We start from the raw sequence: 112,071 nt of genomic DNA, 5'->3' as shown, positions 1-112,071 counted from the left end.
CTTGGCCTCCCTTGGACGGCCCCGCGACGATCCCGGCGCTGCGCGCTCACATCATCACCACGGGGGAAAAATGCTGATCGACGGCCGCCAGAATGGCCTGTGCGACGATCCACGACGATTTCGGATTGGTCGGCGAGGGCCGGTTGGCGATCTCGAGCGACATCGTCCCGAATTCGCTGCTCGCCCTGACGACATGCGTATTCCCGGTCGCGGCAGGATCGCAGACGACATCGACGCCCGTCGCCTCGAACCCCGGACCGGCAAGGGCGAGCGCCGCCGCGACGTTGAGGTTCTGGGGGTAGAGCGCCGCCGCCTCGCGGGCCGTGCCCGAGAACAATGTCACCGGCGCGGCAAGCGCAGCCGGATCATGGCCCAGCGCGCGGAGCTCAGCGGCCCAGGCAGCCGGCGGCTTGCGCGATTCATAGCGCAGGTCGAGCTGCTTGGCGTGGCGCACGGCCCGGACATAGTCGAGCCCGCCGAGCGCGCCCGAGGCGAGCAGCAGCCGCCCGGCACCCCGGCGTGCGGTCGCGACGAGATCGGCGTAGAGGGCTTCGTCATGCAGCGCGCCGATCGACGAGATCAGCACCGGCAGGCCCAGCGCCAGACAGCCCGGAACGCTCTCGCGCACCGCGCCATGGCCGGCAGCCTCGATCACCAGATCCGGCGCGAAGGCCGCGACCGCGTCGGACCCGTCCAGGATCGGCATGCCCTCCGGAACGCGACCGGCCGACGACGAACCCGGCCGCAGCAGAACCGCGAGCGCATAGCCCGGTTCCGGCGCCGCCCTCAGCACCGCAGCGACGTCGCCGGCGATCGCGCCATAGCCGATCAGGAGGACGCGGCGCGCGCTCATCAAAGCTCTCCGATCCACTCCACGACCTTGGCGGTGAAGGCGTCGGGCCGCGAGACGGGGAAGAAGTGCCCGCCGGAATCGAGCAGGATCTTGCGCGCGCCGGGCAGCGCCGCAGCCAGATCCTCCTGCAGGAAGGCGGGCACGATCATGTCGTCCCGCGCGCCCAGCACCAGCACCGGCATGGTCAGCGCGGCGATGTCGGCCGAACCGTCGAAGGAGAGCAGCGCGTCGATGCGCTCGCGTACGATCTGGCGGGCTTCCGCCGAGACGGGCGCCGCCGCGATGGCCGCCTCGTAGATGCTCCAGTTCGCCTCCAGCCAGGCCGGCGGATAGGAAATCAGCACGGCGGTCGCCGCATAGGCCTGCGGATTCTCGGCGAGAATGGCCCGCCGTGCCCCGAACAGCGCGCCCATGTAATGGCTCGGCTTCAGCCAGGTGGCGCTAAGGATCAACCCGTCGAGCCGCTCCGGCGCGATCCGCGCGAGCGCCTGGCCGATGCAGCCGCCCGTCGAATGGCCGAGCAGCACGGCCCGTTCGACGCCAGCGGCGTCGAGCACGCTCAGGCAGTCGAGCGCGAGCTGGTCGATCGTGCAAGGCGCATGGCCGCGGCTGCTGGCGCCGATGCCGCGCTGGTCGAAGCGGATGACCCGGCAGGAGCGGGCGAGCGTCGCCGTGCTGCTCTTCCAGAAGCCGGCCGTGCCGCCGAGTCCGCTGACGAGCAGCAGCGCCGGCCCCTCGCCCTCGGCGAAGGCCTGCAGGATGGCGCCGTCGGGCGTCGTGACGGTGAAGGAGCCGGACGGGCCGGTTGCAGGAGTGGCGCTCATTGCAGCGGCGAATAGGCGACGGGCGTCAGAATGCGCGAATTCTGGATGTCGATCAGCCCGTCGACGCGCTTGAGATAGTCCTGCCAGCGCGGGTCGGCCAGCATCGTCTTGCGCTTGGCGGCGCGCTCGTCGAGGCTGTTGTAGCTCCACAGCGCCACGACATGGTTGAGCTCGCCGATCTCCGTGGTGAAATAGGCGATGAAGGTGCCCAGATGCTCCTTCTGCAGCGGCAGCCCGTATTCGCCATAGAGCTTCACGAACTCGGCCAGCTTGCCGGCCTTGATGCGGTAGTCGCGCTCTTCATAGATCATCGTTCGTCTCGCTCTGACTTCATTCCGGGGACCTCGGCGCCCCCTCCTCCAACAGCTCGCAACCGCGGTCGGCGGCGCTCACCGCGCCGCCGCTAGCCATACATGACCTTCGGCAGCCAGGTCGCCAGCGCCGGGAAGAACAGCAGCAGGGCGAGCACGACGAGCTGGCAGAGGATGAAGGGGATCACGCCCCAATACATGTCCTGCAGCCGGATGCTCGGCGGCGAGATCGCCCTCAGATAGAAGATCGAGGGCGACATCGGCGGCGTCAGATAGCTGGTCTGCAGCACCACCAGCATCACCACGGCAAACCACAGCGGGTCGATACCGAAACCCTTGATCAGCGGAATCGCGATCGGAACGATGATCAGGATCAGCGAGATCGAATCGACGATGAAGCCGAGGATGAAGGTGATGACCAGGATCACCGCCATGATCGACCAGGGCGAAAGCCCGAAGGCGTCGAGCACGCCCTTGGTCGCGGTCATGCCGCCAGAGGCGAAGAAGACGCCGGCGAACATGCCGCCCGCGAGCACGATCGCGAGGATCATCGCGGTCAGGGACACTGTCTGCTTCGCCGCCTGGAACAGCAGCGACCAGGTCAGCCGGCGATAGATCATCGCCAGAAGCAGAACGCCGAAGGAGCCGCAGGCGGCCGCTTCCGTCGGCGTCGCCAGCCCCGTGAACAACGTGCCGAGCACGGTGAAGATCAGGAAGGCCGGCGGCACCAGCGCGCTCAGCGTGAACCGGATTTTCTCAGCCAGACTGCGCGGATCGGGCTCCGGGTCCGGCGGCGCGAGCGAGGGCTTCACCGCGCAGGCGATGAGGATGTAGAGGATGAACAGTCCCGACATCATGAGGCCGGGGAAGAGGATGCCGGCGAGAAGATCGCCGATCGGCAGGGTCGCGATCGGGGCCAGCACGATCACCGGCACCGAGGGCGGGATGATCGTGCCGAGCGAGCCACCGGCGCAGATCGTGCCCGAGATCAGCTTGTTGTCGTAGTGGCGCTTCATCATCGCGGGAATCGCGAGCATGCCGACCAGCGTCTCGGTCGCGCCGACGACGCCGCTGGCGGCGGCGAAGATCGTGCACATCAGCAGTGCCGCGATGGCCAGCCCGCCGGGCAGCCGCCGCGTCCACATATAGAGCGCGTCGAAGAGGCGCTCGGCGATGCCCGCCCGCTCCAGGATCGAGCCCATGAAGATGAAGAGCGGGATCGCACCCAGCACATAGTTCGTCGCGATGTCGTCGATGCGCTGGGCGAACTGATGCACGAGCGTGCCGCCGAAGCGCATCAGGCCGAAGCCGAGCGCCGCGATCATCATCGAGAAGGCGACGGGGAAGCCGAGGAAGATCAGGCCCAGCAGGGCCGGGAACATCCACAGGACGGTCTGGGACGTCATCGGGCCGGGCTCTCCGTGGCGCGGCCGAAGACGACCAGCAGGTTTTCGATGGCCTTGGCGAAGCACTGCAGGCCGAAGAGCGCGAAGCCGATCACATAGATCACCCGATAGGGCCAGATCGGCGGGTTCCAGGCCGAAAGCCCCGTGCCCTCGCCGGTGCGGTAGACGCTGGCGACATTGCCGATCAGCGCGTTGGTCAGCCAGGCCAGCATGCCGGCCATGATCAGGTAGCCGACGGCGTCGATCCCCGCCACGGCGCGGCGCGGCAGCACCTGGTGCAGGAAGTCGACGTTCACATGCTGGTCCATCAGCACGGCATAGGACAGGCCGAGCAGGAAGATCGTGCCCATCATCATGTAGCTGAGCTCGAAGGCCCATTGCGTCGGCGCGTTGAAGGCGTAGCGGCTGACCACCTCGAACACCATCGCCAGCACGAGCGGGAGAACGACGAGCGCCCCCACGCGCCCCGACCAGAGCGAGAGGATGTTGATGAAACGAACGATGGGCATGGACGACCTCGCGCCGGGAGGCCCGCGGCGGCGACCATCAAGGCCGCCGCCGCGGGCGAAGGATCAGCGCGAGCCGACGGCGAAGCGGAATTCGCTGAGCGGCTTGACGCTGGCCATGAAGGCCTTCTGGCTGTCATAGGCCTTCTTGAACCAGGCGTTCGAGGCCGCCTGCTTGTCGGCCCACTCGCTCGAGGCCTTGACCACGGCGGCGGTCAGCTTCGGATCGACCTGGATCACCTCGATGTTGCTCGCCTTGATCTGCTTGTAGGCGTCGAGATCGCTCTTGGCGTAGCCGAGATAGGTGTCGAGCACGGTCAGGCGGCCGGCGAGTTCGAGCAGCTGCTTGTCCTTGTCGCCGATCTTGGCCCAGGTCGCATTGTTGAAGATGCAGTCATGCGCGCCCGACGGCGCATGCAGGCCGGGCATGATGATGTACTTGGCGACCTTGTGGAAACCCTCCGACAGGTTGCTGCCCGGGCCACCCCACTCGATGGCGTCCACCACCTTGCGCTCGAGCGCGCTGAAGACCTCGGAGCCCGGCAGCACGACCGTCGAGGCGCCCAGCATCGGCGCGATCTCGGCCCAGGAGGAGGAGGTCCGCAGCTTCAGGCCCTTCATGTCCTCGACGGTGCGGATCGGCTTGTGGGAGTGCATGAAGAACTCGGTCTCCAGCACGCCGCAGGGGAAGGCGACGACGTCGAACTTCTCCTTGCGCCACTGCTTCCAGAGATCGGCGCCCCCGCCATTGTAGAGCCACATCATCATCTCTTCCGGGTTCGGCCCCGCCGACCAGCCGGAAAAGATGGCGCCCGTGCGATCGACCGCCCAGTCGTAGCCCGGCCAGCTATGGCCCATATCGGCGACGCCCTTCTGGACGGTCTCCGTGACCTTCAGCGCCGGCCCGAGCGCGCCGGCGGGGAAGACGTTGATCTTGATCCGGCCCTCGGTCATGCGCTCGACGTTCTCGGCGTATTTCTTGGCGCCGATCTCGAGCCAGTGGCCGCCCGCCCAGGGCGTCGCCATGTTGAGCTCGAGCTTGTTTTGCGCCAGTGCGCCCTGCGCACCGAGCACGATGCCCGCCACGGTGGCGAGCGCGGCGGCGACGGTCTTGAATCCGGTCATGGTTTTCGGCCTTTCCCTCTGTTGCGATGTTTTTCGATCCACAGGCTGCTCGGCCTGCCGCGCCGACCGGCCTTGATGACCTTTGCCGGCACGAGGACGCTGTCTTCGTTACAGGCAGGCGCACTCATGCGCCCGACCTCATCTTCGGCCGCCTCCTCAGCCGGCCCGACGTCACGCCCTGGCCGAACCGGCCAGATGGCGAAGCAACTCATATATTGCCGTGCACAAACATGCTCCGGCTCCGAGGCCAGCCGACGCAAGGATCGCGCCAACCAACCTGCGACACCCCGTCAACACAGGGATCGTCGCCAGCTTCATCGAAGTGGCGGTCGTCTACCAGCGGCCCGCCACCTCGATCCGTCATATATCAGCATGCCATCGGAACCCTCGCAAGATTGATCCAGATCAAAGTTGGGAGCGTGCCGCACCGCCGCTGGCGAGACGAGGGGGAGACATCGCGTCGGCTCCGCGCGTCGGCGGGTTGCCAATCGGGCCCGCCGCCGCCAAACAGGGCCCGGTCAGGGGCGGCGGGTGCGGGATGGATATCGAGCAGAAACGTCTGGCCGCGCTGCGGCATCTTCTTGCGCAGGCCCATGAGAAACTGGGGCTGAAATTCGGCTTCCGGCTCTGGGACGGCAGCGCGGTTCCGGCGGGCTGGCCCGAGGACGGCCTCGCCATCGCCATCCGCGATTCCGGCGCCGTCGCCGCGCTGCTGCGCAAGCCCAAGCTCGACACACTGCTGAACCTGCACATCAGCGACCGCATCGCCCTGCTCAACGGCTCGATCTTCGATCTCGCGACGGCACGGCCCGAGGGCAAGATCGGCCGCCTCGCGCGCACCATTCCCAAGGCGGCGATCTTCGACGTTTTCCGCCGCTTCATCCTGGCGCCCGGCGCGGCGCCCAGCGCCGTCGACCATCGCAGGGGCGACGAGATCGCCCGCGACGGCGCGCCCGCGACCAACAAGGCGAACGTCGCCTATCACTATGACGTCTCGAATGCCTTCTACCGCCTCTTCCTCGACGAGGAGATGGTCTACACCTGCGCCTACTTCACCGAGGACCATGGCGACATCGCCCGCGCCCAGCGCGACAAACTCGACATGATCTGCCGCAAGCTGCGCCTGAAGCCGGGCGACCGCCTGCTCGACATCGGCTGCGGCTGGGGCGCGCTGGTCTGCCACGCGGGGCAGCATTACGGCGTCGAGGCCCATGGCGTGACGCTGGCGGAAGAACAGTTCAAGCTCGCCCAGGAGAAGGTCGAGCGGCTCGGGCTGACCGGTCGCGTCACCCTGCATCTGCGCGACTACACCCAGATGGAGGGGCAGTTCGACAAGATCTCGTCGATCGGGATGTTCGAGCAGGTCGGCATCCGTAACCACCCCGACTATTTCCGTGCCGTGAATCGGCTGCTGCGCCCGCGCGGCCTCTATCTGCACCACACCATCTCGCGCCGCGCCAAGAAGACCGACAAGGCCTTCAACAAGATGCCGGCCGAGTACCGCGCGCTGGTGCGCTACATCTTCCCCGGCGGCGAGCTCGACCATCTCGGCATGTCGATCACCAATCTCGAGCGCCATGGCTTCGAGGTCCACGACGTCGAGGGCTGGCGCGAGCATTACCAGCGCACGACGCGCCTCTGGTGGGAACGGCTCGAGGCCAACCGGGCGCAGGCCGAGGCGGAGATCGGCCCGGAGCGGACGCGGATGTGGCTGCTGTATCTGGCCGGCTGCTCGCTCGCCTTCGAGCGCGGCGGCGCGCTGGTCAACCAGACGCTGGCCTCGAAGCGCCGCAAGGGCGCCTCGGGCCTGCCGCTGACGCGGGCGGATCTGTATCGCTAGAAGCGTCGCGGGCGTCATGCTCGGGCTCAACCCGAGCATCTCCGGATCGAGTTTCTCGGGTCTGCGCTTCGCTTCGCCCGAGATGGACATCCCGCCTATTTCTTCACGAAGGCGTCGAGCTTCCCGTAATGCTCGGCGAGCAGATAGTAGAAGGTCAGCCGCGACTTCGTCTTGTCGGCCTTCATGTGCTCGCAGATCGCCTTGATCGAGGCGTCGAGGTCGGCGGTCTTGAGGCCGAGCTTCTTCTTCAGGAAATTCTCGCGGACGCGCTCGAGCTCTGACGGGTCGGAACAGGCGACGTAGCGGGTGTCAGGCTTGCTCATCACGAGTGCGTATGACTTCGCCATGCCGGCGAAGGCCGCTTCATTGAGCGGCTTCTTGGCGAATTTCTTGACGTCGGCCAGATGGTCCATCGTTAGCCCCTCTTGCTCCGAGCGGCGCCGCGCCCGGTTGTTGCTGTCGCGCGCCCAAACGTTAACGCGGTTTTTCGCAGTGTGCGATAGGCGCCGGCCCGCCGCGGAGAATTTTTGACGCAACGGCACGTCTCGCCCGCGATGCGGAAAACGGATGCCGCCTGCGCGATCGCGGCGGTTGAGCCCACGCCCGGAGAATGCTGCGATGCAGCATCGACCGGAGACGACGCGACGATGAAGCCGACCATCCTGATGGCTCCGAAGATGCCGGCCGCCCTGATCGCGAGGCTGGAGCAGGACTACCATGTGCTCGGGCCGATGGAGCGGCCGGTGCCGGAGGCCCTGCCGCCCGGCGCGGAGACCGCTCGCGTGCTGCTGACCGTCGGTGGCTGGCGCACGGACGCGGCCCTGATCGACGCCCTGCCGGGTCTCGGCCTGATTGCCTGCTACGGCACCGGCATCGAAGGGGTCGACCTGGCTCATGTCAGGGCGCGCGGCGTCCTGCTCAGCAACGCAGCCGATGCCAATGCCGATGCGGTGGCGGAATTCGCGATCGGGCTGATGCTGGCCAGCGTCCGCCAGATCGGCAAGGGCGACCGCTTCATCCGTGCCGGACGCTGGCAGGGCAACGCCATCGAGCGCATGCCGGTCGTTCCCGGCCTGCACGGCCGTCGTCTCGGCATCTACGGGCTCGGCGCCATCGGCGGCCGCATCGCGACCATCGCCGCGGCGCTCGGCATGGAGATCGCCTATCACAACCGCTCGCGGCGGGCGGAGCTGCCCTATCGTTACGAGGACAGCCTCGTCGGGCTGGCGGAATGGTCAGACGTGCTGATGGTCGCGGTGCGCGCCAGCGCGGAGAACTGCCATGCGGTCAATGCGGCGGTTCTGCAGGCGCTCGGGCCGCAGGGCCATCTCGTCAACATCTCGCGCGGCATCGCCGTCGACGAGGCAGCGCTCTGCGACGCGCTGGAACAGGGCGTGATCGCGGGCGCCGGGCTCGACGTCTTCGAGGCGGAGCCCAACGTACCCGACCGGCTCAGGGCCCTCGACAACGCGGTGCTCACGCCGCATATCGCCGCCATGGCCGACAGCGCCCAGGCGGCGCAGCAGGCGCTTCTGCTGCGCAATCTCGAGGCCTTCTTCTCAGACCGGCCTCTGCCGTCCGGCGTGCCGCTCTAGCCTTCGCGTCTCAGGGCAGCACGACCACCGGCGTGCCCATGCGGACGCGGTCGTAGAGATCGGCAACGTCGTGGTTGTGCATGCGGAAGCAACCATAGGACGCCGCCGTTCCGATCGTGCCCGGCATGTTGGTGCCGTGGATCGCATATTCCCCGCCCGGCCCCAGGCCGATCACGCGGGCGCCCATCGGATTGCGCGGCGAGCCGCCGGGAATGACGTCGGGCAGGCGCGGATTGTCGCGCCGCACCGAAGCCGGCGGTGACCAGGCCGGATCGACCTGCATTTCCTCGACATATTTCACGCCCCGCCACTGCTTGCCGGCCTTGCCGACGGCGACGGTGTAGCGGATCGCCTCGCCCGGGGCGGTCACCAGATAGAGCCGGCGTTCGCTGGTGCGAATCACGATGGTGCCCGGGCGATAGCGCGGGTCGGGCGCCTGCACCACCTCGCGCGCCGCGCCCTCGCTGGCAGCGGCCGCCCAGAGCGGCAGGGCGAGCCCCGCAGCCAGAACCATCTCCATCGCAGCGCGCCTTGGGGCCATGGCCTCTCTCCCTCCGGAACAGTCCGGGCGGAAGCTGGGGCGGCACCCCTGAATCGGCGGTTGAACGATATGGTGAAGGCTGGATTCAGGATGAATCGCCGCTGAATCGGCCCCGCCTCAGGCGGCCGGCGTCAACCGGTGCTGCTGCGGCAGCAGGAAGGGCAGGCCCGGAGCCGGCGCCCGGCTGAGCGAGAGGTCGACCTTGAAGACCTGGCGCAGCAGGGCATCGTCGAGCGTCTTCGCCGGGGCGCCCTGCGCGATGATCTGCCCCTGGTCCATCACCACGAGGTGATCGGCATAGGTCACCGCGAGGTTGAGATCATGCAGCACGATCAGCACCGCCACGCCGCGTCCGGCAATGGCGCGCGCCATGTCGAGCAGGGCGAGCTGGTGACAGAGGTCGAGGCTGGCGATCGGCTCGTCGAGGAACAGCGCCTGCCGGCTGGCGACACTGCGCCCGGCCTCGATCTGGCAGAGCACGCGGGCGAACTGGACGCGCTGCTGCTCGCCGCCGGAGAGCGTCTGGTAGGCCCGCCCGGCGAGCTCCAGCACGCCTGCGGCCGCGAGGCTCTCGCCGACCAGCGCATCGCGCCGCACGCGCGTCATCGCCCGGCCGATGCCGTCGACGCCGAGGCTTGCGACCTCATAGACGGAGAAGGGGAACACCAGCCGCGCATGCTGGGCCATCACGGCGCGCTGGCAGGCCAGCCGCCAGGCCGGAATGGCCGCGAGCGCTTCGCCGTCGAGACGGATCTCGCCGCCCGACGGCTTCGCCTCGCCGGTCATCAGCTTGAGCAGGGTCGACTTTCCGGCCCCGTTGGGCCCGATCAGGATCGTCGTCGTTCCCGGCGCCAGCTCCAGCGAGGCCTCGCGCACGAGGTCGCGCCCGCCGGCCCGGAAGCTCAGGCTGCGGGCATCGATGAAGGTCTCTCGGGCAGGGGCCTCAGACATCGAGCGGCCCCGATCGGCGCAGCAGCAGCCACAGGAAGAACGGCGCGCCGATCGCCGCCGTGACGATGCCGATCGGCAATTCGGCGGGAGCGACGACGAGGCGCGCGACGATGTCGGCGCCGACGAGCAGGATCGCGCCGCCCAGCGCCGAGAGCGGCAGCAGCAGGCGATGGTCCGGCCCGATGGCGAGGCGGATCAGATGCGGCACCACGATCCCGACGAAGCCGATCAGCCCCGCGGCGGCGACGCTCGCCCCGACCGCCAGCGCCACGAGCAGGATCGCCAGCGCCTTGATGCGCTGGACCGGAATGCCGAGATGATAGGCCTCCGCCTCGCCCAGCATGAGCCCGTTCAGCCCGCGCGCCAGCAGCGGCATGGCGAGCAGCAGCGGAATGATGATCGGCGCGATGGCGGATAGCTTGGTCCAGCTCGCCCCGCCGAGGCTGCCCATCGACCAGAAGGTCAGGTCGCGCAGCTGGCGATCATCCGAGATGAAGGCGAGCAGGCCGGTCATCGCTCCCGCGAGCGCGCCGAGCGCGACGCCCGCGAGCAGCATGGTCGCCACCGAGGTGCGCCCCTGCCGCGTCGCAATCAGATAAAGCGCCAGCGTCGAGATCAGGCCGCCGCAGAAGGCTCCGAAGGGCAGCACCGCGAAAGGCAGCTTCATCAGCGTCCCCGTCAGGAAACGGTCGCCGAGCACGATCGTCGCCGCCGCGGCCAGCCCCGCCCCGGCGGAGACGCCAACGAGGCCGGGATCGGCCAGCGGATTGCGGAACAGCCCCTGCATCAGCGCCCCCGACACCGCCAGACCGGCCCCCACCAGCAGGCCGAGAAGCACGCGCGGGACACGGATGTTCATGACCACGAGCACGTCGCGGCCCTCCAGCAGCGCGGCGTCGCCGGTGAACCTGGCCCAGAGGATCTCGGCCACCCGCCCGGGCGGGATGGCGATGGCGCCCTGGCCGATCGCGACGAGCGCCAGCAGGAGGCAGCCCAGAGTCAGCGCCCCCCCGGCGAGCAGAGCCAGCCGCCGACGGCCCGCGATCAGCGTCGCGAGCCCGGCGGGCAGGCTCGCCGTCGTGCGCGCGGCGAGCGTCATGGTGCGCTGGCGGTCTTCAGCGGCGGAACCGCGGCGTCCGGATAGATCGCCGCCATCAGGTCGCGCGCGGCCATCGGCGTGCGCGGGCCGAAGCCCAGGAGATAGAGCCCGTCCATGGTGACGAGGCGCTTCTGTCGTGCGGCCGGCGTCTCGGCAAAGGCCGGCATCGCGAAGAGCTCAGCGGCCGTCGTCGCGTGGTTGACGTTGTGGCTCATCATCAGGATGACGTCCGGCGCACCCGCCATGATCGCCTCGTCGGTCATGGTCTTGTAGCCCTCGATGCCATCCGCGACATTGACCGCGCCGGCATGGCGGATGATCGCGTCGGCCGAGCTGTTTCGCCCGCCGACCATGACGCGCCCGTTCTGCAGCGACAGCACGAAGAGCACGCGCCGCGGCCTGGCGATGCTGCCGCGCAGGCTGGCGAGCTCCGCAAAGCGCGCCTTCGTCTGGGCCGCCAGCCGTGCGGCCGGCTCGGCAGCGCCCAGCGCCCGGCCGATCGCCTCGATCTTGGCGCTGACGCCGGCCTCGCTCGTCTCGTCGGCGATGCGCACGAGGCCGATACCCGATTCCTGCAGCAGGGAAACGGCGCCGGGCGGGCCGGCTCCGTCGACGAGCATCACCATCGACGGCTTCAGCGACAGCACGCCCTCCGCCGAGAGGGCGCGCACATAGCCGACATTGGCCTTGTCGCGCAGCGCCTCGGCCGGGAACAGGCTGGTCGAGTCGACGCCGACGATGCGGTCCTGCAGGCCGAGCGCGTAGATCACCTCGGTGACAACGCCGCCGACCGAGACGATGCGCGGCTGAGCCTGCCCGTAGGCCGTCCCGACGAAGCCGCCCGGCAGCAACGGGCTGAAGGCAGCCAGGGCGGTGAGGCCGAGGGCGGCGGCGAGTTCGCGCCGGCCGGGCATCCGGCGTCGCTCTCGCGAAAGGAAATCGCGCAGTCGCATGAGGAGGTCTCCCACCGGCAGCACGCCCGAAATTTCGACAAAGGCCGAAGACAGGCGCTGTTGCCAACAGCCATCGAATTGACCAAGTAGTCGACAGTTTTTAATTATTCAAAACTGCACCTAAGCTCGGCGTTGTTGACGTTGATATTCAGGTTTACTACAAGCGGTCAAGGGCGCGACGAGAGGCGCGACATCGTGCAGGATGTCGGCGCCGCAGAGGCCTTTCGCTGCGCCGACGCAACGGCCCGGCGGTACCGGAACCCGAGAACAGGACCATCCCGATGTTCATCGCCATGAACCGCTTCAAGGTCGTCAAGGGCCAGGAGGCCGCGTTCGAAACCGTCTGGGCGACCCGCAAGACGCGCCTCGACGAAATGCAGGGCTTCATGGCCTTCCACCTGCTCAAGGGCCCGGAGCGCGACGACCACACGCTCTACTCCTCGCACACGACCTGGGCCTCGAAGGCGGACTTCACCGCCTGGACCAAGTCCGAGCAGTTCCGGGACTCCCATCGCAACGCCGGCGAGAAGCGCGAGCAGCCGCACTTCCTGGGCCATCCGGAGTTCGAGGGGTTCGAGACCGTGCTCAGCGAGACCAACCCGCACCGCCCGCTCCAGGCGGCCGAGTGAAGGCGCTCTCATGTCGGACAGCCTGACGATCGAATCCGGCACCGCGGCCGAGGACGCTCTCGCCCGGGCGCGGCGGATGCTCGCGGAGAAGCCCGATTCCATGGTCGAGTCGGTGGCCAGGGAAACCGGCCTGTCGACGCGGACCGTACTGGAGCTGACGCCGGCCGAGGGCCGGGTGCTGGTCGCGCCCGAGCGCTTCGAGGCGCTGTGGCAGGAGCTCGCGAGCTGGGGAACGGTGATGTTCCTCGTCCACACGCCGGACATCGTGCTGGAATGCGAAGGCGCTCTTCCGGTCGGTTCCTTCGGCCATGGCTATTACAACATCCATGGCGACAGCCCGATCGGCGGCCACATCAAGGCGTCCAACTGCGCCGCGATCTATGTCGTCGACCGCCAACTCACCAGCCGCCGCGTCTGCTCCGTGCAGTTCTTCAATGGGGACGGCGAGGTCATGTTCAAGGTGTTCGTGCGGCGGGACGCGCAGCGCGCCCTCCTGCCGGACCAGCTCGAGCGCTTCGAGGCGCTGAAGACGAAATTCGTCTGACCGCCATCCCATCGCCCGATTTGTGAGGACTGTGCCCGCCTTCCGGGCGCAGGCCCTCTTTGGTTTGACATGCCCAATCTTCACCGAGCGTTAACCATATCGGCGCAGGCTCCCTCTTCCAGGGCCGATCTCTCGTGACTGTCGACACCGGCGCCGCTTCGCCGGACCGCGACGGGGACAAGCAGGATGACGGCCTGCCCGAAGGTCCAGCCTGGGGGATGGACATGGCCGCTCACGTCGTCCTCGAACGGGCCAGCTTCCCGCCCCGCCGTCCTGCGCTGTCGCTCTCGCAGGGCCGCCGCTTCGTCGCCCGACGCGTCCCCGCCCTTCGCCAGAGCCTCGCTGCGGCGATGCTGCTCGGGCTGCGCTTCGTCCAGGCCCGTCTGATCTCCGTCTGGGGACTGCTCGTCGCCGCCTATTTCTGTCCGCCGTCGATCTTTGCCGCCTTCGCGGTCTTCGGCGCTGCAGCCACCTTCGTCTCGCTACCGGCGCTGATGCGGCTGGAGGCGGTCTTCTTCCGCAGCAATGCGCGCTACGAACTCGCTCTCGCCTTCAGGCTCGCTTCGGCGAGCGGCGCCGCCTTCATGGGCCTGGCGGCGGTTGCCTTGCTCGTGATCGTCCAGATCGGCTGGCTGCCGCCCGCCATCGGGCTGATTTTCTTCCTGTCGCTGGCGGCGCGCATCGTGCTGCGCCTGCTCTGGGCGGAGGCGACGGCGGAGGGTGACTTCCGGGCGATCGGCAACAGCAATCTGGTCCAGGCCATCGTCCAGCCGCTTCTGATGCTGGTGCTGATCGGCGTCTTCGGTCCCAAGGCGCTGGCGCTGTTCCTCGCCGACGCGCTCGGGCATAGCGCGGCGGCGCTCTACATCGTGGCCCGCCGCAGCGCCGGCATCCTGACCCTGGCGCATCCCCGCCTCTGGTCGCTGCGCGGATTGGCCTGGGGGCTCACGCGCTGGAGCGACGCGCCGCGCATTCTCCTTCCCTCCGCCCTGCTCTCCTTTGGTTTCACGACGGCTCCGCTCCTCGCCCTGCCCTATGCCGAGAATCCGCTGCTCGCCGCCCATGTGGCGCTGGCGATGCGACTGCTCGACATGCCGACACAGATGTTCGGGACCGTTTCCGGCCCGCTGGTGATGAACGGGCTGCGCGCCCAGAGGGGGCCGGGGCGCCGGTCCTGGATCCGCTGGGCCATGCTCGGCCTCACGGCCGCGGCCGTCGGCGTCTTTCTGCCGATCGCCATCGGCGCCCACCTGTTCGACGGCATCTTCGACGGCAGCAAATGGGCCGGCGTGGGCGATGTGATCGCCGTGATGACGCTTTTCTATGCCGGCATCGCGCTCTTCAATCCGCTGCACGACATCGCTGCGAGTTCGCGGACAACGGCCTGGCAGTTCGCTTCGCATGCGATCGCGCTGGTCGCGATCGTCGCGACGATCCTCTGGTTCGGAAAGCTGTCGCACGAACTGCTCTTCGCCGTAGGCAGCATCTCGGTCGCCCGCGCCCTTGCGCACGTCCTGCTCGTCTGGCTCGGCGCAGAGGAGCGCGAACCGGTTCCGGGCGGCGCGTCCGGCGCGCGTCCCGCCGCGGGCTGAGGCCTATTCGCGTCGGATCAGCCGGTCCGCCAGCAGCGACGACAGCAGCCCGGGCTTGAAGCTGCTCTCCAGCCGGGCCGGATCGTAGACGTCGCGGACCCAGTCCAGGAAGGCGATGCCCTTCGCCTCGCCCTCGACGCGATAGGCGTCGAAGAACGCGTCGAGGATGCCCGTCTTGGCGAAGCGGAAATGGCCGTAGCGCAGCGACAATTGCCGCGTCGCCTCGTCGAGCGGACGCCCTTCATGGATCAGCAGATAGAGCGCCGAGAAGAAGCCGGCCCGGTCTGCGCCCGACTTGCAGTGGACCAGCGCCGGCTCCTGCAGCGAGGCGAAGAATTCGCCCGCACCGAGGATGGTCTCGCGATCCGGCGCGCCGCGCGAGCGCAGCACGAAATCGACCAGCGCGATGCCGCGGCGCTCGCAGGCCTCCCGCTGCAGCGGCCAGGAGCCGTGCTCGCGCCCGCCCCGCAGATTGACGATCGTCTTCACGCCCTGGCTCGCGAACCAGGCGATCTGCCCCGGCGCCGGCTGCGCCGCCCGCCACAGCTTCGGCGTGACCCGATGCGCGTTCAGGTAGGCGAGGCGGAAAATGCCGTGGTCGACCAGCAGCATGTTGGCCCAGGCGCGCAGGCGCTGGCCCCGGCTCTCGATCGGGCGGTCCCAGCGGGCGATCCGCGCCATGCGCCTGGCATAGCGCTCCTCGTCCGGGCGCAGGCGGCTCAGCATGGGCGCGCGCTCCGCGGCGAGCGGCGGCTCGAATGGCGTGTCATGTCGCGCCCGATAGCAGCGGAGGGCCCCCTGCGCAAATCGCCGCGGCGGTCGCTAGGGCCAAGGTCGGGCTTGGCGTTTGCCGCGCGAACCCTCATAAGACGCGCGTTTCCCATCCTGACAGGTTTCCAATCCATGCGCCTCGACGCCATCTCCATCGGCAAGAACCCTCCCGACGAAGTCAATGTGGTCATCGAGGTGGCCATCGGCGGCGAGCCGATCAAGTACGAGATGGACAAGGAGGCCGGCACGCTCTTCGTCGACCGCTTCCTCTACACCCCGATGCGCTATCCCGGGAATTACGGCTTCATTCCGCACACACTGTCTGAGGATGGCGACCCCTGCGACGTGCTCGTCGCCAACACCCGTCCGCTGATTCCGGGTTCCTACATCGCGGTTCGCCCCATCGGCGTGATGCTGATGGAGGACGAGGGCGGCGGCGACGAGAAGATCATCGCCGTGCCGGTCCCCAAGCTGACCAAGCGCTACGAGAATGTCCACAACTACACCGACCTGCCGAAGATCACGCTCGACCAGATCCAGCACTTCTTCGAGCACTACAAGGATCTCGAGCCCGGCAAATGGGTCAAGCTGACCGGCTGGGGCGACGCCACCAAGGCCAAGCAGCTCATCGTCGAGGCGATGGACCGGGCCAAGGCGGCGAAGGCCTGAGCGCCGTCTCCCAGCGCGACGGAGGGACTAACCTCCGATCGCCTCGCTGAGCGCGACCACGCGCTTGGCCATCTCGGCATGCAGCAGCTCGACCATCCGCCCGCCGAGCTGGATCGCGCCCTTGCCCTGGTTTTCCGGCAGCGCGAAGGCGGCGATGATCGCCTTCGCCTGGGTGAGCTCGGTTTCATCAGGCGCGAAGACGGCATTGGCGGTGCCGACCTGCGCCGGGTGGATCAGCGTCTTGCCGTCGAAGCCGAGATCGCGCCCCTGCTCGCATTCGGCCTTGAACCCGTCCTCGTTCTTGAGGTCGTTGTAGACGCCGTCGAGAATGTCGAGGCCATGCGCCCGTGCCGCCAGGATCGCGCTGGTGAGCCAGGGCAGCATCGGTGCCCGGCCGGGCACGAAGCGGGCGCGGGTCTCCTTGGCGAGATCGTTCGTTCCCAGCACGAAGCAGCTCAAGCGGCTGCGCGGATCACGCGCGGCCCGCGCGATCGCCTCGGCGTGGAGAATGGCGAGCGGCGTCTCGATCATCGCCCAGACCTGCAGCGTCGGCTGCGCCCAAAGGCCGTCGAGCTGCGCGCCGATCTGTTCGAGCGTCTCCGGCGTCGACACCTTGGGGATCAGGATCGCATCCGGATTGGCTTCGACCGCCGCGCCGAGATCGTCCTTGAACCACTCCGTATCGACGCCATTGGTCCGGATCACGAGTTCGCGCCGGCCATAGCCCCCGGCCTTGACGGCCGCGCAGACCTGCTCGCGGGCCGCCGCCTTGGCCTCCGGGGCGACGGCGTCCTCGAGATCCAGGATCAGGGCGTCCGCGGCGATCTCGCGGGCCTTTTCGAGGGCGCGGGCATTCGAGCCCGGCATGTAGAGCACGCTGCGGCGGGGACTGATGGTCGACATGGGTCTCTCCTGGCGCCGGAGGGCCTGCCCCCGGCCAATCCTCGCTGCACTGCACACTAGACGCGAAGCGCCGGCAAGGTCAGTTCTGCGAAGGTCGCATGAGGAAGGCGGGACGATGGGTTGGATCGCGGGCGTCGACGGGTGCAAGGGCGGCTGGATCGCGGCCTTCAGCGACCCCGAGTTTCGGGCGACCCCGGCGATCCGCTGCTTTCGCAACTTCGAGGAAATGCTGAGCAGCGAGTTTGAACCGTCGATCGTAGCGGTCGACATGCCAATTGGCTTCCCGGATGAGATCGGCAAAAGCCGAGGCCCCGAACAACTCATAAAGCCCTTGCTCGGACGTCTGGGGAACGCCGTCTTCGACATGCCATCCCGACAAGCTCTTGAGGCGGTGACGCGTCCGTGGAAGGGCTTGACTGAGCTGCTAGCGGCTCACGCTGCAACCAATGTTGTCGCTCGAGCAACATCCACTGTCGGAGCTGCATGTTCGATCCAGGCATTCTGCTTATTCGGCAAAATTCGCGAGATCGACACGCTTTTACGGACCGAGACTAACCTTCGACAGCGTGTGTTAGAAATCCATCCCGAACTCGCCTTCGCCACCATGCGCGGTGGCCCCCTCGCCCATCCCAAGAAGATCAAGGGGCGGATCAACGAGTCCGGCATGGCCGAGCGCCGCGCCCTCCTGATCGCCCAGGGGCTGCCGCATGAGACCGTCCAGGCCCGTCCGCCGCGAGGCGCCGGCGCCGACGATGCCCTCGATGCGCTCGCCGCCCTGGTCGTCGCCCGGCACATCGCCGCCGGGCGCGGACGCCCCTTCCCCGAGCCGCCGGGACACGATAGCCACGGGATACCGATCGCGATCTGGAGCTATCGGCCCGATCGCCTGCCGCCACAGGACACCGCCATGACCGAGAACCCCGTCCCGCGCCCGATGATCGAGGCGGCCGCGCAGCGCATCGCCGGCCATGCCCGCGTCACCCCGGTCATGGGCCTTGGCATCGGCGCCTTCGGTTCGGACGCGGACAGCTCGCTGAAGCTGGAATGCCTGCAACATGCCGGCTCGTTCAAGACGCGGGGCGCCTTCAACAACCTGCTCTCGCTGGATGTGCCTGCAGCCGGCGTCGCCGCGGCCTCGGGCGGCAACCATGGCGCCGCGGTCGCCTATGCGGCCCGCGCCCGCGGCGTGAAGGCGACGATCTTCGTCCCCGAGATTTCGCCGCCGCCGAAGATCGAGGCGATCCGCCGCTTCGGCGCCGAGGTCGTGATCGGCGGCGCGCAATATGATGACGCGCAAGCCGCCTGCGACCGCTTCGTCGCCGAGACCGGCGCCCTCAAGATCCACCCCTTCGCAGCCAAGGAGACCATCGCCGGCCAGGGCACGCTCGGCCGCGAATGGCAGGAGCAGGAGCCCGATCTCGACACCGTGCTGGTTGCGGTCGGCGGTGGCGGGCTGATCTCCGGCATCGCCGCCTGGTTTGCGGGCACGAAGGTCAAGGTCGTCGGCGTCGAGCCGGCGGGTTCGCGCGCGCTCCAGGCCGCACTCGAGGCCGGCGGGCCAGTGCAGGTCGAGGTCGCCTCGGTGGCCGCCGATTCGCTCGGCGCCCGCAACGTCGGCCCGCTCGTCCACGCCGTCTGCAAGGATACGGTCGACCACGTCGTACTGGTCCCCGACGAGGCCATCACCGGGGCGCAGGTGACCCTGTGGCGCGATTTCCGGCTGGCGGTCGAGCCCGGCGGCGCGGCGGCTCTTGGTGCGCTGCTCTGCGGCGCCTACCGGCCGAAGCCGGGCGAGCGTCTGGGCGTACTGGTCTGCGGCGCGAATGTCGATCTCGGCAAGCTCGCGGCCCTGGCCGGCTGAGTCCTGCCCACGACTTCGATCCAGAAACCAGCCGAGGCAAGGCGGCCCTCCGTGCCGCCGACCCACCTTCGCACGGGCGCCAGGCACCGCTGCGTTTTTTGCAGCGCTGCGGCAAGAACTCAGCACAAGACGTCACCGCTGCGCCCGGCCTAGCGTGATCTCCTGAGCGGACGGCTCCCGTTCCACCCCGAGACGAGCCGGCGGCGTCCCCGCCGGCCGCTTCGCAACCGGAGCCGCACGCGACCGATCCGCCCGCCCCCTCTGCGAAGGAGCCGCCATGCGCCGCCAGTTCCTGAAATCCGTGCTCGCCGCCGCTTTCGGCGCGTCGATCGGCCTCGCCACGCCGGCCCTCGCCCAGGCGCCGACCAAGATCCGCTTCACGCTCGACTGGAAATATCAGGGCGTCCACTCCTGGTATTTCTACGCCAAGGAGAAGGGTTATTTCGCCGCCGAGGGGCTCGACGTCACCATCGACCAGGGCGACGGCTCGGCCGCGACCGTGACCCGCATCATGGGCGGTGCCTATGACGCCGGCTTCGGCGACATGAACGCGATCATCCAGCAGGCCGTGAACAAGCCCGGCGAGCAGCCGGTGATGGTCTACATGATCTACAACAAGGCGCCCTTCGCGATCATCCACAAGGCGGACGGGCCGATCAAGACGCTGAAGGACCTCGAAGGCCGCAAGCTGACCTCGCCGGCGGGCTCGGCGACGCACCGGCTGTTCCCGATCTTCGCCAAGCTCAACGGCATCGACGCCAGCAAGATCGAGGTCGTCAACATCACCCCCTCCGTCCAGGAGATGATGATGGTCCAGGGCCAGGTCGACGGTGGCTTCGTCTTCACCGTGACCTCCTACATGAACCTGATCGGGATGAAGCTGAACCCCGACAAGGACTACAAGTTCATCATGTATTCCGACCACGGCATCGCGTCCTATTCGAACGGCGTGATGGTCTCGCAGAAGCTGGTCAAGGAGAACCCCAAGGCCGTCGCCGGCCTGGTCCGGGCGATCAACAAGGCGATGCTCGAACTCGCTGCCAACCCCGCCGAGGGCGGCAAGGTGATGAACCGCGTCGAGCCCACGGTGAACGCCGATATCGAGGCCAAGCGCATCGAGTTCACCTACAAGGCGCATATGCTGACGCCGGAAACCGAAAAGCTCGGCGCCGGCGACGTCTCCGACGAACGCATGACCAAGGCGATCGCCCAGATTCGCGAGGCCTTCGATCTGAAGAGCACGCCGAAGGTCGAGGAGGTCTTCAACCGCTCCTTCCTGCCGCCGCAGGCCGAGCGCAAGATGCCGGCGCCCAAGAGCTGAGTTGTCGCACCACCGAGCGACGATCCTGGCCGGGCGTGACGAGAGCGCCCGGCCTCTCTGCCCCCTGCCGGCCTGCGAACGGACAAGCCCGACATGATCGTGCTGAGCGAGGCCGATATCCGCGCCCTCCTCGACCCTGCGGAAGCGGTTGCGCTGGCGGCGGAGGCCTTCCGGCTCGCGGCAGCGGGCCATGGCGAGGCGCTGCGCGGCGACCTGCGGGCGGATGATCCCCGGCGCGGCTGCCTGCTGCTCACCGGCAGCGCCGGGCCGCGGACGCTGACGATCAAGAGCAACGTCCATGCCTATCCCGACGGACCCGACGCGCCACGCCGCTGGGCGAGCCTGCTGACGCTGTGGGACTGGAGCCTTGCCGAGCCGCGGGCGCTGATCTCCGCCGGTCTCTTCAACGAACACCGCACCGCGGCGGGTTTCGCCGCCGGCATCGATCGCCTCGCCGCACCCGGCGCCGCCACCGCGGCCCTCTTCGGCGCGGGTCGCAGCGCCCCGCTCGCGGCGCTCTATCTCAAGATCGTGCGGCCCTCGCTGACACGGCTCTATCTGGTCGGCCGTTCGCCGCAGCGCCTGACGGCCCTCGCCGCGACCCTGGCCGGCGAGCCCGCCTTGGCCGATGTCGAGCTGATCACCGCCGCGACGCCGGCCGAGGTGGTCGCCGAAAGCGAGATCGTCGTCACCGTCACGACCTCCGAGGAGCCCGTCTTCCCCGGCAAGGCTGTTCGGCCGGGCGCCTGCATCGTGCTCGGCGGCGCCAACCGCCCGGGCGCCCGCGAGGCCGATGACGATCTGATCCGCCGGGCCGACATCTATCTCGACGCTCGCAAGGACGCCTTCGCCAAGGCGGGCGACCTTGTCCGGGCGCAGGCCTCGGGCGCGCTCGACCCCGCCCGCATCCGCGGCGAGATCGGCGCGTTGCCGGAGCGCGCGCTGCCGTTCAGCCCCGGCGCCGACGTCACGGTCTTCAAGTCGATGGGCCTGCCGCTCCAGGACGTGCTGCTGGCAGACGCCCTGGTGACGCAGGCGCTGGTCCGCGGCCTGGGCACGCCGGTCGACCTGCAGGGGGCGCCATGACGGACACAACGCTCCTGATCCGCGGCGCGCGCATCCTGGCCGGCGCCGCCTCGCACGACACGCCGCTGGGCGACATCCTGATCCGCGGCAATACCATCGTCGCCGTCGGCGAAGTGCCGCCGCAGCCGCACGGCGGCATCACGCGCGAGATCGATGGAAGCGGCCTGCTCGCGGCGCCGGGCCTGATCAACGCGCATATGCACTCCCAGTCGGGCACCATGTCGGGCTTCGCCGACGGGCTGAGCCACCCCGCCTTCATGTGGCTGACTCAGGCCCACACCTCGCGCCGCACGGCCGACGAGATCCGCCTCGCCGTGCTGCTCTGTGCCGTCCAGATGCTGACGACCGGCACGACCGCGCTGATCGACCATTTCCCCGGACAGCGCTTCAGCACGGCGGAGATGGACGCCGTGCTCGCGGCCTGGGAGGAGACCGGCCTGCGCACGACGCTGGGCATGCGCTTCTTCGACGGGGTCTTTTCCGACATCATCCCCGCCGGCATCGAGGTGCCGGCCTCGGTCGCAGCGCTGGTCAGCGGCTCCGGGCTGCTGGCGCCGCATCCGCTCGCCGAGCTGCGCGAGCAGATGCCCGATCTCGTCATGCGCTGGCACGGCCGCGCCGGGCGTATCGGCCTCTGCCCGGCCCCTTCCAACCCGGATCGCTGCAGCGACGAGGCGCTGCTCTTCTGCGCCGAGCTGGCGCAGCGCCACGACCTGCCCATCCACACCCATCTGCTGGAGACGAAGGCCCAGGCGCGGATCGCGCGGGAGCGCTATGGCGAGAGCACGGTCGCCCATCTCGAACGCCTCGGCATCCTCTCCGACCGCTGGTCCTGCGCCCATGCGATCTGGCTCGACGAGGCCGACATCGCCCTGATGGCGCGGCGCCAGGCCATCGCCGTCCACAATCCCGAGAGCAATGCCCGCATCGGCACGGGGCGGATGCGGACGCCGGAAATGCTGGCGGCGGGCGTGCCGATCGCGCTCGGCACCGACGGCTCGGGCGCCAACGACAACCTCGTGATGCAGGAGGCGATGCGCGCCGCCGCACTGCTGCACCGCTCCGACCTGCCCGTGCGGCGGCAATGGGTCACCGCCCGCGACACCATGCGCATGGCGACGGTGGAGGGGGCCCGCGCGCTGCGCCTCTCTGGCCGGCTCGGCGAAATTGCGCCCGGGCAACTCGCCGACATCGTGCTCTACCGTCTCGACGCGCCCTGGTGGCGCCCGCTCAACGACGCCGCCTCGCAACTCGTCTTCGCCGAGACGGGCGCAGCCGTGACGACCGCGATCGTCGACGGACGCGTCGTGCTCGACCAGGGCCGCATCACGACCTTCGACGCGCCGGCCGTCCTCGGCGAGATCGAGGCGATGGAGGCGAGCCTGCGCCGGCGCAACGCCGATCTCTTCGCGGCGGCCGACGCCATCGCCAAAGCCGTCCCATGAGCAAGGCCGACCCATGAGCGCGACCGTCGACCTCGTCATCCGCGATGCGCTGCTCGTCTCCCCCGAGGCCAGCCGCCATGGCGCCGTCGCCGTGGACGATGGCCGCATCGTCGCGATCGGTCATGGCGACGCCATGCCCTCCGCCCGCCGGGTAATCGAGGCCGGCGGGCGCCCGCTCATCCCCGGCGCGCTCGACGTCCATACCCATGTCCGCGAGCCCGGCTTCTCGCACAAGGAGACCTGGGCGACGGCCACCGCCGCCGCAGCCGTCGGCGGTGTCACCACGATCTTCGACATGCCCAACACCAACCCGCCGACGGCAAATGCCGCCGCGGTGCGCGAAAAGATCGCCATCGCCGCCCGCCAAGCCCATGTCGATTTCGGCGTCTACGGCTATGTCGGCGAAGCCAATCTCGCCGATCTGCAGCCGATGGCGCAGGCCGGCGCCAGCGCCTTCAAGCTTTTCCTCGGCAGTGACAACCCGCTCGTCCCCTGCCCGAATGACGGCGCGGTGCTCGATGCGCTGGCCCTGATCCGCGAGACCGGGCTGCGCTGCACCGTCCATGCCGAGAACACGCCGATCCTGACCTGGCGCGGCGCGCAGATGAAGGCCGCCGGTCGCGACGACCTCGCTGCCCATCTCGCCCAGCATGCCGACATCGCTACCGTCGAGGCCGTGCAGCGCATCGCCCTGTTTGCGGAATGGACGGGCTGCAAGGTCCACATCGCCCATGAGAACTGCCGGCACGCCTTGCCCGTGATCGCGGCGGCCAAGCGGCGCGGCGTCGCCATCACCGCCGAGACCTGCCCGCATTACCTGTTGCTGAGCATGGACGACGCCGAGCGGGCCGGCGGCAATGCGCTCCGCGTCAAGCCGCCGGTGCGCGAGGCCGGCCATGCCGAAGCCCTCTGGGCCGCCGTGCTCGACGGCACCATCGACATGATCTCAACCGACCACGCCCCGCATCCTTCCGAGGAAAAGCAGCGCGCCTCGATCTGGGAGACCTCGCCGGGCTTCCCGGGCGTCGAGACCTCAATGCGCCTGATGCTGACGGAGGTCGCCGCCGGCCGGCTGACGCTGCAGCACTATGTCCGCCTCGCCTGCGAAGCCCCCGCACGCGCCTTCGGGCTCTGGCCGCGCAAGGGCGCCCTGCTGGTAGGCGCCGATGCCGATCTCGTCCTGCTCGATCTCGACCATCGCGCGCCGATCCGTGGCGCGACCTTCCAGTCCAAGGGCAAGGTCACGCCCTTCGAGGGCCGCGAAACCATCGGCCGCGCCGCGATGACCTTCCTGCGCGGAACCTGCCTGGCGCAGGACGGGCAGCTCCTCGCCCGGCCCGGCACGGGACGCTCCCTGCGCCAGGCCTGATCCCGGGAACCGCGCGCTCACGCCCCCGGGGCGACCCACGTGGGAGGATTCCGTTGCGGGCTCAGCTCCGGTCGCCGCCGGAGGCAGGACCCATGTCCGGCGGCATCAGCCCGAGCCGTTCCCTCGCCCACCAGCGCCCCAGCATCAGTGCCGCGACCAGCGCCAGCGCGACCGCCAGACCGATCCAGATGCCGCTGCCGGCGAGCGGCGTACCGAAGCCGAGCGCGATCGACAGCGGCAGGCCGAACACCCAGTAGCCCAGACCGGCATAGAGCATCGGGATCCGCGTATCGCCGAGCCCGCGCAGCAGGCAGGAGCCGACGACCTGCGCCCCGTCGACGATCTGGAAGATCGCGGCAAAGACCAGGAAATGCATCGCCAGCGCTGCGACCTCAATCGCGCCCGGCCGCTCCAGATCCAGAAACGGCCGGACCAGCCAGTGCGGCGAAAGCCACATCACCAGCGCCGTCAGCGCCATGAAGCCGACGCCGAGGATGATCGCCACCACGCCGGCCCTGCGGATGCCCTCGCGATCCCCCGCGCCGAAGGCCCGCCCGACGCGCACCGTGGCCGCCTGGCCGATCCCCATCGGCACCATGAAGGTCAGCGAGGCGATCTGGATCGCGATGGCATGGGCGGCCAGCGCGGTCGAACTGATCAGCCCCATCAGGAAGGCGGCGCCGTTGAAGATCAGAACCTCGAAGGCCAGGGCCGCGCCGATCGGCAGGCCCAGCCGCCAGAAGGCCCGGTAGCGCGGCCAGTCCGCCACCCAGAACCGCCCGAACAGCCGGAAGCGCCGGAACTGACGGTCGCGCATCACCAGCCAGGCCAGCCCCGCGAACATCAGGGTGGAGGACAGCGAGGTCGCCAGCCCCGAACCGAACAGCCCGAGCGCCGGAAAGCCGAGCCGGCCGAACATCAGCACCCAGTTGGCGAAGGCGTTGAACAGCACCGCCGCCAGAACCACCAGCATGGCCACGAGCGGCCGCTGCAGCGCCGCCACGAAGCCTCGCAGCACGAGATAGAAGAAGAACGGCAGCAGGCTCCATTGCAGCGCGCGCATATAGCTGCCGGCCGCGGCCGCCAGCCCGCGATCCTGCCCCATCAGCGCCAGCACCGCCTCGGCCTGCCAGAGGAACAGCCACATCGGTCCGACCAGGGTCGCCGCCGCCCAGAACCCCTGCCGCACCGTGCGCCGGATCTCGCGCACCGCATGGCGGTTGCGGCCGAGTTCGATCGACAGCATCGGCGCGACCGCCGCCATCACCCCGATGCCGAAGATCAGCACCGCCATATAGAGGTTGGACCCCAGCGCCCCGGCGGCCAGCGCCTCGGGCCCGAGCCGGCCCATCATCAGCACGTCGGTGGCGGTCATCGCGGTCTGCGCGAGGTTCGTCAGAACCAGCGGCCAGCCGAGCCGGAGCATCGAAACCGCCTCTGAGATCCACGCGGAACGGGAGACGGACGGGTCAGTGAAAGGCGCGGGCGTTGTCATGAGCGGCCGCTTCTAGCCCGCCCGCAGCCCGCGAGACAGGTCAAATCGTGCGGCACGGCCCCGAGGATCGACGTCGCCCGGGAGATTTGCGAAGCGCGACCGCGCGACGAAGAGGCCGTCTGCGGTTGCGCGACGATCGGCCGGACGCGTCTTTTGCGACCACCCGGCCCAGCTGCAGCGTCAGGCCTGCTCCAGCTCCGATCTCAGTTGCAGCAGCACATCGCAGACGGGCTCGAGGTCCCGCACGGAAAAGCCGTCGCGCAACGCGGGAACATGGCCGGCGATCCTGTCGCCGAGGAGGCCGGTGAACAGGACACGACCGTCGGGCCGGACGACGAGCCCGTTGCTCTCCTCGAACGAGGCATTCCAGGCGACCGCCTCCGCTTCCGTCACGCCCTCCGGAAGGTCGAGGTCCAGCGTCCCGCCCGTGAGCCGGACCGGATAACCACCGGGCAGGCCGTTGGGCCCGGGCACATGCCCCCGCCAGGACCGGCCGGCGGCCATCGCGAGCAGCATCGGAACACCGCTTGCCCCGGAAATCTCGATCACCGGCTCCGGTGTGAGCTGGATGTCGGCGAAGCGGGCGTAGACGTCGACCACCTCCTCGCCGTCGAGCCAGACGCGCGGAGGCCGCGCGTGGCGGTCCTGCGGCTTTCGGCGCCAGGCGGCCAGATTCTGATAATGCGCCAGAACCTTGATCTGCGCCCCGGCCGGCGTCGCCCGCGAGCCGGTGAAGACGTTGGACAGGATCGCGACATTGCCCATGCCGCCGGCGACGTCGTGGCCCATGGCCCGGATCATGCCGTTGACCACGTCCGGGAAGCTGCAATTGACCAGCGTCACCGGCTGGCCGCTGCGGGTGATGGCCGCCGCCATGCGCGAACTGATCAAGGCCTGGAACACGGCGGTGGCGCTCAGCCCGCCCTCGGCCACGAGCCGCGTCCAGGCGTTGCCGCTCTGGGCGATGACCTGCGAGGTCTGGATCGAGGCCGCCTGCACGACGATGCGCGGACCGGTTGCCGCCAGCACCTGGTCTGATGCGTCGGTCGCCAGCAGATCGACCCCGTGGACCGTGAAACGCGCCGGGGTACCGAAGAGTGCGGCGCGGGCGTTGGCGGCGGTCCGCAGCCAGTTCAGACGTTCGGCGTTGCGGCCTGCGATCACGATCCCGACCGGTTCGCGGGCTGTTGCGGCGATGTCGAAGGCGATGCGCGCGGCGAAGCCGCCCGTGCCGGAGATCAGGATGTCGCAGCCGGCCATCTCAGCTCGCCATCACAGGCGCGCTGCGGTCCCAGGCGTCATCGAGCCGGGGGGAGAGCTTGTGCTTCATGATGCGCTGGCTGGCCGTGCGCTCGAACTCGTCGACGAAGGCGATGTAGCGCGGGTTCTGATAGGGCGCGAGCCGGGCGGCGAGCCAGTCCGAGAGCGCGGCGGGATCGATCGTCGCCCCCTCGCGCGGCTTGACGAAGAGCTTGATGTCCTGCTCGCCGACATCCGACGCGACGCCGATCATGGCGCAGTCCTCGATGTCCTCATGCTCGGCCGCGACATGCTCGACCTCCCAGGCAGAGACGTTCTCGCCCTTGCAGCGGACGCTGTCGGTCATGCGGCCATGGAAGAAGAGGTTGCCGGCCTCGTCCCAGGAGCCGAGATCGCCGGTGTGGAGCGCGCCGCCGCGCAGCGCCTTGGCGGTCGCCTCGGGATTGTCGAGATAGCCGGGAAAGATCGCGCCTGGGATATCGGTTTCGACGACGATCTCGCCGCGCTCACCGACAGCGACCGGCGTGCCGTCCGTCCGCAACAGCCTGACCGTGAACCAGGGCATGGGCTTGCCCACGGATCCCACGACGCCGTTGTCGTTGCAGGTGGTGATGCTGGAGGCTTCCGTCATCCCGTAGCATTCGCGGATTTCGATGCCGAAGCGATCGCGAAACAGCGGCCAGATGTCGGCCGGGCAGCCGCCGCCCCAGGAGATCCGGACACCATGCGTGCGATCGAGCGGGCTCTCGGGCTGCTTCAGCAGGATCTGCAGGATGCCGCCGAGATGGTGGATATGGGTCGCGCCCTCGGCCTTGACCTGGCTCCAGAAGCGGCTGGCGCTGAAGCGGTCGACCATGGCCAGCGTCACGTCGCGGATCATCGGTAGCGGCAGCAGCTGCGCCCCGCCGATGTGGTAGAGCGGCTCCCAGACGAAGAAGACCTCGCCCGGCTTCGCCGCGGAGACGCGGCCGACGCCCTCGGCGGCCAGCCGCAACATGCGGTGCGAGACGACGACGCCCTTGGGCCGTCCCGTCGTGCCCGAGGTGTACATGACGGCGAAGACGGCGTCGGGCGCGGGGGCCGGCTCGTCGAACACCGCCGGCTCGGCGAGGATGCGGTCGAGCTCGGGGCCCTGGCGCAGCAGCGGCGGCGCGCCAGCCTCCGCCAGCGCCTCCGTCACCAGCGCCGCGAGATCCTCGTCGGCGACGACGAGCTTCGGTTGCGAATGGGTCAGCAGATAGCGCAGCCCCTCGCCGCGCTGCTGGGCGTTCACCGGAACCCAGGCCACCCCGGCCCGCGCCAGGCCGAAGACGACGGCGATGGCCGCGACGGAATTGCGCATCATCACGGCGACGCGGTCTCCCGGCTTCAGGCCCCGCGCCCGCAGATGCGCGGCGAAGGCCGAGGAACTGCGCTCGATTTTGCCGTAGGTGACGGGCTCGCCGCAATAGCGCGCATAGACCCTCCCGGGGTCGCGGGCGGCGAACTGCGTCAGGAGGTCGACAAAGCCGGAATCGTCTCTGGAAGTCATGGTCGGTCGGTTCGCGCGATGTCAGGAGGCGGAAGAGGACGAAGAGCGGAAGCGTTCTGCCACCAGCAGCATCACCGTCACCACGACGAAGACGACCACGGACACCGCCGCGAGCGTCGGGTTGAGTTGCAGGATCATGTCGTCCCACATCTGCTTGGGCAATGTCGTCTTAACGCCGCCGCTGATAAAGATCGCGATGGTCAGCTCGTCGAAGGACGTGATGAAGGCGAACAGGAAAGCCGCGACGAGGCCGCCCTTGACGAGAGGGATGGTGACGCCGGTCAGCGTCTTCAGCCGGTTGGCCCCCAGCGTCGCCGCCGCCTGGTCGAGCCGCTGGTCGTAGCCCTTGAGCACGGCCGCCATGGTGACCAGCGTGAAGGGGATGGCGAGCACGGTGTGGCCGATGATCAGGCCGAGATCGGTCGCCACCAGCCCGATGCGCGCGAAGAGGTAGAACAGCCCCACCGCGATGACGATGCGCGGCACGATCATCGGCGCGAGGAAGAAGGCGAAGATCAGCCCGCTCCAGCGCGTGCGGCTGTTGGCGAGCGCTAGCGCCGTGAACCCGCCGATGGCGGTCGCTGCGATCGCGGTGGCAAAGGCGACACCGAAGGAACGGATCGTCGCCTGGATCCAGAGCGGAGAGTCGAAATAGGTCCGGAACCAGGACAGGCCGTAGCCCGGCGGCGGGAACTCGAGGAACTGCGAGGAGGTGAAGGCGAGCGGGATGACGAGCAGCGTCGGCAGGACGAGGAAGCCGATCGCGAGCCAGGCGAAGGCCGGCAGGATCAGCCCGCTGCCACGTCGCCCGAGCAGGGCCTGCGCGAGCCGCGATAGGGTGCCTGCGAAGCGCGCAATCATGGCGAGAATGGCAAGGCCGAGATCGCGGATGCGCCCGGTCCCGACCTGCGCCGCACCGCCGGCGATCGTCGAGATGCCGAAGATCCGGTCATAGACCCAGCAGGAGACCAGCGCCGCCGCCAGCATCATCGCGGCGAGTGCGCCGGCGAAGGGCCAGTTCAGCAGCTCCTGCACCTGGGTGATGATGAGTTGCGCCAGCATCGTCTCGCGGCGCCCGCCGAGGAAGGCCGGCACGATGAAGAAGCCGAGCGAGGAGATGAACACGAGCAGTCCCGCGGCGGCGACGCCGGGCAGGGACAGCTTGAAATAGACCAGCCAGAAGGCATGGGCCGGCGACGCGCCGAGCGTCTGCGCCGCCTGGACCAGGCGGCGGTCGATGCCCGCCATCACCGGCAGCATCGTCATCACCGCCAGCGGCACCATGGCGTGGACCATGCCGACCATGACGCCGAATTCGTTGTGCAGCAGCGGCAGCGGCTGATCGACGACACCAGAGCCCATCGCCAGCGAATTGATGATGCCGCTGCGGCCGAGCACGATCATCCAGGCGAAGGTCTTGACGAGATAGCTCGTCCAGAACGGCACCATGACGAAGAGCAGCATGCGGCCGCGATAAAGGTCGGGCAGGCGCGACAGCCAGTAGGCCAGCGGATAGCCGATCAGCAGCGAATACAGCGCCGTGTAGCCCGCGATCCGGAAGGTGATGCCGAGCACGCGCAGATAGACGTCGGTCGCCGCGATCCGTTCATAGGTCGCGATCGAGGGCTTGCCGCTGTCGGGGTCGAACAGGCTCAGGCCGAGCAGCTGCGCCACCGGCCAGACGAAGAAGACGGCCAGGAAGACGAGGCCCGGCACCGCGAGCCAGAGTGCACCGAGGCGGAAGGCACGCGTCTCCCTCGCCTGGGACGGGGCCGCGACGGCGCTCATGCGACCACGACCGCCCGGTCGCGGGCCCATCCGGCGACGATCTGCTCCTGCAGGCGGGGCACGGTATCGTCGGGGCCGAGTCGCAGGACGAGTTGGCCGCCATCGGCCAGCGTCGCGATGATGCGGGTTTCGGAGCCGGCATAGACGATTTCGCTGACGCGGCCGGTGACGGCGTTCCCGTCGGGCGCGCCGATCTTCAGATGCTCGGGTCGGATCACCAGAGCGGGCTCCGCGCCCGGGCTCGCGGCATTCTGCGGGAGCGCGAAGCGCCCATTCGCCGTCTCGAGCGCGCCATTCCCGTCCCAGCGGCCGCGGAAGATGTTGGAGATGCCGATGAAGTCGGCGGCGAATGCGGTGCGCGGCCGCTCATAGATCTCGCGTGGCGTGCCGAGCTGTTCGATCTTCGCGTGGTTCATCAGGCAGATCCGGTCGGAGAGCGCCAGCGCCTCCTCCTGATCATGCGTGACGTAGACGATCGTCGCGCCGCTCTCGCGATGCAGCCGCTTGATCTCGATCTGCATGTGCTCGCGCAGCTTCTTGTCGAGCGCGCCGAGCGGTTCGTCCATCAGGATGATCGAGGGCTGGTAGACGAAGCAGCGCGCCAGCGCGACGCGCTGCTGCTGCCCACCCGACAGCTCGCGCGGGAAGCGCTTCGCCAGATGGCCGAGATGGACCATGGCCAGCGCATCCTCGACGCGCTGCCCGATTTCGGCTGAGGGACGCCCGCGCATCTTCAGCGGAAAGGCGATGTTCTCGGCGACTGTCAGATGCGGGAACAGGGCATAGTGCTGGAAGACGAGCCCGATGTCGCGCTGATGGACCGGCATGCGCGACTGGTCGCGCCCGTCGATCACCACCCTGCCCTCGCTCGCTTCGACCAGACCGCAGATCAGCTGAAGCAAGGTCGTCTTGCCGGAGCCCGAAGGCCCCAGCAAGGTGAGGAACTCGCCCTCCGCGACGCTGAGCGAGCTTGGCTCCAGGGCCGTGGTCGCGCCATAGCGCTTGCACAAGCCATCGATGACGAGCTTCGCCGTGGCGCCGGGCGTGTCGGTCCTCGTGGTCATCGCGATCAGGTCAGGAGCCAGGAGTTGAAGCGCTCCGAGACCTTGGCGCGGTTGGCGCTCCACCAGCCCTCATTGGCGATCGTCATCTGCTTCAGGTTGTCCGGCGAGGTCGGCAGAACCTTGGCGCGCTCGGCGGGGATCGTCTGGTAGGCGTCGAGATTGGTCGGGCCATAGGCCAGGAACTCGGTGAAGAGGGCCTGGGCCTTCGGGTCCGAACAGAAGCGCACGAACTGGCGGGAGACCTCGGCCTTCGGGCCGCCCTTCGGCAGAGCCCAGCCCTCGATCGAGTAGAGTCCCTGGTTCCAGACGATCTTGGCGGGCGTGCCGCCGTCGATCGCCGCCTGCAGGCGGGCGTTCCAGCCCGGCAGCATGTCGACCTCGCCGCTCTGGAGCAGCTGCGTCGACTGGGCGCCGCCCGTCCACCACACCGCGACATGCGGCTTGATCTTGTCGAGGACCTTGAAGGCACGGTCGACGTCGAGCGGGTAGAGCTTGTCCAGCGGCACGCCGTCGGCGAGCAGCGCCTGCTCGAGCGTGTCGATCGGGTTCTTGCGCAGCGCGCGCCGGCCCGGGAACTTCTCGACATTGAAGAAGTCGGCCCAGCTCGCGGGCGCGTTTTTCACGCGGTCCGTGCGATAGGCGAAGACGGTCGAATAGACATCCGTGCCCATGAACAGCGGCGAGATCGCCTCCGGCATCAGCTTGGGCACGTCGGCATGGGTGAAGCCGATCGGATCGAGCAGGCCCTGGCCGGCGAGGATGTCGCGCGCCGAGAGCGTCAGCGTGCAGACGTCCCAGGTATAGGATTTGGTCTCGACCATCGCCTTGAACTGGGCGGTCGGCTCGGCTTCGCGGGCGACGTTGACGACCTTGTTGCCGGTCGCCTTCTCGAAGGGGTCGTAGAAGGCCTTGCGGAAGGCCGGGCCGAAGGGGCCACCGGGATCGGCGACGATGATCTGCGTCGCGGCGCTGGCGCGCCCGATCAAGGCCGGCCCGAACATCGCGCCTGCTGCCGTGCCGCCGGCCAGTTGCAGAAGGCGGCGGCGGCTGGGTTTGGTCATGGTGCTGCTGGTCATCGTTCTCTCCCGTTCACGCGGTTTTCCGCGTTTTCCCCATGGTCGTCCGGTGGTCTCGCTTCAAGCGCTCTTCTTGGCAGCGCGCTTGGCGAGGAATTCCTCCATCATCCGGGCCGGCTCGCCCGTCGCGTAGGCCTCGCGCTGGTTGCGGATGCCGGCCGCGAGGCATTCGCGGAAGCTCGCCTCGGTGACTTCGCGGAAGCGGGCCTTGTTGAGCCGCATGGCGACAGGCGGCTTTCCGGCGAGCTCCGTCGCCAGCGCCAGCGACGCCTCCATCACCTTCTCCTTCGCGACGATCCGGTTGATCAGGCCGATCCGGAAGCACTCCTCGGCCTCCATCATCCGCCCGGTCAGGGTGAGATCGATGGTGCGGGCGATCCCGATCATCTCGCGCATGATCCAGGGGCCGGTCACCGAGGCGATGCCGGAGTTGATCTCGGGCTGGCCCATGGTGACGCCGTCATGGCCGATGCGCAGGTCGCAGAGCAGCGCGACCTGGAAGGCCGATCCCGCCGCGACGCCGTTGAGCGCCGCCACGATCGGCTTCGAGAGCGAGCGGATCCGGTCATACATGCGCTCCCACTCGCCCATCCAGAGCTCGGCGCGGTCGGGATCGAAGGTCTTGGTCTCGTTGAGATCCTGCCCGGCGCCGAAGGCGCGATCGCCCGCACCGGTGAGGACGATGGCGCGCACGGCCTCGTTAGCCTCCAGTTCGTCCAGCGCCTCGACGAGGCGGGTCCGCATCGGCGCGTTCCAGGCGTTCAGCTTGTCGGGGCGGTTCAACGTCAGGATCCCGACAGAACCGCGGATCTCGCTGAGAACGAATTCTTTCATAAGGCGCTCCGATGGCTTTCTATCGATATGCGATAAATTCTATTGAATGATCTCCGGGAATCCCCCACCTTGTCAAGGCCGCATGTCGCCGCCATTGATCGGCCGAGGAGAAGCTGCGATGTCCCTGACCGAACCCCGCATGGCGGACACCACGACGACGGTCGAACCGCCCATCGGCGGCAAGCCCGCGCGCGACAAGTCCGGCGCGCTGATGGTGAATTCGGTCGAGAAGGCGTTTCGGGTGCTCTCCGCCTTCGGCCGCCAGCACCAGACCCTGAACCTGTCCCAGGTCGCGGCGGAAACCGGCATGGACCTGAGCGCGGCGCAGCGCTTCACCCATACGCTGACCAGGCTCGGCTATCTACACAAGAACGCGGAGACCAAGCGCTTCGAACTGACGGCGAAAACGCTCGACCTCGGCTATCACTTCATCCGCGGCAGCCGGCTCGTCGATCGCGCGATGCCCTATCTGATGCATCTCAGCAAGGAGACCGAGGAGACGGTCAACCTGACGATGCGGGACGCAACCGAGATCATCTTCGTCTCCCGCTTCCTGAGCCGCCACGTCCTCAACACCGACGTCATCATCGGCACGCGCATGCCGGCCTATTGCACCGCGCCGGGCATTGCCATGCTCTCGCGGCTGCCGGAGGACGAAGCGATGGCGGTGATCGACGCTTCCGACCTCAAGGCCTACACCCCTTCCACGACCTGGCAGCGCGATGCGCTCCGGGAGAAAATTCGTCAGGCGGCCGCGCAGGGCTACGCCACCGCCTTCGAGGAGGTCTATCTCGGCGACGCGTCGATCGCCGCGCCGATCCTCGACCATCGCGGCCGGCCCGAGGGCGCCGTCAACGTCGCGGTTTCCTGTTCTCGCTACGGGCGCGAAGAGGTGGTCGCGCGTTTCTCGGCGCTGGTCATCGCCGCGGCGCACGCCATCTCTCGCGTGTGACCCGACGCGGCAGCATACCCGCGGCGCGCTGACACGCTTGACAGTGAGGATTACAAACCTGTCAATATCCGCATGAAGATATCGCATTGCGATATTTCATGATGGGGCGGCGATGGTGACCGGCATCCAGTTCAAGCGGGTTGCGGAGCGCGGCGGGGCGAGGGTCACGCTGAATTTCGAGGGCTCGGCGATCGAGGCGACGAGCGGCGACAGCATCCTCGCGGCCTTGCTCACCCGTGGCCTGCTGGTCCGCCGCCACGAATTCGGCGGCGAGCCTCGCGCAGGCTTCTGCCTGATGGGCGCCTGCCAGGATTGCTGGGTCTGGAGCGACCACGGCGGCCGGCTGCGGGCCTGCACGACTCTGGTCGCCGAAGGCATGACGCTGTTCGCGCAGCCGCCGGCCTCCAGCCCATGAGCAGCATCGTCATCGTCGGCGCCGGGCCGGCGGGCATCGCCGCCGCCGAGGTGCTGTGCGCCCACGGATACCGGCCCGTCCTGATCGACGAGGCCGAGCGTGCCGGCGGCCAGGGCTATCGCCAGCCGGCACCCGATCTCGCGCTCGACATGAACCACCTGATGGGCAGCGAAGCGGGACGCTACGATGCACTCCACCGCCGCTTCTCCGCCTTGGCCGGGCGTATCGACTATCGGCCGCGCACGCTGGTCTGGGCGGTCGAGGGCGACACGCTCCACCTGATGCGCGAGGGGCGCGCCGAGACGGTCGAGGCCGCGATCCTGTTGCTGGCGACGGGCGCGATGGATCGCATTGCCCCGATGCCGGGCTGGACGCTGCCGGGCGTCTTCACCCTCGGCGGCGCCCAGGTCGCGCTGAAGGACCAGGGCTGCCTGATCGGCCGGCGCGTCGCCTTCCTCGGCTCGTCGCCCCTTCTGCTGCTCGCCGCACGGCAATACCGGCAGATGGGCGGCGAGGTCGCGGTCGTCGCCGACACGACGGGGCTCGCCGCCAAGGCGCGTGCGCTGCCAGGGCTTCTCGCCTCCACGCGCACCCTGCTGCGCGGCCTCGGCTACATGGCCGACACGCTGCGCGCAGGCACGCCGCTGCTGCACGGCGTAACGCCACTCGGCATCCAGGGGGACGGCCATGTCCAGTCCCTGCGGCTGCGCGATGCGGCGGGACGCGAGCGCCGTTTCGCCTGCGACGCGGTGGCGCTCGGCTACGGTCTCAAGCCCGAGACCCAGCTCGCCGATCTGGCGGGAGCCTCCTTCATCTACGACCCCGATTTCCGTCTGTTCCTGCCGAGGACTGACGATTGCGGGCGGGCGCGCCCCGGCCTCTATCTCGCCGGCGACGGGGCGACGATCGGTGGTGCGGACGCGGCCGAGGCCAGCGGCGCTCTGGCTGCCCACGCCATCCTCTCCGATCTCGGCGCGCCCGCCGACGCGGCCGCGATCCCGCTGATGCGCCGGGTGGCGCGGCTGCGCCGGTTCCAGCGCGGCCTGTCGCGCGCCTTCGCCTGGCCGGTCGCACAGATCCGCGCTCAAGCCGACGAAACCGTGCTGTGCCGCTGCGAATCGGTGACGATCGGCGCCGTCCGCGCGGCGATGGCGCAGGCGCTCGGCCCCGTCGAGGTCAACCGCGTCAAGGCGATGACGCGATGCGGCATGGGTCGCTGCCAGGGGCGCGTCTGCGGACCGGCACTGCAGGAGATCGTCGGCGCGGCCTCCGCACGGGATGGCGCCGCAGCCGGACGCCTGCGCGGCCAGGCCCCCGTGAAGCCGATCGCCCTCTCCGCCGCCGGCGAGGCCGCGCCATGAGCAGCGCGAGCGCCGATGTGGCGATCATCGGCGGGGGCCTGATCGGCACCTGGACCGCTTTTTTCCTGGCGCGGCGCGGCCAGCGCGTGGTGCTGCTGGAGAAGGATGTCGTCGGGGCGCAGTCCAGCGGCACGAATTTCGGCAATCTGCGGCTGCAGGGCCGCTTTCCCGGCCAGTACCCGCTCGCGCTGCGCTCCCATGACCTGTGGGAGGATTTCGAGCCGCTGATCGGCGAAGGCTGCGAATTCGCGCGCACGGGCCATCTCTATTGTGCTTTCGACGCCGAGGAGCAGGCGCGGCTCGAAGCCTATGCCCAGGTGTCGGAACAGCATGGCCTCATGATCGAGCGGCTTGCCCAGCCCGACCTCCGCAAGCGCTTTCCCTGGCTGGGCGGACGGGCGGTCGCGGCCACCTTCTCCGCCCGCGACGCCACGGCCAATCCCCGCCTCGCGACACCGGCTGTCGCGCGCGCCGCGCGGCGGCTCGGCGTCGAGATCCGCGAGAACGCCCGGGTGACGGCGGTCGCCCGCCACGGCGCGGGATTTGTCGTGACGACGGCCGACGGAGCCGAACTGGGCTGCGGCGCCCTGGTCAATGCGGCCGGCGCCTGGGCGGTGGAGATGGCGGAGTGCTTCGGGGAGACGGCACCGGTCTTCGCGGCAGGCCCGCCGCAATTCGTCACGGAGCCACTGCCCTTCCTGATGGCGCCCTCGCTTCAGACGATCGACGGCTCCGTCATCGCCCGCCAGACCGAACGCGGGAACGTCATCCTCGCCGGCTATCCGCGCACGGCGGCCGATGCGGTGGCAAACCGCGCGCCGGTGCCCCCGGCCAAGACGCTGGCTGCCATGCGGGCGCTCGCAGGACTCGTGCCGGCATTGGCCCATGCGCATGTCATCCGCGTCTGGTCCGGCATCGAGGGCTATCTGCCCGACATGATCCCGGTGATCGGGAGGAGCGAAACCACGCCAGGCCTCTTCCACGCCTTCGGCTTCTGCGGCCACGGCTTCCAGATCGGCCCCGGCGTCGGCCTGTATCTCAGCGACATGATCGTCGACGGCGCGAAGCCGGCAGCCTTGGAGCCTTTCTCGATCGCGCGATTCCGCACTGCAGCGACCGTCAGCGACAAGTTTCACAAGGAGTTCGACCATCCCGGAATGGGTGCGCAGGCGACATCGCCGCGATCGGGCCAGGGCAAGGCGGCGCAGCCGACAGTCGACCCGCCCGGCAGGGAGTAGTTCTGGCATTCATCCGGCACGGGCGCGCCCATCTTCCATCAGAGCCGCTGCATGAAAGCGACGTGGTTCTCCAGCCGGAAGGGCGGCCTCACGCTGGCGCCGACGGCCCCGTGGTGTGTCAATCCGTCAGCGTCATCGCCTGTGCAACGATCTCGAAGAGCCACGAATCGGTGGCGCGACGACGTTGGCCGGAATGCCCTGTCGGTCGCCGACGCGGTCGAATGCCTTGAGGCGAACCCGACAGCCAGTTCCGATCGCGCTGAACCAGCGACCTCGGTCAATTGTCGCCCCACGGACGCAGCTTGCCCCCTTCACCATCGCCCGGCGCAGGTCGGCCGCTGTTCCTGCTTGGCTTTTGTCCCACTGCGCGTCGGACACATGACGGAGCGCATGACGGCATCCGTCGGTTCGTGAAGCCCTGTCCTGGCGATGACCGACGCTCGCTGAGGCAGGCTGTCAAACCACCGCGCCGACGGGAACTCGTCAGAGCTTGTTGCGTTGACGGTCATCAGCCCTGTCAACAAAGGAGATGTAGTTATGGGTGGCATTTTATTGTGGCTAATCGGGATTCCCATTCCGATTATCATTCTGCTCTATTTCATCTTTTGACGCCGATCGACCCCTTCACTCAGGCCTCTACTGGTCAAAACAACGCCGGCAGCCGCCATCGCCGGCGCAGATGAAGCGCGTGTCGATCCAGCATTCGGGAAAATCGGCACGCCGATGGCTGGATCATCAATCCCGACGCGGATGCATACGCAGTAACCGTCCGGTCTCGGCAGCCTTGCGCGAAGGGCGGCGTTTCCCGAACGGTATGACCTCAAGGCTGCTCACACACGCGTGCCGCCATCGGCCATGATCACCGAAGCAGTGCAGAAGGACGCCTCGTCGCAGGCCAGCCACAGGATCGGCCAGGCGACCTCGCGCGGATCGGCCCAGCGCCGCATGATGTTGTGATCGACCTTCTCGGTCCGCAGATCCTGCTCGCTCTTGCCCTGGGGCGCGAAGCGACGGACATGAAAGGGCGTCAGCGTCAGGCCGGGGCAGACCGCGTTGACGCGGACTCCGTGCCCCACCTCCTCGAAGGCGAGCGTCTTGGTCATCGAGATGATGCCGGCCTTGGCGACGTCGTACTGCCCCATCCCGCCGCGCGGATTGAAGGCGTGGGTCGAGGAAATGTTGACGATGGCGCCCTTGCCGGAACGGCGCAGCGCAGGCAGCGCTTCACGCGCCAGATAGGCATAGCTCAGCAGGTTGACCGAAAGGATCTTCTGCCAGGTCTCGGCCTTGGCCGCGTCGAGCGGCTCGTAGGAGCGGATGCCGGCATTGTTGACCAGCACGTCGATGCCGCCGAAGGCCTCGAGCGTGCGCGCGACGATCTCGGCCGCCGCACGCTCCTGGCCGACATCGGCTGCAATCGCGACCACCTGCGCGCCTGGCACGGTGTCTTTCACCATGGCCTCGACCTCGGCGAGCACGGCTTCATCGATGTCGACGAGGGCGAGGCGCGCGCCCTCCTGCGCGAAGAGCTGGGCCGTGGCGGCGCCGATGCCCCCCGCTGCCCCGGTGATGATCGCGGTCTTGCCGCTGAGACGGGCCATGGTCGTGAACCTTTCCAGATGTTGAGATCAGCCGGCGAGCGTCGCGCTCGATTCCAGCGCGCCCCGGCCAGTGGCGACGCGCCAGAGCCAGACGAGGCTGTAGACCGCCATCAGGGCGGCACAGGCCGGAATCGCGCCGTAGAACCAGGCCTTGTCCAGGCGCAGGAACGGCGTCGTCTCGCCCGACATCCGGGTGAAATCCAGGCCGTAAACCACCAGCACCAGCGCGAAGCCGAGCATCGCCAGATTGATGGCGATCTCGACCAACCATTTGGCAGCGGCCGGCATCAGGTCCTCGAACAGCATGACGCGGTAGAGGACGCCCTCGCGCCACAGCGCCAGCGAGGTCAGCATCACCAGCCAGATGAACAAGAGCTCGACCAGTTCGTCATAGCCGGGGATCGTGAAGAGCGGCAGCAGCCGCAGCACGATCGCGAGCGCGAGCAGCACGAACAGCCCGAGCAGGCAGGCGATTGCGGCAACTTTGCACGTGCCTGCGATGAGCCGGTCGAGGCCTGTCAGAACCCGCATCATCGCGCCACTCCGTAGCCCAGTGCCTGCGGCAGCCACAGCGAGATCGCGGGCACGAAGGTGATGAGCAGCAGCACGCCCATCAGAGCCAGCACATAGGGCCAGATCTCGCGCGTGATCTCGGCGATCGAGATCCTGGCGATGCCGGCCATGACATACAGGCACAACCCGACCGGCGGCGTCACCAGCCCGATCATGATGTTGAGCACCAAGATCACGCCGAAATGCACGGGATCGACGCCGATCTGCGTGATCACCGGCAGCAGCACCGGATAGGCGATGATCATGATGGCGATGCCCTCGATGAACATCCCAAACAGCAGCAGCGCGAGATTGATGACGAGCAGGATGACCCAGGGCTCGGAGGACAGCGTCAGCAGCGAGGCCAGCACCGCATTGGGGATCTGCTGCTGGACCAGGACCCAGCCGAAGGGCGCGGCGAGCGCGATGATGAACATGACCTGCGCGGTCTGCCGTGCGCTGTCCCAGATCACCGCCAGCGTGTCCGACCAGGCGAGCTCGCGATAGACGAAGCGGCCGAGCACGAAGGCGTAGCCGGCCGCCACCACGGCGGCTTCGGTCGGCGTCGCGATGCCGGTCAGGATGACGATCAGGATCGTCGGCGGCAGGAGCAGCGCCGGCAGGGCCCGCAGGAGAACCCCTCGGACCACCGTCAGCGGTGGCAGCCCCTCGCCGCGCGGCAGGTCCATACGCTTTGCCACCAGCGCGATCACCGCCATCAGAGAGGCCGCCATCAGCAGGCCCGGCACGATGCCGGCGAGAAACAGCGCGCCGACCGAGACATTGGCCAGGCTGCCATAGATCACGAAGGGGATGCTGGGCGGGATGATCGGGCCGATCGTTGACGACACGGCTGTGATCGTCGCGGCGAAGCGGCTGGTGTAGCCGGCCTTGGTCATGGCCCGATGCTCGTTCACTCCCATGCCGGCGGCATCCGCCACCGCAGACCCCGACATGCCCGCGAAGATCACGCTGCCGATGACGTTGACATGCGCCAGCCCGCCGCGAACGCGGCCCATGCAGAGCTGGGCGACCTGGAAGATGCGCTCGGTCGTGCCGCCGACATTCATCAGGTTGCCGGCGAGCACGAAGAAGGGGATCGCCAGCAGCGGGAACGATGTCGTCCCGGCATAGGTGCGCTGGATGAAGATCACCAGCAGATCGGGACCCACCGTGGCGACCATGGTGCCGATCGCCACGAGCCCGAGAGCCACCGCGATCGGAACGCCCAGCATGATGACGACGCAGACGCCGATCAGGACGGCGGAAACCAGCATGCCGGCTACGATCCTCGAGCATAGGGCACAAGCGTCGGCGGCTCGCCGCGGACGGACGCTCTCGCAACAGCTCCCGCCGCCGCCCGGTCGGCGGTGGCGGGCGTTTCTGCGCAGGTCAGGCTGCGCGGCCTGCGGCAACGAGCTTGGCCCGGCTGTTCCAGGTCTCGTCGCCCAGCGCCTTGCGCAGCTGCACATAGGCCGGCTCCATCTTGTCGCGGAACGGCGCGACATCGGGCCGCGTCACGGCCACGCCGGATTTCTGCATCTCGGCGAGATTGCGCTACTCATTGTCGCGCACGCCCTTGCGCGCCGCCGCACCGGCGGTGGCCGCCTCCTCGCTGACGATCTTGCGCTGCGCCTCGTTGAGCTTGTTCGACCAGCTGCGCGGATTGGCGCAGAACATGATCGAGGCGTAGATGTGCCGGGTCAGTGCGATGTGCTTCTGGACCTCGAAGAACTTCGCCGCGAAGGTCGTCCCGACGGGATTATCCTGGCCATCGACGAGGTTGTTGGCCAGCGCCAGATAGACCTCCTGGAAGGCAATCGTCTGCGTGCTCGCGCCCAGCGCCTCGAAGGCGGCCTTGATGGCGAGTTCGGGTGGCACGCGCAGTTTCAGCCCCTGCACGTCCTGCGGGCCGTTGACCGGCCGGCGGCTGTTGGTCAGGGCGCGAAAACCCCATTCGAAATTGGCGATCCAGGTGAAACCGGCAGCCTTCAGTTGCTCGGCGATTAAATCGCGTCCGGTGACGTCGAGCGTGCGATGGGCATGCTCGTAGGAATCGAACTGGTAGGGGATGTTGATGACGCCGATCATCTTCGACAGCGCCTCGATATTGGCCGGGTTGAGCAGCATCATGTCGATGGCCCCCAGCCTCGTCTGCTGCGCCGCCTCGACCGGCGAACCGAGCGCATTATTGGGGAAGATCGTGATCTTGACCTCGCCCTTGGTGCGCTCGGCGATGCGCTTGACCATGGCATCGGCCTCGATATGGACCGGATGGCTCTGATCGGCCGGGTGGGTGAGCTTGAGCTCGACCGCCGCATGGGCTGGCCGGATGAATGGTGCGCCGACGGCGAGGGCCGTGCCCGCACCGAGAACCGCACGCCGCGTGACGTTGCTGGCGATCATGGCTGTTTGCTTCGCTCCCGACCGCGCGGCGCGCGGCCATTCTGGTGCGTGAGGCAGCCTGACAATGGACCACCTCCGCCGGCCTTCTGCGAAGCCTCGAGCAAACTTGCATGCAAGATCAGGCGGCGTCAACCAATGGGTTTATCGTCCGGGCGGTTTTGTGGCGGGTCCTTCTGCTCGCCCGAGAGCGCCGCCACCAGCCCGGAGAGACCATTGCGCACATGCTGGCGCAGCGCCTCGCCGGCCTTGGCGGAGTCGCGCGCCGACAGAGCGTCGAGGATGCCCTGGTGCTCCTCGATCGCCGTCTTCCAGCGCGTCGGCCAGAGGTTGGAGGAGTAGCGCGCGCGATCGACCCGCAGCGCCAGCAGGTCCCACACCCAGAGCAGCACGGGATTGGCTGCGATCTCGACGATCTTGCGGTGAAATGCGGTGTTGGCCTCGAAATAGCCCGGCAACTCGTCGCGGGCGTGATGCAGCCGCATGCGGTAATGCAGCAATCCGATCTCGGCGATCGCCTCCTCGCTGATGTTGCGCGCCGCGAGTTCACCGGCGAGCCCCTCGATCGTGGTCACCACGTCGATCAGCGCCGTGACGTGGTCGAGATCGAGCTCGGCGACCACGGCCGACTGGTTCGGCAGCGCGCGCAACAACCCGTCCTGGATCAGCGTCTTGATGGCCTCCCGCACCGGCGTGCGCGACACTGCGAGCTGTTCGCAGATCTCCCGCTCGTTGAGCTTGGCGCCGGGCGCCAGCACGCCGGTGACGATGAGATTGCGCAGCTGGGTGACGACGCCGCCATGCAGCGCGCCCTTCTTACGACCGCCGTCGAGGGCCTGAGTGCGGGCGATCAGCGTGGCCAGCGGCGTCGGGGTCTGGGAGAGCGTCATGTCGGGGCGATCATCATCGGGGAAGGACATTCTGGTGTGGGCCTGCCGGTCTTGGTCGAACTCCGGCCGGCTGCTTGACTGCCGTTAGTGCTTGCATGCAATTTCCGGCCCCTTCAAGTGACGGCCGCAAGCCCACGCATCACGGGAAACCCAGCCATGAAGATTATCGACCTTTCGATGCCCATCGGGCAACATTTCCGCTGGCCGGTCGAATTGGCGATCAAGGGCGATGTCGCGCAGGGCGACCAGTTCCGGGTCTCGCGCCTGTCGGCGACCTGTCACGGCTTCTCGCATGTCGACGCGGCTGCGCATTTCGTCGCCGGCGCGCCGACGATCGAGGCCACGCCGCTGTCGGCCGTGGTCGGCCCCTGCCGCGTGCTCGACCTCAGCGACCGGCCGGCCGACGCCGCCATCGAACCCGACCACCTGGCCGCCGCCGATCCCGGCGGTGCCGAGGGAGAGATCCTGCTGCTGGCGGCTCACTGGTCCGACCGCCGCGATTACAACGACCGCAGCTTCTGGACGCAGGCGCCCTGGCTCAGCCGCGCCGCGGCCGAATGGCTGGCCGCGCGCAAGCCCAGCGCAGTCGCCTTCGACTTTCCGCAGGATTACCCGATCAGGCTTCTTCTCGACGGTAAGGAGGTGCCCAAGACTGAGCATGTTACCCATGACGTGATGCTCTCGAACGGCGTTACGCTGATCGAATACGTCGTCAACACCAGCCGCCTGACGGCGCCGCGCAACCTGTTTTCGGCAGCTCCGCTTCTGATCCCCAATGCCGACGGCGCGCCTGCGCGATTCTACGCGATCGAAGGCCTGACGATCTGACGCCCAGCGTTCGGCCGCCCCCGAGGTTTGCCAGCCATCGCCTCGATCCGAGCATGGCTGGCTCGGAGGCATCCTCTCGGTTCCGCCGTCCCCGGCGCCAGCCCGCCCCCCGACGATCATGTCGTGCAGGCGCCAGCCCCTCGTGCAGTGGCTGAATGAGGCGACAGGCCTCGGCAGCCTCGCTTAAGGACTTCGCCGCACCCTCAGCAGGCGTTCCCCCGTGGCGACCTCGCGCCATCAACGCGGCGGCGCATCGCCGAAGAACATCTTATCCTGCCTGATGCGGGCCGCCAGCAGCGGCGAGGCTTGGTCCACGGCCACATCGCCGAGCCTGATCGCCTCGCCGGCGCGGACCGGCCGCACCAGTGTCGCATCGGCCACGAGATAGAACGGCGCGGGAGCGTCCTCACGAAGCGGGCCGGCCGGTACCATCGCGCCGCCGACATCGGCGATGCTGTGATGGTGGCCACCCATGCTCAGTACGGTGCCGGCCGCCAGATCGGCCTCCGCCACTGCGACGAGATCCTGCCGCGGGCGGTAATCCGTGCCGTAGCCGGACACGCCCAGACCAGCGGCATCGAGCAGGGAGGTCGCTGCCTCCAGACCGAGCAGATGGCGCGGCAGGTAAAGCGCCGCGGTGTGCCCGCCGGATGCCACGACATGCCCCTTCTCGGCGAGCAGAGCCCAGCTGGCCGGGTCCTCACAGCGCACCGTGACGAAGACCCCACCGGCAAAGCTCGCCTCGTCGCTGAGGCGCAGATGATGGAAGACGTCGACGCGTCGCGTCCCGTCGAGCAGCCCGCCCTGCGCGCGCTCGCAGAAGAGGTCGGCAAGCTCTGGGATGCGCGCGGGCGGTGCATGGAAGCGGGCGGTGTCCGCACCAAGCCCGGTGGCATTGGCGACGACCGTCATCTCGCAGAGATCGGGCACGGTGCGCAGCGGAAAGGCCGTTCCCAATATGGCGGCGCGGGCGGCGGAGCGCGCGACCGCTTCAGGGCCGCCGAGCGCCCACTGCGCCACGAGCGCCGGCAGCGGCCGGGTCACGCCGTTGCAGGTGACGTCGCCCGACGCCGGATCGAAGACGAAGTCGTATTCGCTCGATTTGCCGGCGCCGATGACCTCGAATCCAAGCAGTTCGGCCCAGGTCACGAGGCCGATCAGCAGGCTCGGCTGGTCGCCGTCGACGGGGGTGACGACCACGCCCTTCTCCCCCGCCAGACGCGCCAGCCCCGGCCCAACGACCGAATCGGCCTCCTTGGAGACGAGCGCGACATGGCGGCCGGCCTCGATCGCCAACAGCGCGTGACGCGCCGCGGCGACCGGCGCGCCGGTGGCTTCGATCAGGATGTCGAAGGGCAGGTCGACCACGGTCGACAGCGCGGCGGCCGCCACGCGACGACCCGCATCCCAGGCCGTGCGGGCCTCGGTAGCCGTGGCGCAGAGCGCGATGTCGCGACGGGCAACGCCGACGGCGGCGAAGGCTTCGCCCGCGGCCTCGGCGGTCCTGTCGACGGCGATGCGCCCATTGACGAGCGGAATTCGGGCCGCCTGGGTCAGGAATGAGCGGCCGAAGCTGCCGCTGCCGACCACGCAGGTCTCGATCGGACGCGCGATGCGCGCATAGTGGTGATGGAAATTTACGGACGCCTCCCTGTCGGACGCGTCTTACGTCAATCTTGCATACAAGAACAGGTCTGACTGAGGCGGATTGCGGTCTGCCGCGCATTTCGCGTTCGGCCACCGGGAGCCCGCCTCGCGGGGGCGCGGGCCGGCGTCGAAGCGCTCTTGCCATACATCCTAGATCCTATAGGATATAGCATAGGCGCGGCGCATGGATGCCGGTCTTGTCATCTGCTCGGCGGAAGAAGGTTGGTGTCATGTTCGGAGCCTTGCGACTGCCCGATACGATCCTCTTCGGCCGGGGCAAGCGCCGCGCGCTGGGCGCGGCAGCCGCCCGCCTCGGTCGCCGCGCACTCGTCTGCACCGACTCCCGCCTGTCGGCGCAGCCCGAATTCGCTGAAGCACTGCAGGATCTGCGCGCCGCCGGTGTCGAGGTCCATGTCTATGATCGCGCGATTCCCGACCTGCCGATCGAATGCATCGAAGACTGTGCGAGGGAGGCCGCGCGCTTTTCCCCGGAGCTGGTGATCGGGATCGGCGGGGGCAGCTGCATCGATCTCGCCAAGCTCGTCGCCGTCGTGCTCGCCCATGGCGGACCGGTCAGCCGGTACTACGGAGAATTCGCCGTGCCCGGCGCGGTTCTGCCGCTCGTCGCGGTGCCGACCACCGCCGGCACCGGCTCCGAGGTGACGCCGGTTGCGGTCGTCATGGACAGCGGGCGCGGCCTGAAGATCGGCGTTGCCAGCCCCCACATCATTCCGCGCCTCGCGATCTGCGACCCCGCGCTGACCATGACCTGCCCGCCGCGCCTCACCGCCTGTTCGGGCGCGGATGCGCTGGCCCATGCCGTCGAGGCGTTCACCAGCAGGCCGCGCCCGGCCGACCCGCTGCTGACCGAACAGCAGGTCTTCGTCGGCAAGAACCTGCTCTCGGACCATTTCGCCCGGCTCGCCGTCACCAATGTCTTCCGCTTCCTGGCGCGGGCCTGCCGGGACGGCTCGGATGCCGAAGCACGCGAGGGGCTGATGCTGGCCTCTCTCGCGGCCGGTTGCGCCTTCGGGACGGCGGGCACGGCCGCTGCGCATGCCCTGCAATATCCGGTCGGCAATCTCACCCACACCGCCCATGGCGACGGCGTCGGCGCGCTTCTGCCTTACGTCATGCAGTTTAATCGCCGCGCCTGCGCCGCGGATCTCGCGGACCTCGCCGATGTCATAGGGCTCGGCGAGGCGGGGATGGGCGCGGCCGAGCGCTCGCAGCTCTTCGTCGATGCGGTCGCGGAGCTGTTTGCCTCGGTCGGTGTCCCCAAGACGCTGGCGGAATTCGGGCTCGGGCCCGGCCATGACGAAGAGATCGCGACCGGCGCGCTCAAGGCCGAGCGCCTGGTCAAGAACAATCCGCGCCCACTGGATCTCCCGGGAATGCTCGCCATCACCCGCGCCGCCTTCACCGGCGATCGCGTGGCCCTGCTGAACGCCTGACGCGACAGGACCCATCACCATGCACGCCAAGACTGAAACCACAGCCGGCGCCGGCCGCCACTACGTCGTAGCGGGGTTCGCGGGAGAAGGCGGCTTCCCGATCCCGACCGACCATCTGATTGGCGCCGGCTGGTCGTCCGGCAGCGGTACGGGCCGCATCGAGGTCCGCGATCCCTCGAGCGGCACGGTTCTGACATCGGTGGCCGATGCGACGGTTGCCGACGGGATCGCGGCTGTCGATGCCGCGCAAGCAGCGGCCGCCGGCTGGGCCGCAACGCCGCCGCGGCAGCGCTCGGTCATCCTGCAGCGCTGCTACCAGTCGATGGTCGATCAGGCCGACTGGCTCGCCCGGCTGATCTCGCTAGAGAACGGCAAGGCGCTGGCCGATGCCCGCTCCGAAGTGCTCTACGCGGCAGAGTTCTTCCGCTGGTATGCGGAAGAGGCCGTGCGCATCAATGGCGAGATCGCGATGGCGCCGGCCGGCGGCAACCGCATCCTGGTCCAATACCAGCCGATCGGCATCGCGCTGCTGATCACGCCCTGGAGTTTTCCGGCGGCGATGGCGACGCGCAAACTCGCGCCCGCCCTGGCCGCTGGCTGCACCTGCATCCTCAAGCCCGCCGAGGAAACGCCGCTCACGGCGCTGGCCGTCGGCGAGATCCTGCGGCGTGCCGGAGTGCCGGCGGGCGTCGTCAACATCGTCAACACCTCGGAGCCGGCCGGCCTCTGCCGCGCGATCCTTCATGACAAGCGGGTGCGCAAGCTGTCCTTCACCGGCTCGACGGAGGTCGGCCGCATCCTGCTGCGCGAGGCCGCCGACAGCATCATCAGCTGCTCGATGGAACTGGGCGGCAACGCGCCCTTCCTCGTTCTCGACGATGCCGATCTCGAGGCGGCTCTGGACGGCGCGATGATCGCCAAGATGCGCAATGCCGGCGAGGCCTGCACGGCGGCCAACCGCTTCTACGTCCAGCGCGGCATTTACGAGACCTTCGTCGAGAAACTGGTTGCGCGGATGGGTGCCTTGACGGTCGGGCCCGGCACCGATGCCGCGACCCAATGCGGCGCGATGATCAACCGTGCCGCGATCGACAAGATCGAGGCGCTGGTCGCCGATGCGCTCGGCAAGGGAGCCACGCTCCGGCTGGGCGGCGTCGCCGGGCCGGGACCGGGACTGTTCTATCCGCCCTCGGTGATCGCCGATCTGTCGCGCGATGCCGCGATCCAGCGCGAGGAGATCTTCGGCCCCGTTGCCGCCGTGACGCCCTTCGACGATGTCGAGGATGCCATTCGCATGGCCAACGACACCGAATACGGGCTGTCGGCCTATGTCTACACCGGCGACCTCAAGGCGGGGCTGGCGATCGCCGAGCGGCTCGACTACGGCATGGTCGCGCTCAATCGCGGCCTGGTTTCGGATCCGGCCGCCCCCTTCGGCGGCATGAAGCAGAGCGGGCTCGGGCGCGAGGGCGCCCATCACGGCCTGCTCGAATTCACCGAGACCAAATACATCGCCGTGAGCTGGTGAGGCCTCCCGGGATACGGCGCGCTGGCGCCGCGTCCCGGATGCGGCCGAGACGACGATGCGACCGGCCCGGTCGCATCGTGAACGGGGTTGGAGCGCGAAGGGAAAGCCAATATCCTATAGCATCTTGCCCTCAGGTTCGCATCGATGGTCGCCAAGACACCCGCGTCGCCCGCTTTCTCCCGCCTCGTCACACTGAGAGAGCAACCGCTTGCCTATCCCAAATCGCTGGTCGAACTCGCTTATGAGCAACTGTTGTCGATGCTCGTGACGATGAAGATCGCGCCCGGCGCCCATATCGGGATCGAAGCGCTTTCGCGCGATCTGCAGATATCGCCGACGCCGATCCGCGAGGCGCTGACGCTGCTCGAAGCCCAGAAACTCGCCTACAAGATTCCCAATGTCGGGTTTCGGGCCGCCGAGCTTTTGACCCGGCCCGAGATCGACGATCTCTTCGAGATGCGATTGCTGATCGAGCCGCAGGCGGCCGCGCTCGCGGCGCGGCGCAGCAACCAGCAGATTTTCGACGCGCTGACGGTGTTGTCCGAGCAGATGGCGCGGGTCGCTGGGGGCGACGAGACCGACTATGCGCAGTTCGCCGAAGGCGATGCGCGGCTGCACCACCTCATCGCCAGCGCCAGCGGCAACCGCTTCATCGCGCAGACGATCGAGGGGCTGCACGTCCATCTGCACATCTTCCGCTTCCTGTTTCGCACCAATGCCCCCGAACAGGCGCTTCAGGAGCATGCCGCCATCGTGAGCGCCCTGCTGGCGCGCGACCCCGACGCGGCTGAATCGGCGATGCGCACCCATCTCGAAGCGTCGCGCCAGCGCATGGCGACCGCGCTCGATCGTCACGACGAAACGCTGCCCGGCCCCGCCGCACCCTCGTCGCGCCGCATTGACACGGGAGACAGCCACCCTTAATCCTATAGGATATACAGTATGTCGCATACAGCTACTGAGCGTCGAAAGACGCCGCTTCAATAAGACCGCGAAAATGCGGACGGCGGTTCCTGCTCAGGCAGGGCGCGGATATTGGGAGGAGTTGATCCGATGGCACTGCCGCTCGCGGGCATTCGCGTGCTCGATATCTCGCAGGTGATGGCGGGGCCCTTCTGCTGCATGCTGCTGGCCGATATGGGCGCCGACGTCATCAAGATCGAACCGCCCGGCACCGGCGACTCAACCCGTCTGTCGATGGGGTTCCGACTGAAGGGCGCCGACAGCCCGGGCTTCCTGGCGCTGAACCGCAACAAGCGCAGCATCACGCTCAACCTCAAGCAGGAGGAGGACCGCGAGGTTCTCTACGGGCTGGTGCAGACCGCCGACGTCCTCGTCGAGAATGCCCGCCCCGGCGTGGCCGCGCGTCTGGGCATGGATTACGAGACCCTGCGCGCCATCAATCCGCGGCTGGTCTATGCCAGCATCTCCGGCTTCGGCCAGACCGGCCCCTGGTCGCAGCGCCCCGGTTTCGACCTGATGGCGCAGGCCGTCTCAGGCGTGCTCAGCTCCAACGGATTTCCGGGCATGGAGCCGGCGAAGAACTCCATCCCCGTCGCCGACCTGGGTGCAGGGCTGTTCAGCGCCTATGCGATCCTGAGCGCGATCATCGGCCGCCAGACCTCGAATGTCGGCCAGTTCATCGACGCCTCGCTGTTCGAGGCGGCGCTCGCTCTGTCGGTCTGGGAGACGACCGAACTCTGGGGCACGGGCCGCTCGCCGATCCCGATCGGATCGGCCAACCGCATGTCGGCGCCCTACCAGGCCGTCGAGGCCTCGGATGGCTGGTTCGTCATCGGCGCCGCCAATCAGGGGCTGTGGCTCAAGCTGATCAAGGCAATCGGGCGCGAGGAACTGCAACTGGAAGAGCGCTTCGCGACCAACGCCAACCGCATCATCAACCGCATCGCGCTGATCGAGGCGATGGCGCCAACCTTCCGCAGCCGCACCCAGCAGGAGTGGATCGACGCGCTGATCGAGGCCGGTGTGCCGACCGCGCCGATTCTCGACTATGCGCAGGCCGTGGAGAGCGAACAGGCCGTGGCGCGCGAGATGGTCAAGACCATCCCCCATCCGGTCGAGGGCGAGTTCAAGGCCCTGGGCTTCCCGGTCAAGCTCAGCGGGACGCCTCAGGAAATCCGCCTGCCCCCACCTCTGCTGAACCAGCATGGCGACGAAATCCGCGAGGAGTTGCTCCGCAAGGGGCTGATCAAGCAGGCTCGCAAGGCCGAGGCTGCGCAATGACCGGTCCGCGCATCGTTTTCGAAACGGCCGATGGCGTCGCCCATATCCGCTTCGACAATCCCCAGGCCTTCAACGCGCTGACCAAGCAGATGTGGCTCGACCTGCGCGATAGCGCGCTGGCCATTGCCGCCGATCCCGCCATCCGCGTCGCTGTGTTCCGCGGCACGGGCGGCAAGGCCTTCGTCTCCGGCACCGACATTTCCGGCTTCGCCACGTTCACGAGCGGCGCCGACGGCGTCGCCTATGAGCGCGAAATCGACGATTGCATGCGGGCGCTGGACGCCATTCCGGTCACGACCATTGCCGCTGTCGATGGTTGGGCGGTCGGCGGTGGCCTGAACATCGCAGCGGCCTGCGACTTCCGTATCGCCACGCCCGATGCCCGCTTCGGCTCGCCGATCGGCCGGACCTTGGGCAACTGTCTGTCGGCGCTGAGCCTCGCGCGCATCGGCGGCGAGATCGGCGTGGCGATGGCGCGGCGCATGGTGCTGCTGGGCGAGATCGTCACGGCACCGGAACTGCTCGCCGGCGGGTTCCTGCTGCGCGTGGTCGAGCGCGAGGCCATGGACGCCGAGATCGCGGCCTTGTGTCGTCGCGCCGCCGAGAACGCGCCGCTGACCACCCGCACCACCAAGGAGACGCTGCGGCGCATGACGCTGGACTCCCTCCCGGATGTCGATGCGCTGATCGACAGGGTCTACGGCAGCGACGATTTCCGCCGCGGCGTCCAGGAGTTCCTGGCCAAGACCAAGGCGCTGCCGACCTGGACCGGGCGCTGAGCGTCACGGCGCACCGACCGAAGCCGACCTCTTACATGAACCACCGAGCCCTCGGGCCCCGCAATCTGCTGACATCTCAAATCTGGCATGCAAGATTGTCGACCCGAGACCAGCCGGGCCAAAAGGAGCCAAATCGATGACTGAGACCAGCATCGGGCGAGAGTCCTGGCATGCAACCTGCGCGCATTGCCGTAGCGGGAGGGCGCCCGCATGAGCGCCTCCACCACCCTGCCCCGCATCGGGTTCATCGGCATCGGCATCATGGGCGAAGCCATGGTGCGACGGCTGCTGGACCTCGGTTACCCCGTCACCGTCTGGAACCTCGAGCCGGAGCGGCTCGACACGGTGGTCCCCCATGGCGCGGTCGCGGCTGCGAGCCCGGCCGACGTCGCGGCGGCGAGCGACATCGTCATGCTCTGCGTCCTGCACATGGCCGCGGTCGAACGCTGCATCCTGGCCGAGGACGGCGTCGCGGCCGCCGGGCGCGGCCCGACCATGGTCATCGACTTCTCGACCGCCGATCCCGAGGGCACCCGCCAGGTCGCTGCCAAGCTGGCGAGCCTGACCGGCGCCGGCTGGATCGACGCACCGGTGTCTGGGGGCCCGCAGCTCGCGCGCACCGGGAGCATGACCGTGATGGCGGGCGGGTCGGAGGCCGATTTCGCGAAGGCCAAGCCGATCCTCGGCCAGATGGCCGGCAACGTCACGCTGATGGGGCCGGTCGGCGCCGGTCAGACCACCAAGATCATCAACCAGGCGATCGTCGGCACCGGCTATGTCGTGATGGCCGAGGCGCTGATGCTGGCCGAGGCCGCAGGGATCGATGCCGCGCGTCTGCCGCAATGCCTGGCCGGCGGCCATGCGGATTCGAGCCTGCTGCAGCGGCTCTATCCGCAAATGCAAGCCCGCGCCTTCGAGCCTCCTTCGAGCTATGCCCGGCAGCTCCTCAAGGATCTCAAGGCGGTCTCCGCCTTCTCGCGCGATCTCGGGCTCGATCTCAAGGTCATCGAGCAGGGCGTGCAGCGCTACAAAGACTATGTCGCGCTCGGCCACGAGATGACGGATTCGGCGGCGGTGGTGAAGCTCTACGAGCATGACGCCGCCCAACGCGCAGCAGGCAAATCATGAACGGCACGGCGAGGGTGAACCAGCCTACTCGGCCCCGCGCCGTCATCGACGCGCATCATCACGTCTGGGACCTCGCCAACGATCTGCCCTGGCTGAAGCACGAGCGCATTCCGTTTCGCTACGGAGACTATTCCGCGATCTGCCGGGACTACATGCCGGTGGATTACCGGGCCGATATCGCCGGCTGGCCAGTGGTCGGATCGGTCTATGTCGAAGCGGAATGGGCCCGCGACAAGGCGGCCGACGAAAGCCGGTGGGTCGCGGCGGTGTCGAAGACGGAGGGGCAGCCCTCGGTCGTCGTCGCCTGGTGCGATCTTGCGGCGCCCGATGCCGGCACGCTGCTCGCCTCCCATGCCTCCGTGTCGATCGTGAGGGGGATTCGGCACAAGCCCGCGGCAGCCTCCGGGCCGACCGAGGCGAAGCGTGGCGCCACCGGCTCCATGGACGATCCGGCCTGGCGCCAGGGATATGCCCTGCTCGAGCGTCACGGCCTGTCCTTCGATGTGCAGACGCCCTGGTGGCATCTCGATGCGGCCGCCGATCTGGCGAAGGATTTCCCCGCGACGCAGATCATCATCAACCACACCGGTTTGCCCGCCGATCGCTCGCCCGAAGCGCTGGCCGCCTGGCGACACGCCCTGGAACGCGCGGCGGCGCAGCCCAATGTCGCGCTCAAGATCTCCGGCCTCGGCCTGCCGGGCCGACCCTGGACGGTCGCGACCAATGGCCCGGTCATCCGCGATGCGCTCGCCATATTCGGCCTGGACCGGGCGATGTTTGCCAGCAACTTCCCGGTCGACAGTCTCGTCGGCGATTTCGATACGATCTTCTCGGGCTTTCTCGCCGCGACGGCGAGCTTGCCTGGAAGCGACCGCGACCGGCTGTTTCACGACAATGCCCGGCGCATCTACCGGCTGTGAGCCGCCGAAACAACAAAGCTCATCATAAAAAACCGAGGAGGAACCGATGACCAGGATCAACAAGAGGCAGACGCTCAAAAGCATGGTCGCAGCGCTGGCGCTCGCGGCCGGTTTCGCCGCCCCCGCGGCAGCCCAGGTGACGCTTCGCTACGCCCATGTCGGCTCGGAGGGCGACATCCAGTACTGGTACGCCGAGGAGTTCGCCAAGCGGGTTCAGGCGCGCACGGAAGGTCGCGTCAAGGTTCAGGTCTTCCCGAACTCGCAGCTGGGTGGCGCGCAGGAAACGGTCGACGGTGTCCGCAGCGGCGCGATCTCGCTCGCCCACCACGAATTCGCATCGCTGTCACGGCTGATGCCGGAGATGGCGGCCTTCGCGGCGCCCTTCATCTATCGCGACGGCACGCATGCGATGATGGCCACCGACCCGGCCAAGTCCGAGATCATGAAGGAGATGTCGGAGAAGCTGGTCAAGCAGGCCAATATCCGCATCGTCGGCCGGCTCTATCGCGGAGCCCGGCAGATGACGGCGAAGATGGCGGTCTATTCCCCCGCCGATCTCAAGGACAAGCGCTTCCGCGGCGTCCCGCTGCAGCTCTGGACGACGATGATCAAGGGCATGGGCGCGGTGCCGACGCCGGTCGAGGTCGCCGAACTGCCGACCGCCCTGATGACCGGCATGGTGATCGGCCAGGAAAATCCGCTCACCATGATCAACGCCAACAAGCTCTACGAGGTGCAGAGCCATGTGATGCTGACCGGGCACATGCAGAACGTGCTGCCGGTCTTCATCAACGAGCGCAGCTGGCAATCGATCCCGGAGAAGGACCGCGCCGTCGTGGCCGCCATCGCGGCCGAAGTCGGCGAGGAGACGCTCAAGCTCGGGCTCGAGGCCGAGGTCAAGCTGATCGACGAGCTCAAGAAGAAGGGCATGACCTTCATCACCGAGAAGGACGGACTCAAGGTCGAGGAGTTCCGCAAATCGGTGAGCGCGCAGGTCAACACCGACTTCCCGACCTGGGCCCCCATCATCGCGCGCATCAGCGCCATGAAGTGAAGCCGAAAGCCGGGGCGCCACGCCCCGGCTTTTGCTGTCCTGCGTTGGCCCCGGTCCGGCCGAAGCCTCTGCCCGCTCCTCGATTCCGCAAAGAGATGCCCTCTTGCCAAGCTCCGCCACCGCCCCCGATGGCCCTCTCTCCGTGACGAGTGTCGACAGCCGGACCTACGCGATCGACCGCGCCGTCGAGCCGGTGCGGTGGCTGTTCCGCTGGGGCAGCCTGGCAATGCTGATCGCCATGGTGTCGCTGCCCTTCATCCAGGTGGTGTCGCGCGAGATTTTCGCCACGCCGATCATCGGGGTGGAGGAACTGGCGCGCTTCATGCTGATCTGCGCGGTCTTCCTGGCCCTGCCCTATGTCATCTCGGCCGGTGCCAATATCCGGATGGAGGAAATCGTCTCGATGCTGCCGGGCGGCGTCGTGCGTGCGGCGAAAATCTTCGGCGCGATCGCGGCCACCGCGACCTTCGCGGCGATCACGCTCGCCAGCTTCGTCGCCATCGGCGGCAATCTCGACAATTCGACCCCGACACTGGGGATACCCTACTGGATCTTTCTGGGCGCGGCCTGCGTCAGCTTTGCGATGAGCACGCTCGAATGCGCCATCCAGACCGCCAAGGCGATCCAGGGACGGCCGCTCTATGTCAGCTTCCCACAGGAGCACGAGCCCGAAGACGAGCTCGATCTGCCCGACGAGATGAAGCACTGAAGGGCGGATCATCATGGCGATCACCATCATCCTGGCCTTCGTGGCGCTGTTCATCTTCGGCTTTCCGGTCGTCGTCGCGATCGCGGTCCCCGCCCTGCTCTATGTCCTGCTGTCGGGGTTCCCGCTGGAACTGGTCGCGCAGCGCATGACCTATGCGCTGGACTCCTTCCCGCTGGTGGCCGTTCCGGTCTTCATCTTCGTCGGCAGCCTGATGAACCAGGCGGGCATCACCAGTCATATCTACCGCTTCGCCCATACGCTGGGGGGCCGCGTGCCGGGCGGGCTGGCGCAGGTCAACGTCATCGGCTCGCTGGTGTTCTCGGGCACGTCGGGCGCCGCGCTGGCCGATATCGGCGGCCTCGGCCGCATCGAGATCCGTGCCATGGTCAGGGCTGGCTTCACGCGCGCCTATTCGGCCGCGATCACCGGAGCGTCGGCCGTGGTCGGACCGATCTTTCCGCCCTCGATCCCGCTGATCATCTACGGCTCGGTGACCAGCGTCTCGATCGTGCAGCTGCTGATCGCCGGCATTGTGCCGGCGCTGCTCTATGTCGCGATGCTGATGGCGACCGTGGCCTGGCTCGCCAAGCGCCACAACCATCCGCGCTCGAAGCGCTGGCCGACTGTCCGCGAGCTCTGGACGACCTTCTGGCCGGCCGCGCCGGCGCTGATGACGCCGCTTCTCCTGGTCGGCGGCATGCTCGGCGGCTATTTCACCCCGACCGAGGCCGCCTCGATCACGGTCGCCTACATCCTCCTGATCGCGGTGTTCTTCTATGGCGGGCTGACCTGGCCGAGGCTGCGCTTTGCGCTGTTCGACACGGTGAAGACGACATCAGCCGTGCTGATCATCGTCTCGGCCGCCGCCCTGTTCGGCTGGATCCTGACCATCGAGCAATTGCCGCAGAGCTTCACCCGCAGCCTGCTTTCGATCTCGACCGACCCGATCGTGCTGCTGCTCATCGTCAACGTGCTGCTGATCATCGTCGGCATGTTCCTCGACAGCACGACGGCGACGCTTCTGGTGGCGCCGCTGGTCTCGGCACCGCTGGTGATGGCCGGCGTCGACCCCGTTCATCTGGGCATCATCTTCGTCTTCAACCTGATGATCGGGCTTTTGACGCCGCCGCTGGGGCTGGCGCTGTTCCTGTTGTCGGACGTCGCCAAGACCTCGATGCCCGCCGTGCTGAAGGCTGTGATGCCGTTCTACATCCCGCTCTTCGGCGCCCTGGCGATCATCACCTTCTGGCCCGACCTGACGCTGTGGCTGCCGCGCATGCTGCGCTGATCGAAAGCTTGAGAGCAGCGACGAAATCCTCGTCCACCAGACGTCGCTCACCTTGGACAGGTCGCAGCCGGTCCGGGGCTCCATGCTGCAACAGCACCGCATTCCAAAAACCAGCATTCCCAGTCCGTGCGAAATCCGGGATGTCGATCCGTTGTAATCTTCATCCCGCGCCGTAGCGCCTGCCTCGCTCAAACCCTCTACGTCTATCGACGCGTCCAGTCCGGCCCATAAGCGCGAGACGCCCCCTCCGGCGTGGCATAACCCCGTCTGAGATCATCCGTGATCCTGCTGGCTGGCCGCGCTTGCGGGTTGCCGAAGCCCGCGCCGCCAGCCTCGCGCAGCGTCAGGCGGTCGCCCGGCGCGAGCTCATGCCGCCCCTGCGGCGAGATCGTCACGCCATTGACCAGATGCTCGCGGCAGGCGCCCGGCTGCCCCCCGGCGAAGCCCTGCGCCGGAAACTGGGTGCGGTTGGCCATCGAGAAGACGCTGACCGGAAAGCCGCTGTCATTGCGCAGCACGATCTCCTGGCCCGGACCGCCGCGATAGGCGCCTGCCCCACCCGAATCCGGCCGCAGGCTTTTGCGCTCGACGATCAGCCCGCTCTCCGGCTCGAACAGCTCCGCCGACATGCCGCCCATATTCGACGAGCCCGGCGTCGTCGGCTGGCCATCGAGATCGCTCAATGCGCCGAAACCACCCGCCGCGCAGAAGGTCGTGCTCATGCCCGAGCCATCCGGCCGGCGGCCCTGCAGCGTGATGAAGTCGATCAGCCCACTACCCGCCATCACCCGGTCGGGCACGACCTCGGCCAGCGCCCCGAAGATCAGCGGGGGGATGAAATGGCCGATGACATGCCGCCCGGCCGACGGTGCCGGGGGCACCGCATTGAGCAGGCAGCCCACGGGCGCGCTGATTGAGAGCGGCACGGTGGCGCCGTCATTGTTGGGAAGCCTGGGCGCGGTGATGCATTTCAGCGTGTAGAGCGCCATCGAGCGCGTATAGGACAGCGGCACATTGATGCCGGCCCCGACGCAGGGACCCGTTCCGGCGAAGTCGATCGCCGCCTCGCTGCCGCGCTTGTCGATCCGGCAGACGAGCCGCCGGATATCGCCGAAGGCCTCGACCTCGACTTCGTTGCGGTAGGCGCCATCGGGAATCGCGACCAGCGCCGCCCTCACGGCGGCCTCGGTCTGGTCGATGATCGAAACGGCGAGTTCGTCGACATCGGCGAGCCCCGCTTCGGACAGGAACTCGCCGAGCTGCCGGTCGACGACCTCGAGGCAGCTCACGCTCGCCATGATGTCGCCCAGCACCTGCTCGGGCACCCGAACATTCAGCTTGATCAGCTCGACCAGCGTCTCGTCACGCTGGCCCGCCGCGAAGAGCTTCCAGATCGGCAGCCGCAGACCCTCATGGTAGATTTCGGTCGCGGCGGCCGAGAAGCCCATGCCGCCGATATCGGGCAGATGCGTGATGCTCATGGCATAGGCGACGATGCGCCCACCCCTGAAGATCGGCTTCATCAGGGCGAGGTCGAACATATGGCCCGTGCCGATGACGGGGTCGTTCGAAGCGACGACATCCCCCGGCGCCAGCGTCTCAGCCGGAAACCGCTTGAGCATATGCGCCATCGTCACCGGCGCCGTGCCGATGAAGACGGGGATGCATTTGCGGCTCTGCGCGATCAGCCGGCCGCGCGTGTCGAAGATCATCACCGAAAGGTCGAAGCCCTCACGCACCAGCATCGAGAAGGAGGTGCGGATCAGGGCCGCCGCGCCTTCGTCGGTGATCGAGATCAGCCTGTCCCAGGCGATGGCGAGGTCGATCGGATCGAGAGTTCGGCGGGATGTCACAACCGGGCTCGTCATGGGGTCGCGATCTCCGCAACGAGGCTCAAATCGCCATGCACCGTAGCGCGGTCACCGGCGTCGAGCAGGATCGTTGATTCCGGTTCCTCGATCAGCGCCGGCCCGTCCACGAGCATGCCCGGCCGCAGCCGCGAGCGCGCCAGGACGGCGCAGTCGACGAGGCCGCCCGCTGCGGGGAAATACGCCTGACGATGGCCTGTGATCGCCTCGCCTGCGTGGTTTTCGTCCTCCGGGCTGGTCGAGAAACTTTGGGGAGCCGAAGCGCTCGCCTCGACCTTGCACCCGACGATCTCGATCGGCTCATCGAGACTGGTGTGAAAGATCTCGCGGTAGCGCTCGATGAAACGCGTCCGCAGCGCCTCGCAGAGGTTCGCGCAGGCCTCGGGAAGCTCGACCTCGATGTCGTAGTGCTGGCCGCGATAGCGCATGTCGAAGCGGCGATGCCAGTGCGTGGCAGCGCCGGAGCCCAGTGGCGCGGCGGCCTCGGCATCGAGTTCCGCGAGAAGCGCCTTGAGCTCCCTCTCCTCGACCGCGTCGAGCCCGCGCCGGAAAGCCCGCACCGTCTCGAAGGATTGCGCGCCCGACAGCATCCCGAAAGCCGACATGACGCCGGCTCCCCGCGGAAAGATCACGCGCGGCACCCGCAGCTTGCGGGCGATCCGCGCCGCATGCAGCGGCCCGCCGCCGCCAAAGGCCACCATCGCGCAACCGCGATAGTCGAAGCCGCGTTCGGTGGCATGCATCCGGAAGGCCCGCGCGATGTCCTCATTGGCCATGTCATGCGCCCCCCAGGCGGCGCGCAACGCATCGACGCCCAGCGGCACGCCGATCTGCTCGCGATAGGCGGCGCCTGCGGCGTCGAGATCCAGCGTCATGGTGCCACCGAGGAAACTGTCGGGATGGAGGTAGCCGAGCAGGAGATTGGCATCGGTCAACGTCGCGGTCTTGCCGCCACGGCCATAAGACACCGGGCCGGGTTCGGCGCCGGCGCTGCGCGGCCCGACCCGGAGCCGGCCCAGCGCATCGGGCGCGACGAGGCTGCCGCCACCGGTCCCGATCTCGGTCATGTCGAGGACGGGGATCTGCAGCGGGAGGCCACTGCCGCTGCGATACTCGTAGGCATGCGCGGCCTCGAAGGAATAGGCGCGAAACGGCCTGCCCTTGCGGATCAGCGCGCCCTTGGCGGTCGTGCCGCCGAGATCGAAGGAGAGCAGGTCTCCTCCCGCGACCGCCGTTCCAATCCGGGCCGCGACGAGCACCCCGGCGGCAGGTCCCGATTCCAGCAGCTTCACCGGATAGCGCCGGGCCATGTCGAGGCTCATCAGACCGCCGCTCGAGGCCATGATCCAGAGCCGCCCGCGGAAGCCGGCCTCGGCCAGGCCCGTCTCCAGCCGGGAGAGATAGCGGTCGACCAGCGGCTGCGAATAGGCGTTGGCGCAGGTCGTGGTCCAGCGCTCGAATTCGCGCGGATAGGGGAAGACATCCGCCGAATGGGAGATGTGCAGCGCCGGATAGAGCGCCCCTGCGATCTCGCGGGCGCGGCGTTCGTGACGGTCGTCGACATGCGCATGGAGGAAGCAGATGGCCAGCGCCTCGATCCGCTCCTCCTCGACGAGCCGGCGCGTGTGTGCGGCGACGGCGGCCTCGTCCAGCGGCACGAGCACGCAGCCGTCATGTTTCAGCCGCTCGGGGATTTCAGCCCGCAAGCCTCGCTCGACGATCGGCTCGGCATAGCGAAGCCTGAGATCGAACAGGTCGTAGCGCTGCTCGCGGCCGATATCGAAGAGGTCGCGGAAGCCTTGCGTCACGAGCATGCCGGTGCGGTCGCCGCGACGCTCGATCAGGGCATTGGTGACCAGCGTCGTGCCATGGACGATCTCGACGAGATCGGACAGGGAGCAGCCGACGGCCTGACAGATCGCGAGCGTGCCTTCGAGCACGGCGTGAGAGGGATCACGCGGCGTCGTCAGCTGCTTGTGAACGCCGACCCGCGAGCCCAGCGAATCCACCAGGGCGAAATCGGTGAACGTGCCGCCGATGTCGATGCCCAGACGCAGGCCGCCGCGTGGCGCGACATCGAGGCCATCATGCATGAGGGGCAGCCAGCGCCGTCCGCGCCAGGCGCAGGAATCCGATGTCGTGCCGGGTCGTGCCGTCTCCGCTGGCGAGATCGGCGACGATCTCCCCGATCACGCTGCAGAACTTGTAGCCATGGCCCGAGCAGGGCGAAACGAGCACGACCTGTTCATGGTCGGGGTGGCGGTCGAGAATGAAATGCTCGTCGGGGGTGTTGGTGAACATGCAGCTTCGCAGCGCCATGGTCGGGCCACTGCCGTCCGGGAAATAGCGCTGGCTGAAGTCCCGCAGCAGCCGCTCGTCCTCCGCGTCCGGCTCGCGCCTGACATCGTCGGCGCGGCTGGTTTCGCCCCGGTGGTGATAGCGGCCGAACTTGAACCCCGGCACCTCGTAGATCGGAAAGCCGTAATAGCGGCCCTCATCGACCTGCAGGTTGAAGACGGGGAAGCGATCGAGCGCGAACAACTCCGGTTTCGCGGGCTGAAGCCAGGCCAGAACCTGCCGCTCGGGCACCGCGACGGCCTGAAGCGAGGGCTCGAGGTCGCCGATCCAGGCACCGGCGGTCAGCACCAGCCGCGCGGCCTCGTAACGGCCACGATCTGTCGTGACCACCACCCCGTCGCCGTTGGGTTTCGCCTCCCAGCCGAGCACGGCCTCGCGGGCATGGATCTCCGCGCCATGCGCCTGAGCTGCGCGGACATGGGCCACGATCGCCCGCTCGCTGGCGATCAGCCCGCCCCGCTCCTGGAACACGGCGCGATGCGATGACGGCAGGCGATAGCCGGGGTAACGCGCATTGATCTGATCGCCGGTCAAAACCTCATGCGGCAGATCGTGCAGGCGGGCCGAATTCAGAGCGCCCTGAAACAGCGCGTCATCCTCCGGGCTGGCGTCGATCGAGCCGGTGATGACCAGCAGTTCCTCGCCGGTCGCCGCTTCGATCTCGCCCCAAAGCTCATAGGCCCGCCTTAGCAGCGGGACATAGGCCGGATCCTCGTAATACGGCATGCGGATGATCCGGCTGATGCCGTGCGACGAGCCCATGCTGTGGGGGATGTCGAAGCGTTCGAGACCGAGGACTTTCACGCCCCGCCGGGCGAGATGCCAGGCGGCGGCGCTTCCCATGCCGCCGATCCCGACGACGATCACGTCATAGGCCATTCTCGACACGTCCCCCCGACACCTGCCATGCCATGGCTTGTGATTCCGACACCCTGCCGGTGCTCCAGTTTACGCAATAACGCGGCCAAGGCATCACGAGCCAGTGCTGCGGATCGGCTTGTACAGTGCGCGATGAGGAGCGCGACCAGACGCATGCGCGAGCGAGCTTGAACGGGGTCACGCATGGCTGCGGTCAGAATCGGCCAGGTCGGAACGGCTGCGCGTCGATGAACCTCGTTCCAGTGGCGACGACATCGGCGACGAGGCGTCCGGTCACTGCGCCCAGCGTGAAACCGTGATGAGCTTGACCTGAAGCGAACCAGAGTTCGTCATGACAGGTGCTGCGCCAGCGGATGATCGAGGATATGACCATCCGCCGGTTCGGCGAGCACACGCAGCGCGACCATGTCCGGCAGGTCCGCGAGTTCACGGCCTTCGCGATCGCCAATCCCAGCTTGACGCACCTCCCGAGCAACGATCCGGACGCGGGCACTCGCCGGCAGACCCGCAACGTTTTTTGGAACGATCTTCGCTCCCTGCGCATTTCAGTTGAAATGACGGGGGACTCCACGATGGACAGCCTGGGCCATAAGCGACGGGATGTATTGTTCGGGCTGCTGGTGACCGGCGCTGGCCTTGGCGCTCTGCCGCTGTCGGCACGTACGATTTCCGGAACGATACCCTGGACCGCCGGCTGGGCCGCGACGCCCTATCGGTTTGATGGGGCGCGGTTCTTCACCGCCGCCGAGCGCCGCTGCATCGAGGCCATGGTTGAGCGGCTCATCCCCAGCGATGAGCGCGGCCCGGGCGCGCGCGACGCCAACGTCATCGGCTTCATCGACAATCAACTGGCCGGCTTCTACGGGCGCGGCGAACGCTGGTACATGGCGGGGCCCTTCGGCGAGGGCACGACGGAGCAGGGCTATCAGTATCGCGAGCCGCCGGCGGGGCTGTACCGGGCCGGCATCGCGGCGCTCGAGCAGGTCTGCGCCACCGAGTTGGGCGGTCGCGGCTTCGCCGATTTGAGCACCGGCGAGCAGGACGCGGTGCTGGCGCGGCTCGAGAAGGGCGATCTCCCTTTCGGCGACGTGCCGGCCCGATCCTTTTTCGCCCTGGTCATGGAAAACGCCATTGAGGGCTTCTTCTGCGATCCGCTCTATGGCGGCAACCGCGACATGGTCGGCTGGCGGCTCGTGGGCTTTCCCGGGGCTCGCTACGACTATCGCGACTTCCTGAACCACAACGGGGCGCCGATCGCGCTCGAACCGGTCGGCCTCATGGGCGGCCCTGGCTGGAGCGCGCGCTGACACGGACAAGGTCAGCCCATCGGAGGAGAGAGCGCCGTGAAGAAGCTGCCTGCAGTCGACGTGGTCCTGGTCGGATTCGGCTGGACCGGGGCCATCATGGCGCAGGAACTGACGGAGGCGGGGCTTCAGGTCCTGGCGATCGAACGCGGCGACTGGCGCGACACGCCGACCCATTTTCCGACCACGACGGCGCCCGACGAACTGCGCTGGTACTGGCGCAAGGAGATGTTCCAGAACAACTCCCGCGAGACGCTGACTTTCCGCAACAACCGGGGACAGACGGCGCTGCCCATGCGCCGCTGGGGCTCGTTTCTGCCCGGGGAAGGCGTCGGCGGGGGAGGCGTCCACTGGAACGGCCAGACCTGGCGCTTTCTGCCCAGCGACTTCGTTGCCGCCTCACACAACACCGAGCGCTACGGATCGCTGCCCGAGGGTATGACGGTGCAGGATTACGGCGTCACCTATGACGAGTTGGAGCCGCATTTCGACCGGTTCGAGAAACTCTGCGGCATCGGTGGCAAGGCCGGCAATCTGGGCGGCACCATCGTCGCAGGCGGCAACCCCTTCGAGGGGCCTCGCAGCGCCGAATATCCGAACCCGCCGATGCATATGACGTTTTCGCAGAACCAGTTCGCCCGCTCGGCGCGCGAAATCGGGTTGAACCCGTTCCCCGGTCCTTCGGCGAACATGAGCCGCGCCTACACCAACCCGCTCGGGGTCCAACTCGCACCCTGCAGCTATTGTGGCTTCTGCGAGAAATACGGTTGCGGCAACTACTCTAAGGCGAGCGCGCAGACCACGATCCTACCGGTCCTGATGCGCAAGCCGAACTTCACGCTCAAGGTCCAGAACGAGGTGCTGTCGATCCAGAAGGACAGCACGGGACGGCGCGCCACCGGCGTGGTCCATGTCGATATCGACGGCAACGAATATGAGCAGCCAGCCGATCTCGTGATCCTGTGCGCCTATCAGCTCAACAACACGCGGCTGATGATGCTGTCCGGCATCGGCGAGATCTACAACCCCTTCACGGGCGAAGGGCTGGTGGGAAAAAACTACTGCTATCAGGTCATGACCTCCGCCCAGGTCTTTTACGACGACAAATACACCAACGGCTTCGTCGGGGCCGGCGCGCTGGGGATGTGCGTCGACGAGTATAATGGCGATAATTTCGACCATTCCGGCCTGGGTTTCATCGGCGGCGCCTACCTCGCCAACTGGACCACCAATGCCCGGCCGATCGAGACCCACCGCACGCCCGAGGGCACACCCAATTGGGGCTCCGCCTGGAAGAAGGCGGTCGCGGACAATTTCCTGAAATCGACCAGCGTCGGCGCGCATGGGGCTTCGATGGCCTATGCGACGAACGCGCTCGATCTCGATCCGACCTACAAGGACGCCTATGGGCGCCCGCTGATGCGCATGACCTATGACTTCACGCCCAATGATCGCGCCATGGCGGCCTTTATGACCGAGCGGGTCACCGCCATCGCCAAGGGCATGGGCGGCCGCGAGATCAAGGTCGAGGACCGTTCGGGCCCCTATGATTCCATGCCCTATCAGACGACGCACAACACCGGCGGCACGATCATGGGCACGACGCCGGCCAACAGCGTGGTCAACCGCTATCTGCAGAGTTGGGACGTTCCGAACCTGTTCGTGATGGGCGCCGGTGTCTTCCCGCAGAACGCCGGCTACAACCCGACGGGAACGGTCGCCGCGCTCGCCTATTGGGCCGCCGACGCGATCCGCTCCCAATATCTGCGCGCTCCTGGTCCGCTGGTGCAATCATGAGGTCGCTGATCGTGCTCGCCGGGGTCCTCACCATCTGGGCACAGCCGGGCGCGGCCCAGCAGAATTCCCATGCCCAGGTCGAACGCGGCCGCTACATCACGGCGACCGCGAACTGCCAGAGCTGCCACACGGAGGCGGGGGAGAAGCCTTCGCCGGAGGGCGTGCGATGGAGACGCCGTTCGGCACGATCCATACGCCCAACATCACCTTTGACGAGCGGACCGGGATCGGCCGCTGGTCGAAGGACGAGTTCTACCGCGCCCTGCATCACGGCCGCTCGCGCGACGGCTCGCGGCTCTACCCGGCCTTTCCCTATCCGCACTTCACCAAGATGCCGCGCGAGGATGTCGATGCGGTCTATGACTATCTGGCGTCGCGCCCGCGCGTCAGCAAAGAGCGCAAGGAGCATGAACTGCCGTTTCCGCTGAGCTGGCGGCGGATGGTCGGGTTCTGGAACATGATGTTCTTCGAGCCCGGCGAATTTCGTGCGGACCCGGCGCGTTCGCCCGAATGGAACCGCGGCGCCTATCTGGTCGAGGGGCCGGGCCATTGCACCGGCTGCCACACCGAAAGGAACCTGGCGGGAGCCGACAACAAGGACCGCCATCTGATGGGAGGGCGGCTGGAAAACTGGGCCGCACCGAATATCCGCGGCGGCCGCAATGGCGGTCTCGAGGACTGGAGCGCCGCCGAGATCGTGACCTTCCTGAAGACCGGCCGCAATACCCATACCGGCGCTCTGACGCGCATGGGCGAGGTCGTCAACGTGTCGACCGAAGAGATGACCGAGGCGGATCTGGGCGCGATCGCGACCTATCTGAAGAGTCTCGATTCCGAGGCACGCGCACCATCGTCGCGGCCCAGCGAGGCCGTGCTGAAGGCCGGCCGGGCCATCTATTTCGACAATTGCAGCGCCTGCCATGTCTCGACCGGCGTCGGGGTGCCGCATGTCTTCGCGCGGCTCGCCGGCTCCAACAAGCTCAACGACCCTGACCCGACCACGGTGATCCGCATCATTCTGGAGGGCGCGCGGGCGGTTCCGACGCAAGCCCGCCCCAGCCCGCTGTCGATGCCGGCCTTCGGCTGGAAGCTCACGGACGATCAGATCGCCTCGGTCGCAAGCTATGTCCGGGCCAGCTGGGGCAATAACGGTGCGCCGGTCACGGCCGCGCAGGTGGAAGACGTCCGAAGCGCGTTGACCGCCAGGCGATAGGACACTCTACCAGCCCGGAAGCCAAAAGAGATGGCGCGGCAGAATTCAACCTCCGCCCGCCTTCGGAACGATCCCGCACCAGTCGGGATTCGATGGCCGCCGGGCATAATGATAGACTTCGCCTCGACGCGTAACGTGTATTGGGATCGCCATTTAGCCGTCCTGTTATGCAGTCGGCTTGGTTCACGAGCCGGCTGGACAGCTAAGGCATTGATTTCTGGTGGATTGCGGCGCGATGGCGCTCCCATGGGGAATCGAACCCCAGTTTTCGCCGTGAGAGGGCGACGTCCTGACCGCTAGACGATGGGAGCAGCGCGGCAAGGGCTGCTGTTTAATCGCACCGCCGCCGGCCTGCAACTGTTTTTGCACGGCGATGCTGAAAATTGCGAAGGGGGCGCCGAGATGCGCCCCCTCCCGGTAGACGGACCGCCTCGGACGAACCGTGTCAGGCCGCCGCGTCCTGCAGCGTCGGATAGTCGGTGTAGCCCTTGCCGTCGCCGCCATAGAACAGCGAGGGCTCGGGCGTGTTCAGGGCTGAGTCGCGCCGCAGCCGCTCGACGAGATCCGGATTGGCAATGAACAGCCGCCCGAAGGCGACAGCATCGACGCGCCCGCTTTCGACCGCCTCGATCGCCGACGCCCGGTCGAAGCCGTTATTGGCGATGTAGGCGCCACGAAAGGCCTTGCGCAGCGCGTCATAGTCGAAGGGCAGGAAGTCGCGCGGGCCGCCGGTCGCGCCCTCGATGACATGGATGAAAGCGAGCCCCGCCTCGTCCAGCCGGGCGACAAGATGCGCAAACAGCGGCTGCGGATCGCTGTCGCGCGCATCATTGGCGGGGGTGACGGGAGACAGGCGAATGCCGACGCGCCCCTTGCCGAACACCTTCACCACCGCCTCGACCACTTCGAGCGTCAGCCGCACGCGGTTCTCGATCGAGCCGCCATAGGTGTCGCTGCGGGTGTTCGTGCCGTCGCGCAGGAACTGGTCGAGCAGATAGCCATTGGCCGCATGGATCTCGATGCCGTCGAAGCCGGCGGCCTTGGCGTTCTCCGCCGCCTTCGCATAGTCGGCGACGATCCCGGGCAGCTCCTCCAGCGAAAGCGCACGCGGCGCCGAGACATCGACGAAGCCGCTCTCGACATAGGTCTTGCCCTTGGCGGGGATGGCGGAAGGAGCGACCGGCGCCTGCCCGCCCGGCTGCAGCGAGACATGGCTGATGCGGCCGACATGCCAGAGCTGGGCGATGATCTTGCCGCCCTCGGCATGGACGGCGTCGGTCACGGCCTTCCAGCCGGCGACCTGCTCAGCCGTGTACATGCCGGGTGTCCAGACATAGCCCTGGCCCTGCTGCGAGATCTGCGTGGCCTCGGAGATGATCAGGCCCGCGCCGGCGCGCTGGCGATAATACTCGACATTGAGCGCGTTGGGCGCATCATTGCCAGGGGTGGCGCGGTTGCGCGTCAGCGGCGCCATCACGACGCGGTTGGCAAGCTCGATGTCGCCGAGGCGCAGCGGCGAGAACAGCTTGGGGCTGGACGAATCGGATCGGGTCATGGGGGTGGTCCTCGGAGGGGCCGCGGCGCGGCCGACGGCAAGAGAGGCCGTCCGGGGCGGCGCAGACGATGCGGCGGCCCCGACGGTCGGACGCCCTCAAGATAGGTGCTGCAATGCAGCATGACAGGGCCGGCTCTTCAGGCTTTCGTGAACGACACGATCCTACTGCCCCGGACGTCGGCCTCGACGATGATCCTCCTCCCGGCGCCTCCCAGGCGAAGCAAACCATCTCCGGCCGGGTGCTGCGGCACATGTTTGGAACCTCGACAAGCTGGCTCGGGACCGGGTTGCGGGCCGCCATCGACATCGTCTACCCGCCCTCCTGTATCGCCTGTCAGGCTGCGACGGGCGAGGCGCAGGCGCTCTGTCCGACCTGCTGGGGCGAGATGCGCTTCATCGAGCGGCCCTATTGCGAGCGGCTGGGAACGCCCTTCGCCGTCGATCTCGGCGAGGGGCTGGTCTCGCCGGCCGCCATCGCCGATCCGCCGGTGTTTGCGCGGGCCCGCGCCGCCTGCCGCTTCGACGGGACCGCCCGCGAACTGGTCCACCGGCTGAAATATGGCGACCGCACCGATCTGGCCCTGACGATGGGGCGGATGATGATCCAGGCCGGCCGCGAATTGCTGCCCGACGCGGATGTGATCGTCCCCGTGCCGCTGCACCGATTCCGGCTCTGGACCCGCCGCTTCAACCAGGCGGCGGCGCTGGCGCAGGTGGTGTCACGCGCCTCCGGCGTTCCGCTCGTGCCGCTCGCTCTGGCGCGGGTCAAGCGCACGCGCCAGCAGGTCGGGCTGACGCGTGCGCAGCGGGCCGACAATCTCCAGGGGGCCTTCAAAGTGCCGCCGGCCGCCCGCCCGCAGATCGAGGGCCGCCACGTGCTGCTGGTTGACGACGTCCTGACCACGGGCGCAACCGGCAATGCGGCGGCGCGGGCGCTGCTGCGCGGCGGCGCGCGCACGGTCGACATCCTGACTTTCGCGCGGGTCGTCAGCGATGGCACCTGACCGGCTGTTTCGCCCGGTGACGAAAGCATGACGAGCCCCTACATTAAGACCTTGTCCAACCGCATGGATCCCGCAATGCCTCCCGTCACGATCTACACCACCTCCTGGTGCCCCTATTGCAAGGCCGCCAAGTCGCTGCTGACGAAGAAGGGCGTGGCCTTCGACGAGATCGACGTCGACGGCAAGCCGGAGCTGCGCCAGGCGATGACCGCCCGGGCCGGCGGACGCACCTCGGTTCCCCAGATCTTCATCGGCGAGACGCATGTCGGCGGCTCCGACGACATCCACGCGCTCGACGCGCGCGGCGAACTCGACAAGTTGCTGGCCGCGTGAGCGCCACTCCTCCCTACACGTCCGGTTCCGGCGGCACGCCAGGCCGTTCGCCTGCCATCGCGCCATGATCAAATACGCCCTCATCTGCGAGCAGGCCCACGACTTCGAAAGCTGGTTCGCCACCTCCGCCAGCTTCGAGGAGCAGGCCAGGCGCGGCTTCGTCTCCTGCCCGATCTGCAACAGCATCAAGGTCGAGCGCGCCATCATGGCGCCCCATGTCGCGCGCACCGACCGCGGCAAGACGATGATCGAGGCGCCGGCCCCGTCGGCCGCCCCGCCCGCGGACGCGGCCGCGCCCGAGGTCGCCCCGGTCGCGCTGATGGGCGAGAAGGAGATCGCGCTCCGCCAGATGCTCACGGAATTGCACCGGCAGGTGGCAGAGAACGCCGAGCATGTCGGGAAGCGCTTTGCGGAAGAGGCCCTGAAGATCCATCACGGCGAGAGCGACAGCCGCGCCATCTATGGCGAGGCCAGCCTGGAGGATGCCCGCATGCTGCATGAGGAAGGCGTCGACTTCATGCCGCTGCCGCGCCTGCCCGATGCCGGGCATTGATGCGCCGATGATCAGCCTGCGCAACGACGCCCTCGCCGTCGAAATCGCCCCGCTCGGGGCGGAGCTGCAGTCCGTCAGGGACGCGCAGGGCCGCGACTGGCTCTGGAGCGGCGATCCGGCGATCTGGGCCGGGCGCTCGCCGCTGCTCTTTCCGGTGATCGGCAAACATCCGGGCGGCCAGGTGCTGATCGACGGCCGACGCTACCCGATCAGGAGCCATGGCGTCGCCCGCACCGCCCCGTTCCAGACGGTTGCGCAGGACGCCATCTCCTGCACGCTGCGGCTGACCGAGGACGACGGGACGCGCGCGGCCTATCCCTTCGCCTTCATCCTCGACATGAGCTACCGGCTCGAGGGGTCCTCGCTCGCCATGACGGCGCGGGTCGCTAATCCCGGCGCGGCGCCGATGCCCTTCTGCTTCGGCTATCACCCGGCCTTCCCCTGGCCGCTGCCGGAGAGCGCCGGGCTGCCCCACCGCATCCATCTCGAAAATGGCGCGAGCCCCGGCCATCAGCGGCTCGACGCGGAGGGCCTGCGCGCGGCCGACCTGCACCCCACCGCCTTCGTCGACGGCGTGCTCACGCTCGATCATCAGCTCTTTTCCGACGATGCGCTGATCATTCCGGGGGGCGCGGGCAGCCGGGCCTGGTATGGTGCGGATGGCCGCCCCGGCATCGCGCTCGCCTTCGCCGACCTGCCGCAGCTCGGCATCTGGACCAAGCCGAACGGCCCCTTCATCTGCATCGAGCCCTGGCACGGCCTGACCTCGCCGGCCGATCCCGACGAGCCGCTCGACCGGCGCGCCGGCGCGATCCTGCTCGCCCCGGGCGAGGTGCGCAGCTTCACGCTGACCGCGACCTTCGGCGTCGAACGACCCGCCTGAGGCGCCTTTCGCGCTCATCCGAAGGTCGCAAGCGACTTCCCCGCCCCTCTGGCGTTATTCTCGCCGCAGTGCAACATTGAGATTGCTCTGAAAAGAGGGTGGAACGGCATGAACGCGATCGACCCCGCCGGCCCGTCGGCGAAGCGCGACAAGCCCTGGATTTTCCGCACCTATGCGGGCCATTCCGACGCCTCGGAATCCAACAAGCTCTACCGCAACAACCTCGCCAAGGGGCAGACCGGCCTCTCGGTCGCCTTCGACCTGCCCACCCAGACCGGCTACGACCCCGACCATGTGCTGGCGCGCGGCGAGGTCGGCAAGGTCGGCGTGCCCATCGCCCATCTCGGTGACATGCGGGCGCTGTTCGACCAGATCCCGCTGGCGCAGATGAACACCTCGATGACGATCAACGCGACGGCGGCCTGGCTGCTATCGCTCTACATCGCGGTGGCCGACGAGCAGGGGGCGGACCGCAAGGCGCTGCAGGGCACGACGCAGAACGACCTGGTCAAGGAATACCTCTCGCGCGGCACCTATGTCTTCCCGCCGCGCCCCTCGATGCGGCTGACCACCGACATCGTCGTGTTCACCACGCGTGAACTGCCGAAATGGAACCCGACGAATGTCTGCTCCTACCATCTGCAGGAAGCCGGCGCCTCGCCGGTGCAGGAGCTCTCCTTCGCGCTGGCGACCGCGATCGCGCTGCTGGATTCGATCCGCGCCCGGCCCGAGGTCTCGGCGGCGGAGTTCCCCGAGCTCGTCGGCCGCATCTCCTTCTTCGTCAATGCCGGGATGCGCTTCGTCACCGAGCTCTGCAAGATGCGGGCGTTCGTTGAGCTCTGGGACGAGATCACGCTCGGCCGCTATGGCGTGGCCGACGAGGCCATGCGCCGCTTCCGCTATGGCGTGCAGGTGAATTCGCTGGGGCTGACCGAGCCGCAGCCCGAGAACAACGTCTACCGCATCCTGATCGAGATGCTGGCGGTGACGCTCTCGAAGAAGGCCCGAGCGCGCGCCGTGCAGTTGCCGGCCTGGAACGAGGCGCTCGGCCTGCCGCGTCCCTTCGACCAGCAATGGTCGCTGCGCATGCAGCAGGTCCTGGCCTATGAGACCGACCTGCTCGAATTCGGAGACATCTTCGACGGCTCGACCGTGATCGACGCCAAGGTCGCCGACCTCAAGGCGGCGGCGCTGGCCGAGCTGGCGACGATCGACGCCATGGGCGGGGCGCTCGCCGCCATCGAGACCGGCTACATGAAACAGGCGCTGGTCGAGAACGGCGCGCGCCGCATCGAGGCGATCGAGCGCGGCGAGCAGATCGTCATCGGCGTCAACAAGTTCACCAGCAGCGAGCCGTCCCCCCTCTCGGCCGGCGAGGGCAGCGTCGTGACGGTGCCCGATTCCGTCGAGCTGGAGGCGATCGGCCGGCTCAAGGCCTGGCGCTCCGCCCGCGACGCCAGCGCCGCACAGGCGGCGCTCGGCGAGCTCTCGTCCGCGGCGAAGGAGGGGCGCAACGTCATGCCGGCCTCGATCGCCTGCGCCAAGGCCGGCGTCACCACCGGCGAATGGGCGCAGACCCTGCGCGAGATCTTCGGCGAGTACCGCGCCCCCACCGGTGTCGACACAACCAAGCTCGGCAGCAATGAAGGACTCGCCACCGTCAAGGCCGCAGTCGCCCGCGCCACCGAGAAGCTCGGCCGCACGCCGCGCTTCCTCGTCGGCAAGCCCGGCCTCGATGGCCACTCCAACGGCGCCGAGCAGATCGCGGTGCGCGCCCGCGACGCCGGCATGGCGGTGAGCTATGGCGGCATCCGCCAGACGCCGGAGGAAATCGTCGCCCAGGCGCAGGAGACGCAGGCCGACATCATCGGGCTGTCGATCCTCTCGGGCTCACATCTGCCGCTGGTGCGCGACGTCACCGCCCGCCTGCGCGTCGCCGGCATGAACGTGCCCGTCGTGGTCGGCGGCATCATCCCGCCGGAGGACGAGAACGCGCTGCGCAACATGGGCGTCGCGGCCGTCTACACCCCGAAGAACTTCGAGCTCGACGGCATCATCGCCGATGTCGCGGGATTGGCGGCCAAGGACCGGCCCTGACCGTGCCCCGTGCCTCAGTCACCTCCGCCGCCGCCATCCCCGCCGCCGTCACTATCGCCCGAGAACCAGCCGCCGCCGCCATCGTCGCTCGTAGAGGCCTCCCCCGAGCGCGCGGCGCGGCGGACCGCGGCAATGACGAAGATCAGCGGAACGGCCATGATAGCCAGGTAAGCGGCGGCATCCAGCATTGATCGGCCCCGTTGCGCCGGGCAGCCCGGCCACTCCTCACCTCGCAGCCTGCCACGACCCTGCACCGATGGCGAGGCAGCCTCGCGCTCGCTGGCGGTGACAACACCACGCTTCCTGCCTATTTTGGCGCCTTCCCCCGGACCACAGCCTTGATCCTTTCCGACCTTCGCGACCATCAGGCGCTGCGCCGCGCTTTCCGCTGGCAGATCCCGCCCCGCTACAACATCGCGACCGAGGTCTGCGACCGCTGGGCAGCGCTGGACCCTGGCCGCACGGCGATCATCGAGGTTTCCCGAGACTGGCGGGTCACGCCGGTCAGTTTCGGCGCCTTGCGCGAGGCGTCCGACCGGCTGGCGGATGGGCTGCGCCGGCGCGGCGTGCAGGCCGGCGACCGTATCGCGATCCTCCTGCCGCAGGGCCGCTGCGTCCTGACCGCGCATCTGGCTGCTTATAAATTAGGCGCCATTGCCGTGCCTTTGGCCGCCCTGTTCGGGGTGGACGCCTTGGCCTACCGGCTGCTGGACTCGGGAGCGAAGGTCCTCGTCACCGACGCGCCGGGGCTGGCCAAGGTCCGCCAGATCGCGCAGCCGCTGCCGGCGCTTTCGCTGACCGTCTCGACGGACGGCGCCGATGGCGATGCGCTCGACTGGAGCACCCTGCTGGCAGATGCCCGGCCCGACGGCACGGTCGCGGCGAGCGGCCCGGATGATCCGGCCCTGATGATCTACACCTCCGGCACCACCGGCAATCCCAAGGGCGCGCTGCATGGCCACCGCGTCCTCGCCGGCCATCTGCCGGGCGTGCAGATGCCGCATGAATTCCTGCCGCAGCCCGGCGACCTCGCCTGGACGCCGGCCGACTGGGCCTGGGCCGGCGGCCTGCTCAACATGCTGCTGCCCGCGCTGCATTTCGGCGTCGCTGTCGTGGCGCGGCCGGTGACGCGCTTCGAGCCGGAGGAGGCTTTCCGCCTGATGGCTGATCTCGGCATCCGCAACGCCTTCGTGCCGCCGACGGCGCTGCGGATGCTGCGCAGCGTCGAACGCCCGCGCGAGCGTTTCGCATTGCGGCTGCGCACGGTCGCGGCCGCCGGCGAGGCGCTCGGCGCGGAGACCCTGGCCTGGGGCCATGAGGCGCTGGGGCTGACCATCAACGAGGCCTATGGGCAGACCGAGTGCAACCTCGTGCTGGCCTCCTGCGCCGCCATCGGCGTCAGCCGTCCGGGCTGCATCGGCAAGGCGGTGCCGGGCCACGAGGTCGCGATCATCCGGCCCGACGGGTCGGTCTGCGCGTCCGACGAGCAGGGCGAGATTGCGGTGCGCCGGCCAGACCCGGTCATGTTCCTGCGCTACTGGGGCAACGAGGCGGCGACGCAGGCCAAGTTCGTCGGCGACTGGATGAAGACCGGCGATCAGGCGGTGCAGGACGCAGACGGCTATGTCCGCTTCGTCGGCCGCGACGACGACGTCATCACCTCCTCGGGCTATCGCATCGGCCCCGGCGAGATCGAGGATTGCCTGCTGCGGCATGATGCGGTGGCACTGGCCGCCGTCGTTGGCAAGCCCGACCCGCTGCGCACCGAGATCGTCAAGGCCTTCGTCGTGCTGAAGGAGGGCTTGCGCGGCACGCCCGAACTCGCGGCCGAGCTGCAGGACTTCGTTCGCCGCAGGCTGTCCGCGCATGAATATCCGCGCGAGATCGCCTTCCGCGACGAACTGCCGATGACGACCACCGGCAAGATCGTCAGGCGGCTCCTGCGCGCGGAGGCTTGACCCCGGAACGACCCATCAGCGGAAGCCGCGTCAGCGAGCGCCGGATCGCGTCCCGCGCGCGGCCGGCGAGGTCGCGCGGCGCGGCCGCGCTGGAGGCCGAGAGGGCGACGTCGCCGAGCAAGGGGAGGCCGTCCTCATCGGCGGGCAGGCCTGCCGGTAGAAGGATGCGGCGGGCCGGCATCGCCCTGCGCATCGCCGCGAGCAGCTCCCGCAGCGGCTCGCGCCCGGCCATCGCCTCATCCTCGACGCCGAGATAGAGCCAGCTCCGCGCGCCCCGGCCGATCACGATCGCGCCTGCGACGGGCGTTTCCTCCTGCATCAGCAGCCCGACCCGGCAGTGCCGGTTGCGCGCGAGACTGCGGGTCATGGCCCTCAGGAACCCGACCTCGCGCGTATCGTGCAGCGTTGCGGCGCCGCTCCGGCCGCGCGGCCCGGACGCCTCCATCGCCAGGATGATCTCGACGGCATCGCGCAGGGCGGCCTGCGAGCGCGGTTCGACGAACTTCAGCCCGCCCGCGCCCTTCGGCGCCGCCAGCGAGGCGGCGGAGCGGGGCAGCGCCGGCGCAGGCGGGGCTGCGGGCAGCGACGAGACGCCGAGGCGGCCGGTCTCGGCCAGTTCGCGCAAGGTCGCGGCCAGGGGCCCATCGCGTTCGATCGCCCGCAGAACGAGCCCGCGCCCATCGAGGAGGCGCTGCCGGCGCGGCGCGAGGAGGGCCTCGATGACGGCGCCCGCGCTCTGCCGGTCGAGCAGCGGCGCGCCATGGGCGACGCGCCGGTCGCTGAGGCCGATCAGCGCATCCGGCAGGAAGAAGCCGTTCCGGGGAAAGACCGGGACGAAGCCGAGCAGGCGCCGCTGCGGCCCCTCCACGGCACCCTGCCAGGCGAGCAGGACCATGACCTCCCGGAAGGCGACGAGATGCTGCGCGGCCGCGAGCAGGAAGCCCGGCTCGTAGAATGGGTTGGGTTCGAGCGCGCGCCCGGCCAGATGCGCCCAGGCGCCGGCAATCTCGCCGCAGGCCGCCAGCGGCCGGGCTTCGAGGACGATGGGCTGCTCCGGCAGGTGTGGCGCCACCGACGCCGCCCGGCTCTCCGCGCCCATCGAGGGTGCCCCCCTCAACGCCATGACCCGATCCATGCGATCCTGCCTCCGCCGCGCTGGGTCGATCTGGAGCGAGGCTGTGCCGAATCGGCAAGTTTCAGCCTCGCTCGCGACCGATCGGGAGGTTCGCTTCAAGATCGGGGCCGAAGCCCGCGGCTCAGGCGCTGACGGCGGTCCCGGCTTGAGCGGCCTGGCCGAGGAAGGCGGCCCAGAGCCGCTGCACCACACTCTCCTCGATGTCCTTGACGATCAGCACGAGGCGCGAGCGGCGGTCGTCGTCGGGCCAGGCATCGAGGATCACCGGGGGATGCAGGATCTGCTGGACGGCATGCAGCAGCAGCGGCTGGTCGGGGTGCTCGGCGACCTGCACCAGCCCCTTCATGCGCAGCAGCTTCGGCCCGTGGACCGAACGCAGCAGCGTCCAGAACAGATCGACCGTGGCCTGCTGGATCGGCCTGTCCGCCGTCAGCGCGAAGGCGCGGATGCTGGCGTCGTGGCGGTTGACGTCGTGGTGATGGTGATCGTGATGGTCATGGCCGTGATGGGCATGGTCGTGCCCATGATCGTGATGGTGCCCATGATGGTGCTCGCCATGGTCGTGAGCGTGCTGCGGCCGCTCGCCCGGCAAGGTTTCGCGCGCCAGCCACTGGCCGATCTCGGCCGGGCGCAGCGCCAGATCGTAGAGGCCGGCGCCGAACAGCGAACTGGCGGCCACCTGTGGGCCGAGCACGGCGACGCCGGGGTTGAGCAGCGCCAGACGCTGCCGCAACGGTGCCAGCTGGGCCAGGCCCTCCACCAGATCCGCCTTGGTCAGCACCAGGCGGTCGGCTGCGACCACCTGCTTGCGCGCCTCCTCATGCGCGTCCAGCGTCGCCATGCCGTTGACGGCATCGACCAGCGTCACCACGCCGTCGAGCCGGAAGCGCATCGCGAGATAGGGGTGGTTGATCAGCACGTTGAGGATCGGCGCGGGGTCGGCGAGGCCCGTCGTCTCGATCACGACCCGGCTGAACGGGCTGATGCGGCCATTGTCGCGCCGCCGCAGCAGATCTTCCATCGTCACGATCAGGTCGTCGCGGATCGTGCAGCACAGGCAGCCGGAATCGAGCAGGATCATGCCATCCTCGACGCCCTGGATCAGCAGGTGGTCGAGACCGACCTCACCGAACTCGTTGACGATCACGACGGTCTGCGCGAGCGCGGGATCCTTCAGAAGGCGGTTGAGCAGGGTGGTCTTGCCCGCGCCCAGGAACCCGGTCAGCAGGGTCAGCGGCAGCGGCTCGGGACGGGCTTGCGAAAGGGACATGACGACGGCACTCGCCTCGGACGCAGGGTTTCAGGCCGGCGCTGTCGGGCGCCGCATATGTTCTAATGTTACATTAATGACCAGCGTGACGACGACAAGGGCGCAGCCGAGATATTGCAGCGGTCCCAGCCGCTCGCCGAGCACCACCGCAGCGATCAAAACCGCGCAGACCGGCTCTGCACAGTAGGCCAGGCCGGCCGCCCCGGGCGAAATCCGCGTCATCGCCGAGACCTGCAGCAGGAAGCCGATCAGATACCCACCGATCGTCACCGCCGCGGCCAGCGGCGCCAGCGCGAAGGCGGCCGGCGACTGGAAGCCGCCGGTGACGACGAGGATCAGCGCCGTCACCGGCAGGATCAGCACATGCGACCAGAACAGCCGGGCCGTCAGCGGCGTGCGCGTCAGGGCGGCTCCGGCGAAGAACTGCGTGGCGGCGCCGAGGCTGGCGAGCAGCGCCAGGACGAGGCCGCGGGGATCGAGCCCATGGAAATCCGGCCCCACCACCAGCGCGACGCCGACGAAGGCCACCAGCGCCGCGAGCAGGCGCTCCGGCCGAAAGGCAATGCGCGTCACGAAGGGCTCGGCCAGCACGATCATCACCGGATAGGTGAAGAACACCACGGCCGCGACCGTCACCGGCAGGAAGGCGACGGAGGAGAGATAGGCCGAGCCGACCAGCGCGCTCATCACCCCGAAGAGCAGGAGCGCGCGACGCTCGGAGCGCGGGACGACGAGGGAGGAGCGCCAGATCAGCAGTGCCAGACCCACCAGCGCGAGCATGATGAAGACGCGGTAGAAGACCAGCAGCGGCCCGCTCAGACCGGCCTGGCCGGCGATCTGCGCGCTGACGATGTTGGTGCCATAGGCCGCGGCCGAAGCCAGAGCCATGATCATGCCCTGCCGCCGGGCGGTCTGAGCCGGATCGGCTGTCAAGACGTCATGCTCAGGCGTCGTCGTTGGGCTTGGTCTTGGCCTTCGGCTTCGCCGCGGGCTTCACCGGCTGCGGCTTGGCGGCGGCCTGGGCGGGCTTGCCCTGGGCCGGCTTAGATGCGGCGGTCGTCGGCGTGGCCTTGGCGGAGGGCTTGACCAGAAGCGGCTTCGCCGGAGGGCGCGGCAGCGGCTTGATGCCGGCAGCCGCACCGCCGCGCAGGCTGGCGGGCGCGGCCGCGCCGGTCCGGACGGCTCCCTGCAGACGCAGCGGCCCGCCGGCGCCGGAGGACTGCGCCACCTCCGGATCGCTCGGTGCAAAGGCGGTGGTCGCACCCGGAATCGCGCCATTGCTCGATGGCGTACGCCCGCGATCGGCGAAGAGCCCGCTGCCCTGTGCTCCGAAGAGCCCTGCCGCCACCGGAGCCGAGGGCGCAATCACCGGCGCCGCGCCGCGCGCGACGCGGCTGTCGCCGCCGCCGGTGACATTGGCGGCGAGCGGGGCGTTGGCCGAGGCCGCCGTGCGGCCGAAAGCGACCGGAACGGGAATGGCCTCGGCCCGGGGACCGAGCGAGATCTTGCCGGATGGCAGGCGCGTCAGCACCGAGGAGGTGTTGGCGAAAACGGGTGCCGAGACCGTGGCGAAGCGCCCTCCATCTTCGGCGTTGCCGCTCGCCTGGGCCGCGACCGGACCCGAGGAATCGGCATCGTCGGCCAGCGCAATTCCACCGCCCTTGCGCCGGACGTCGTCGCAGATGCTTTGCGCGCGGCCGCCCTGCGAGGGCAGCGACGCAACGGTGTAGCCCGTCCCGCCCCATTTGCCGAAACCGTCATCCAGGAGTTGCGCCGCCTTTACGGTCCGCTCCGCCCCCGACAGCGCGCCGAGCACCACGGCGATCAGCGTGCGCCCGCCCCGGTTCGCGGTGGCGACCACGTTGAAACCGGAGGCACAGACATAGCCTGTCTTCATGCCACCGACGCCGGGATAGCGGCCCACCAGCCCATTGGTGTTGTTCAGCACCTGCTTGCCGAGCTGGACGGCGGGCGTGTTCCAGTAATCCGCGTAATCCGGGAACTCGCGCATCAGCGCCATGGCGAGGATGGCGAGGTCGCGCGCGCTGGTCTGCTGGTCGGGATGGTGCCACCCATTGGGGTTGACGAAATGGCTGTCGCGCATGCCCAGCCGCGCAGCCTCCGCGTTCATCATCGCCACGAAGCGCCCGACATCGCCGCCGACACCCTCGGCGATCACATAGGCGATGTCGTTGGCGGACTTCACCATCATGATCCGCAGGGCGTTGTCGAGCGTGACCTCCTGACCGGCCTTGATGTAGACCTTTACCCGCGGCTGGCTCGCCGCCAGCTTGGAAGCCGGGATCGCTGTCCCCAGGCCGAGTCGACCCTCCCGCACCGCCTTCAGCGCGAGATAGGCCGTCATCATCTTCGTCGTCGAGGCCGGATGCCAGGGTTGGCCGGCATTCTCCGCCGAAAGCACCGCGCCGCTGGCGGCGTCGATCACGAGACTGGTGCCGGCATGGGCCGGGCCGACCAGCACGGAACCGAAGAGAAGGGCGGCGGTGAGGCGGGAGACGATCATCGGGCGGGTCTTGAACCTGGCTTGACGAGGGTTGAAGGCAAGAGGGTTCAACGCGACGCGTGCGGCATTTTCGAGACGGCCGGCACGAAGTCCCGCCCTGGCACGCATACCTACCCCCAGCGGAGCGATTTGCCTAGTCGCCGCCGAGGGTTCACAAGCGAGAAGCCCCCTCGACCGCCCGGATCTGCCGCGTGAGCCTCGCCCTTCTCTGGATCCCCGCGACCATCGCCGCATCCCTGCTGCAGACCGCGCGCAACCTCACCCAGCGATCGCTGACCGACATCATCGGCATCGTCGGCGCGACGCAAGTCCGCTTCCTGTTCGGCCTGCCCTTCGCGCTCGTCTTCCTCGCCATCGTCTGCGCCGTGGCGGGGCGCTGGCCGCCCGAGATCGGAACCGGCGCGCTGGCCTATACGGTGGGTGGCGCCCTCACCCAGATCGCCGCCACCGCCCTGATGCTGGCGGCGATGCGCGAGCGCTCCTTCGCCGTGACGACGGCCTACACCAAGACCGAGCCGGTCCAGGTCGCGATCTTCGGCGCGCTCCTGTTGGGCGACGCGCTGACACCACTGAAATTCGCAGCAGTTCTGATCGCCACTGCTGGGGTCGTGGTCGTTTCCTGGAAGCCGGGCGAGAAGCTGACCCGCGCCGGGCTGCGGCCGGCCCTGCTCGGCGTCGGCGCCGGAGCCTTCTTCGCCTTCTCGGCGATCGGTTATCGCGGCGCGATCCAGGCTCTGTCGGAGGGCGGTTTCTTCATCCGGGCGACCACGATCCTGGCGCTCGGCCTGTTTCTCCAGACATTGGTCCTGACGATCTACATGCTCGCCGCGAACCGCCCGGCCCTGGTCTCGAGCCTGCGTAACTGGCGGAAGTCGCTCTCGGCGGGCTTCCTCGGCGCGGCCGCCTCGCAGTGCTGGTTCATCGGTTTCTCGCTGACGAGCGCCGCCAATGTCCGTACGCTCGCCCTGATCGAGGTGCCGCTGGCCCAACTCGCATCGAGGCGGATCTTCGCCGAGGGCACGAGCCGGCGCGAGATGGTGGGGATGGCGATGATCGTCGGCGGCGTCGGTCTGCTCCTGTCCATCGCCCTGTAGACGTCCCCGTTCCGCATCATGGTCCCTCTTTCCACGCACGCCGGAAATGCGCGCCTGCCCGCTTGCGAGGCGTGGATTGCGAGCGCACATGAGACGGCAAAGTCGGGTAACGCCCGAGAATGCTGGCAGGGAGAGATGTCATGAGCGCTGCGATCGTCGGTTGGGCCCACACGCCGTTCGGCAAGCAGGATGCGGAGACGATCGAGAGCCTGATCGTCCGGGTCACCAACGACGCACTCGTCGATGCCGGCATCACCGCCGACCAGGTCGATGAGATCGTGCTCGGGCATTTCAACGCCGGCTTCTCGGCGCAGGATTTCACCGCCTCGCTCGTCCTCCAGGCCGATCCCGCCCTGCGCTTCAAGCCCGCGACCCGCGTCGAGAACGCCTGCGCCACCGGCTCCGCCGCCGTGCAGCAGGGCGTGCGCGCGATCAAGGCCGGCGCGGCCAGGATCGTGCTCGTCGTCGGCGTCGAGCAGATGACCACGACGCCCGGCCCCGAGATCGGCAAGAACCTGCTCAAGGCCTCCTATCTCCCCGAGGAAGGCGCGACCCAGGGCGGCTTTGCCGGCGTCTTCGGCGGTATCGCGGCCGCCTATTTCCAGCGCCATGGCGACCAGTCCGACGCGCTGGCGATGATCGCTGCGAAGAACCACAAGAACGGCGTCGACAACCCCTATGCCCAGATGCGCAAGGATCTCGGCTTCGCCTTCTGCCGCGAGGAAAGCGAGAAGAACCCCTATGTCGCCGGCCCGCTGAAGCGCACCGATTGCTCGCTGGTCTCCGACGGCGCGGCGGCGATCGTGCTCGCCGACGAGGAGACGGCGCTGACCATGCGCCGCGCCGTCGGCTTCCGCGGCACGGCCCATGTCCAGGATTTCCTGCCCGTCTCGAAGCGCGACATCCTGCGCTTCGAGGGAGCGACGCGCGCCTGGCAGCAGGCGCTCAGCGCAGCCGGCGTCACGCTCGACGACCTCTCCTTCGTCGAGACGCATGACTGCTTCACCATCGCCGAGTTGCTCGAATACGAGGCGATGGGGCTGACGAAAGAAGGCGACGGCGCCCGCGCCATCAAGGAAGGCTGGACGCAGAAGGACGGCAAGCTGCCGGTCAACGTCTCCGGCGGCCTCAAGGCCAAGGGCCACCCGATCGGCGCCACCGGCGTCTCGATGCATGTGCTCAGCGCGATGCAACTCGTCGGCGAGGCGCCGGAGGGCATGCAGTTGAAAGACGCGCGCCTCGGCGGCATCTTCAACATGGGCGGCTCGGCAGTGGCGAACTACGTCTCGGTGCTCGAGCGGATCAAGTGATCCGCTGCGCGCCCGCTTCGACCGACAGGCAGACCCGCCGTTGATCGTCTTCTTCGCGCTGCTGCCGGCCTATTTCCTGTCGATCTTCTACCGGTCGTTCCTGAGCGTCATCGCCCAGCCAGTGATGAGCGATCTCGCGATCGGACCGGGCGAATTCGGTCTGCTCGGGGCGGCCTGGTTCACCACCTTCGCGATCGCGCAGTTCCCGATCGGCTGGGCGCTCGACCGGCTCGGGCCGCGCCGCACGGTGACCGCCGCCATGGCGGTTGGCAGCGTCGGCGCCGTTCTCTTTGCACAGGCGACCGGCGCATTCTCCGGCACGCTGGCCATGGCGCTGATCGGGATCGGCTGCGCGCCGATCTTCATGGCGAGCCTGTTTCTCTTCGCCCGGACGGCCGAGCCCGGCCGCTTCGCCTTCCTGACCTCGGTCTTCATCGGCCTGGGTTCGCTCGGCAATCTGGTCGGCGCCGCGCCGCTGGCGATCGCCGCCGCCCGTTTCGGCTGGCGCCCCTCGATGCTGGTCATGGCGGGCTGCTTTCTCCTCGCCACCGCGCTGGCCGCCCTGCTGATCCGCGACCCCGTCCGTGCCGAGAGCGCCTCGGGCAAGGCGGAAGGGCTGCTCGCCGGTCTCGCCAGCATCCTGAAGCTGCAGCCGCTCTGGCTGCTCGCCCCGATCACGCTGACAGCCTATGCGATCCTGGCGACCGCGCGCGGCCTCTGGGTCGGGCCTTACATGGCGAGCGTCCACGGCTTCGACGCCGTCTCCGCCGGCAATGCGGCGACCGCCATGGCCGTGACGATGGTCGCCGGCGCCTTCATCTATGGCGGGCTCGAGAAGGCGCTCGGCCGGGTCAAGCCGCTGGTGCTCTGGGGCACGGTCGGCACGGCCGCCGGCTTCGCGCTGCTGGCGGCCTTCGGCGCGAGTTCCTCCCTCTTCGCCGTCGCTATCTTCGCGCTGATCGGCGCCGTCGGCTTCACCTACGCCATCCTGATGGCCCATGCGCGCCTGTTCTTCCCGGCGCATCTGCTCGGGCGTGGCATGACCGCCGTGAACTTCCTCTTCATCGCGGGCGCGGCGCTGACCCAGTCCGGCTCCGGCTGGTTCATTGCCAGCCAGCGCGCCGCCGGCCTCGACGCGGCCACGACCTTCGCCCATCTCCACTGGGCCTTCGCAGCGCTCCTGCTCGCTTCGGCTGCAATCTACGCCTTCACGCCGGAGCGGCCGAAAGCGTAGCGCCCCTTGCGATATTGCAGCGCGCGGCCTTGAGTATTACCTTGTATCATACTGGTAATACGGAGGCCGCAATGGCGACGACCGTCACTAGCAAGGGGCAGGTCACGATCCCGAAACCCGTTCGTGATCGGCTCGGGATCAAGCCTGGAAACGCAGTCGACTTTCGCATGGACCCTGACGGACGGGTCGTGTTGCTGAAGGTCGAGGGATCCCCTACCAACCCCTTCGAAAAATGGCGCGGGTCGGCCGGGCCTGGCTTGAGCACCGACGAGATCATGACCCTGACCCGCGGTGAAGCGTGAGGGCCACACTGGTCGATGCAAACATCTTCCTCGATCTGGTGACCAACGATCCCGTCTGGGGCGAATGGTCCGCCAGCCAACTCGCGGCCGCGATCAGCGGTGGCCCGCTGCTGATCAACGATGTGATCTATGCCGAGATCTCGATCCGGTTCAGCGGGATCGCCAGGCTCGACGAAATGCTGGCGGACTTCCGCGTCGCGCATGAAGCGATCCCACGAAAGGCGTTGTTCGAGGCAGGCAAAGCCTTCAAGCGCTATCGCGCTGCCGGAGGGCTCCGCAGTAGCGTCCTGCCCGACTTCTTCATCGGAGCCCATGCGGCGGCGGCCGATCTTCGCCTCCTGACCCGCGACGCCAAACGCTACCGCACCTACTTTCCCACCGTCGAGCTGATCTCACCCTGAGCCGCGAGGCCCTTACGCCTCGCTCGGCGCCCGCGCCACGATCGCCAAGGCATGGACGCGTTCGGCGAGTTCCTGCGCCAGGGCGCCATTGACCAGCCTGTGACGATCGAGCCGGCTCTTGCCGGCGAAGGCCGTCGACACGATCTCGACCCTGAAATGGGTTTCGCCGCCCTCGCGCCAGCCGCCATGCCCCTGATGCTGGTGCGACTCGTCGATCACCTTCAAATGCTCGGGCGTGAGCGCCTGCTCGAGTTTGTTGGCGATCCGTTCAGCCATTGGGGTCATGATCGCGCCACCGTCGTGAGGGATTTCGTCGGGGCCGGCGCCGAGCCGGCTCTCTTTCTCACCGACCCGTCGCCGCATGCTGCGTCGCACTTGCCGGTTCGCTTCCTGAGTCTCATAACCGTTCGACCATGAACTTCAACTCGCGCCTGTTCGACCGCATCAGGATCGGCCCTTCCGAGGCGGAAGCGGTCGAGGAATCCGACGCGCCGCGTTGCGACCATCCGGGCTGCAAGCGGCCGGGCGAATTCCGCGCGCCGCAGGGGCGCGGCCGCGAAGGCAAGTTCTTCCTGTTCTGCCTGGAGCATGTGAAGGCCTACAACGCGACCTACAACTACTTCGCCGGGATGGATGACGACGCGCTGGCGGAATATGCCAAGGACGCGGCCATCGGGCACCGGCCGACCTGGAAACTCGGCGTCAACTCCAAGGCCGCCCGGATGGCGCAGCGCGGGCGCGTCGCCGGCGGCGAGCAGGCCGATGTCCAGGACGCCTTCAACATCTTTGGTGCCCGGCGGGCCCAGACGGCGTCGCAGCCGGAGCCGCGCGTCGGCGTGGTCGCCCGCAAGGCTCTGGAAGCGCTCGGGCTCGACGAGAATGCCGACGCCGCCGCGATCAAGGCGAAGTACAAGGAATTGGTGAAGCGCTTCCATCCGGATGCCAATGGCGGCGACCGCTCGCGTGAGGGCACGCTCCAGGAAATCCTGAAGGCCTATCAGCAGCTCAAGAGCACGGGCATGGTCTGAGCAGGCTCTCTTCAGGCTTTCAAACGTTGCCCATCTGAGAGCGCTTCGCCCAGCCGGTCATCCGGCTCTCGACGATGTCGACGATCGCGACCAGGAACACGCCGAGCACCGCCAGCACGATCAGCGCCGCGAAGATCAGCGGCACGTTGAAATCCGCCGAGGCGCGCGTGATCAGGTTGCCGAGGCCGAGATTGGAGGCGTTCTGCTCGCCGATCACCGAGCCGACATAGGCCAGCGTGATCGACACCTTCAGCGCCCCGAAGAGATAGGGCAGCGAGCGCGGGATGCCGACCTTGGTCATGATGTCCATGCGACTGGCGCCGAGCGCCTTCAGCACGTCCTCCGTCTCCGGCTCGATGGTGGCGAGCCCGGTGGCGACGTTGACCACGATCGGGAAGAACGAGATCACGAAGGCGGTCAGCACCGGCGGCAGCCAGCCGACGCCGAACCAGATCACCAGGATCGGCACCACCGCGACCTTCGGGATCGAGTTGAAGCCGACCAGCAGGGGATTGAGGCCCGCATAGATCAGCTTCGAGGAGCCGACGAGCAGCCCCAGCGCCAGCCCGAACAGGATCGACAGCCCGAAGCCCAGCGAGGTCATCCACAGCGTGTGGAAGGCGTTGGTGTAGAGCGGCTTCTGGTACTGGACCAGGGCCGCCCAGATCGCCGAGGGCGGCGGCAGGATGAAGGCCGAGATCGCGAAGGCGCGGCAGGCGATCTCCCAGATCGCAAAGAACGCGAAGGTGAAGAGATAGGGCGCGAGCCTGAGCCAGGTCGAGCGGGTCATGCCACGGCCCTCGCCTCGCGGATATGCCCGCGCAGTTCGTGAACGATCTCGGCGAATTCGGGGGTGTAGGTCACGTCGAGATCGCGCGGCCGCGCGAAGCCGATCTCGCGCTCGGCGATGATCCGGCCGGGCCGCGCCGACATGCAGAACACCCGGTCGGCCAGGAACACCGCCTCGCGCAGGTCGTGCGTCACCAGGATCACGGTGACGCCGCGCTGGGCGTGCAGGTCGCGGATCACGCACCAGAGCTCCTCGCGCGTGAAGGCGTCGAGCGCCCCGAAGGGCTCGTCCAGCATCAGCAGCTTCGGCTCGTGGATCAGCGAGCGGCAGAGCGAGGCGCGTTGCTGCATGCCGCCCGACAGCTGCCAGGGGAATTTCGAGCCCATGCCCTTGAGGCCCACCGTCTCCAGCAGCATCTCCGCGCGGGCGACATATTCCGCCTTGTTCGCCCGCAGGCGCGAGCGATGCGGCTCGACGATCTCGAGCGGCAGCAGCAGGTTCTGCAGCGTCGTGCGCCAGGGCAGCATGACCGGGTTCTGGAAGGCCATCCCGGTGATCTTGATCGGCTCGGCGACCTCGCGCCCATCGACGATCACGCTGCCGGCCTTCGGCCGCTGCAGCCCGGTCGCGAGCTTCATCATCGTAGACTTGCCGCAGCCCGACGGGCCGACGATCGCGGCGAACTCGCCCTCGCGGACCTTCAGCGACAGCCCGGCGACCGCCGGAGGACCATCGCCGCCGCCATAGACATGGGTGACATCGTGAAGTTCGACGAAGGCGGTCAAATGAGCTCCCTCTGGCAAAACGATGCCGTCATTCCGGACAAGCCGCGAAGCGGCGCAGATCCGGAATCCATCGAAGGGCCATGTCCTGCAAGAATCTCGCTCTACGGTGGATTCCGGGTCACAGCTTCGCCGCGCCCGGAATGACGGTGCTCATAGCCGAAACGGCGAGCCTCAGAACACCCGCTCGGCCGAGGCCGGCAGGAAGGCGTCGGTGAAGGCGTCGCCCGCCCTGGCCTTGTCCTTGAAGGTGAAGGTCAGCGCGATCTGGTCGAGCGCCTTGGCCCAGCGCGCCTTGTCGATCCCGCCGAACCCGTTGGCCTTGACCCATGGGGTCATCACGTTCTGCGCCAGCGTCATCTTCAGCCGCTCGAGCTCGACCTCGACCTTGGCGACATCGTTGCGCTTGATCACGAGCTGGGCGCCGAGCTCGGGATTGGCGACAGTGTCCTTGACGCTCTTGGTGAGCGCCCGCAGCAGGCCGCGGACGGCTTCGGGCTTCTCGGCCGCGAATTTCGGCGAGACCATGATGACGTTGCCGTAGAGCTCGACGCCGTAATCCGACATCAGCATCACGACGATGTCATCGACCGGCACGCCGCGCGACTTCAAGTTGATGAAGGAGGAATTGGCGAAGCCGAAGACAGCATCGACCTCGCCCGAAGCGAGCATCGGCTCGCGAACCGGGAAGCCGACATTCTCCAGCCGCATCTTGCTGTCGTCGAGCTTGTTGACCGTCTTGAAGATCGGCCATTGCGCGAAGGCCGCATCGGCGGCGGGCGCGCCGAACTTCTTGCCCTCGAGGCTCTTCACGTCGGCCGTGATGCCGCGGCTCTTGCGCCCGACGATCGAGAAGGGCGGCTTGTCGTAGACCATCATCACCGCCTTGAGGTCGATGGTCGGATTCTCGTCGCGGAAGCGGATCAGCGAGTTCACGTCGCCGAAGCCGACGTCATAGGTGCCCGAGGCGACGCGCGGGATCGCCTCACGCGAGCCGTTGCCGGTGTCGATGGTGACGTCCAGCCCCTCGGCTTTGAAATAGCCCTTTTCGATTCCCATCAGGAACAGCGCCGCCGGCCCCTCGAAGCGCCAGTCGAGTGTGAAGCGCACGGGCGTCTGGGCCTGCGCGGCTGGAGCGAGCCCGATCAGCGCGGCGGCGAACCCGGCGGCGAGAACGAGGCGCCCGGCGCAGGAGCGCAGGCGTCCGAAGACGGGCGGGCAGATCGGGGCGGGCATCGATATCTCCTTGAAGGGCTCGCTTGGTTCGTCGGCGGGCGCAGCAATCTTCATGCCGGGCCGGCTCCCACACTGAAGGAGCGGCGCTGCCGGTCAAGCGGCAATCGGAGCGCGAGCCGGCGCTGCGGCAGATTCATGGCGGAATCCTGGCGCGCCACTCTTGCCGAAGCGTCGTGGTGCACCCATCTGACGTTGCGGTGGTACCGGGCCCCTCTGGCGGAGCACGTCTGGATGACGTGGCCGCGATGTCGGAACCGCCTTCGACATCAACGCAAACCATAGGCGCCCGGACATGGAACTTCTGCTTGCCGACTGGCTCGGCAAGCCGCTCTGGATGTGGAGCGGCTTTCTTGCGATCGTTTTCGCGCTTCTCGCTTTCGACCTCGGCCTGCTCAATCGCGGCGACAATGAAATCGGCATCGCCAAGAGCTTAAGGCTATCGGCCTTCTATATCGGCTTCGCCTGTCTTTACGGCGCCGTCGTCTGGTGGGCCTTCGAGACAGGCAATCTCAAGACGACCGACGGCACCCATGCCGGCGTCACCTTTTTCACCGGCTTCTTCATCGAGAAGGCGCTGTCGATCGACAACGTCTTCGTCATCTCGCTGATCTTCTCCTTCTTCGCCATCCCGCGGCGTTACCAGTACCGCGCGCTGGTCTGGGGCATCATCGCGGTGATCATCCTGCGTGGCCTGATGATCGGCATCGGCGCGGCGCTGGTCCAGCAGTATGACTGGATCCTCTTCATCTTCGGCGCCTTCCTGGTCGCGACCGGCATCAAGATGCTCATCGTGCCCGAGGCCGAGCCGGACATGTCGAAGAACAAGCTCATCGTCTTCTTCAAGAAGCGGATGCGCGTGACCGACAGCCTGCATGGCGAGCGCTTCTTCGTCCGGCAGCCGGATGCGGTGACCGGCCGCATGCTGATTTACGCCACGCCTCTGTTCCTGGCGCTGGTGGTGATCAACATCGCCGACCTCATCTTCGCGGTCGACTCGGTGCCGGCGATCTTCGCGATCACGACGGATCCGTTCATCGTCTTCACCGCCAACATCATGGCGATCCTCGGCCTGCGCGCGCTCTATTTCGCGCTGGCCGCGATGGTCCACCGCTTCGAGTACCTGAAGACGGCGCTGGCTCTGGTGCTGGTCTTCATCGGCGGCAAGATCTTCTGGAACCAGATCTTCGGCAAGGTCGACCCCGCCATCTCGCTCGGCGTGACGCTGGCGCTGATCCTCGGCGGCGTGGTCTTCTCGCTCTGGAAGACCCGCGGCCAGGCGGCCACCAGGCACGCGGAGTGACGCCATCCCGACGGCGCGCGGCTCACAGCGGCAGCGCGCCGTCGGTCTTCACCTCCTCCATCACCGCATAGGTGCGCGTCTCGCGCACCGCCGGCAGCGCCAGCAGCACCTCCCCGAGGAAGCGGCGATAGGCATTCATGTCGGCGACGCGGGTCTTCACCAGATAGTCGAACCCGCCCGCCACCATGTGGCACTCCAGAACCTCCGGCGCCCGCTTCACGGCCGCCGCGAAGCGCTCGAAGGCGTCGGGCGTCGTCTTGTCCAGATAGACCTCGACGAAGACGAGCAGGTTGAGCCCGAGCTTGAGCGGGTCCAGCGTCGCGCGATAGCCGGTGATGTAGCCCTCGCGCGTCAGCCGCTTCAGCCTCTCGCCCGCCGCCGTCGGCGACAGCCCGACCTTTTCGGCCAGTTCCACGCCGGCCATGCGGCCGTCTCCCTGGATCAGCGACAGGATGCGGCGGTCGGTGCGATCAAGCACGGGATGAATCTCGGCAAGAGGCGTCATATGCCGGACAAGATACGGCCTCTGCGCCAAAACAGCCAATTGATATGAGGCCAGGACCGGACGATCCTTCAGATCATCCGCTGCACCGGTTCGGAGCCCTCTCATGGCCGCCCTTCTCCCGCCCTTTCGTGCCCCCTTCGCGCAGGACGACGGCGAGATCGCCGCGCGGCTGCTGGCCGGCGCGCGCCGCGAACCGGCGGCAAAGGCCCGCATCGACGCCCGCGCAACCGGGCTGATCGAGGCGATCCGCAGCCGCAAGGTCGGGCTCGGCGGTATCGAGGAGCTGCTGCGGGAATATTCGCTCTCGACCCGCGAGGGCCTCGCCCTGATGGTTCTGGCCGAAGCCCTGCTGCGCGTGCCCGACGCCGCCACCGCCGACCGCCTGATCGAGGACAAGCTCGGCCAGGGCGACTTCGCCCATCACGAGTCGAAGTCGGACGCCTTCCTGGTCTCGGCCTCGGCCTGGGCGCTCGGCATCACGGCCCGCGTCATCCAGCCCGGCGAGACGCCGACCAGCATCATCGGCGGCCTCGCCAAGCGGCTGGGCATGCCGACGGTACGCACCGCCACCCGCCAGGCCATGCGCGTCATGGGCAACCACTTCGTGCTCGGCCAGACCATCGAGGAGGCGCTGAAGCGCGCCGGCTCGAAGAGCGGCAAGCTCTACCGCTACTCCTTCGACATGCTGGGTGAAGGCGCCCGCACGCAGGCCGACGCCGACCGCTACTTCGCATCCTATGCCGCGGCGATCGACTCCATCGGCCGCTCGGCCGGCAATGCGCCGCTGCCGGACCGGCCGGGGATCTCGGTCAAGCTCTCCGCCCTGCATCCGCGCTACGACGCCACCAACCGCGAGCGCGTCCTGGCCGAGCTGACGCCCAAGGTCATCGACCTCGCCCGCCAGGCCAAGCGCTACGACCTCAACTTCACCGTCGATGCCGAGGAGGCCGACCGGCTCGAACTCTCGCTCGACATCATCGACGCCGTCATCGCTGACCCGTCGCTGGCGGATTGGGACGGCTTCGGCCTCGCCATCCAGGCCTATCAGAAGCGCGCCTCGGCCGTGATCGACCATATCGGCGCGCTGGCCGAAACCCATGGCCGTCGCATGATGGTACGCCTCGTCAAGGGAGCCTATTGGGACACCGAGCTGAAGCGCGCCCAGGAGCGCGGCCTGGCCGACTATCCGGTTTTCACCCGCAAGGCGATGACCGACCTGAACTATGAGGCCTGCGCCGCCCAGTTGTTGGCGCTGCGCCCGCTCATCATCCCGCAATTCGCCACCCACAACGCCCAGACGGTCGCCACCGTCGCGGAGATGGCGGGATCGTCCGGGGGCTTCGAGTTCCAGCGCCTGCACGGCATGGGCGAAGCGCTCTACGAGAAGCTCCTCGCCGACTCCGATGGCTTCGCCTGCCGGACCTATGCGCCGGTCGGCGGCCATCAGGACCTGCTCGCCTATCTGGTCCGCCGCCTGCTCGAGAACGGCGCCAACTCGTCCTTCGTCAGCGTCTCCGGCGATCCCGACGTGCCCGTGGCGCAGTTGCTCGTGCCCCCCGCGGACATCATCGGCCAGCCCGGCGCGGCGCGGCACCGGCGCATTCCGCTGCCGGCGGACCTCTTCGGCCCGTCCCGCAAGAACTCGGCCGGGGTCGAGCTCGGCCATGCCGAGAGCCTCGACGCCCTGCTGGCGGAGATTGCAGCAGCCGCCGGCAAGCCCTTCCCGGAGGCCACCCCGATCATCGACGGCACAAGCGCGGGCGGCGCGGCCCGCGATGTCCGCTCGCCGATCGACAACCACGTCATCGGCCGCGTCACGGAAGCCGACGCGGCGACCGCCGCACGCGCCATGGCGGCGGCGACGGCGGGCTTCCCGGCCTGGAACGCCACCCCGGCCCGCACGCGCGCGGCGGCTCTGCGCAAGGCCGCCGATCTGATGGAGGCCCGGCGCGGCCTGCTGCTCGCCCTGCTCCAGGCCGAGGCCGGCAAGACGCTCGACGATGCCCTGTCGGAGATCCGCGAGGCGGTCGATTTCTGCCGCTACTACGCCGCCGAGGCGGAAGCCAAGCTCGCGACGCCCACCGTGCTGCCAGGTCCGACGGGCGAGGACAACCGCCTGATCCTGCGCGGGCGGGGCGCCTTCCTCTGTATCGCGCCGTGGAATTTTCCGCTCGCGATCTTCGCGGGCCAGATCGCCGCCGCGCTCGTTGCCGGCAACAGCGTCGTCGCCAAGCCAGCGCCGCAGACGCCGCTGATTGCGGCCATCACCGTGCGCCTGCTGCACGAGGCCGGTATTCCCACTTCGGCCCTGCATCTCGTGCTGGGCGACGGCGCGGTCGGCGCGGCCCTCGTCGCCCAAAAGGACGTCGCCGGCGTCGCCTTCACCGGCTCGACCACCACCGCCCGCGCGATCAACCGCGCGCTCGCCGCCAAGGACGGGCCGATCGTTCCGCTGATCGCCGAGACCGGCGGTCTCAATGCCATGATCGTCGATGCCACGGCGCTGGCCGAACAGGTCGCGGACGACGTTGTGATGTCGGCCTTCCGCTCGGCCGGCCAGCGCTGCTCGGCGCTGCGCCTGCTCGTCGTCCAGGACGACGTCGCCGACAAGATGGTCGAGATGATCACCGGCGCCGCACGGGAACTGAAGCTCGGCGACCCGCGCGCCATCGATACCCATATCGGCCCTGTCATCGACCCCGCCGCCAAGCACCGCCTCGACACCCATATCGACGCCATGCGCAAGCTCGGACGCGTCAGTTGGGCCGGGCAGACGCCCGCGCTCGGCGGAACCTATGTGGCGCCGCATGTCGTGACACTCGGCAGCGTCGCCGACCTCGCAAGTGAGCATTTCGGCCCGATCCTCCATGTCGTGCGCTGGAAGGCCGGCGAACTCGACCGGGTCATTCATGACATCGAGGCGACCGGTTACGGCCTGACGCTCGGCGTCCATTCGCGGATCGAGACCACGATCGAGCAGGTCACCAGCCGGCTCTCCACCGGCAACATCTATGTCAACCGCAACATCATCGGCGCTGTCGTTGGCGTGCAGCCCTTCGGCGGCCACGGTCTGTCAGGCACCGGGCCGAAGGCCGGCGGCCCGCACTACCTGATGCGCTTCGCCACCGAGCAGACGGTCACGGTCAACACGGCCGCCGCCGGTGGCAATGCCAGCTTGATCGCGATGGGGGAGTAGGCGAAAGCTCGCCGACGGCAACGGACGAGTTCGACGAGGGATGACCATGGGCGCGATCAGCTTCGACCATTGCGTCATCCATGTTTCGGATTGGGAGGTCTCGAACGCGTTCTACCGCGATGTGCTGGGGGCCACCGTGGTCCCGAACGGGGCGGGCTTCGTCTACCGGATCGGCGCCGCGCAGCTGAACTGCCACGGGCCGGGGCTCCAGCCTGAACCGAAGGCGAGGCTGCCCGTTCCGCCCGGCGGCAGCGATCTGTGCTTCCGCTGGGACGGGCCGATCGCGGACGCGGTTTCGCATCTGGCCGCCCGCAATGTGCCGGTGGAACTCGGCCCCGTGCCGCGCTTTGGCCGCGGCGGCGCCGGCACCAGCGTCTATTTTCGCGATCCCGACGGCTCTCTGCTCGAGTTCATCAGCTACGCCTGACAACGAAAAAGGGCCGCTCGCGCGGCCCCTTGATCGTCTTCCCGGCGGTGGCGCTCAGGCCGCCTTGCGGGTCTCGAAGACATGCTTGAACTCGCGCAGCTGCACCAGCGTGTCGTGCAGGCGCTTCTTCTCGTCCTCGTCCTGCGAGCCCGTCAGCTTGGTCTCGGCGCTCAGGATCTCCTGGTCGAGCACGGCGGCGTTGACGTCCTCGAGGAAACGGCCCTGCTCCGCCAGGATCGTCGTCGAGGCGGCATTGATCTCGACGAGACCGCCATTGACGAAGAATTCCTTGCCGTTGCTGCCGGTCGTCTGGACGAAGACAATGCCCGCCTTCAGCGTCGCGACCAGCGGCGCATGGCCGGCCAGAACCGTCATCTCGCCCTCGATCGAGGGAACGATGACGCTGACGACCTCGCCCGAGAACAGGATGCGCTCCGGCGAGACGAGTTCGAACTTGAAGGTGGTCATCGTATATCTCTCCTCGGCTCGTCATGGTCGGGCTTCACCCGACCATCCCGGAAACCAGCGTCCTCTGGTCGTGAGATTCCCGGGCCGAGCCCGAGAATGACGATCCTCAGGCCGCTTCGGCAGCCAGGCGCTGGGCCTTCTCGATGGCTTCGTCCATCGAGCCGACCATGTAGAACGCCGCTTCGGGCAGATGGTCGTACTTGCCCTCGACAAGGCCCTTGAAGCCCTTGATCGTGTCCTCGAGCGCGACCAGCTTGCCCGGCGAGCCGGTGAAGATTTCCGCGACGAAGAAGGGCTGCGACAGGAAGCGCTCGATCTTGCGGGCGCGGGCCACCGTCAGCTTGTCCTCTTCCGAGAGCTCGTCCATGCCCAGGATCGCGATGATGTCCTGCAGTGCCTTGTAGCGCTGGAGGATCTGCTGGACCTGACGCGCCACGCCGTAGTGCTCGGCGCCGACGATGTCGGCCGAGAGCATGCGCGAGGTCGAGTCGAGCGGGTCGACCGCCGGGTAGATGCCCTTTTCCGCGATCGAGCGCGACAGCACGGTCGTGGCGTCCAAGTGCGCGAAGGAGGTCGCGGGCGCCGGGTCGGTCAGGTCGTCGGCGGGGACGTAAATCGCCTGCACCGAGGTGATCGAGCCCTTGTTGGTGGTGGTGATGCGCTCCTGCAGGTTGCCCATGTCGGTCGCCAGCGTCGGCTGATAGCCCACCGCCGAGGGAATGCGGCCGAGCAGAGCCGACACTTCCGAGCCCGCCTGCGTGAAGCGGAAGATGTTGTCGACGAAGAACAGCACGTCCTGGCCCTTGTCGCGGAAGTCCTCGGCGACGGTCAGGCCCGACAGGGCGACGCGCATGCGGGCGCCCGGCGGCTCGTTCATCTGGCCGTAGACCAGGGCGCATTTGGAGCCTTCGCCGCCGCCCTTCTTGTTCACGCCCGACTCGATCATCTCGTGATAGAGGTCGTTGCCCTCGCGGGTGCGCTCGCCGACGCCGGCGAACACCGAGTAACCACCGTGGGCCTTCGCGACGTTGTTGATCAGCTCCATGATCAGCACGGTCTTGCCGACGCCGGCGCCGCCAAACAGGCCGATCTTGCCGCCCTTGGCGTAGGGCGCCAGCAGGTCGACAACCTTGATGCCGGTGACCAGGATCTGCGCGTCCGTCGCCTGCTCGGCGTAGGACGGAGCCGGCTGGTGAATGCCGCGGGTGGCGGTCGTCATGATCGGGCCGGCCTCGTCGATCGGCTCGCCGATGACGTTCATGATACGGCCGAGGCACTCGTCGCCGACCGGAACCGCGATCGGGGCGCCGGTGTCGGTCACCGACTGGCCGCGGACCAGGCCTTCGGTCGAGTCCATCGCGATGGTGCGGACCGTGTTCTCGCCGAGATGCTGGGCGACCTCGAGGACGAGGCGGTTGCCGAGGTTGGTCGTCTCGAGCGCGTTCAGGATCTCCGGCAGCACGCCGTCGAACTGGACGTCGACGACGGCGCCGATGACCTGCGCGATGCGGCCGGTGCCGGTGTTGGCGGGCTTCTCGGCGGCGGCAGTCTTCTTCGTAGCGGCTTTGGCCATGGTGATAACCTCGGATTCGCGTTCAGCGTGTCGACAAAGCCGGCGCGCCGGCCTCAATTCAGGCGGTTAGAGCGCTTCCGCGCCGGAGATGATCTCGATCAGTTCCTTGGTGATCATCGCCTGGCGCGAGCGGTTGTAGAGCTGCGTCTGCTTCTTGATCATCTCGCCGGCGTTGCGCGTGGCGGAGTCCATCGCCGACATGCGCGCGCCCTGCTCGGAGGCGGCGTTCTCGAGGAGCGCGCGCAGCACCTGGACGGTGAGGTTGCGCGGCAGCAGCGTCTCGAGGATCTCGCCCTCGTCCGGCTCGTAGTCGTAGACCGCCTCGGTCGCCTTGGTCCCGGCCGGGATTTCGGCGGGAATGATGCGCTGGGCGGTCGGGATCTGGGAGATCACCGACTTGAACTTCGAGAAGAACACGGTCGCGACGTCGAACTCGCCAGCCGCGAAGCGCGACAGCACGTTCTGGGCGATCGTCTCGGCATTGGCGTAGCCGACCTGCTTGAAGGAGCGCAGGTCGATCAGCTCGATGATGTCCTTCTCGAACTGCCGCCTCAGAAGGTCGTAGCCCTTCTTGCCGACGCAGATGATCTTGACCGTCTTGCCCTCGGCCTTGAGCGCCAGCGCCTTGTCGCGGGCGAGACGGGCGATCGAGGAGTTGAAGGCACCGCACAGGCCGCGCTCGGCCGTGCAGACCAGCAGCAGATGCACCTTGTCGGAGCCCGTTCCGGCGATCAGGCGCGGAGCGCTCGAGCCGGTGACGCCGGCGGCGAGATTGGCCAGCACCGTCTCCATGCGCTCGGCATAGGGGCGGGCGGCCTCGGCCGCCGCCTGCGCCCGGCGCAGCTTTGCGGCCGCGACCATCTGCATGGCCTTGGTGATCTTCTGCGTCGCCTTCACGGAAGCGATGCGGTTTCGTAGGTCCTTAAGGGACGGCATCCGGTCTTGACCCTCTACCCGTCATGGCGCGCAGCGCGGCGACGAAGCAATCCAGAGCATGTGCGCAGCGAGGCTGGATTGCTTCGCTGCGCTCGCAATGACGATCAGGCGAACGACTTCGCGTAATCCGTGACCAGTTCCTTCAGCTTCGCGGCGTTCGCGTCCGAAAGATCCTTGGACTTGCCGATCTCGGCCAGCATGTCGGCATGCTTGCCGCGCACCAGCGCCAGCAGCCCGTCCTCGAAGGCGCGGACCTTGGCGACCGGCAGGGCGTCGAGATAGCCGTTGACGCCGGCATAGATCACCACGACCTGCTCTTCCATCTTCAGCGGCGCGAACTGCGGCTGCTTCAGGAGTTCGGTCAGGCGGGCGCCGCGGTTGAGCAGGCGCTGCGTGACGGCGTCGAGGTCGGAGCCGAACTGCGCGAAGGCGGCCATCTCGCGATACTGCGCGAGCTCGCCCTTGATCTTGCCGGCGACCTTCTTGGTCGCCTTGGTCTGCGCGGCCGAACCGACGCGCGACACCGAGAGGCCGACGTTCACCGCCGGGCGGATGCCCTGGTAGAACAGGTCGGTCTCGAGGAAGATTTGGCCGTCGGTGATCGAGATCACGTTGGTCGGGATGTAGGCGGACACGTCGTTCGCCTGCGTCTCGATGACCGGCAGGGCCGTCAGCGAGCCGAGGCCGGCATCCTCGCCCATCTTCGCCGCGCGCTCGAGCAGGCGGGAGTGAAGATAGAACACGTCGCCCGGATAGGCCTCGCGGCCCGGCGGGCGGCGCAGCAGCAGCGACATCTGGCGGTAGGCGACGGCCTGCTTGGAGAGGTCGTCATAGATGATCACGGCGTGCATGCCGTTGTCGCGGAAATACTCACCCATGGCGCAGCCGGCGAAGGGCGCCAGGAACTGCATCGGGGCCGCGTCCGAGGCGGTCGCCGCGATCACGATCGAGTACTCCAGCGCGCCGCGCTCTTCGAGCACCTTCACGAACTGGGCGACGGTCGAACGCTTCTGGCCGATCGCGACATAGACGCAGTAGAGCTTCTGGCTCTCGTCGCCGGTCTCGTTGTTGGCCTTCTGGTTCAGGATCGTGTCGAGCGCCACGGCGGTCTTGCCGGTCTGGCGGTCGCCGATAATCAACTCGCGCTGGCCGCGACCGATCGGGATCAGGGCGTCGATCGCCTTCAGGCCGGTCGCCATCGGCTCGTGCACCGACTTGCGCGGGATGATGCCGGGCGCCTTGACGTCGACGCGCGAACGCTGGGTCGCCTTGATCGGGCCCTTGCCGTCGATCGGGTTGCCGAGCGCGTCGACGACGCGGCCAAGCAGCTCCTTGCCGACCGGCACGTCCACGATGGCGCCGGTGCGCTTGACCGTCTGGCCTTCTTTGATCTCGCGGTCGGAGCCGAAGATCACGACGCCGACATTGTCGCTCTCGAGGTTGAGCGCCATGCCGCGCACGCCGCTCTCGAACTCGACCATCTCACCGGCCTGGACCTTGTCGAGACCGTAGACGCGGGCGATGCCGTCGCCGACGGAGAGAACCTGGCCGACCTCGGTGACGGAGGCTTCGGACCCGAAATTCGAAATCTGGGCCTTCAGGATCGCGGAGATTTCAGCGGGGCGGATTTCCATCAGCCGACCTCTTTCATGGCAAGACGAATTGAATTGAGCTTGGTTTTCAGCGAGGCGTCGACCATCCGGGAACCCATCTTCACGACGAGCCCGCCGATCAGCGACGGATCGATCTTGATCGCGACATCGACATCCTTGCCGGCGACGGCAGCCAGCGCGGCGCGGATCTCGTCGACCCGCTTGAGCGCCGGCGTCTCGGCCAGCGTGACCTCGGCGCTAACGATGCCCTTGGCCTCGGCGGCGAGCGCCTTGTAGGCGGCGATCATGCCCGGCAGCGCGAAGAGCCGGCGCTTGCTGGCGACGAGGCCGATGAAATTGCCAGCGATCCCGGAGATGCCGGCCTTGGCGAGCACGGCCTTGATCGCGCCGGTCTGCTCCTCGGCCGAGAAGGCGGGGCTGCCGACGAGGCGCCGCAGATCCTCGCTATCGGCCAGCATCGCCGAAAAGCTGTCGAGATCGGCGTTGACGGCATCGATGGCATTGGCCTCGCTGGCCAGCTCGAACAGGGCCGTGGCGTAGCGACCGGCCACGCCCGAAACCAGTGATCCTTGCGATCCGCCTTCAGCCACGCGTCAAATCTCTCGTTTCATGGGACCGCCCCGGCGGCCTTCGGACGAAGGCGGAGTGCAAGGTCCCGGCGCTGCGATGTATCACGGACGTGAGGCCGGCAAGACGGCTCCGCGACCTAAATGTGGCGGTGCACTAGCATGTGGTTTTGGGGCGCGCAATCCGTTGATGCCGATCGAAGGCGCGGTTCCGTCTGTCTTTTCCGCAGCCGCCGGACGAGACCCGCGCCAGGCTCGCCGCCTCAGAGGAAACTCTGCGGATCGACGTCGACTGCCACCCGCACCGAACCCTTGGGCTTGCCCGCCCGCCTGAGCCAGGCGCGCAGATAGTCCTGCAGGTTCACGTCGCGCGCCGTCCGGACGATCAGCCGCATGCGGTGGCGCCCGCGCAGCACGGCGAGCGGCGCCTCGGCCGGGCCGAGCACGACGACACCGTCGGGCGGCTCGGCACAGCGCGCCAGCGCCCGGGCATGCGCCTCCGCCTCCGCCTGGCTGCCAGCCGAGACGATCAATGCCGCCAGCCGCCCGAACGGCGGCAGGCCTGCCGCCTCGCGCGACGCCGTCTCTGCGGCATAAAACCGCTCCGGATCGCCGGAGATCAGCGCCTTGAGAACCGGATGGGTCGGGTCATGCGTCTGCAGCAGGGCGCGGCCCGGCCGTTCGCCACGACCCGCCCGGCCGGTCACCTGCCGCAGCACCTGGAAGGTGCGCTCTGCCGCACGCGGATCGCCCGAGGTCAGGCCGAGATCGGCGTCGATCACGCCGACCAGCGTCATGCCGGGAAAGTTATGCCCCTTGGCAACGAGCTGCGTGCCGATGACGATGTCGAACTCGCCGGCCGCCACCGCCATCAATTCGGACTTCAGCCGCTCGGTGCCGCCGGGAAAATCGCTCGACAGCACGATGCCCCGCGCCTGCGGGAACAGCGTCGCGACCTCCTCGGCCAGGCGCTCGACGCCAGGCCCGCAGGCGCTCAGGCTGTCCTGCGCATGGCATTGCGGGCATTCATGCGGCCGGCGCTCGACATGCCCGCAGTGATGGCAGACCAGCGCACGGCGGAAACGGTGATCGACCAGCCAGGCCGAGCAGTTCGGACACTGAAAGCGGTGGCCGCAATCGCGGCACAGCGTCAGCGGCGCATAGCCGCGCCGGTTCAGGAACAGCAGCGACTGCTCGCCGGCCTCCAGATTGGCGGTCATCGCCTTGGCCAGCGTGTCCGAGATCCAGCGACCGCGCGGCGGCTTGTCCTGGCGCAGATCGACCAGGCCCAGCGTCGGAAGCGTCCGCCCGCCGAACCGTTCGGGCAGCTTGAGATGGCTGTAGCGCCCGCGCTCGGCATTGACGCGGGTTTCCAGCGACGGCGTCGCCGAGGTCAGGATCACCGGCGCATTCTCGATGCGCCCCCGCACCACCGCCATGTCGCGGGCGTGATAGGCGACGCCGTCCTCCTGCTTGTAGGCGGCCTCGTGCTCCTCATCGACGACGATCAGGCCGAGATCCTTGTAAGGCAGGAACAGCGCCGAGCGCGCACCCGCCACCACCTTCGCCTCGCCGCTGGCGATCGCCGCCTGCAGCCGCTCGCGCCTGCGCCCCGTCACCGCCGAATGCCACAGCCCGGGCCGGACCCCGAAGCGCGCCTCGAACCGGTCGATGAACTGCGCGGTGAGCGCGATCTCGGGCATCAGGATCAGGCTCTGGCGCCCGAGCCTGATCGCCTCGGCCACGGCCTCGAAATAGACCTCGGTCTTGCCCGAGCCGGTGACGCCCTCGAGCAGCGTCACCCCATAGGTCGCGGCCCTGACCGAGGCGACGAGCGCCTGCGCAGCCGCCGCCTGATCCTCCGACAACGCCGGCGCAGCATGGTCGGGATCGGGCATCGCCGCCACCGCCTCGCGCGGCAGCGGCTCGACCGCGAAGGTCCCGGCATCGACCAGTGAATCGATCACCGCGGCGCTGACCGAAGCCGCCTCGGCGAGCGCGCTCTTGGCCGTCAGCAGCCCGCCTTCCGCGGCCGCGATCGCCCGCGCCCGCGCCGGAGTCAGGCGTCCCGGCGGTGGCCCGACGAGCCGCACCCCGAGCTTCGGCCGTTCGGGCCCGTCCTCGGGCGGCCGCCGCAGCGCCAGCGCCAGCACGGATCCCTTGGGGGCAAGCGTGTACCAGGCGACCCAGTCGACCAGCTTCATCAGCGCGCCATCGAGCGGCGGCATGTCGAGCTTTGCCGCGACCGCCTTGAGATTGCCGCCGCGCCCCGAACCGCGCTCCCAGACGACTCCGACGGTCTGGCGCGGCCCGAGGGGCACCTGAACCACATCGCCGGGCGCCAGCACGAGACCGGGCGGTACCGCATAGCTGTAGGCCTGGTCGAGCGCGAGCGGGACCAGCACCTCGACGGTGCCGCCGTCACCCAACCGATCCGCTTCGCCACTCATCGCCCGTGCGTAGCCCCTGCCCGCCATGGCGACAACCGCCTGCCTTGCCATGGCCGCGATCGCATGATGACTGCCGCTTCCCCGGTCGCAGATCCGAGCCTGCCCATGCCTTTCGCCTTCCACTGCCCGACCGCCATCCTGTTCGCAGCCGCCCTAATCACGACCTCGACGCTGCCCGCGCGAGCCCAGCCGGCGCCGCCCGAAAACTGGCCCGCGATCAAATGCGAGCGCTACACCAAGGCCTATGGCGAGGCGCTGTCGAAGCTCGGGCGCAAGGGGCTGAGCCCCGATTTCCTCGACGCGCACGAGGCCTTTCTCGCCTCCGGCTGCAGCATCAAGGGCGAGGTCTGCCCGCGCAGCGCCGAGGAGCTCAACCTCGCCAATGTGATGGTCGTCATGGGGATGAACCAGGGCATGGCCAGCACCTTCATGCCCTTCGCCTGTCCGAAGCGTTGAGGCGCCGCTTCGCGAGGCGTTAAGGTTGCGCCGTCATGCTCCGAGCCGACCCGAGGCACAGGCCGCTCCATGACCGACTTCGACACCCTCGCCCGCGCCTGGCTCAACCATCTCGCCCATGAGCGCCGGCTCTCGCCGAAGACGCTGGAGGCCTATTCCCGGGATTTGCGCCAGTTCGCGGCCTTCCTCACCGATCATCTCGGCGGCGCCCCGAGCGTCGCCGATATCGCGGCGCTGAAGCCGGCGGATCTGCGCGCCTTCCTCGGCCGGCGCCGGCGCGAGGAGGTCGGCAACCGCACACTGATGCGCCAGCTCGCGGCACTGCGCTCCTTCGCCCGCTTCGGCGAGCGCACGGGCCGGCTGACGGCCGCAGCCTTCGCCGCGACGCGCGGGCCGCGCATCGGCAAGGCCCTGCCCCGCCCGCTGGAAGCCCGCGCGGCGCGCGCCGTCACCCGGGCCGAGACGCGCGCCGGCGATGTCCGCGATCCCTGGATCCTCGCCCGCGACGCCGCCGTCCTGTCGCTGCTCTATGGCTGCGGCCTGCGCATCTCGGAGGCGCTGTCGCTGACCCGCGCCCAGGCTCCCGCCAGCGCGGGCGACACGCTCACCGTGATCGGCAAGGGCAGCAAGACCCGCATGGTCCCCGTCCTCCCCGTCGTGGTCGACACCATCGCCGGCTATCTCGCGCTCTGCCCCTGGCGCCTGCCGCCGGACGGCCCGCTCTTCGTCGGCGCCAAGGGTGGCCCGCTCTCGCCGCGCATCATCCAGCTCGCGGTCGAGGGCCTGCGCGGTGCGCTCGGCCTGCCGGATTCCGCGACGCCGCACGCGCTCAGGCACTCCTTCGCCACCCATCTGCTCGGCCGCGGCGGCGATCTGCGCGCCATCCAGGAACTGCTCGGCCACGCCTCGCTTTCGACGACGCAGATCTACACCCGCGTCGATTCCGCCCGGCTGATGGCGGCCTATGATGCCGCGCACCCACAGGCCGGCCGGTGAGTCCTTCCTGACGTCCGGCCGTCAGCCCGCGGCGCCCGGATAGGCCGGCAGCGGCGGACGCAGCCTTTCCCAGGCGCGCGCCAGCCGCAGCACGCCGAGATCGTCGAAGCGCCGTCCCGTGATCTGCAGCCCGATCGGCAGTCCGCCCGCGGTCATCGCCGCCGGCAAGGCGATCGAGGGCTGGTCCGACATGTTCGCCGGCAGGGTGAAGACGATGTGTTCGAAGGGCCGGTCCGGATCATCGAGCGGCGAGGCCATCTCCGCCGGATAGCTCGGCACCGGCGCGACCGGCGACAGCACGAAGTCGAAGGGCGCGCTCTGCCTGAGCGCCGCGTCCTTGATCGCCAGCATCTGGCTCATGCCGCGATAGACGCGTTCGCCCGACAGGCCATCTCCGCGCTTCGCCCAGGCGAAGATATAGGGCAGCACCTTCGCCTGCTTGTCCGGCGAGAGCGCGCCGATATCGGCCCAGGCCCGCTGGCTCCAGAAATCGTCGAGCCCGTCCAGCATCGCCCGCGTCATGAAGGCAGGCGCCTGCTCGACGATCGCGCCCGCCGCGGCGAAAGCGCGTCCCACCGCCTCGATCGCCGCCTTCGTCTCCGGCTCGACGGGGATGCCGATGCCCGGATCGAGTTGCAGGCCGATCCGCAACCCCTTCACGTCCATCTCGAGCGACAGCCAGTCGATCTCCTGCGGCGGCAGGCTCATGCCGTCGCGTGCATCGGGCTTCGAGATCTCGCGCATCATCAGGGCCGTATCCGTGACCGTGCGGGTCATCGGGCCGGCGACGCGGCCGTAATAGCTCGGATCGATCGGCACGCGGCCGAAGCTGGGCTTGAGGCCCACCAGCCCGCACCAGCCGGCCGGCAGCCGGATCGAGCCGCCGATATCCGTGCCGACATGCAGCGGCCCATAGCCGGCCGCGCCCGCCGCCCCGGCCCCGGCCGAGGAGCCGCCCGGGTTCTTGGTTTCGTCCCAGGGATTGCGGGCGAGGTCGTGGAAGCTCGACAGGCCCGAGGACAGCATCCCGTAATCGGGCATCGTCGTCTTCGCCAGCATCACGAAGCCGGCCTCCCCCAGCCGCGCGGCGACGGGGGCATCCTCCGGCATGGGCGACAGGTCGCGCGCGGCCGTCCCAATCGGCATCGGCGTGCCCCGGGTCGCGATGTTCTCCTTGATCGTGCCGGGAACGCCGTCGAGCGGCAGCGGCTGCCCCCTCATCCAGCGGGCCTCGGATTCCTTTGCCGCCTGGCACGCCGCCGCGGGATGATAGGCATAGAGGGCCTTGAGCCGCGGCTCGCAAGCCTCGATCCGGGCGATGACCGCCTCCACCACCTCGACCGGCGAGAGCACCTTGGTGCGGTAGGCTTGCAGCAGTTCGGCGGCGCTGAGATCGGCGGGGCTGGGCATCGGCATCATCCTCGGCAGGCGGGGCGCGGCATGGCCATCATCCATGCCATGGCGGATCGGACACGGCATGGGCGCGCGGCGCAACCCGCGCCGAACCTGGCCGCATCACGACCCCAAGCAAGCCCTGCGCCGGGCCTCGCCCCTCAGGCGAAGTAGTCCGGATGCTGCGCCCGCAGATGCACGAGGTCGGGCAGCAGCGTTCCCAGATGCTTGCGCATCGCGGCGACCGCGGCCGGCCCGTCATGGCGGCGGACCGCATCGACGATCGAGAGATGCTCGCGGATCACCATCGCCATGCGCCCCGGCACCGGCAGCGTCATGCGCCGGCAGCGGTCGATCTGGCTCTTGGCGGCATGGGCGATCTTCCAGATGCCGGGATAGCCGGCGACCATGGCCAGGGTCTCGTGGAACTCCTCGTCGGCGCGATGGAAGCTCTCCTGATCGCCCGCCTCGAGGGCCTCGTGCTGGCGGGCGATCGTGGCATCCAGCCGCCTGACCGCCTCGGGCGTCGCAATGCGCGCCACGAGGTCGATGGTTGCGCATTCGAGCGCCTGCCGGATGAACACGGCCTCGGGAATCGCCTCGCTCGGGATCCGCGCGACGAAGGTGCCGGCCTGCGGGAATATCTCGACGAGGCCCTCCTCCTTCAGCCGGATCAGGGCCTCGCGAACCGGCGTCCGGCTCATGCCGAAATGCGCGGTCAACTCCTTCTCGACCAGCGCTGCGCCCGGCACGATCTCCATAGCCAGAATGGCGCGCCTCAGCTCGTCCTGCACCATCGAGGCCGCCGTCGAGCGGCCGGCCGGAATGCCACCAAGCGGCTGGCGCCGCCGCTCACGGCGCACCGGATCGACACTCACCTTCGGCGGAATCGTGACCTGCGACATCGCCTCGCCTCTTTGGGCCGGCGGGCCGGGCGGCCCTGCCGGAAGAATGCGCCTGCCGCATGGCGACCGCGCTTCCCGGCGGATAGCACGACTATCTGTGACGTACTAGTATATTAGTATATTGACCGCGCCTCGCGGTCGCGCCTATGGTCCGCCGGCCGATCCGATGGGAGCGCCCGGACCAATGTTGCTGCATGATGATCGCCTGTTTCCCGCAGACCCCGTGACGCGCGGAATCGCGCGCCGGCTCTACGCCGGGATTCGCGATCTGCCGATCATCTCGCCCCATGGCCACACCGACCCGCGCTGGTATGCCGAGGATCAGCCTTTTCCCGATCCCGCGACACTGCTGGTCAAGCCGGACCACTACATTTTCCGGATGCTCTATTCGCAGGGCGTGCGGCTGGAGCAGCTCGGCATCCCCCGCAAGGACGGCGGCCCGGTCGAGACCGACCCGCGCGCGGTCTGGCGCCTGTTCGCCCGGCACTGGTTCCTGTTCCGGGGCACACCGACCCGGCTCTGGTTCGAGCACGCGCTCTCCTCGGTCTTCGGCATCAACGAGCGGCTCACGCCGGAGAACGCCGACAAGCTCTATGACCGGATCGCCGAGAAGCTGGGCGAGCCCGAACTGAGGCCGCGCGCGCTGTTCGATCGCTTCAAGATCGAGGCGATCTCGACCACCGAGGGCGCGCTCGACGATCTGAAGTGGCACGACATGATCAGGGCCTCGGGCTGGAGCGGCAAGGTCGTCACCGCCTATCGCCCGGACAGCGTCGTCGATCCCGAGTTCGAGGGCTTCGCCGCCAACCTCGAACAGTTCGGCGCCCTCACAGGCGAGGACGTAATGAGCTGGAGCGGCTATCTCGCCGCCCACCGCCAGCGCCGCGACTACTTCCGGGCGCGCGGCGCCACCTCCTCCGACCACGGCCACGCCACCGCCCGCACGGCCAACCTCTCGAAGGCCGACGCGGAAGCCCTCTTCACGAAGGTCGTCGCCGGCAAGGCCTCGGCCGAGGACGCCGATCTCTTCCGCGGCCAGATGCTGACCGAGATGGCGAAGATGAGCCTCGATGACGGGCTCGTGCTGCAGATCCATCCGGGTTCCACGCGCAATCACAACGCCTTCCTCTTCGAGCATTTCGGCCGCGACATGGGCGCCGACATCCCGCGCCAGACCGATTACGTCGCCGCGCTCAAGCCCCTGCTCGACGCGGTCGGCAACGAGCCCGGCCTGACCGTGATCGCCTTCACCCTCGACGAAACCAGCTATTCGCGCGAACTCGCGCCGCTGGCGGGGCATTATCCGGCGCTCAAGCTCGGCCCGGGCTGGTGGTTCCTCGATGCGCCCGAGGCCATGCTGCGCTTCCGCGAACTGACCACCGAGACGGCCGGCTTCTACAACACCGTCGGCTTCAACGACGACACCCGCGCCTATCTCTCGATCCCCGCGCGCCACGACGTCGCCCGTCGCTGCGACTGCGCCTATCTCGCCAAGCTCGTCGCCGAGCACCGCCTCGACGAGGACGAGGCGGCCGAGCTCGCACACGACCTCGCCTACCGTCTGGCCAAGGAGGCTTACAAGCTGTGAGCCCCGTCGCCGCCCACCAACTCCGTCATTGCGAGCGCAGCGAAGCAATCCAGAGCCGCGCGCTCGACGTCTCCCTGGATTGCTTCGTCGCTGCGCGCCTCGCAATGACGATGGAGACCATCTGATGATCGACGAACGCCAGGCCGCCCATCCGCGCGACGTGAAGAGCTACGACACCGAGACCCTGCGCGGAGATTTCCTGATCGAGCGCGTTTTCGCCTCAGGCGAGATCACGCTGACCTACAGCCATTACGATCGCATGATCGTCGGCGGCGCGATGCCGGCCGCGGCCGCGCTGACACTCGCCCCCTTCGCGCCGACCGGCACGCCCTTCTTCCTGGCGCGGCGCGAACTCGGCGTGATCAACCTGGGCGGCGCAGGCCGCGTCACCGTCGATGGCCAGGCCTTCGAGCTGCCGAATCTCGATGCCCTCTATGTCGGGCTGGGCGCGAAGGAGGTCTCGTTCACCAGCGCCGACGCGGCGAACCCGGCGAAGTTCTACCTGACCAGCGCGCCGGCGCACCGCGAGGCGCCGCATCAGCTGATCCGCAAGGACGACGCCAACACGATCCATCTCGGCTCGTCGGAGACCTCGAACAAGCGCATCATCAGCCAATACATCATGCCCAACACCACCGGCACCAACCAGCTGGTGATGGGCATGACCGCGCTGGAGCCCGGCTCGGTCTGGAACTCGATGCCCTGCCACACCCATACGCGGCGGATGGAGGCCTATCTCTACTTCAACCTCGACCCCGCCCACCGCGTCTTCCACTTCATGGGCGAGCCGACGCAGACCCGCCATCTGCTGGTGGCCAACGAGCAGGCGGTGATCTCGCCGAACTGGTCGATCCATTGCGGCTGCGGCACCTCGAACTACGCCTTCGTCTGGGCCATGGCCGGCGACAATGTCGAGTTCACCGACATGGACGCAGCCCCCGTGGACAGCTTGCGCTGATGGCCTCGCCCTTCGACCTCACCGGCCGCAAGGCCCTGGTCACCGGCGCCAATACCGGCATCGGCCAGGGCATCGCGCTGGCGCTGGCGCAGGCCGGCGCCACCGTGGTGGCCGCCGGGCGCTCGGACCTGACCGAGACGCTCGCGCTGGTCGCGGCGGCCGGCGGAACGGCGCATGCCCTCAAGGTCGATCTTCAGGAGCAGGGCATCGCGCCGCGCGTCATCGAGCAGGCTGAAGGTCTCGCCGGCCCGCTCGACATACTCGTCAACAATGCCGGCATCATCCGCCGGGCCGACGCGCTCGATTTCAGCGAGAGCGACTGGGACGAGGTCATGAACGTCAATCTCAAGGCGACGTTCTTCCTGGCCCAGGCCTTCGCGAAATCGGCCGTCGCGGCGGGACGTGGCGCGCGGATCGTCAACATCGCCTCGCTGCTCTCCTTCCAGGGCGGCATCCGCGTCGCCTCCTACACCGCCAGCAAGAGCGGGCTCGCCGGGCTGACCAAGCTTCTCGCCTGCGAATGGGCGCAGAAGGGCATCAATGTGAACGCCATCGCCCCGGGCTATATCGAGAGCAACAACACGCAGGCGCTGCGCAACGACCCGGACCGCAACCAGGCGATCCTCGCGCGCATTCCCGCCGGCCGCTGGGGCAACCCCTCGGACATCGGCGGCGCCGCCGTGTTCCTCGCCAGCGACGCCGCCGCCTACATGCATGGCGCCATCATTCCCGTCGACGGAGGCTGGCTCGCACGATGACCGACCGTCTCAATTCCTTCTTCCAGCAGGACGCCGATATCGCCTGGGAGCCGACCGAGCCCGGCGTGAAGCGCAAGATCATGGCCTATGGCGAGGATTTGATGGTCGTGCGGGTGGTCTTCGAGGCTGGCGCCGTCGGCAAGCCGCATCGGCATCCGCACCGCCAGGCCTGCTATGTCGAGAGCGGCGTCTTCGACGTCACCATCGACGGACAGACCCAGCGGCTGACGGCCGGCGACACCTTCTTCGTTCCGTCCGATCTCGTCCACGGCGTCACCGCGGTCGAGGCCGGCCAGCTGATCGATTCCTTCACGCCGATGCGCACCGAATTTCTCTAGACGAGACCGCCCTTCCGGCCGCCGCCGGCAGGGCTCCCATTACGGGACAAGAACGACCGGAAAAAGCCGGCGCCACACCAACAAGGGAGAGAAACTGCCATGCTCACCAAACGCACATTCGGCGCGCTCGCGGGCGCCGCCATCCTGGCCCTGGTCGCCGGCACCGCCAGCGCCCAGACCGTCACCCTGCGCTCGACCGACATCCACCCCGACGGCTATCCGACCATCGAGGCGGTCAAGCACATGGGCAAGCTGCTCGAGGAGCGCAGCAAGGGCCGCATCAAGATCAACGTCTTCCACTCGGCCCAGCTCGGCCAGGAGAAGGACACGATCGAGCAGACCCGCTTCGGCGTGATCGACATGAACCGCATCAACATGGCGCCGTTCAACAATCTGATCCCGGCGACCAATGTGCCGTCGCTGCCCTTCATCTTCCGCTCGGTCGACCATATGCGGAAGGTCATGGACGGCCCGATCGGCGACAACCTGCTGAAGGAGTTCGAGAAGCACGATCTCATCGGCCTCGCCTTCTACGATTCCGGCTCGCGCTCCTTCTACAACTCCAAGCGTCCGATCAACACGCCGGCCGACATGAAGGGCCTGAAGATCCGCGTCCAGCAGTCGGACATGTTCGTCAGCCTGGTCTCGGCGCTCGGCGCCAACGCCACGCCGATGAACTTCGGCGAAGTCTACTCGGGCCTTCAGACCGGCGTCATCGACGGCGCCGAGAACAACTGGCCGTCCTATGAATCGACCAAGCATTACGAGGTGGCGAAGTTCTACTCGCTGTCCGAGCACTCGCTCTCACCGGAGGTGCTGGTGATGTCGAAGAAGAGCTTCGACAAGCTCAGCGCCGAGGACAAGGCTCTTGTCAGGGCGGCCGCCAAGGAATCCGTCGCCAAGATGCGCGAACTCTGGGACGCGCGTGAGAAGGCCTCGGAAGCCAAGGTCAAGGCCGGCGGCGCGGTCGTCAACGCGGTCGAGAAGCAGCCCTTCATCGACGCGATGAAGCCGGTCTATGACAAGTTCGTTACCGACGCGAAGCTCAAGGAAATGGTCGCCGCCATCCAGGCGGTGAAGTGAGCGTCTGCTGAACATGATGGCGCGCCACCCGGCGCGCCATTTCCTTTCGTCGTTCCTCGTTCCCGGACCACCCCATGTCACCAGCCTTGACTCGAGTCTCCAGCGCCCTGGCGACGCTGGCCCTGTGGTTGTCCGCGGTCGGCCTGATCGGCATGACGCTGGCCGTCGCGTGGCAGGTCTTCGGCCGCTATGTGCTCAACAGCACGCCGACCTGGACCGAGGCGCTGTCGATCCAGCTGATGGGCTGGTTCATTCTGCTGGGAGCCGCTGTCGGCGTCCGCGAGGGCTACCATCTCGGCTTCGACATCTTGCGCATCGCGCTGCCGGGCCGGCCCGCCAAGCTGATGGCCCTCGTCAGCCATCTCGTCGTCCTCTCCTTCGGCCTCGCCATGGTCTGGTACAGCTGGGATCTCGTCGTCGGCACCTGGACCGCCACCATCCCGATCCTGGGCTGGCCGGGCGGCATCGATTTCCTCCCGCTGCTCGGCGGCGGAGCACTGATCTCCTTCTTCACCCTCGAGCATCTCTACAATCTGGCCGCCGGCCATGAGGACGGAACCGGCGCATGAGCCCTGAACTGATCATTCTCTTCGGCAGCTTCGTCGTCCTGCTGCTGATCGGGACGCCGATCGCGTTCTGCCTGGGTGCCGCCTCGCTGGCGACCGTCGTCTATATGGGCATCCCGCCGCTGGTCGTGTTCCAGCGGCTGAACTCCGGCATCAGCGTCTTCTCGCTGATGGCGATTCCCTTCTTCATCTATGCCGGCGACCTGATGATCCGTGGCGGCATCGCGGAACGGCTGGTGCGCTTCGCCGGCTCCCTTGTCGGCCATATGCGTGGCGGCCTCGGCCAGGTGAACATCGCGGCCTCGACCCTGTTCGGCGGCATCTCCGGCTCGGCCGTGGCCGATGCCTCCGCCATCGGCGGGCTGATGATCCCGCAGATGCAGAAGCGCGGCTACGACACCTCCTTTGCCGTCAACGTCACCGTCAGTTCCGCCATCATCGCGCTGCTGATCCCGCCCTCGCACAACATGATCATCTATTCGCTGTCGGCCGGCGGCTCGATCTCCATCGCCGACCTGTTCACGGCCGGGATCGTGCCGGGTCTGCTGCTCGCGGCGACGCTGATGCTCGTCACCTGGTTCGTCGCGCGCAAGCGCGGTTACCCGGCCGAACCGTTTCCGGGCTGGGCCCGGGTCGCGACCTATGCCGTCTCGGCCTTCCCCGGCATCATCCTGATCGGGATCATCTTCGGCGGCGTGCGCTCGGGCGTCTTCACCGCCACCGAGAGCTCCTGCATCGCCGCGGTCTACGCCCTTCTGATCACCGTTCTGGTCTATCGCGGCATGAACCTCGCCGAGTTCAAGGACGCGACCTTCGCCGCCGTGCGCACCACGGCGATGGTCCTGCTGGTGATCGGCTGCGCGGCCGCCTTCGGCTGGCTGCTCGCCTTCTTCCAGGTCCCTTCGGCGATGGTCGCCTTCATGCGGTCTGTCTCGAACGACCCGATCGTGATCTTCCTGCTGATCAACCTGCTGCTGCTGTTCCTGGGCACCTTCATGGACATGTCGCCGCTGATCATCATCACCACGCCGATCTTCCTGCCCGTGGTTACGGCCTTCGGCATGGACCCGGTGCATTTCGGCGCCATCCTGATCCTGAATCTGGGCATTGGCCTGTGTACCCCGCCCGTGGGCGCCGTGCTCTTCGTCGGCTGCGCGGTTGGGCGCATCTCGATCTGGGAGGCAATGCGGACGATCTGGCCTTTCTACGGTGCCAGCATCGCCGTATTGATGCTCGTCACCTATGTCCCCGCCATCTCTCTCTGGCTGCCGAGCATGTTCCGTTGACGCGACTGAATACGACGACCCTCTCCGCCCTGCCCGCCACGGTCCGCCGCCCCGCCTATGACCGCGCGCGACTGACGCCGGGCATCGTCCATCTCGGCTTGGGCGCCTTCGCCCGCGCCCATCTCTGCGAGTACACCGAGGACGCGCTGGAGCTGGAGTTCGGCGCCTGGGGCGTCACTGGCGCGAGCCTGCAGCGGCCCGACCAGCGCGACCGGCTGTCGCCGCAGGACGGGCTCTACACCCTGCTGAAGCGCGCCCCGGCCGGGCCGGACCTGCGCCTCATCGGCTGCCTCGGTGAGGTGCTGGTCGCGCCGGAGAACCCCGCCGCGCTCATCGCGCGCATGGCCTTTCCCGACACCCGCATCGTCTCGCTGACGGTCACCGAGAAGGGCTACTGCCACGACCCCGCCACCGGCCGGCTCAAGGCCGACCATCCCGACATCCTCCACGACCTCGCCAACCCGCTCAGCCCCCGCTCGGCGGTGGGCCTCATCGTCGCTGCCCTGAAGGCGCGTCGCGCCGCCGGCCTCGGCCCCTTCACGGCGCTGAGTTGCGACAACCTCCCCCATAACGGCGGCGTGCTGCGCGGCCTGGTGCGCGATTTCGCGGCGCTGAGCGATGATGGCTTGAGCCAGTGGATCGAAGCCAACGGCGCCTTCCCGGCGACGATGGTCGACCGCATCGTGCCGGCTACGACCGAGGCCGACATCGCCGAGGTCGCCGACCTGATCGGGCTGGAGGACGCCGCTCCCGTCATCGGCGAGCCCTTCCGGCAATGGGCGATCCAGGACGTTTTTGCCGCCGGCCGGCCGGCCTGGGAGCGCGTCGGCGCGCAGATGGTTTCCGAGGTCGCGCCCTTCGAGTTCATGAAGCTGCGCATGCTCAACGGCGCGCATTCCTGCCTCGCCTATCTCGGCTATCTCGCTGGCCACGAGACGGTGTCCGAGGCCAGCGGCGACCCGGTGTTCGCCCGCTTCCTCGAAGGCCTCTGGGGCGAGATCATCCCGACGGTTCCCGCACCGCAGGGCGTCGTCCTTTCCGAGTACGCGCAGGCGCTGCTCGCCCGCTTCCGCAACCCCGCCATCCGCCATCGCACCTGGCAGATCGCCATGGACGGCTCCCAGAAGCTGCCGCAGCGGCTGCTGGGAACGATCCGCGACCGCCTCAAGCAGGACGCCCCGATCGACCATCTCGCGCTCGGTGTCGCGGCCTGGATGGCTTACGTCTCCGGCACCGACGAAAAGGGCGCGACGATCGATGTCCGCGACCCGCTGGCCGCGACCTTCGCGGAGAAGGCCAGGGCGGCCGGCCACGACGCGACGGCGCTCAGCCGGTCGCTGCTCGGCATTGAGGCGATCTTCGGCACCGACCTGCCGCGCGAGCCGCGCTTCACGCAGGCCGTCGAGACGCATTTGGCAGCGCTGTTCGACAAGGGCGCGAAAGCGACGGTCGCGGCGCTCTAAAGGTAAAGCGCAGGGAACACCTCTCCTGTAAGGAGAGGGGCAGGGGAGAGGTGTCGGCCCCTGGACCAGCGGGGCGCCCATAGACAACGCCTGCGGTTGGGTCACAG

General features: G+C 68.2%; 103 protein-coding genes and 1 tRNA gene. 54 read left to right on the top strand and 50 right to left on the bottom strand.

Annotation, left to right across the window (positions count from 1 at the left end):
• Positions 1 to 46: 46 nt before the first annotated feature.
• From SJY11_RS06150 to dctP, 6 genes are all read right to left on the bottom strand, one after another.
• Positions 47 to 853, bottom strand: a complete 807-nt coding sequence (locus SJY11_RS06150) for an aspartate dehydrogenase (protein ID WP_376985674.1) — start codon at positions 851 to 853, stop codon at positions 47 to 49.
• Positions 853 to 1,677: an alpha/beta fold hydrolase gene (locus SJY11_RS06145; protein WP_376985672.1), complete on the bottom strand. Its 825-nt coding sequence runs from the start codon at positions 1,675 to 1,677 to the stop codon at positions 853 to 855. The genes SJY11_RS06150 and SJY11_RS06145 overlap by 1 nt, the downstream gene beginning before the upstream one ends.
• A complete protein-coding gene (locus SJY11_RS06140) occupies positions 1,674 to 1,988 on the bottom strand; it encodes an NIPSNAP family protein (RefSeq protein WP_067996685.1) in 315 nt (104 codons plus the stop codon). The genes SJY11_RS06145 and SJY11_RS06140 overlap by 4 nt, the downstream gene beginning before the upstream one ends.
• Positions 1,989 to 2,080: 92 nt before the next feature.
• Positions 2,081 to 3,394 carry a TRAP transporter large permease gene (locus tag SJY11_RS06135; RefSeq protein WP_376985670.1) on the bottom strand — a complete coding sequence of 438 codons (1,314 nt, stop codon included), beginning with the start codon at positions 3,392 to 3,394 and terminating at the stop codon, positions 2,081 to 2,083.
• Positions 3,391 to 3,903, bottom strand: a complete 513-nt coding sequence (locus SJY11_RS06130) for a TRAP transporter small permease subunit (protein ID WP_376985668.1) — start codon at positions 3,901 to 3,903, stop codon at positions 3,391 to 3,393. The genes SJY11_RS06135 and SJY11_RS06130 overlap by 4 nt, the downstream gene beginning before the upstream one ends.
• Positions 3,904 to 3,966: 63 nt before the next feature.
• Positions 3,967 to 5,025 carry a TRAP transporter substrate-binding protein DctP gene (dctP, locus tag SJY11_RS06125; protein ID WP_376985666.1) on the bottom strand — a complete coding sequence of 353 codons (1,059 nt, stop codon included), beginning with the start codon at positions 5,023 to 5,025 and terminating at the stop codon, positions 3,967 to 3,969.
• Positions 5,026 to 5,563: 538 nt separating this feature from the next.
• Between dctP and SJY11_RS06120 the strand changes: the two genes are divergently transcribed.
• Positions 5,564 to 6,865 (top strand): class I SAM-dependent methyltransferase, encoded by a 1,302-nt coding sequence (locus tag SJY11_RS06120; protein WP_376985664.1) that lies wholly within the window; start codon positions 5,564 to 5,566, stop codon positions 6,863 to 6,865.
• A gap of 95 nt (positions 6,866 to 6,960) precedes the next feature.
• Here the strand turns inward: SJY11_RS06120 and SJY11_RS06115 are convergent, their stop codons facing one another.
• Positions 6,961 to 7,278, bottom strand: coding sequence for a DUF2853 family protein (locus tag SJY11_RS06115; protein WP_326910831.1), 318 nt, complete (start codon positions 7,276 to 7,278; stop codon positions 6,961 to 6,963).
• A gap of 234 nt (positions 7,279 to 7,512) precedes the next feature.
• Between SJY11_RS06115 and SJY11_RS06110 the strand changes: the two genes are divergently transcribed.
• Entirely contained in the window at positions 7,513 to 8,460 is a 948-nt protein-coding gene (locus SJY11_RS06110; protein ID WP_376985663.1) for an NAD(P)-dependent oxidoreductase, read from the top strand.
• A 10-nt stretch (positions 8,461 to 8,470) separates the two neighbouring features.
• Here SJY11_RS06110 and SJY11_RS06105 read toward each other — a convergent pair whose 3' ends face one another.
• From SJY11_RS06105 to SJY11_RS06090, 4 genes are all read right to left on the bottom strand, one after another.
• Entirely contained in the window at positions 8,471 to 9,001 is a 531-nt protein-coding gene (locus SJY11_RS06105; RefSeq protein ID WP_376985661.1) for a L,D-transpeptidase, read from the bottom strand.
• Positions 9,002 to 9,118: 117 nt separating this feature from the next.
• Positions 9,119 to 9,952 carry a heme ABC transporter ATP-binding protein gene (locus SJY11_RS06100; RefSeq protein WP_376985660.1) on the bottom strand — a complete coding sequence of 278 codons (834 nt, stop codon included), beginning with the start codon at positions 9,950 to 9,952 and terminating at the stop codon, positions 9,119 to 9,121.
• Positions 9,945 to 11,051, bottom strand: a complete 1,107-nt coding sequence (locus tag SJY11_RS06095) for a FecCD family ABC transporter permease (RefSeq protein ID WP_376985658.1) — start codon at positions 11,049 to 11,051, stop codon at positions 9,945 to 9,947. Before SJY11_RS06095 ends, SJY11_RS06100 begins: the two co-directional genes overlap by 8 nt.
• Positions 11,048 to 12,004 carry a heme/hemin ABC transporter substrate-binding protein gene (locus SJY11_RS06090; RefSeq protein ID WP_376985656.1) on the bottom strand — a complete coding sequence of 319 codons (957 nt, stop codon included), beginning with the start codon at positions 12,002 to 12,004 and terminating at the stop codon, positions 11,048 to 11,050. The genes SJY11_RS06095 and SJY11_RS06090 overlap by 4 nt, the downstream gene beginning before the upstream one ends.
• A gap of 281 nt (positions 12,005 to 12,285) precedes the next feature.
• Between SJY11_RS06090 and hmuQ the strand changes: the two genes are divergently transcribed.
• The 3 genes from hmuQ to SJY11_RS06075 all read left to right on the top strand — a co-directional run bounded on the left by hmuQ (position 12,286) and on the right by SJY11_RS06075 (position 14,769).
• Positions 12,286 to 12,633, top strand: a complete 348-nt coding sequence (gene hmuQ, locus SJY11_RS06085) for a heme-degrading protein HmuQ (RefSeq protein ID WP_376985654.1) — start codon at positions 12,286 to 12,288, stop codon at positions 12,631 to 12,633.
• A gap of 10 nt (positions 12,634 to 12,643) precedes the next feature.
• Positions 12,644 to 13,177, top strand: coding sequence for a heme utilization cystosolic carrier protein HutX (gene hutX / locus SJY11_RS06080; RefSeq protein ID WP_376985652.1), 534 nt, complete (start codon positions 12,644 to 12,646; stop codon positions 13,175 to 13,177).
• 134 nt (positions 13,178 to 13,311) lie between these two features.
• The gene (locus SJY11_RS06075) at positions 13,312 to 14,769 is read left to right on the top strand and encodes a hypothetical protein (RefSeq protein ID WP_376985651.1); all 1,458 of its coding nucleotides are present in this window, start codon (positions 13,312 to 13,314) and stop codon (positions 14,767 to 14,769) included.
• A 3-nt stretch (positions 14,770 to 14,772) separates the two neighbouring features.
• Here SJY11_RS06075 and SJY11_RS06070 read toward each other — a convergent pair whose 3' ends face one another.
• Positions 14,773 to 15,495, bottom strand: coding sequence for a fused DSP-PTPase phosphatase/NAD kinase-like protein (locus tag SJY11_RS06070; protein WP_376985649.1), 723 nt, complete (start codon positions 15,493 to 15,495; stop codon positions 14,773 to 14,775).
• A 177-nt stretch (positions 15,496 to 15,672) separates the two neighbouring features.
• Between SJY11_RS06070 and ppa the strand changes: the two genes are divergently transcribed.
• Complete coding sequence (ppa, locus tag SJY11_RS06065) at positions 15,673 to 16,209, top strand: inorganic diphosphatase (protein ID WP_376985647.1); 537 nt, start codon at positions 15,673 to 15,675, stop codon at positions 16,207 to 16,209.
• Positions 16,210 to 16,236: 27 nt separating this feature from the next.
• Here the strand turns inward: ppa and SJY11_RS06060 are convergent, their stop codons facing one another.
• Positions 16,237 to 17,112, bottom strand: coding sequence for an HpcH/HpaI aldolase/citrate lyase family protein (locus SJY11_RS06060; RefSeq protein WP_376985646.1), 876 nt, complete (start codon positions 17,110 to 17,112; stop codon positions 16,237 to 16,239).
• On the opposite strand from SJY11_RS06060, the gene SJY11_RS06055 reads away from it, so the two are divergent.
• The 5 genes from SJY11_RS06055 (at position 17,102) to SJY11_RS06035 (ending at position 24,194) form a co-directional block, all read left to right on the top strand.
• The gene (locus tag SJY11_RS06055) at positions 17,102 to 18,973 is read left to right on the top strand and encodes a serine/threonine dehydratase (protein WP_376985644.1); all 1,872 of its coding nucleotides are present in this window, start codon (positions 17,102 to 17,104) and stop codon (positions 18,971 to 18,973) included. The genes SJY11_RS06060 and SJY11_RS06055 overlap by 11 nt on opposite strands.
• Positions 18,974 to 19,250: 277 nt before the next feature.
• Positions 19,251 to 20,294, top strand: a complete 1,044-nt coding sequence (locus SJY11_RS06050; protein WP_376985642.1) for an ABC transporter substrate-binding protein — start codon at positions 19,251 to 19,253, stop codon at positions 20,292 to 20,294.
• A 93-nt stretch (positions 20,295 to 20,387) separates the two neighbouring features.
• Complete coding sequence (locus tag SJY11_RS06045) at positions 20,388 to 21,380, top strand: ornithine cyclodeaminase family protein (RefSeq protein ID WP_376985640.1); 993 nt, start codon at positions 20,388 to 20,390, stop codon at positions 21,378 to 21,380.
• Entirely contained in the window at positions 21,377 to 22,825 is a 1,449-nt protein-coding gene (locus tag SJY11_RS06040; protein WP_376985638.1) for an amidohydrolase family protein, read from the top strand. Before SJY11_RS06045 ends, SJY11_RS06040 begins: the two co-directional genes overlap by 4 nt.
• 13 nt (positions 22,826 to 22,838) lie before the next feature.
• On the top strand, positions 22,839 to 24,194 hold the full coding sequence (locus SJY11_RS06035; protein ID WP_376985636.1) for a dihydroorotase: 1,356 nt from the start codon (positions 22,839 to 22,841) through the stop codon (positions 24,192 to 24,194).
• A 61-nt stretch (positions 24,195 to 24,255) separates the two neighbouring features.
• Here SJY11_RS06035 and SJY11_RS06030 read toward each other — a convergent pair whose 3' ends face one another.
• From SJY11_RS06030 to SJY11_RS06000, 7 genes are all read right to left on the bottom strand, one after another.
• Entirely contained in the window at positions 24,256 to 25,689 is a 1,434-nt protein-coding gene (locus tag SJY11_RS06030; protein WP_376985634.1) for an MATE family efflux transporter, read from the bottom strand.
• 180 nt (positions 25,690 to 25,869) lie between these two features.
• Complete coding sequence (locus SJY11_RS06025; protein WP_376985632.1) at positions 25,870 to 26,949, bottom strand: hypothetical protein; 1,080 nt, start codon at positions 26,947 to 26,949, stop codon at positions 25,870 to 25,872.
• A gap of 1 nt (position 26,950) precedes the next feature.
• Positions 26,951 to 28,480, bottom strand: coding sequence for a class I adenylate-forming enzyme family protein (locus tag SJY11_RS06020; protein WP_376985630.1), 1,530 nt, complete (start codon positions 28,478 to 28,480; stop codon positions 26,951 to 26,953).
• 21 nt (positions 28,481 to 28,501) lie between these two features.
• The gene (locus tag SJY11_RS06015; RefSeq protein WP_376985628.1) at positions 28,502 to 30,268 is read right to left on the bottom strand and encodes an ABC transporter permease subunit; all 1,767 of its coding nucleotides are present in this window, start codon (positions 30,266 to 30,268) and stop codon (positions 28,502 to 28,504) included.
• Positions 30,265 to 31,332: an ABC transporter ATP-binding protein gene (locus SJY11_RS06010; protein ID WP_376985626.1), complete on the bottom strand. Its 1,068-nt coding sequence runs from the start codon at positions 31,330 to 31,332 to the stop codon at positions 30,265 to 30,267. Before SJY11_RS06010 ends, SJY11_RS06015 begins: the two co-directional genes overlap by 4 nt.
• Positions 31,333 to 31,337: 5 nt before the next feature.
• Positions 31,338 to 32,408: an ABC transporter substrate-binding protein gene (locus SJY11_RS06005; protein ID WP_376985624.1), complete on the bottom strand. Its 1,071-nt coding sequence runs from the start codon at positions 32,406 to 32,408 to the stop codon at positions 31,338 to 31,340.
• 60 nt (positions 32,409 to 32,468) lie between these two features.
• A complete protein-coding gene (locus SJY11_RS06000; protein ID WP_376985623.1) occupies positions 32,469 to 33,242 on the bottom strand; it encodes an enoyl-CoA hydratase/isomerase family protein in 774 nt (257 codons plus the stop codon).
• Between the two features lie 118 nt (positions 33,243 to 33,360).
• On the opposite strand from SJY11_RS06000, the gene SJY11_RS05995 reads away from it, so the two are divergent.
• The 4 genes from SJY11_RS05995 to SJY11_RS05980 all read left to right on the top strand — a co-directional run bounded on the left by SJY11_RS05995 (position 33,361) and on the right by SJY11_RS05980 (position 37,208).
• A complete protein-coding gene (locus SJY11_RS05995) occupies positions 33,361 to 34,194 on the top strand; it encodes an IclR family transcriptional regulator (protein WP_376985621.1) in 834 nt (277 codons plus the stop codon).
• A gap of 112 nt (positions 34,195 to 34,306) precedes the next feature.
• Positions 34,307 to 34,609, top strand: a complete 303-nt coding sequence (locus tag SJY11_RS05990) for a (2Fe-2S)-binding protein (RefSeq protein WP_376985619.1) — start codon at positions 34,307 to 34,309, stop codon at positions 34,607 to 34,609.
• Complete coding sequence (locus SJY11_RS05985; RefSeq protein WP_376985617.1) at positions 34,606 to 35,970, top strand: FAD/NAD(P)-dependent oxidoreductase; 1,365 nt, start codon at positions 34,606 to 34,608, stop codon at positions 35,968 to 35,970. Before SJY11_RS05990 ends, SJY11_RS05985 begins: the two co-directional genes overlap by 4 nt.
• Positions 35,967 to 37,208 carry an NAD(P)/FAD-dependent oxidoreductase gene (locus SJY11_RS05980; protein ID WP_376985616.1) on the top strand — a complete coding sequence of 414 codons (1,242 nt, stop codon included), beginning with the start codon at positions 35,967 to 35,969 and terminating at the stop codon, positions 37,206 to 37,208. Before SJY11_RS05985 ends, SJY11_RS05980 begins: the two co-directional genes overlap by 4 nt.
• A gap of 830 nt (positions 37,209 to 38,038) precedes the next feature.
• Here the strand turns inward: SJY11_RS05980 and SJY11_RS05975 are convergent.
• The 6 genes from SJY11_RS05975 to SJY11_RS05950 form a co-directional block, all read right to left on the bottom strand.
• Positions 38,039 to 38,809 (bottom strand): SDR family NAD(P)-dependent oxidoreductase, encoded by a 771-nt coding sequence (locus tag SJY11_RS05975; protein WP_376985614.1) that lies wholly within the window; start codon positions 38,807 to 38,809, stop codon positions 38,039 to 38,041.
• Between the two features lie 27 nt (positions 38,810 to 38,836).
• A complete protein-coding gene (locus tag SJY11_RS05970) occupies positions 38,837 to 39,343 on the bottom strand; it encodes a TRAP transporter small permease (RefSeq protein WP_376985612.1) in 507 nt (168 codons plus the stop codon).
• A complete protein-coding gene (locus SJY11_RS05965; protein ID WP_376985610.1) occupies positions 39,340 to 40,638 on the bottom strand; it encodes a TRAP transporter large permease in 1,299 nt (432 codons plus the stop codon). Before SJY11_RS05965 ends, SJY11_RS05970 begins: the two co-directional genes overlap by 4 nt.
• A 115-nt stretch (positions 40,639 to 40,753) precedes the next feature.
• Positions 40,754 to 40,903 (bottom strand): hypothetical protein, encoded by a 150-nt coding sequence (locus SJY11_RS05960; RefSeq protein ID WP_376985609.1) that lies wholly within the window; start codon positions 40,901 to 40,903, stop codon positions 40,754 to 40,756.
• Between the two features lie 15 nt (positions 40,904 to 40,918).
• Positions 40,919 to 41,767: a TRAP transporter substrate-binding protein gene (locus SJY11_RS05955; protein WP_376985607.1), complete on the bottom strand. Its 849-nt coding sequence runs from the start codon at positions 41,765 to 41,767 to the stop codon at positions 40,919 to 40,921.
• Between the two features lie 128 nt (positions 41,768 to 41,895).
• Complete coding sequence (locus SJY11_RS05950) at positions 41,896 to 42,654, bottom strand: GntR family transcriptional regulator (protein WP_326910769.1); 759 nt, start codon at positions 42,652 to 42,654, stop codon at positions 41,896 to 41,898.
• 156 nt (positions 42,655 to 42,810) lie between these two features.
• Between SJY11_RS05950 and SJY11_RS05945 the strand changes: the two genes are divergently transcribed.
• A complete protein-coding gene (locus SJY11_RS05945; protein WP_376985605.1) occupies positions 42,811 to 43,482 on the top strand; it encodes a cyclase family protein in 672 nt (223 codons plus the stop codon).
• Positions 43,483 to 43,719: 237 nt separating this feature from the next.
• On the opposite strand, the gene SJY11_RS05940 is transcribed toward SJY11_RS05945, so the two are convergent.
• Complete coding sequence (locus SJY11_RS05940) at positions 43,720 to 45,072, bottom strand: flagellar biosynthesis protein FlgA (protein ID WP_376985603.1); 1,353 nt, start codon at positions 45,070 to 45,072, stop codon at positions 43,720 to 43,722.
• Between the two features lie 287 nt (positions 45,073 to 45,359).
• Here SJY11_RS05940 and SJY11_RS05935 point away from each other — a divergent pair, with 287 nt between their 5' ends.
• The 10 genes from SJY11_RS05935 to SJY11_RS05890 all read left to right on the top strand — a co-directional run bounded on the left by SJY11_RS05935 (position 45,360) and on the right by SJY11_RS05890 (position 56,233).
• Complete coding sequence (locus SJY11_RS05935) at positions 45,360 to 46,583, top strand: iron-containing alcohol dehydrogenase (RefSeq protein WP_376985601.1); 1,224 nt, start codon at positions 45,360 to 45,362, stop codon at positions 46,581 to 46,583.
• 19 nt (positions 46,584 to 46,602) lie between these two features.
• On the top strand, positions 46,603 to 48,111 hold the full coding sequence (locus SJY11_RS05930; RefSeq protein ID WP_376985599.1) for an NAD-dependent succinate-semialdehyde dehydrogenase: 1,509 nt from the start codon (positions 46,603 to 46,605) through the stop codon (positions 48,109 to 48,111).
• 144 nt (positions 48,112 to 48,255) lie between these two features.
• Positions 48,256 to 49,035, top strand: a complete 780-nt coding sequence (locus SJY11_RS05925) for a GntR family transcriptional regulator (RefSeq protein WP_376985597.1) — start codon at positions 48,256 to 48,258, stop codon at positions 49,033 to 49,035.
• 129 nt (positions 49,036 to 49,164) lie between these two features.
• Positions 49,165 to 50,355, top strand: a complete 1,191-nt coding sequence (locus SJY11_RS05920; protein ID WP_376985595.1) for a CaiB/BaiF CoA transferase family protein — start codon at positions 49,165 to 49,167, stop codon at positions 50,353 to 50,355.
• Positions 50,352 to 51,134 (top strand): enoyl-CoA hydratase, encoded by a 783-nt coding sequence (locus tag SJY11_RS05915; RefSeq protein ID WP_376985594.1) that lies wholly within the window; start codon positions 50,352 to 50,354, stop codon positions 51,132 to 51,134. The genes SJY11_RS05920 and SJY11_RS05915 overlap by 4 nt, the downstream gene beginning before the upstream one ends.
• A 210-nt stretch (positions 51,135 to 51,344) precedes the next feature.
• A complete protein-coding gene (locus SJY11_RS05910; protein WP_376985592.1) occupies positions 51,345 to 52,262 on the top strand; it encodes an NAD(P)-dependent oxidoreductase in 918 nt (305 codons plus the stop codon).
• Positions 52,259 to 53,182: an amidohydrolase family protein gene (locus SJY11_RS05905; protein WP_376985590.1), complete on the top strand. Its 924-nt coding sequence runs from the start codon at positions 52,259 to 52,261 to the stop codon at positions 53,180 to 53,182. The genes SJY11_RS05910 and SJY11_RS05905 overlap by 4 nt, the downstream gene beginning before the upstream one ends.
• A 46-nt stretch (positions 53,183 to 53,228) precedes the next feature.
• Positions 53,229 to 54,236 (top strand): TRAP transporter substrate-binding protein, encoded by a 1,008-nt coding sequence (locus tag SJY11_RS05900; RefSeq protein ID WP_376985588.1) that lies wholly within the window; start codon positions 53,229 to 53,231, stop codon positions 54,234 to 54,236.
• 142 nt (positions 54,237 to 54,378) lie between these two features.
• The gene (locus SJY11_RS05895) at positions 54,379 to 54,945 is read left to right on the top strand and encodes a TRAP transporter small permease (protein WP_376985586.1); all 567 of its coding nucleotides are present in this window, start codon (positions 54,379 to 54,381) and stop codon (positions 54,943 to 54,945) included.
• 13 nt (positions 54,946 to 54,958) lie between these two features.
• The gene (locus SJY11_RS05890) at positions 54,959 to 56,233 is read left to right on the top strand and encodes a TRAP transporter large permease (protein WP_376985584.1); all 1,275 of its coding nucleotides are present in this window, start codon (positions 54,959 to 54,961) and stop codon (positions 56,231 to 56,233) included.
• Between the two features lie 203 nt (positions 56,234 to 56,436).
• On the opposite strand, the gene SJY11_RS05885 is transcribed toward SJY11_RS05890, so the two are convergent.
• From SJY11_RS05885 to solA, 3 genes are read right to left on the bottom strand one after another with little or no spacing between them, the layout of a single operon-like run.
• The gene (locus tag SJY11_RS05885; RefSeq protein ID WP_376985583.1) at positions 56,437 to 58,101 is read right to left on the bottom strand and encodes a hydantoinase B/oxoprolinase family protein; all 1,665 of its coding nucleotides are present in this window, start codon (positions 58,099 to 58,101) and stop codon (positions 56,437 to 56,439) included.
• A complete protein-coding gene (locus SJY11_RS05880; protein WP_376985581.1) occupies positions 58,098 to 60,194 on the bottom strand; it encodes a hydantoinase/oxoprolinase family protein in 2,097 nt (698 codons plus the stop codon). Before SJY11_RS05880 ends, SJY11_RS05885 begins: the two co-directional genes overlap by 4 nt.
• Positions 60,187 to 61,338 (bottom strand): N-methyl-L-tryptophan oxidase, encoded by a 1,152-nt coding sequence (gene solA / locus SJY11_RS05875; RefSeq protein ID WP_376985579.1) that lies wholly within the window; start codon positions 61,336 to 61,338, stop codon positions 60,187 to 60,189. The genes SJY11_RS05880 and solA overlap by 8 nt, the downstream gene beginning before the upstream one ends.
• Before the next feature lie 353 nt (positions 61,339 to 61,691).
• Between solA and SJY11_RS05870 the strand changes: the two genes are divergently transcribed.
• The 3 genes from SJY11_RS05870 (at position 61,692) to SJY11_RS05860 (ending at position 65,652) form a co-directional block, all read left to right on the top strand.
• Positions 61,692 to 62,645, top strand: a complete 954-nt coding sequence (locus tag SJY11_RS05870; RefSeq protein ID WP_376985577.1) for a gluconate 2-dehydrogenase subunit 3 family protein — start codon at positions 61,692 to 61,694, stop codon at positions 62,643 to 62,645.
• 36 nt (positions 62,646 to 62,681) lie between these two features.
• Positions 62,682 to 64,439, top strand: a complete 1,758-nt coding sequence (locus SJY11_RS05865) for a GMC family oxidoreductase (RefSeq protein ID WP_376985576.1) — start codon at positions 62,682 to 62,684, stop codon at positions 64,437 to 64,439.
• Positions 64,440 to 64,605: 166 nt separating this feature from the next.
• Positions 64,606 to 65,652: a c-type cytochrome gene (locus SJY11_RS05860; RefSeq protein WP_376985575.1), complete on the top strand. Its 1,047-nt coding sequence runs from the start codon at positions 64,606 to 64,608 to the stop codon at positions 65,650 to 65,652.
• Positions 65,653 to 65,888: 236 nt separating this feature from the next.
• On the opposite strand, the gene SJY11_RS05855 is transcribed toward SJY11_RS05860, so the two are convergent.
• Together SJY11_RS05855 and SJY11_RS05850 are read right to left on the bottom strand one after the other, a co-directional pair.
• Positions 65,889 to 65,963 (bottom strand) — tRNA-Glu (locus SJY11_RS05855).
• A 134-nt stretch (positions 65,964 to 66,097) separates the two neighbouring features.
• The gene (locus SJY11_RS05850) at positions 66,098 to 67,207 is read right to left on the bottom strand and encodes an alkene reductase (RefSeq protein WP_376985573.1); all 1,110 of its coding nucleotides are present in this window, start codon (positions 67,205 to 67,207) and stop codon (positions 66,098 to 66,100) included.
• A gap of 251 nt (positions 67,208 to 67,458) precedes the next feature.
• Between SJY11_RS05850 and SJY11_RS05845 the strand changes: the two genes are divergently transcribed.
• The 5 genes from SJY11_RS05845 to SJY11_RS05825 all read left to right on the top strand — a co-directional run bounded on the left by SJY11_RS05845 (position 67,459) and on the right by SJY11_RS05825 (position 72,077).
• Complete coding sequence (locus SJY11_RS05845) at positions 67,459 to 68,211, top strand: ComF family protein (protein WP_376985571.1); 753 nt, start codon at positions 67,459 to 67,461, stop codon at positions 68,209 to 68,211.
• Between the two features lie 75 nt (positions 68,212 to 68,286).
• On the top strand, positions 68,287 to 68,544 hold the full coding sequence (grxC, locus tag SJY11_RS05840; protein ID WP_066722841.1) for a glutaredoxin 3: 258 nt from the start codon (positions 68,287 to 68,289) through the stop codon (positions 68,542 to 68,544).
• A 64-nt stretch (positions 68,545 to 68,608) separates the two neighbouring features.
• Positions 68,609 to 69,097 carry a DUF1178 family protein gene (locus SJY11_RS05835; protein WP_376985570.1) on the top strand — a complete coding sequence of 163 codons (489 nt, stop codon included), beginning with the start codon at positions 68,609 to 68,611 and terminating at the stop codon, positions 69,095 to 69,097.
• A 7-nt stretch (positions 69,098 to 69,104) separates the two neighbouring features.
• Positions 69,105 to 69,980 carry an aldose 1-epimerase family protein gene (locus SJY11_RS05830; RefSeq protein WP_376985568.1) on the top strand — a complete coding sequence of 292 codons (876 nt, stop codon included), beginning with the start codon at positions 69,105 to 69,107 and terminating at the stop codon, positions 69,978 to 69,980.
• Between the two features lie 108 nt (positions 69,981 to 70,088).
• On the top strand, positions 70,089 to 72,077 hold the full coding sequence (locus SJY11_RS05825) for a methylmalonyl-CoA mutase family protein (RefSeq protein WP_376985566.1): 1,989 nt from the start codon (positions 70,089 to 70,091) through the stop codon (positions 72,075 to 72,077).
• A gap of 14 nt (positions 72,078 to 72,091) precedes the next feature.
• Here the strand turns inward: SJY11_RS05825 and SJY11_RS05820 are convergent, their stop codons facing one another.
• Positions 72,092 to 72,265 (bottom strand): hypothetical protein, encoded by a 174-nt coding sequence (locus SJY11_RS05820; RefSeq protein WP_376985565.1) that lies wholly within the window; start codon positions 72,263 to 72,265, stop codon positions 72,092 to 72,094.
• Between the two features lie 153 nt (positions 72,266 to 72,418).
• Here SJY11_RS05820 and SJY11_RS05815 point away from each other — a divergent pair, with 153 nt between their 5' ends.
• Positions 72,419 to 74,035 carry an AMP-binding protein gene (locus SJY11_RS05815; RefSeq protein ID WP_376989261.1) on the top strand — a complete coding sequence of 539 codons (1,617 nt, stop codon included), beginning with the start codon at positions 72,419 to 72,421 and terminating at the stop codon, positions 74,033 to 74,035.
• Here SJY11_RS05815 and SJY11_RS05810 read toward each other — a convergent pair.
• From SJY11_RS05810 to SJY11_RS05795, 4 genes are all read right to left on the bottom strand, one after another.
• A complete protein-coding gene (locus SJY11_RS05810) occupies positions 74,007 to 75,158 on the bottom strand; it encodes a GNAT family N-acetyltransferase (protein WP_376985563.1) in 1,152 nt (383 codons plus the stop codon). The two genes, SJY11_RS05815 and SJY11_RS05810, sit on opposite strands and share 29 nt — an antisense overlap.
• A gap of 133 nt (positions 75,159 to 75,291) precedes the next feature.
• A complete protein-coding gene (locus SJY11_RS05805) occupies positions 75,292 to 76,440 on the bottom strand; it encodes a CobW family GTP-binding protein (protein WP_376985562.1) in 1,149 nt (382 codons plus the stop codon).
• Between the two features lie 30 nt (positions 76,441 to 76,470).
• Positions 76,471 to 77,328, bottom strand: coding sequence for a DMT family transporter (locus tag SJY11_RS05800; RefSeq protein ID WP_376985560.1), 858 nt, complete (start codon positions 77,326 to 77,328; stop codon positions 76,471 to 76,473).
• A gap of 55 nt (positions 77,329 to 77,383) precedes the next feature.
• A complete protein-coding gene (locus SJY11_RS05795; RefSeq protein WP_376985558.1) occupies positions 77,384 to 78,964 on the bottom strand; it encodes a D-alanyl-D-alanine carboxypeptidase family protein in 1,581 nt (526 codons plus the stop codon).
• Positions 78,965 to 79,155: 191 nt separating this feature from the next.
• Here SJY11_RS05795 and SJY11_RS05790 point away from each other — a divergent pair, with 191 nt between their 5' ends.
• From SJY11_RS05790 to SJY11_RS05770, 5 genes are all read left to right on the top strand, one after another.
• The gene (locus SJY11_RS05790; RefSeq protein WP_376985556.1) at positions 79,156 to 80,058 is read left to right on the top strand and encodes an EamA family transporter; all 903 of its coding nucleotides are present in this window, start codon (positions 79,156 to 79,158) and stop codon (positions 80,056 to 80,058) included.
• A 140-nt stretch (positions 80,059 to 80,198) separates the two neighbouring features.
• Positions 80,199 to 81,368, top strand: coding sequence for an acetyl-CoA acetyltransferase (locus tag SJY11_RS05785; RefSeq protein WP_376985554.1), 1,170 nt, complete (start codon positions 80,199 to 80,201; stop codon positions 81,366 to 81,368).
• A gap of 40 nt (positions 81,369 to 81,408) precedes the next feature.
• Positions 81,409 to 82,602 (top strand): MFS transporter, encoded by a 1,194-nt coding sequence (locus SJY11_RS05780; RefSeq protein WP_376985553.1) that lies wholly within the window; start codon positions 81,409 to 81,411, stop codon positions 82,600 to 82,602.
• A 71-nt stretch (positions 82,603 to 82,673) separates the two neighbouring features.
• On the top strand, positions 82,674 to 82,904 hold the full coding sequence (locus SJY11_RS05775; protein ID WP_376985551.1) for an AbrB/MazE/SpoVT family DNA-binding domain-containing protein: 231 nt from the start codon (positions 82,674 to 82,676) through the stop codon (positions 82,902 to 82,904).
• Between the two features lie 38 nt (positions 82,905 to 82,942).
• Entirely contained in the window at positions 82,943 to 83,305 is a 363-nt protein-coding gene (locus tag SJY11_RS05770; RefSeq protein WP_376985549.1) for a type II toxin-antitoxin system VapC family toxin, read from the top strand.
• Positions 83,306 to 83,317: 12 nt separating this feature from the next.
• Here SJY11_RS05770 and SJY11_RS05765 read toward each other — a convergent pair whose 3' ends face one another.
• Positions 83,318 to 83,590 carry a BolA family protein gene (locus SJY11_RS05765; RefSeq protein ID WP_376985547.1) on the bottom strand — a complete coding sequence of 91 codons (273 nt, stop codon included), beginning with the start codon at positions 83,588 to 83,590 and terminating at the stop codon, positions 83,318 to 83,320.
• A gap of 128 nt (positions 83,591 to 83,718) precedes the next feature.
• On the opposite strand from SJY11_RS05765, the gene SJY11_RS05760 reads away from it, so the two are divergent.
• Positions 83,719 to 84,333 carry a J domain-containing protein gene (locus SJY11_RS05760; RefSeq protein ID WP_326910706.1) on the top strand — a complete coding sequence of 205 codons (615 nt, stop codon included), beginning with the start codon at positions 83,719 to 83,721 and terminating at the stop codon, positions 84,331 to 84,333.
• Positions 84,334 to 84,352: 19 nt separating this feature from the next.
• Here SJY11_RS05760 and SJY11_RS05755 read toward each other — a convergent pair whose 3' ends face one another.
• The 3 genes from SJY11_RS05755 to SJY11_RS05745 form a co-directional block, all read right to left on the bottom strand.
• Complete coding sequence (locus SJY11_RS05755; RefSeq protein WP_326910704.1) at positions 84,353 to 85,123, bottom strand: ABC transporter permease; 771 nt, start codon at positions 85,121 to 85,123, stop codon at positions 84,353 to 84,355.
• Positions 85,120 to 85,908, bottom strand: a complete 789-nt coding sequence (locus SJY11_RS05750) for an ABC transporter ATP-binding protein (RefSeq protein WP_069056648.1) — start codon at positions 85,906 to 85,908, stop codon at positions 85,120 to 85,122. The genes SJY11_RS05755 and SJY11_RS05750 overlap by 4 nt, the downstream gene beginning before the upstream one ends.
• A 171-nt stretch (positions 85,909 to 86,079) precedes the next feature.
• Entirely contained in the window at positions 86,080 to 87,141 is a 1,062-nt protein-coding gene (locus SJY11_RS05745) for an ABC transporter substrate-binding protein (protein ID WP_376985544.1), read from the bottom strand.
• Positions 87,142 to 87,433: 292 nt separating this feature from the next.
• Between SJY11_RS05745 and SJY11_RS05740 the strand changes: the two genes are divergently transcribed.
• Positions 87,434 to 88,441, top strand: a complete 1,008-nt coding sequence (locus SJY11_RS05740; RefSeq protein ID WP_376985542.1) for a TerC family protein — start codon at positions 87,434 to 87,436, stop codon at positions 88,439 to 88,441.
• A 22-nt stretch (positions 88,442 to 88,463) separates the two neighbouring features.
• On the opposite strand, the gene SJY11_RS05735 is transcribed toward SJY11_RS05740, so the two are convergent.
• A complete protein-coding gene (locus tag SJY11_RS05735; RefSeq protein WP_192644158.1) occupies positions 88,464 to 88,919 on the bottom strand; it encodes an Lrp/AsnC ligand binding domain-containing protein in 456 nt (151 codons plus the stop codon).
• Positions 88,920 to 89,049: 130 nt separating this feature from the next.
• Between SJY11_RS05735 and putA the strand changes: the two genes are divergently transcribed.
• Positions 89,050 to 92,142 carry a bifunctional proline dehydrogenase/L-glutamate gamma-semialdehyde dehydrogenase PutA gene (gene putA, locus SJY11_RS05730; protein WP_376985540.1) on the top strand — a complete coding sequence of 1,031 codons (3,093 nt, stop codon included), beginning with the start codon at positions 89,050 to 89,052 and terminating at the stop codon, positions 92,140 to 92,142.
• Positions 92,143 to 92,188: 46 nt separating this feature from the next.
• Positions 92,189 to 92,569: a VOC family protein gene (locus SJY11_RS05725; protein WP_376985539.1), complete on the top strand. Its 381-nt coding sequence runs from the start codon at positions 92,189 to 92,191 to the stop codon at positions 92,567 to 92,569.
• 54 nt (positions 92,570 to 92,623) lie between these two features.
• On the opposite strand, the gene SJY11_RS05720 is transcribed toward SJY11_RS05725, so the two are convergent.
• The 6 genes from SJY11_RS05720 to SJY11_RS05695 form a co-directional block, all read right to left on the bottom strand.
• Positions 92,624 to 93,037: a F0F1 ATP synthase subunit epsilon gene (locus SJY11_RS05720; RefSeq protein ID WP_376985538.1), complete on the bottom strand. Its 414-nt coding sequence runs from the start codon at positions 93,035 to 93,037 to the stop codon at positions 92,624 to 92,626.
• A 106-nt stretch (positions 93,038 to 93,143) separates the two neighbouring features.
• Entirely contained in the window at positions 93,144 to 94,610 is a 1,467-nt protein-coding gene (atpD, locus tag SJY11_RS05715) for a F0F1 ATP synthase subunit beta (RefSeq protein ID WP_069056654.1), read from the bottom strand.
• Positions 94,611 to 94,676: 66 nt separating this feature from the next.
• Entirely contained in the window at positions 94,677 to 95,546 is an 870-nt protein-coding gene (locus SJY11_RS05710; RefSeq protein WP_376985535.1) for a F0F1 ATP synthase subunit gamma, read from the bottom strand.
• 104 nt (positions 95,547 to 95,650) lie between these two features.
• A complete protein-coding gene (atpA, locus tag SJY11_RS05705; protein WP_326910687.1) occupies positions 95,651 to 97,180 on the bottom strand; it encodes a F0F1 ATP synthase subunit alpha in 1,530 nt (509 codons plus the stop codon).
• Complete coding sequence (locus tag SJY11_RS05700; RefSeq protein ID WP_376985534.1) at positions 97,180 to 97,749, bottom strand: F0F1 ATP synthase subunit delta; 570 nt, start codon at positions 97,747 to 97,749, stop codon at positions 97,180 to 97,182. The genes atpA and SJY11_RS05700 overlap by 1 nt, the downstream gene beginning before the upstream one ends.
• A 239-nt stretch (positions 97,750 to 97,988) precedes the next feature.
• The gene (locus tag SJY11_RS05695) at positions 97,989 to 100,175 is read right to left on the bottom strand and encodes a primosomal protein N' (RefSeq protein ID WP_376989260.1); all 2,187 of its coding nucleotides are present in this window, start codon (positions 100,173 to 100,175) and stop codon (positions 97,989 to 97,991) included.
• A gap of 105 nt (positions 100,176 to 100,280) precedes the next feature.
• Between SJY11_RS05695 and SJY11_RS05690 the strand changes: the two genes are divergently transcribed.
• Together SJY11_RS05690 and SJY11_RS05685 are read left to right on the top strand one after the other, a co-directional pair.
• Positions 100,281 to 100,631: a hypothetical protein gene (locus tag SJY11_RS05690; protein WP_376985532.1), complete on the top strand. Its 351-nt coding sequence runs from the start codon at positions 100,281 to 100,283 to the stop codon at positions 100,629 to 100,631.
• 69 nt (positions 100,632 to 100,700) lie between these two features.
• Positions 100,701 to 101,627 carry a tyrosine recombinase XerC gene (locus tag SJY11_RS05685; RefSeq protein WP_376985530.1) on the top strand — a complete coding sequence of 309 codons (927 nt, stop codon included), beginning with the start codon at positions 100,701 to 100,703 and terminating at the stop codon, positions 101,625 to 101,627.
• A 21-nt stretch (positions 101,628 to 101,648) separates the two neighbouring features.
• Here the strand turns inward: SJY11_RS05685 and SJY11_RS05680 are convergent, their stop codons facing one another.
• Together SJY11_RS05680 and SJY11_RS05675 are read right to left on the bottom strand one after the other, a co-directional pair.
• On the bottom strand, positions 101,649 to 103,037 hold the full coding sequence (locus tag SJY11_RS05680; RefSeq protein WP_376985528.1) for an amidase: 1,389 nt from the start codon (positions 103,035 to 103,037) through the stop codon (positions 101,649 to 101,651).
• 143 nt (positions 103,038 to 103,180) lie between these two features.
• The gene (locus tag SJY11_RS05675; protein WP_376985526.1) at positions 103,181 to 103,924 is read right to left on the bottom strand and encodes a GntR family transcriptional regulator; all 744 of its coding nucleotides are present in this window, start codon (positions 103,922 to 103,924) and stop codon (positions 103,181 to 103,183) included.
• A 184-nt stretch (positions 103,925 to 104,108) separates the two neighbouring features.
• Here SJY11_RS05675 and uxaC point away from each other — a divergent pair, with 184 nt between their 5' ends.
• From uxaC to SJY11_RS05635, 8 genes are all read left to right on the top strand, one after another.
• Entirely contained in the window at positions 104,109 to 105,512 is a 1,404-nt protein-coding gene (gene uxaC, locus SJY11_RS05670; protein WP_376985525.1) for a glucuronate isomerase, read from the top strand.
• Between the two features lie 121 nt (positions 105,513 to 105,633).
• A complete protein-coding gene (kduI, locus tag SJY11_RS05665) occupies positions 105,634 to 106,470 on the top strand; it encodes a 5-dehydro-4-deoxy-D-glucuronate isomerase (RefSeq protein ID WP_376989259.1) in 837 nt (278 codons plus the stop codon).
• Positions 106,470 to 107,228 (top strand): 2-dehydro-3-deoxy-D-gluconate 5-dehydrogenase KduD, encoded by a 759-nt coding sequence (kduD, locus tag SJY11_RS05660; protein WP_376985523.1) that lies wholly within the window; start codon positions 106,470 to 106,472, stop codon positions 107,226 to 107,228. Before kduI ends, kduD begins: the two co-directional genes overlap by 1 nt.
• Positions 107,225 to 107,566: a cupin domain-containing protein gene (locus SJY11_RS05655; protein ID WP_376985521.1), complete on the top strand. Its 342-nt coding sequence runs from the start codon at positions 107,225 to 107,227 to the stop codon at positions 107,564 to 107,566. Before kduD ends, SJY11_RS05655 begins: the two co-directional genes overlap by 4 nt.
• A 99-nt stretch (positions 107,567 to 107,665) precedes the next feature.
• Positions 107,666 to 108,649, top strand: a complete 984-nt coding sequence (locus SJY11_RS05650; protein WP_372689994.1) for a TRAP transporter substrate-binding protein — start codon at positions 107,666 to 107,668, stop codon at positions 108,647 to 108,649.
• A 74-nt stretch (positions 108,650 to 108,723) separates the two neighbouring features.
• Positions 108,724 to 109,218, top strand: coding sequence for a TRAP transporter small permease (locus SJY11_RS05645; RefSeq protein WP_376985519.1), 495 nt, complete (start codon positions 108,724 to 108,726; stop codon positions 109,216 to 109,218).
• Positions 109,215 to 110,501: a TRAP transporter large permease gene (locus SJY11_RS05640; protein WP_372689992.1), complete on the top strand. Its 1,287-nt coding sequence runs from the start codon at positions 109,215 to 109,217 to the stop codon at positions 110,499 to 110,501. The genes SJY11_RS05645 and SJY11_RS05640 overlap by 4 nt, the downstream gene beginning before the upstream one ends.
• Positions 110,498 to 111,964, top strand: coding sequence for a mannitol dehydrogenase family protein (locus SJY11_RS05635; RefSeq protein ID WP_376985518.1), 1,467 nt, complete (start codon positions 110,498 to 110,500; stop codon positions 111,962 to 111,964). Before SJY11_RS05640 ends, SJY11_RS05635 begins: the two co-directional genes overlap by 4 nt.
• Positions 111,965 to 112,071 lie beyond the last annotated feature (107 nt).

This window comes from Allobosea sp. R86505, assembly GCF_042466375.1.
Taxonomy (GTDB): domain Bacteria; phylum Pseudomonadota; class Alphaproteobacteria; order Rhizobiales; family Beijerinckiaceae; genus Allobosea.
Note: the sequence above shows the minus strand (reverse complement) of the source record. Positions and strands in the feature narration are given on the sequence as shown.

What these genes read in the sequence shown, in the direction of transcription:
- atpA (WP_326910687.1), bottom strand. Translation starts at nt 97,180, where the DNA reads ATGGAAATCCGCCCCGCTGAAATCTCCGCGATCCTGAAGGCCCAGATT.
- grxC (WP_066722841.1), top strand. Translation starts at nt 68,287, where the DNA reads ATGCCTCCCGTCACGATCTACACCACCTCCTGGTGCCCCTATTGCAAG.
- SJY11_RS05945 (WP_376985605.1), top strand. Translation starts at nt 42,811, where the DNA reads ATGAAGATTATCGACCTTTCGATGCCCATCGGGCAACATTTCCGCTGG.
- SJY11_RS05870 (WP_376985577.1), top strand. Translation starts at nt 61,692, where the DNA reads ATGATCGAGGATATGACCATCCGCCGGTTCGGCGAGCACACGCAGCGC.
- SJY11_RS06140 (WP_067996685.1), bottom strand. Translation starts at nt 1,988, where the DNA reads ATGATCTATGAAGAGCGCGACTACCGCATCAAGGCCGGCAAGCTGGCC.
- SJY11_RS05975 (WP_376985614.1), bottom strand. Translation starts at nt 38,809, where the DNA reads ATGGCCCGTCTCAGCGGCAAGACCGCGATCATCACCGGGGCAGCGGGG.
- uxaC (WP_376985525.1), top strand. Translation starts at nt 104,109, where the DNA reads ATGTTGCTGCATGATGATCGCCTGTTTCCCGCAGACCCCGTGACGCGC.
- SJY11_RS05655 (WP_376985521.1), top strand. Translation starts at nt 107,225, where the DNA reads ATGACCGACCGTCTCAATTCCTTCTTCCAGCAGGACGCCGATATCGCC.
- SJY11_RS06015 (WP_376985628.1), bottom strand. Translation starts at nt 30,268, where the DNA reads ATGAGCGCCGTCGCGGCCCCGTCCCAGGCGAGGGAGACGCGTGCCTTC.
- SJY11_RS05820 (WP_376985565.1), bottom strand. Translation starts at nt 72,265, where the DNA reads ATGCTGGATGCCGCCGCTTACCTGGCTATCATGGCCGTTCCGCTGATC.
- SJY11_RS06040 (WP_376985638.1), top strand. Translation starts at nt 21,377, where the DNA reads ATGACGGACACAACGCTCCTGATCCGCGGCGCGCGCATCCTGGCCGGC.
- SJY11_RS06035 (WP_376985636.1), top strand. Translation starts at nt 22,839, where the DNA reads ATGAGCGCGACCGTCGACCTCGTCATCCGCGATGCGCTGCTCGTCTCC.
- SJY11_RS05910 (WP_376985592.1), top strand. Translation starts at nt 51,345, where the DNA reads ATGAGCGCCTCCACCACCCTGCCCCGCATCGGGTTCATCGGCATCGGC.
- SJY11_RS06030 (WP_376985634.1), bottom strand. Translation starts at nt 25,689, where the DNA reads ATGACAACGCCCGCGCCTTTCACTGACCCGTCCGTCTCCCGTTCCGCG.
- SJY11_RS05765 (WP_376985547.1), bottom strand. Translation starts at nt 83,590, where the DNA reads ATGACCCCAATGGCTGAACGGATCGCCAACAAACTCGAGCAGGCGCTC.
- SJY11_RS05810 (WP_376985563.1), bottom strand. Translation starts at nt 75,158, where the DNA reads ATGGCGTTGAGGGGGGCACCCTCGATGGGCGCGGAGAGCCGGGCGGCG.
- dctP (WP_376985666.1), bottom strand. Translation starts at nt 5,025, where the DNA reads ATGACCGGATTCAAGACCGTCGCCGCCGCGCTCGCCACCGTGGCGGGC.
- SJY11_RS06010 (WP_376985626.1), bottom strand. Translation starts at nt 31,332, where the DNA reads ATGACCACGAGGACCGACACGCCCGGCGCCACGGCGAAGCTCGTCATC.
- SJY11_RS05695 (WP_376989260.1), bottom strand. Translation starts at nt 100,175, where the DNA reads ATGAGTGGCGAAGCGGATCGGTTGGGTGACGGCGGCACCGTCGAGGTG.
- kduD (WP_376985523.1), top strand. Translation starts at nt 106,470, where the DNA reads ATGGCCTCGCCCTTCGACCTCACCGGCCGCAAGGCCCTGGTCACCGGC.
- SJY11_RS05805 (WP_376985562.1), bottom strand. Translation starts at nt 76,440, where the DNA reads ATGTCCCTTTCGCAAGCCCGTCCCGAGCCGCTGCCGCTGACCCTGCTG.
- SJY11_RS05885 (WP_376985583.1), bottom strand. Translation starts at nt 58,101, where the DNA reads ATGACGAGCCCGGTTGTGACATCCCGCCGAACTCTCGATCCGATCGAC.
- SJY11_RS05970 (WP_376985612.1), bottom strand. Translation starts at nt 39,343, where the DNA reads ATGATGCGGGTTCTGACAGGCCTCGACCGGCTCATCGCAGGCACGTGC.
- SJY11_RS06025 (WP_376985632.1), bottom strand. Translation starts at nt 26,949, where the DNA reads ATGGCCGGCTGCGACATCCTGATCTCCGGCACGGGCGGCTTCGCCGCG.
- SJY11_RS05680 (WP_376985528.1), bottom strand. Translation starts at nt 103,037, where the DNA reads ATGCCCAGCCCCGCCGATCTCAGCGCCGCCGAACTGCTGCAAGCCTAC.
- ppa (WP_376985647.1), top strand. Translation starts at nt 15,673, where the DNA reads ATGCGCCTCGACGCCATCTCCATCGGCAAGAACCCTCCCGACGAAGTC.
- solA (WP_376985579.1), bottom strand. Translation starts at nt 61,338, where the DNA reads ATGGCCTATGACGTGATCGTCGTCGGGATCGGCGGCATGGGAAGCGCC.
- SJY11_RS05985 (WP_376985617.1), top strand. Translation starts at nt 34,606, where the DNA reads ATGAGCAGCATCGTCATCGTCGGCGCCGGGCCGGCGGGCATCGCCGCC.
- SJY11_RS05860 (WP_376985575.1), top strand. Translation starts at nt 64,606, where the DNA reads ATGGAGACGCCGTTCGGCACGATCCATACGCCCAACATCACCTTTGAC.
- SJY11_RS06095 (WP_376985658.1), bottom strand. Translation starts at nt 11,051, where the DNA reads ATGACGCTCGCCGCGCGCACGACGGCGAGCCTGCCCGCCGGGCTCGCG.
- SJY11_RS05900 (WP_376985588.1), top strand. Translation starts at nt 53,229, where the DNA reads ATGACCAGGATCAACAAGAGGCAGACGCTCAAAAGCATGGTCGCAGCG.
- putA (WP_376985540.1), top strand. Translation starts at nt 89,050, where the DNA reads ATGGCCGCCCTTCTCCCGCCCTTTCGTGCCCCCTTCGCGCAGGACGAC.
- SJY11_RS06100 (WP_376985660.1), bottom strand. Translation starts at nt 9,952, where the DNA reads ATGTCTGAGGCCCCTGCCCGAGAGACCTTCATCGATGCCCGCAGCCTG.
- SJY11_RS06130 (WP_376985668.1), bottom strand. Translation starts at nt 3,903, where the DNA reads ATGCCCATCGTTCGTTTCATCAACATCCTCTCGCTCTGGTCGGGGCGC.
- SJY11_RS05825 (WP_376985566.1), top strand. Translation starts at nt 70,089, where the DNA reads ATGAACGCGATCGACCCCGCCGGCCCGTCGGCGAAGCGCGACAAGCCC.
- SJY11_RS05740 (WP_376985542.1), top strand. Translation starts at nt 87,434, where the DNA reads ATGGAACTTCTGCTTGCCGACTGGCTCGGCAAGCCGCTCTGGATGTGG.
- SJY11_RS05950 (WP_326910769.1), bottom strand. Translation starts at nt 42,654, where the DNA reads ATGACGCTCTCCCAGACCCCGACGCCGCTGGCCACGCTGATCGCCCGC.
- SJY11_RS05920 (WP_376985595.1), top strand. Translation starts at nt 49,165, where the DNA reads ATGGCACTGCCGCTCGCGGGCATTCGCGTGCTCGATATCTCGCAGGTG.
- SJY11_RS05960 (WP_376985609.1), bottom strand. Translation starts at nt 40,903, where the DNA reads ATGCAGAAATCCGGCGTGGCCGTGACGCGGCCCGATGTCGCGCCGTTC.
- SJY11_RS05880 (WP_376985581.1), bottom strand. Translation starts at nt 60,194, where the DNA reads ATGCATGATGGCCTCGATGTCGCGCCACGCGGCGGCCTGCGTCTGGGC.
- SJY11_RS05915 (WP_376985594.1), top strand. Translation starts at nt 50,352, where the DNA reads ATGACCGGTCCGCGCATCGTTTTCGAAACGGCCGATGGCGTCGCCCAT.
- SJY11_RS06115 (WP_326910831.1), bottom strand. Translation starts at nt 7,278, where the DNA reads ATGGACCATCTGGCCGACGTCAAGAAATTCGCCAAGAAGCCGCTCAAT.
- SJY11_RS06060 (WP_376985646.1), bottom strand. Translation starts at nt 17,112, where the DNA reads ATGTCGACCATCAGTCCCCGCCGCAGCGTGCTCTACATGCCGGGCTCG.
- SJY11_RS05710 (WP_376985535.1), bottom strand. Translation starts at nt 95,546, where the DNA reads ATGCCGTCCCTTAAGGACCTACGAAACCGCATCGCTTCCGTGAAGGCG.
- SJY11_RS05930 (WP_376985599.1), top strand. Translation starts at nt 46,603, where the DNA reads ATGCACGCCAAGACTGAAACCACAGCCGGCGCCGGCCGCCACTACGTC.
- SJY11_RS05935 (WP_376985601.1), top strand. Translation starts at nt 45,360, where the DNA reads ATGTTCGGAGCCTTGCGACTGCCCGATACGATCCTCTTCGGCCGGGGC.
- SJY11_RS05990 (WP_376985619.1), top strand. Translation starts at nt 34,307, where the DNA reads ATGGTGACCGGCATCCAGTTCAAGCGGGTTGCGGAGCGCGGCGGGGCG.
- SJY11_RS05775 (WP_376985551.1), top strand. Translation starts at nt 82,674, where the DNA reads ATGGCGACGACCGTCACTAGCAAGGGGCAGGTCACGATCCCGAAACCC.
- SJY11_RS05965 (WP_376985610.1), bottom strand. Translation starts at nt 40,638, where the DNA reads ATGCTGGTTTCCGCCGTCCTGATCGGCGTCTGCGTCGTCATCATGCTG.
- SJY11_RS06045 (WP_376985640.1), top strand. Translation starts at nt 20,388, where the DNA reads ATGATCGTGCTGAGCGAGGCCGATATCCGCGCCCTCCTCGACCCTGCG.
- SJY11_RS05675 (WP_376985526.1), bottom strand. Translation starts at nt 103,924, where the DNA reads ATGTCGCAGGTCACGATTCCGCCGAAGGTGAGTGTCGATCCGGTGCGC.
- SJY11_RS06020 (WP_376985630.1), bottom strand. Translation starts at nt 28,480, where the DNA reads ATGACTTCCAGAGACGATTCCGGCTTTGTCGACCTCCTGACGCAGTTC.
- SJY11_RS06145 (WP_376985672.1), bottom strand. Translation starts at nt 1,677, where the DNA reads ATGAGCGCCACTCCTGCAACCGGCCCGTCCGGCTCCTTCACCGTCACG.
- SJY11_RS06005 (WP_376985624.1), bottom strand. Translation starts at nt 32,408, where the DNA reads ATGACCAGCAGCACCATGACCAAACCCAGCCGCCGCCGCCTTCTGCAA.
- SJY11_RS05755 (WP_326910704.1), bottom strand. Translation starts at nt 85,123, where the DNA reads ATGACCCGCTCGACCTGGCTCAGGCTCGCGCCCTATCTCTTCACCTTC.
- SJY11_RS05995 (WP_376985621.1), top strand. Translation starts at nt 33,361, where the DNA reads ATGTCCCTGACCGAACCCCGCATGGCGGACACCACGACGACGGTCGAA.
- SJY11_RS06135 (WP_376985670.1), bottom strand. Translation starts at nt 3,394, where the DNA reads ATGACGTCCCAGACCGTCCTGTGGATGTTCCCGGCCCTGCTGGGCCTG.
- SJY11_RS05760 (WP_326910706.1), top strand. Translation starts at nt 83,719, where the DNA reads ATGAACTTCAACTCGCGCCTGTTCGACCGCATCAGGATCGGCCCTTCC.
- SJY11_RS06150 (WP_376985674.1), bottom strand. Translation starts at nt 853, where the DNA reads ATGAGCGCGCGCCGCGTCCTCCTGATCGGCTATGGCGCGATCGCCGGC.
- SJY11_RS05905 (WP_376985590.1), top strand. Translation starts at nt 52,259, where the DNA reads ATGAACGGCACGGCGAGGGTGAACCAGCCTACTCGGCCCCGCGCCGTC.
- SJY11_RS05955 (WP_376985607.1), bottom strand. Translation starts at nt 41,767, where the DNA reads ATGATCGCCAGCAACGTCACGCGGCGTGCGGTTCTCGGTGCGGGCACG.
- SJY11_RS05745 (WP_376985544.1), bottom strand. Translation starts at nt 87,141, where the DNA reads ATGCCCGCCCCGATCTGCCCGCCCGTCTTCGGACGCCTGCGCTCCTGC.
- SJY11_RS05830 (WP_376985568.1), top strand. Translation starts at nt 69,105, where the DNA reads ATGATCAGCCTGCGCAACGACGCCCTCGCCGTCGAAATCGCCCCGCTC.
- SJY11_RS05645 (WP_376985519.1), top strand. Translation starts at nt 108,724, where the DNA reads ATGTCACCAGCCTTGACTCGAGTCTCCAGCGCCCTGGCGACGCTGGCC.
- SJY11_RS05890 (WP_376985584.1), top strand. Translation starts at nt 54,959, where the DNA reads ATGGCGATCACCATCATCCTGGCCTTCGTGGCGCTGTTCATCTTCGGC.
- SJY11_RS06090 (WP_376985656.1), bottom strand. Translation starts at nt 12,004, where the DNA reads ATGCGACTGCGCGATTTCCTTTCGCGAGAGCGACGCCGGATGCCCGGC.
- SJY11_RS05685 (WP_376985530.1), top strand. Translation starts at nt 100,701, where the DNA reads ATGACCGACTTCGACACCCTCGCCCGCGCCTGGCTCAACCATCTCGCC.
- hmuQ (WP_376985654.1), top strand. Translation starts at nt 12,286, where the DNA reads ATGTTCATCGCCATGAACCGCTTCAAGGTCGTCAAGGGCCAGGAGGCC.
- SJY11_RS05925 (WP_376985597.1), top strand. Translation starts at nt 48,256, where the DNA reads ATGGTCGCCAAGACACCCGCGTCGCCCGCTTTCTCCCGCCTCGTCACA.
- SJY11_RS05835 (WP_376985570.1), top strand. Translation starts at nt 68,609, where the DNA reads ATGATCAAATACGCCCTCATCTGCGAGCAGGCCCACGACTTCGAAAGC.
- hutX (WP_376985652.1), top strand. Translation starts at nt 12,644, where the DNA reads ATGTCGGACAGCCTGACGATCGAATCCGGCACCGCGGCCGAGGACGCT.
- SJY11_RS06105 (WP_376985661.1), bottom strand. Translation starts at nt 9,001, where the DNA reads ATGGCCCCAAGGCGCGCTGCGATGGAGATGGTTCTGGCTGCGGGGCTC.
- SJY11_RS06050 (WP_376985642.1), top strand. Translation starts at nt 19,251, where the DNA reads ATGCGCCGCCAGTTCCTGAAATCCGTGCTCGCCGCCGCTTTCGGCGCG.
- SJY11_RS06000 (WP_376985623.1), bottom strand. Translation starts at nt 33,242, where the DNA reads ATGAAAGAATTCGTTCTCAGCGAGATCCGCGGTTCTGTCGGGATCCTG.
- SJY11_RS06120 (WP_376985664.1), top strand. Translation starts at nt 5,564, where the DNA reads ATGGATATCGAGCAGAAACGTCTGGCCGCGCTGCGGCATCTTCTTGCG.
- SJY11_RS06055 (WP_376985644.1), top strand. Translation starts at nt 17,102, where the DNA reads ATGGTCGACATGGGTCTCTCCTGGCGCCGGAGGGCCTGCCCCCGGCCA.
- SJY11_RS06070 (WP_376985649.1), bottom strand. Translation starts at nt 15,495, where the DNA reads ATGCTGAGCCGCCTGCGCCCGGACGAGGAGCGCTATGCCAGGCGCATG.
- SJY11_RS05795 (WP_376985558.1), bottom strand. Translation starts at nt 78,964, where the DNA reads ATGATCGTCTCCCGCCTCACCGCCGCCCTTCTCTTCGGTTCCGTGCTG.
- SJY11_RS05690 (WP_376985532.1), top strand. Translation starts at nt 100,281, where the DNA reads ATGCCTTTCGCCTTCCACTGCCCGACCGCCATCCTGTTCGCAGCCGCC.
- SJY11_RS05845 (WP_376985571.1), top strand. Translation starts at nt 67,459, where the DNA reads ATGTTTGGAACCTCGACAAGCTGGCTCGGGACCGGGTTGCGGGCCGCC.
- SJY11_RS05850 (WP_376985573.1), bottom strand. Translation starts at nt 67,207, where the DNA reads ATGACCCGATCCGATTCGTCCAGCCCCAAGCTGTTCTCGCCGCTGCGC.
- SJY11_RS05785 (WP_376985554.1), top strand. Translation starts at nt 80,199, where the DNA reads ATGAGCGCTGCGATCGTCGGTTGGGCCCACACGCCGTTCGGCAAGCAG.
- SJY11_RS05725 (WP_376985539.1), top strand. Translation starts at nt 92,189, where the DNA reads ATGGGCGCGATCAGCTTCGACCATTGCGTCATCCATGTTTCGGATTGG.
- SJY11_RS05980 (WP_376985616.1), top strand. Translation starts at nt 35,967, where the DNA reads ATGAGCAGCGCGAGCGCCGATGTGGCGATCATCGGCGGGGGCCTGATC.
- SJY11_RS06110 (WP_376985663.1), top strand. Translation starts at nt 7,513, where the DNA reads ATGAAGCCGACCATCCTGATGGCTCCGAAGATGCCGGCCGCCCTGATC.
- SJY11_RS05720 (WP_376985538.1), bottom strand. Translation starts at nt 93,037, where the DNA reads ATGACCACCTTCAAGTTCGAACTCGTCTCGCCGGAGCGCATCCTGTTC.
- SJY11_RS05650 (WP_372689994.1), top strand. Translation starts at nt 107,666, where the DNA reads ATGCTCACCAAACGCACATTCGGCGCGCTCGCGGGCGCCGCCATCCTG.
- atpD (WP_069056654.1), bottom strand. Translation starts at nt 94,610, where the DNA reads ATGGCCAAAGCCGCTACGAAGAAGACTGCCGCCGCCGAGAAGCCCGCC.
- SJY11_RS05640 (WP_372689992.1), top strand. Translation starts at nt 109,215, where the DNA reads ATGAGCCCTGAACTGATCATTCTCTTCGGCAGCTTCGTCGTCCTGCTG.
- SJY11_RS05800 (WP_376985560.1), bottom strand. Translation starts at nt 77,328, where the DNA reads ATGGCTCTGGCTTCGGCCGCGGCCTATGGCACCAACATCGTCAGCGCG.